The following is a 113,056-nucleotide window of genomic DNA, read 5'->3' on the forward strand; positions in this document are numbered from 1 at the left end:
GGGACAGCTGGAAGTAGTTGTAACGCAAGGTGCTCATGGAAAATCCTCTCGGTCTGATAGTGAAGGCTGCACTTTGCGGCCTTCTTATCCATTAGACGGAGGGGATTTTTATTTTGTGACAGCCTTACGAAAAAAAAATCCTGGCCCGTACCTGCCGCGCAGGCGTGTCAGACCCGCAGGGTCTGACACCTTACGCGCTGCCGCTATGGGATGATGCGCTGCAGCTTGTCGGGGTTGCGCACCGCATAGATGCCAGTGATGCGCTGGCCGTCGCTGAGGAAGGCCAGGGCCGATTCCAGCCTGCCGTCGATGAAACGCAGCAGGCCTGGCTCGCCGTTGAGGGTGACCGGACGGAATTCGACCTTGCCCAGCTTGATTGCGCCGGCAAACAGAGCCGCGATCTTGTCCGGATCGGTAATGACGATGCCGAAAGACTTGACCTTGCCGCCGCCGTCGCCTACCAGCTCCAAATCTTCCGCCAGCAGCGCCCGCACGGCCGCCTTGTCGCCCGTGGCCGAGGCTTCGACGAAGCGCTGCAGCAGCTGGCGGTGGGTCTGTGCCGGGATGTCGAAGCGCGACTGCGGCTTTTGCACCCTTTCCCCGGCCCGGCTCACCATCTGGCGGCAGGCCGCTTCCGTCTTGCCAAGCTGCTGCGCCACTTCTTCATAATCGTAATCGAACACCTGGCGCAGCAGGAAGGCGGCGCGCTCCTCCGGCCCGAGCCGCTCCAGCATCCACATATAGGCCAGCGACAGGTCGCTGGCGCGCTCGGCCTGCAGCTCCGGCGTTTCCTCGTTCACCGCCACCAGCGGTTCGGGCAGCCACAGGCCTTCATATGCTTCGCGTTCGGCGATGGCGGCGCGCAGGCGGTCGATGGAGAGCCGCGTGGCCACGGTCACCAGCCAGGCCTCGGGCGATTGCACGGCGCTGGTATCGGCTCCCTGCCAGCGCAGCCACGCATCCTGCACCACGTCCTCGGCGTCGGCGCGCACGCCGAGCATGCGATAGGCGATGGCAAACAAGCGCTTCTCATGCGCAGCAAAAACATTCGGATCGGTCATGAAGCGGAACTATACCCGACCTTTTGCACTTTCAGCAGCACCTCGCGCAGTTCGCGCACGCGCGGCGGCTTGCTCAATACTTCGTCCACGCTGGCCGGTTTGGCGTCCACGTCGCCCTCCGGGATCAGGCGCTGGCCCCAGCCGGTGACCAGCACCACCGGGGTAGTCGGCGACATTTCCTTGATGCAGGCGGCGACCTTGCGGCCGTCCACGTGCGGCATGCCAAGGTCGCTGAAGACGGCGTCGAAAGGCTGGCTGCTTTCCTGCGACAGGCGGAACTGCTCGATGCCGGCCGCGCCGCCATTGGCCGCCACCACCGTGTGGCCGTCGCGCTGCAGGATGGTGCTCATGGAAGTCAGCACGGCCGGGTCGTCGTCGATCACCAGCAGGCGCATGGGCTCGGCCACCGCCACCGTCGTGGCCGGCGCTTCCAGGGGCGGCATGGCGTGCTGCGCCTGCGGCAGCGGGAAGGCCAGCGAGACCGTGGTGCCGCGCCCCAGCATGGATTCCACCTGCACCACGGCGCTGTGGCGCTCGGCCATGGAATTGACGGTGGCCAGTCCCAGGCCGCTGCCACGCTCGCCCTTGGTGGTGAAGAAGGGGTCGAGGCAGTGGCGGCGCGTCGATTCGTCCATGCCGACCCCGCTGTCGACCACTTCCACGATGGCATGCTCGCCGGTGCTGCGCGTGCGCAGGATCAGCGGCCCGCCTTCGGGCATGGCGTCGACGGCGTTGAACACCAGGTTGGTCAGCGCTTCGCGGATTTCGCTCTCGGCGCCCATCACGGCGGGCAGGCCGGGCGCCAGTTCCAGCTTGAGGGAGATGACCACGCCGCGCTGCTGCGGCATATCGCTCCAGCGCGCGCGCGTCAGGTCGGCCACCTGCTGCGCCAGCACGTTCAGGCTCACGCTGGACAATTCCATCTGCGGTTCGCGGCGGCGATACAGCTCGCGCATGCGCGCCACGGTGGCCGCCACGTCGTCGATGGCGCGCGCGATCACCTGCAGGTTGTTGCGGCCGCTGGCGCTCAAGCCCTCCTCGGTTTCCAGCAGGGTTTCCGTGTACAGGGCCACCGGCGAAATGGCGTTGTTGATATCGTGCGCGATGCCGCTGGCCATCTGCCCCAGGGCGCGCAGGCGCTCTTCGCGGGTGACCGATTGCTGCGTGGCGTGCAGGGTGTGGTAGGCCTGCTGCAGGGCGCCGTACAGCTGCGCCTGCCGCGCCGCCAGCGCCGCGTGCTCGCTCAGCTGGCGCAGGAATTCGCATTCACCGCTGGTGAAACCATTGGGTATCACGCGCGCCACGGCCAGCACGCCGAACACCACGCTCTCGGCCTGCAGCGGCGCCAGCACCAGCGATTCCAGGCCGCCGCGCGACAGGCGGTGCGGGAATGGAAACTCGCTGCCGCCGATGTCGGGCTCGTACACCAGCTGGCCCTTCACGCAACGCGACAGGCCGTTGTTGTCGATCGATACCTGGGCGCCCTCCTTCAGCGCCGCATCGCCCGGCAGCAAGGCGTTGCCCAGGCCGACGCAGCTCGCTTCCAGCACGCCTTCCTGCAGCAGGAAGACGCAGGCAAAATCGACCGGCAGCTGGTCTTCCAGGTTACGCACCAGCACCTGCAGGATGCTGCGCAAGTCCTGCCGCTCACCGATTGCGCGCGTCATCTGGTGCAGCAGGCTGAGGCGGCCCAGCTGCGCCTGCACTTTCAGCTCGGCGCTGTGGCGCACCTCCATCTCGTCGTGCAGGGCGGCGTTGGCATGCACCAGTTCATCGCGCGACACGGTGGTGGCGCGCAGGCGCTCGGTCATGGCGTCAAAGGCGCGCGCCAGGTCGCCGACTTCGTCCACCGTTTTCATATTCATGCGGAAGTCCAGCTTGCCGGACCCGACCATCTCGGCGCCGCGGCGCAGCTTTTCCAGCGGATGGGCCACGCTGCGGATGGTCAGGGCCAGGGCGCCCAGCACGGTCAGCGCCAGCAGCAGGCCCAGCCCCGCCGCCACGGCGGAGGCGTTCTGCTGCGCTTTGAGCACGCCTTCGCGGCTGCGGCGCGCCAGTTCTTCCGCATCGCTGATCATGTCCTGGGTCTTGGCCATCAGCTGCCCGAACAGGCGCGCTTCCAGCTGGTGCAGCACCTCGCCGCGCTCCGGCGTGGCGCGCAGTTCCTGCCGCACCAGCACCAGTTCGGAGAAATGACGCGCCAGCAGCGGCAGGTTATCCTGCAGCTCGCGCAGCAGGCGGTTTTCCTCGCCTTCCTTGAACAAGTCTTCGCGCAGCAGCAGGCTCTGCATCGAATCCTTGCGCAACTGCCACTGGACATAGGAACGCCGTTCTTGCGACTGCGCGTATTCCAGCGACAGGTAGCGCAGCGCCACCACGGCGCTGACGATCTCGCCGGCCCGCTGGTTGCGCTGCAGTTCCTGCTTGACCTGGCGCGTGGCGCCCAGCATCAGCATGACGGCCAGCGAAACGCCGATCACGCACAGCCACTGGGCCCACTTCAGTCGGGTGATGATTTTCATAGTCTAGTGGATGACGGTGACGGCGGTCGGCCTCACCTCACCCATTCCTTCCAGGTACATATTGTCGAGGAAATTGGGCACTTCGCGCGAGTTGGACAGGCGGTTGCGGATGGCCCAGCGGGCCCGGTCCTCCAGCGCCAGCAGCAGCGACTGGTCCAGTTCCAGGCCGAAGTGGTAAGTCGGCCAGGCGGCCAGCACTTCGTCGCGGTTCAGGTTGGCCGTGGCCGGCAGCATGGGCTGCGCCTGGGCCGGCGAGTGTTCGCACCACTGCGAGCCCTTTTCCAGTGCATTCAGCAGGCGCGGGATGACGGCTGCCCGCGTGCCGGTGAAGCGCTGCAAGGACACCAGGTTGTAGATGCTCTCGTAGGCCTGTTCGCCGGAGAAGCTGACCGCGGTTTCGCCCAGCTGCTTGCGCATCGCGCCCAGGAAAGGCTCCCAGCCGGCCACCGCATCGACATCGCCGCGCTGCAGTGCCGGACCCAGTTCTTCCGGCTTGTAGTTGACCATGGTGACTTCGCTGCTGTCCATGCGCTGCCAGTTGAGGAACACGTCCAGCGTGAACTGGCCCGAAGTGGCCTGCGAGACGCCGATGCGCTTGCCCTTCAGGCTGGCCGGCGTGATCACGCCATGGTCGCGGCGGCCGACGATCCCGTGGTCTTTATTGGTACGGAAAAACGTCGCCAGCACCTTGACCGGCAGGCCATCCATCGCCGCAAACACGATGGGAATGTCGGCCACCGTGCCGACATCGGCCTTGCCGTCCACCACCGCCTGCATCGAGGCCTTGCCGCTGGAGAAAGGCAGTACCTTGACCTGCAGGCCCTGGGCCGCAAAATAGCCTTCCTTCTGCGCCGCCAGCACGGCGCAGGTGCCGACATACTCGGTATTGGCGGCAATGACCAGCGACTGCAGGGGCGGCGCCGGCAGGTGCTGCTGGCGCCACAGCCAGGCCACGCCCAGCGCCAGCAGGATGAACAGCACCGCAAGGACTTGCATGGTTCGGCTACGCATGTTGCTCCCGTTGTGTGGTTTCCGGCGCGAGCGGCAATTCGACCCAGAATGTGCTGCCGGCGCCCGGTTCGCTCTCGACGCCGATGGCGCCCTGCATGGCTTCCACCACGCGCCGCGTCAGGGCCAGGCCAAGGCCGCTGCCCTCCTCTTCCTCGTCGCGCCCGAGCCGGTGGAAGGGCTGGAAGATGTGCTGCATCTGGTCCGGGTCCAGCCCGGGCCCGGTATCGCTGACGGAAATACGGATATGGCTGCCGTTCGCTGCGCTGCAATCGACCGCCACCCGGCCCTGCTCGTGGTTGTACTTGATGGCGTTGGAGAGCAGGTTGATCAGCACCTGCACCAGGCGCGTGCGGTCGGCGCGCAGGCTCTTTTGCGGCACCATGCCGAAACCGAGGCTGATGTCGCGCTTGGCGGCCAGCGGCGTGACCATCATGCGGCATTCCTGCAGCACGGTCGGCAAGTCCACCGCCTCCATCGCCAGCGGCACCTTGCCCGCTTCGATGCGCGCCAGGTCGAGGATTTCGTTGACCAGCTTGAGCAGGTGCTGGCCCGACTGCACGATATTGCGCGCGAAGCGCTGCTTTTCCAGCTGGGTGGCCGGCAGCTTGTCGGCCGCCAGGATTTGCGCGAAGCCGAGGATGCCGTTGAGCGGCGTGCGCAGCTCATGGCTCATATTCGACAGGAAGCGCGATTTTTCGGCATTGGCATGTTCGGCGGCGAGGCGCGCCTGCTCCAGCCGATGGTTGGCTTCGGCCAGCTCCATCACGTTCTGGCGCACCTGGCGCTCCAGTTCGGCGTTCGCCATGCGCAGGCTGCGCGTGGCCTGTGCGCGCGCCAGCACCGGCAGCAGCGAGGACGCCTTGAACGGCTTGACGATGTAGTCGAGGGCCCCGCCCTGCATGGCGCGCACGGCGGTGGCGATGCTGCCTTCGCCGGTCATGATGATGCACGCCAGGTCGGGGTCGTGCTGCAAGGCCGCCTTGACCAGGCCGATCCCGTCCATGCCAGGCATGTTCAGGTCGGACAGCATCAGGTCGAACGGCTCGCTGCGCAGCAGGTCCAGCGCCGACTCGGCGCTGCCGCAACCCTCGGCATCAAATTGGTATTGGCGCAATACATCGCATAGGGCGACGGTGTGGGCGCTCTGGTCGTCAACGATGAGAATGCGCTGCTTACGGACTTCCGTCATGCAATCCTCGCGGAACCGGGGTTGCTTTGATTATGCCGCTTGACATGCAGATAAAGTCTCTCCAAATCTAACCGCCATTGCCGATAGCCAAAGGAAAAATTCCTGTACTAGAATAGCAACACACATGCTCACCGCCAAAATCCAAGGGCGCACGCCGCTCATGCTGATGACCATGCTGGCCCTGTGGCTGGCCTATCATCCATGGCGCGGCATCTGGCATGACAGCGTTCTGTACGCAGTTCAAGCGCTGCATCGCCTTTATCCTGGCAACTTCGCCGCCGAACTGTATTTTCTGCATGGTTCGCAGGACCAATTCACCATTTTCAGCCCGATCTATGCAGCGGGCACCGCAGCCCTGGGTTTGCAGTACGCCACCATTGCACTGCTCGCCATCGCCTACCTGCTATGGGCCGGCGCCGCAACGTATTTGCTGCAGCCAGTGCTGCGCGGTTTCTACTTATGGCTGGGCCTGGCCATCCTGGCCAGCTGGCCCGCCGATTACGGCCCCAGTGCCGATGTGTTCCATCTGTCGGAACCCTTCCTGACGCCCCGCCTGTTCGCCGAAGCGCTCGGCATTCTGGCCCTGGGCTGCTACTTGCGCGGCCGTCTGGCCTGGGGCGTGCTCGCTTCCCTCGTGGCGATGGTCCTGCACCCGCTGATGGGCTGCGCGCCGCTGCTGGCAGGTATGCTGTTCCTGGGCTGGGGCAACTGGCGTATCTGGGGCGTGACGCTGGCGGCCGGCACGATGTTGCTGGCCGCCCTGATCCTTGCCGGCATTCCGCCATTCGACCGGTTCCTGATGAATATGGACGCGGATTGGCTTGCGCTGGTCAAGGAACGCGCGCCCATGAATGTTTGGGTTGCATGGCATGCGCAGGAATGGGTAAGCCGTACTGCGGTTGCATTCTGCCTAGTGGTGACCGCGGGGCGCCTGGCCAAGGACGGGTTGGCGCGGCTGTTCTACTGCGCGGCGGTGATGGGCGCGCTGGGCCTGCTGGCCAGTTGGCTGGGCACGGGCTTGAGCGCCAATCTCTTGCTGATACAGGCCCAACCCTGGCGCCTGTTATGGATCACGCATCTGTGCTCCCTGCTGGCCCTGGCCTGGCTGCTGGCCGAGTACTGGCGACGCGAACGCATGGTGCGTGCCATGTTAGCGGCGCTGTGCCTGGCTGTCCTTACACGCGACTCGGTTGGCGGCGCGGTTGCTTTGCTGGCCGGTGCCGTTCTATGCTATCGCGTACCGCGGAATGCCGTACGGTGGCCGGCTTGGGGCAATGTCGTTGCGCTGGCCTGCGTGGCAGGCGTGCTGCTGGCGTGGGCGGTGGAAGTGAACAAGCTGGCCGCGCGCGTAGCGGACGCGGAGCTGATCCTGACGCCGGCCAAGTTGTGGGCGGTCTGGATCGCCGTCGCCCTCAAGCGAGGGGCAGGCGCGGCTTTGTGGTGGCTGCTGCTTGCGCTTGTCTGGCGCAGCGGTGGCAGCGAGCGCAGCGCCCCCCGCTTGCTGGCGTTTGCATTCGCCTTCGGTGCCCTTTGCCTGTCCATAAACTTTGCCACTTCCAATTATTACTCAACGTATGGCCTGTCGCCGGGCGGCGAAAAGGCTGTACTCGAGGCATTTGCCCCACGCATTCCGCCACGCGCCGTGATGTACTGGCAGAACAATGTGAGGGTCAGCTGGTTCCTCCTGCACCGCTCGAACTACGCGTCGAATACACAGATAACAGGTCTGGCTTTCAATCGCGGAACTGCAACGGAAGGGAAACGCAGGCTGGAGCGCTTAGGCCGCCTGGGTGGAGAAGATGCGGTGATTGCACTCGATATCGTGCAGACCAGGGAGGGAGTGCGAAAGTTGCCGGCGCCGAGCAGCGAGGGATTGGCTTTTGTTTGCGCGGACCCACTATTGGATTATGTCGTACTCAGCACGCCGCTGGCCGGCGCAATCGCGCAAGCGCGCGATTCGGAGTACGACAAGAGCTACTACCTGTACGACTGCGCCCGCTTGCGCGGGCGCTAGGCTGCTTACTTCGACAGCAGCATCTCGTTCATGCGCTTGACGAACGAGGCCGGGTCGGACAAGGTGCCGCCTTCGGCCAGCAAAGCCTGGTCGAACAGGATATGCGACCAGTCCTTGAACTTGTCGCTGGCGGCGTCTTCATACTTCAGGCGCATGACCAGCGGGTGCTGCGGATTGATTTCCAGGATGGGCTTGGACTCCGGCGCGGCCTGGCCGGCGGCCTTCAGCATGCGCAGCAGGTTGCCCGACAGTTCGTTCTCGTCCGCCACCAGGCAGGCCGGCGAATCGGTCAGGCGGAAGGTGACGCGCACTTCCTTGGCCTTGTCGGCCAGCGCTTCCTTCATCTTGCCTACCAGGTCCTGGTACTGGGTTTCGGTCTCGGCGTGCTCCTTCTTCTCCGCCTCGTCCTCCATCGCGCCCAGGTCCAGGCCGCCCTTGGCCACGGAATGCAGCTCCTTGCCTTCGAAGTCGTGCATGAAGGACAGCATCCATTCGTCGACGCGGTCGGTCAGCAGCAGCACTTCGACGCCCTTCTTGCGGAAAATTTCCAGGTGCGGCGAGTTCTTCGCGGCGGCGTAGCTGTCGGCGGTGACGTAGAAGATCTTGTCCTGGCCTTCCTTCATGCGGCCGACATAGGCCTCCAGCGACACGTCCTGCACGTCGCTGTCGTTATGCGTCGAAGCGAAGCGCAGCAGCTTGGACAGGCGCTCCTTGTTGGCGAAGTCTTCGCCGATGCCCTCTTTCAGCACCTGGCCGAATTCGGTCCAGAAGGTGGCGTACTTGTCCTTCTTTTCCTGCTCGTCGGCGTTGGCCAGTTCTTCCAGCATGCCCAGCACGCGCTTGGTCGAGCCTTCGCGGATGGCCTTCACGTCGCGCGACTCCTGCAGGATTTCGCGCGAGACGTTCAGCGGCAGGTCGGCCGAATCGATCACGCCCTTGACGAAGCGCAGGTAGGTTGGCATCAGCTGCTCGGCGTCGTCCATGATGAAGACGCGCTTGACGTACAGCTTGATGCCGCCGCGCTTGTTGCGGTCCCACAGGTCGAACGGCGCCTTGGCCGGGATGTACAGCAGCTGGGTGTATTCGCTGCGGCCTTCCACGCGGTTGTGGGTGTAGGTCAGCGGCGCACCGAAGTCGTGCGAGACGTGCTTGTAGAACTCTTCATACTGTTCCGGCGTGATCTCGTTCTTGCTGCGGGCCCACAGGGCGCTGGCCTGGTTGATGGTTTCCAGCTCGTCGGAGCCTTCCTTCATCATCTGGATCGGCAGCGAGATATGGTCGGAGTACTTGCGGATGATGGACTTGAGCTTCCATTCGTTCAGCAGCTCCTCCTCGCCGTCGCGCAGGTGCAGGATGATGTCGGTGCCGCGGCCGGCCTTCTCGATCTGCTCGACCGAGTAGTCGCCCTCGCCCGCCGATTCCCAGCGCACGCCTTCGGAGGCGTCCAGGCCGGCGCGGCGCGATTCGACGGTGATCCTGTCGGCCACGATGAAGCCGGAGTAGAAGCCGACGCCGAACTGGCCGATCAGGGCCGCATCCTTCTGCTGGTCGCCCGACAGCTTGCCGAAGAACTCCTTGGTGCCCGACTTGGCGATGGTGCCGAGGTGGGAAATCGCCTCCTCGCGGCTCATGCCGATGCCGTTGTCGGAAATGGTGATGGTGCGCGCGTCCTTGTCGAAGGCGACGCGGATTTTCACCTCATGGTCGTTGCCGTAGAGGGCATCGTTGTTGATCGCTTCGAAACGCAGCTTGTCGGCCGCGTCGGAAGCGTTCGAGACCAGCTCGCGCAGGAAGATTTCCTTGTTCGAATACAAGGAGTGGATCATCAGTTGCAGAAGCTGTTTCACTTCCGCCTGGAAGCCCATGGTTTGTTTGTTTTCAGCCATTTTTACCTCAATAGTCTTATGAGCCACCTAATTGGGGCCCAGGCAAGCAATTTCAAGACCCCAACACGTTTCATAATTACAACCTTGTTGTGGACAACTACTCTCGGTTCTCTTAGCATGGTAACAACGAAAGCATCGGAGAGAATGTGATCAACGAGGGCCTGCTGCACGCGACTCTGCCGAAGGATACTTCGGACGCGAATATGGTTCGCTGGATGCGCATGGTTCTGGCCGTGGCTTGCCTGTTTACCCTGGTGGTGGAGCCGAGCGGGCACGCCGACTTGCTGTCCCTGGGCGTCTTCCTGGCCTACCTGCTGCAAAGCGTGACCCTGCTGCTGCTGGCCAACCGCTCCATCCTGGTGCGCAGCAAGCTGGTGTACTGGCTCGACGTGGGCTGGTTTACCCTGATGGTCTATGTCACCGGCGGCGATTCCAGCTTCTATTTCCTGCTGTTCTTCTTTGCCATCCTGACCTCGGCCTTCAGCCATGGTTTCGAAGAAGGCGCCCGCATCACCATGGCCGCTTCGCTGGCCTTTGCCCTGACTTCCCTGTACACCCACAACGAAGCGGAAATGGCGCTGGTGATGCTGCGCGCCACCTTCCTGCTGGCGCTGGGCTATATGATCGCCCACTGGGGCGGCATGGCCATGATCCAGCGCCAGCGCATGGGCTTGCTGCATGCGGTGAGCCAGATGTCCAATCCGCGCTTCGGCGTGGACCGCACCATCAGTTCGGTGCTCGAGCAGACCCGCCTGTTCTACCACGCCCACAGCTGCATCCTGTTGATGCACGACAACAACGCCGCCAGCTGGACCCTGCGCGCCGCCAGCTCGGCCAACGCCGGCCGGCCGATCCACGCCAGCAACCTGGCGCCCGACGCCGCCGCGCCCCTGCTGGTGTGCGGCGAAGACGCCATCCTCCTGCTGCGCCAGCCGCGTGGCGCCTGGCTGCGCCGCGCGCTGCAATTGAAAAGCTATGACAGCGGAAACCAGCGCTGGGTCGCCGAAGACGCCGAGGCCGGCGAAACCCTGGCCGAACTGCTGGACGCCTACTCCCTGATCGCCGTACCCCTGCCCTTGCGGCGCGGTTCCGGGCGCCTGATTGTGGTCTCGCAGCGCCATCATTTCAGCAAGTCCGACGCCCTGTTCCTGCTGCAGATCGCGGCCCAGGCCTTCCCCGTGATTGAAAACATCGAGCTGCTGGACCGCATGGCCTCGGAAGCGGTGCTGCGTGAGCGCGAGCGCATCGCCCGCGACTTGCATGACACCACAATCCAGCCCTATATCGGCCTGCGCCACGGGGTCTCGGGCATCCGCCTGAAGGCGGACCCCGGCAACCCGTTGGTGCCGGACCTGGACAACCTGCTCGACGTCACCTCGCAGGTGGTGCGCGACTTGCGCAACTACGCCAAGAGCCTGCGCGGCGGCCTGGAAATGAAGGAGCCGGAACTATTAATCGCGCTGCGGCGCCAGGCGGCCCAGCTGCGCCAGTTCTACGACGTGCACATCAACGTGGAAACCAAGGGCGAGCTGCACATGAGCGACCGCCTGGCCGCCGAGGTGTTCCAGATCGCCAACGAAGGCATGAGCAATATCTGCAAGCACACCACGGCGCGCAACGGCTATATCGAGCTGGCCTGCACCGCCGGGCAGTTGACTGTATTGATTGAAAATGAATGTTCTGGCCAGCCGGTGCTAGACTTTACACCGAGCTCAATCGCAGAACGCGCCGCCGCCCTGGGGGGCGAGGCGCGCGTGCAGCGCGGCCGCCAGAACAACACAGCTGTGCAGATTGTGATTCCGGTGTGAGGTGAGTATGGGGCAGGCTGACAAGAGAATTCGCATCATGCTGGTCGATGACCACAAGACCCTGCTGTGGGGCTTGGGCAAGCTCATCGAAAGCGAAGCGAGCCATATGATTGTGGTGGGCACGGCGCGCGACTGCGACAGCGCGCTGGCCATGGCGTCCGAATTGCTGCCGGACGTGATCCTGCTGGATATCGACCTGGGCGGCACCTGCTCGCTCGACATCATGCCGCGCCTGCTGCAAGGCTGCAATGGCGCGCGCGTGCTGGTGCTGTCGGGCACGCGCGACCGCGAGCTGCTCGACCGCGCCGTGATGCTGGGCGCGCGCGGCGTGGTCAGCAAGGATGAGCCCGCCGAAACCGTGCTCAAAGCCATTGAAAAAGTGCACGGCGGTGAGCTGTGGCTCGATGGCGTCATGCTCAGCCGGGTGTTCGAAGCCATGCGCAACCCGCAAGCGTCGCGCCGGCAAGACCCGGAACTGGACAAGATTGCCCAGCTGACGGCAAAGGAAAGGCGCATCTGCAGCTTAATTGCAACAGGTGGTGGTGCGGTTAACAAGGCTTTGGCGCAACAGTTGTTTATTTCCGAGCACACTTTGCGCAATCATTTGACCGCGATTTATCACAAACTCGGCGTCTCGAACCGCCTCGATCTCTACGTCTTTGCAACCAAGCACAGGCTCGACCAGGCCGACCTGTAGCGTCTCTTCCGCCCCCGGCCCACTACGGGCAGGGGTGTCGAAAATATTTCTCCCCACACATCATCGTTACATCCGGGACAAATGTCCCGATTCCTGCTGGAAAAAGAGGACATCTCTCCTGCTCAGAAAAGGACAGATGTTTGATGGAAGTCAAAACGCTCACGCCTAAAGTGAACTCATCAGCACGGCATAACCTGTCGGCTGAGACTAGAACCAGGCAAGGCCAACACAACCATGTCCGGAGTACAGAATGCGCAAACGCACCCTGCCGCCACGAATCGCCAGCTTCATCGCCGAGGAAGACGGCCGGGCCTTTTACGAATATGTACTTGTAGCCTCACTGACAGTTGTCGTCGGCATCATTGTGCTTCTGGCGCTTGGAAAAGGCAGGTGACGCGGGCTTGTTCCGTGCAGCTGCAAACACTTTGGTGCAATTTCTACTCAGTCCTCGAAAGGAAACATCATGAAAGCCATCCAAAAATTCATCCGTGATGAACAAGGCGTGACCGCCATCGAATACGGCCTGATCGCCGCCCTGATCGCCGTGGTGATCATCGCTGCGGTGAAGATCGTCGGCACCCAGCTGTCGAAGACCTTCACCACCATCGGTACTGCACTGAGCACCGCCAACAGCTAAATGCCAGCCGGCGTCCGGCGAGGCAAGCCGCCTCCCCGGACGCGTTTCTTCTCTACGGAGGTCGATTGTGAAAGACCGATTCTTACGCTTCCTCCGACACGAACATGCCGTCTCCGCCATCGAATATGCATTGCTCGGCGGCCTGATTGCGGTAGTGATCGTGATCGCCGTCACCTTCGCTGGCGCCCAGCTCAAGGTCCTGTTCGATAACCTCGCATCCCAAGTGTCACAGGCATCATCATGAGCGCAGTCCTGACCCCGTCCATTGCAAGCCGCGCCAACATGCCGCGCGCCCTTCTGCGCGAACATGGGCTGCTGCTCACCCTGGTTGCCCTGGAACTGGCCGCGGCAGTGGCCCTGTGCGCCGCCCACCCGGACAAGTTCAAAGACGACCTGCAACTGGAATCGTATGTCAGCACCCTGGCGCTGGGCCTGGTGTTCGCCCTGTGCGCCTACACCATGCACGTGATGATCTTCACCCGTCCCAAGCAACTGGTGCACTACCTGCGCACCGACCTGACCGCCTTCCTGACGCGCGAGCGCCTGCTGTTTGCCGCGCCCGTGCTGGCCACCCTGCCCCTGTTTGCCGCCAGCTTCACCGTACTCAAGGCTGCCGTGCCGATGGTCCAGCCCTACGCCTGGGATGCCCGCATCGCCGCCGCCGACGCCTGGCTGCATGGCGGCGTGCAGCCCTGGGTGCTGATGCAGCCGCTGCTGGGCCACCCGCTGGTGAGCGCCCTGCTCAGCGTAGCTTATCACCTGTGGTTCTTTATCCTGGGCGCCACTGTGTACTGGATGGCATTCAATATGGAGCGCCGCCAGCTGCGCATGCAATTCATGCTCAGCTTTGTATTGAGCTGGATCTTGCTGGGCAATGTGATGGCCATGGCGTTTTCTTCCGTCGGTCCCTGCTTCTACCAGCACGTGGTGCCGGGCGCCGATCCCTTCGCCGGCCTGATGCAATACCTGAACGAGGCCAATGGCAAGGCGCCCCTGCTGGTGCTCGATGTGCAGAATATGCTGTGGCACAGCTACTCCACCCATACCGGCAGCAATGCCCTCAGCATTTCCGCCATGCCCAGCATGCACGTGGCCAGTTCGGTGCTGCTGGCCCTGTTCGGCTGGCGCGTGAGCCGCGCCGCCGGCATCGCCCTCACCGTCTTTGCCGTGCTGATCCAGCTTGGCTCAGTACACCTGGGCTGGCACTACGCGCTCGACGGCTACGCCGGCGCGGCAGGCGCCATCCTGATCTGGATTTTCTGCGGCAAGCTGGTACAAGGGAGCGCAGCATGAGCCTCGATAGCCGCGCCCTGCTGCCCATCGTGCTCCTGGCCGGCCTGCTGGCCTGGGCCGTGGCGAGCGACGTGCACAGCCGCCGCATCCCGAACCGGCTGGTGCTGGCCGGCATCGTGGCCGGCCTGGCGCTGCAGGCGACAGTGACGCCGGGCGCCGGCCTGTTCAGCGAACCGTTCGGTGCGCTGGGCTTGCTGAAAAGCGGGGCCGGCATGACCCTGGGGCTGCTGCTGCTGCTGCCGATGTATGCGCTGGGCGCGATGGGGGCCGGCGACGTCAAGCTGATGGCCATGATCGGTACTTTCCTGGGGCCGCTCGATACCGTGGGCGCCGGCCTGGCCAGCCTGCTGGCCGGCGGCTTGCTGTCACTGACGGTCGCCCTGTGCCAGGGCAGCCTGGGCCGCGTGAGCGGCAACGTCAAGACCATGATGCTGGGCAGCGTGCTGCGCGGCCTGTCCGGCGGCAACGCCCAGGTCGACGCGCCGCCGTCCGCGACCGGCCAACTGCCCTACGCCGTGGCGATCTCGAGCGGCACGGTAGCCTATCTGTTGCTGACCCGTTATTTCGGCTGGAGCCTGCTATGAACGCTACCCCTATCCTGGCATCGCGCGCCGTCAACCTGCTGGCCACCACGGCGCTGGCCAGCGTCTGGCTGCTGTTCTCGCTCGCCCATGCGCACGCCTTTGCCACCACCGGCGACTGGACCTACCTGCTGTTCGTGGCCTCGGAAACCCTGGTGGCGGTGCTGTTCGTGATGCGCTCGGAGCCGGCCGCAGTATCGCACTCGCCGCTGGACTGGGTGCTGGCCATCGCTTCCACCGGCGCGCCCTTCCTGTTCGCGCCCAGTGGCGAAGGCTTGCTGCCGGCGGCGCGCCTGCTGATCGTGCTGGGCGTGCTGCTGCAGATCGGCGGCCTGCTTTCGCTTAACCGCAGCTTCGGCCTGGTGGCCGCCAGGCGCCAGATCAAGACCCGCGGGCTGTACCGCTGGATCCGCCATCCCCTGTATGCCAGCTACCTGCTCAGCTACACCGGCTATGTGCTGTCCAACAGCAGCGCCTCCAACGCCATCACCTGCCTGCTGGCCGGGGCCCTGCTGGTGGCGCGCCTGCTGCGCGAAGAGCGCTTCCTGTCACGCGACAGTCAATACGTGCTGTACATGCGCCATGTGAAGTACCGCGTCCTGCCAATGGTATTTTGAGAGGGGTCCGCCATGCCTGCCGACTTTGAAGAAACCAGCAAACGCGCCTGGGCCGACGACCCGCTGCGCGTGCCCGCTCCGCGCACCGTGGAGGAAACCGGCCTGCCCTTCCTGCTGCTGGTGGAGCTGACCGCCAAGATCCTGTACCAGCGCGGCCAGGTCAAGCTGAATGAGCTGGGCGGCCACCTCAAGCTGCCGCTGTCGGTGCTGGACCCGATCATTTCCTTCATGCGCACCGAGAAGCTGACCGAGATGGTGCGCCGCGGCGTGAGCAACACCGACGCCGACATCGTGTACAACCTGACCGATACCGGCCGCGCCCGCGCCGCCGAATTCGTACGCCGCGACGCCTATGCCGGCGCCGCGCCAGTGACTTTCAGCGACTATGCCGAACGGGTGCGCGCCCATAGCGTGGCGCAGATGCGCGTCAAGCGCGAGCATATCCGTAAAGTCTTCGACGGCATCGTCGCCAGCCCTGCAGTGCTTGACCAGTTGGGCGCGGCCATGAACAGTGGCCGCGCCATCTTTGTCCATGGTCCGGCGGGCAGCGGCAAGACTTACCTGGCCGAGCGCCTGAACGGCCTGCTGCAAGGGCAGATCGCCGTGCCGCATGCGCTGCTGGTGGACGGCGACATCATCCCGATGTTCGACCCCGTGGTGCACACCGCCATCGAGGACACGGCGCCGCCGGGCATGCTGTTCGACCGCCGCACGCCGCGCGACCAGCGCTGGGTGCGCAGCGAACGCCCGGCCGTGATCACCGGCGGCGAACTGACGCTCGACGCCCTGGACTTGCGCTTCGACCCGGCCACGCGCCTGTACCAGGCCCCACCCCACCTGAAGGCCAATGGCGGCATCTTCATCATCGACGACCTGGGGCGCCAGCGCTGTTCGCCGGTGGAGCTGATGAACCGCTGGATCGTGCCGATGGACCGCCAGGTCGACTACCTGTCGCTGCAGAACGGCTACAAGTTCCCGGTGCCGTTCGACGTGGTGGTGATCTTTTCCTCCAACCTGCCGCCCGAATCGCTGGCCGACGGCTCTTTCCTGCGCCGCCTGGGCTACAAGATCCACATCGGCCCGCTGCAGCCGGAACAGTACGAAACCGTGTTCCGCCAGGTCTGCCAGCGCTACTCGGTGCCGTTCGAAGCCGAGACCTTCGCCTGGCTGATGCGCCAGCACCACACGCACGAAAAGCCATTCATGGCCTGCTATCCGCGCGACCTGGTTTCGCAGCTGCGCGACCTGGCCGCCTACGAAGGCCGCCTGCCCACGCTTGATGTCGCATCGCTCGAGTGGGCCTGGAATAACTATTTTTCAGCCGTCTAAGGCAAGGGGATAATCATGAGGAACACACGAGCAATGATCATGATGGTGGTGGCCATCGGGCTGGCCTTCGTGGCCGTGGTGGTGGCGGCGCGCTGGATCAACGCCCAGGCCACCACCAATACCGCCAAGGTGGCTGTGGCGCAGGTGGACATCAGCATGGGCGCACGCATCACGCCGGACATGGTGCGCCTGGTCGACTGGCCGGCTTCCGTGCAGCCGCCTGGGGTGATCAAGGACGACAAGCTGCTTGAGTCGCGCGTCACCAAGAACAGCATTACGCGCGGCGAACCGATCCTCGAATCGAAGCTGGCGCCACCCGGCACCCAGGGCGGCCTGTCGGCGGTGGTGGCCGAAGGCAAGCGCGCCATGACGGTACGCGTGAACGACGTGGTGGGCGTGGCCGGCTTCGCACTGCCGGGCAACTACGTCGACATCCTGGTCAACACCCAGGAGGAAGGCCAGCGCACCCAGACCAAGGATCCGACCATCTCCAAGATCGTGCTCGAACGCATCCTGGTGCTGGCGGTGGCGCAGGAATCCGGGCGCGACGATACCAAGCCGAAGGTGGTCAATGCCGTAACGCTGGAACTGACGCCGGAACAAGTGGAAAAACTGGACCTGGCGCGCAGCGTGGGCAGCCTGTCGCTGGTGCTGCGCAACCAGGTCGACCCGAACCCGGCGCTGACCGCAGGCGCCACCAAGACCACCCTGCTGGGCGCCGCCGCACCGGCACCGAAGGCAGCAGCGCCAGCCCCGGCGCCCAAGCCTGTCGCCGTGCGCAAGGTAGCCGCGGTGCCGCCGCCGCCCGGCGTGAAGGTGGAAATGATCAAGGGACTGGACCGCAGCAGCCAACAATTCTGACACGGAGCTTCAAATGAAAAGAATAAGCACCGCAGTACCGGGCATCCTGGGCGCCCTGCTGGTCTTGCCCGCGCTCGTCACGCCAGCCGCCGCGCAAGTAGCCGCCGAAGCCGTGGTCGTGGCGCAGCAGCCCAAGGTGAAGAGCAAAGGCAGCCTGCCCGGCAAAGCCGCCGCCGCCCCGGCCTCGGCGCCCTCCGGCATCCCGGAAGGGGGACGCACCGAAATGGCGCCGGCCATGCAGCTGGCCGAGGGCAAGTCCAGCATCATCCGCCTGCAGCATCCGGCAGCGCGGGTGGCGGTGGGCGATGCGCGCATCGCCGACGTGATCCTGCTCAATCCGAAAGAAGTGTATATGCTGGGCCGCAGCGTCGGCACCACCAACCTGATCGTCTGGCAAAAGACCGGCGATACGGTGATCGCCGACCTGACCGTCAGCGCCGACACCGCCTCCCTTCAGGCGGGTGTCGACAAGCTGACCGGCGCGCCAGGCATGGTCAAGGTGAGCGCAGCGGCGGACTCCATCGTCCTCGCCGGCACGGTGCCGGACGTGGTGGTGTCCGAACATATCCTGCAGATGGCCAACGCCTACGTCACGCGCCAGCGTCCGCAAGGCGGCGGCGCTGGCAGCGCGAGCGGCGCCGGCGGCGGCCAGCAACAGTTCGCCGCCAGCGAGAACGGGCTGTCGCTCAAGGTGATCAATATGATGACGGTAGCGGCGCCCCAGCAGGTGATGCTGGAGGTGAAGGTGGCCGAGGTGTCCAAGACCCTGGTCGACCAGCTGGGCGCCAGCATCGGCGCCAGCCACGCCATCGGCAACTGGACCTATACCCTGCTCTCCAACCTGTTGAGCGGCAATTCGTCCTTCGTGGATGCCTTCAACCGCCGCAACGGCAATTTCCTCACCATCGATGCGCAGAAGCGCGACGGCCTGGTCAAGATGCTGGCCGAGCCTAACCTGATGGCCATCAGCGGCCAGGAAGCCAGCTTCCTGGCAGGCGGCAAGATCTTCATTCCGGTGGCGTCCAATCCGGAAGGCGGCTTTACCCGCATCACGCTGGAAGAAAAGGAATTCGGCGTGGCGGTGCGCTTCACGCCAACCGTGCTGGCCGACGGCCGCATCAACCTGAAGGTGGCGCCGGAAGTATCGGAGCTGAACAAGGAAGGCGTCGGCATTTCCGCCGGCGGGGTCACCGGCACTGCCATCCTGCCTTCGTTCACCACCCGGCGCGCGGCGACCACGGTCCAGCTGTTCGACGGCCAAAGCTTCGCCATCGGCGGCCTGATCAAGAACAACACGACCACCAATATCAAGGCCGTGCCGGGCCTGGGGGAGATCCCGGTGCTGGGCGCCTTGTTCCGCTCCAACGACTTCCAGACCGACCGCACGGAACTGGTGTTCGTGATCACGCCGCGCCTGGTCAAGCCGCTGCCGCCTGATTTCGCCGACAACCTGCCCACTTCCAACGTGACCGACCCGGCGCGCGCCTCGCGCATCTTCATGGGGCGCATGGAAGGCAAGCCGCCGCGCGAGCAGCAGCAAGAGCAGCAACAGAAGCAGCCCGGCCAGCCGGCCGGCGGTTTTGACTTGAACTAGGAGGCCACCATGAAACACGCATTGCTTCGCATCGCCGCCGTCGCCCTGCTGCCGCTGGCACTGGCCTCCTGCCTGGCGCCGGCCCCTTACGTCGACCGCGACCTGGGCAAGTCGATGACCGATATGCGCCATGCCCAGTACATCAACCCCGGCGCCGACCGCAATATGACGGTACCTGCAGGACTGGACGCCACGGCGGCCAAGTCGGGCTACGAGCAGTACGAAAAATCGTTCAAGGCGCCGGAGAAGAACACCAATACCTTCACGATTGGCATCGGCAAATAGGAGACTGCCATGGTCCAGCGCATTCCCAAGCATCACCAGCAGCGCGGCGCAGTCGCCGTGATGACTGGCCTGCTGCTCATGCTCGTGCTGATTCCGGTCAGCGGCCTGGTGCTGGACCTGGGGCACCTGTATATCGTCAAGACCGAGCTGCAGAACCTGGCCGATGCGGCGGCCCTGGCGGGCGGCAAGGACCTCGATAATACCGACGCTGGCCTGAACAAGGCGGTGGCCTCCGGCAAGGCCATCGCCCTGAAGAACCGCTACGACTTCGGCGCCACCTTGACGCTGGACGACAGCAACTTCCGCTTCGCCGCCAGCCCGGACGGCCCCTGGTACACGCTGGCGCAAAGCCTGGGCAATGCCACCGGCCGCACCTTTGTCGAAGTCGACACCCGCAACAACGGAACCCCGCAACAGATCAACACCTGGCTGATGCGCGTGGCCGGCAGCCCCAGCACGTCCACTTACAGCCGCGCCGTCGCAGGCCGCTTCGTCAATACCGTGACGCCGATCGGCATCTGCGCCATCGACCCGACGCGCCGCACCGCCAACTACGACTACAGCAGCTTTACCGAGATCGTGGAGTACGGCTTCCGCCGCGGCATGTCCTACAACGTGTTCGAACTGGGCTCGCTGGGTGGCGCGGCCTCCGACCCTTACCAGATCAACCCGGTCAATGCGCCACCCAATGCCTGCAATCCGTCCAACGCGGCCACCAATACCGTGGCGCCGTTCATGTGCGTCGGTAACAGCGCCGTGCTGCCGACCGGGGTCGGCCAGGTGTATACCAACACCGGCGTGTCGGCCACGCTGGACAAGGCGCTCAACTCGCGCTTCAACGACTACTCCGGCGGCTCCCAATGCGACCCTGCCACCGCGCCGCCCGACATCAATATCAAGGAATATGATTGCGTCGGCTCCAATCCGTGCGCCGGCGTTTCAGCCGTCACCGCCCCGTCGCTCTGGCAAGATACCGCAGGCACCAGCCTACCGAGCCAGCAGTCGGTCTCCACCTGGGCCAGCTCAAGTGGTCTCTATACCCCGAAATATGCGCTACCATTCGAGGCCACCGGCGGAAACACCTGGCCATCGTCGCCCTACACCCGCAGCGGTGTTGCCGGTCAATTCGCAACCTACGCGGGGCACGGCGTATTGTGGTCTTACACGCCTGCCATCCAGTCCAACGGTACCACCGCCATATTGCCTTCACAGGTAAACGGCACAATGGGCACCAGCAATATGTATGGGTCCCTCGCCTCAGGAAAATATCTCGACGATAGCGGTTCAAACCCGTGGCAGACTGTGGGTGCCGGCTTCACTTCGCAATACGCAGCGCCATACAACCAGACCGATCCTACCTACTTCCAGGCCCCGGCCGGCCGCACCGGCACCGAGAACCGCCGCATCCTGAACATCGTGCTGATCGACTGCCGCACGCCGCCGGTGGGCAGCGGCGCCTGCGGCGTGATGAACGCGGTCGGCATCGGCAAGTTCTTCATGCAGAAGAAAGCCAACTTCGGCGGTTCGCCTTCGCTGCTGAACGTTGAATTTACCGGGCTGGTGGAGCCCGTCCCCACCTCCGAAGTCAAACTGTACAAGTGAACGCCATGCGTACCCGTCCATCAACCAAGCAATCCGGCGCCGCCCTGGTCGAATTCGCCCTGGTGATCTCCATCCTGATCCTTCTGCTGGCGGGCACCTATGAGTTCGGCCGCGCATTCGCCTTCTACGACGCCCTGAGCAAGGGCACGCGCGACGCCGCGCGCTACATGAGCGTGGCGAAAAAGGCCAACATCAATTCCAGCGCCGTGGGCAATGCCAAGGCCATCGTGGTGGCTGCCGCCAACGCCGCCAAGGTGCCCAACTTCACCAGCAGCAACGTGGTGGTCACCTGCCTGGACGCGTCCTACAACGACAGCAACTGTGTCGACGGCACGGCCCCTGGCGGCGTGCGGGTGGAAATCCGCAGCTACAACGTCAATATCGGCCAGACCATCCCGCTGATCGGCCAGTCGATGCGCACCATCAGCCTGACGCCGCACACCACCATGCGCTACATGCTGTGAGGACACCATGCACACCCTGTCCCGCCACCCCATCCTGAAGCGCCAACGCGGCGCCGCGATCGTGGAGTTCGCGCTGATCTGCGCAATCTTCATTTCGCTGCTCATCGCCACCATCGAATTCGGACGCATGATGTTCGTGTACAACAGCATGCAGGAAATCAGCCGCCGCGGCGCGCGCGAAGCCACGGTGCGCTGGATTTCCGACACCGCCGCCATCAAGAGCGCAGCCCTGTTCGGCGCCAGCACCCTGCCAGGCGCCCCCGAGGTGACCAGTTCCAATATCTTCATCCGCTACCTGCGCGCCAACGGCGTCGATGAAGTCACTACCCCACCGATCGATGCCGGCGACAACATTGCCGCCTGCAACGACGTGACGCGCACTTCTGAATGCATCGCCTTCGTCGAAGTCTCGGTGCGCAACGTGACCTATAAGCCGCTGATTTTCAACCCTGACAGCGTCACCACCTCGCGGCCCAGCGTCTCGCTGCCGCAAGCCACTACCGTCGTCTATGCCGAGAGCCTCGGCTTTACCAACTGAGCGATGCCATGAAGATCACAGCCATCTCCAGCAACGAAAAGCAACTGTTCGAAATCGCCCGCATCCTGCGCGAGCGCAGCCTGGCAGACCAGGTCGACGTGCTGCACGGCCTGCTCGACAAGCTGCCGCGGTTTGAGGCCGGGGCGCCGGACCTGCTGCTGCTGGCCCAGCCCCTGCTCAATGGCGAGGACCTGGAACGGCTGGAAACGCTCAGCGTGCAGCAGCCCGACATGGCCATCATCGTCGCCTGCGGCCAGCAGACGCCCGATTTCCTCCTGCAAGCCATGCGCGCCGGCGTGCGCGAAGTGATGCCGATGCCGATCGACCCCGCCGCGCTGCAGTCGGCGGTGCGCCGCATCGACGAAAAACGCAATTTCAGCGCGCGCACGCTGGGCAAGGTGCTGGCCTTCATCTCGTGCAAGGGCGGCAGCGGCGCCACCTTCCTGGCCGCCAACCTCGGCTACGCGCTGGCGGCGGCCGAAGGCAAGAAAGTGGCGCTGTTTGATTTCAACCTGCAGTTCGGCGACGCCTCGCTGTTCGTCTCCGACCAGCGGCCGGCCGCCAGCGTGGCCAGCGTGGCGCAGCAGATGCACCGGCTCGACCAGTCGCTGCTCATTTCCAGCATGGTGCAGGTGACGCAGAACTTCCACGTGCTGGCCGCGCCGGAAGACCCGACCCAGGCCAACGACGTACACCCCGAGCATGTGGACGCCCTGCTGCGCCTGGCGCGCCAGCACTACGACTTCGTCATCCTCGACATTGGCCGCAGCCTGGACGCGGTCTCGGTGCGCGCGCTGGACCAGGCCGACATGATTTTCCCGATCCTGCAGGCCACGCTGCCGTATATCCGCGACGGCAAGCGGCTGCTGCAAGTGTTCCGTTCGCTCGACTATCGGAAGGACAAAATCCACCTGATCGTCAACCGCCATACCAACAACGGCGACATCCGCCTGCGCGATTGCGAACAAGCTTATGGCATGGAGATGTTCCGCACCATTCCGAACCACTATGAAGCAGCTGCCGCCTCGGTCAACCAGGGCGTGCCGATCTTGCAGCTGCAGCGCGCCAGCCCGGTCTCCAAGGCTTTGCAGGACCTGGCGCGTACCCTGGCCGGCGAAAGCAGCAACGATTCGCGCGGCTGGTTGTCCCGAATTCTCCAGCGCGCGTAACAGCGAGCATCCGACTAGCCTATGGAGCCGATCATGCAGATCCCAGCCCAGACCCTCCGCAACCGCCTTGGCGCCGCCGCGCCGTTGAATGGCAACGTATCCGCCCTGCGCGGCTCCGAGGCGATCGACAACCGCGCCTACCAGCAGCTCAAGCACCGGATCCACCAGACCCTGCTCGACCGCGTCGACCTGGAAGGCATGCAGCGCCTGACCCAGGACCAGATCCGCGACGAGCTGAAAGTGCTGGTCGAGCGCCTGCTCGAAGAGAATATGGTGGTCATCAACGACAGCGAGCGGCGCAACCTGACGCGCGACATCCAGTACGAGGTGCTGGGCTTCGGGCCGCTGGAGCCGCTGCTGGCCGATCCTAACGTGTCGGACATCCTGGTCAACGGCGCGCGCCAGGTGTACGTCGAACGCAAGGGCTGCCTGGAACTGACGGCAGTCACCTTCAACGACGACGCCCACCTGATGAAGATCATCGACAAGATCGTCTCGCGCGTGGGACGCCGCATCGATGAATCGAGCCCGATGGTGGACGCCCGCCTGCCGGACGGTTCGCGCGTCAACGCCATCATCCCGCCGCTGGCGATCGACGGGCCGGTGCTCTCGATCCGCCGCTTTTCGGCCGATCCACTGGGCCTGGCGGAGCTGATCAGCTTCAACTCGATGACCGAGGCCATGGCCAGCATCCTGCAGGCGCTGGGCAAGAGCAAGGTCAATATCCTGATCTCCGGCGGTACCGGCTCCGGCAAGACCACCATGCTGAACGCGATTTCCGGCTACATCAGCCACAGCGAGCGTATCGTCACCATCGAAGATGCGGCCGAACTGCAGCTGCAGCAGCCGCACGTCGTGCGCCTGGAAACCCGTCCGCCCAATATCGAGAACAAGGGCGAAGTAACGCAGCGCGCCCTGGTGCGCAACGCATTGCGCATGCGCCCTGACCGCATCATTTTGGGCGAGGTGCGCGGCGCCGAAGCACTGGACATGCTGCAGGCCATGAATACCGGCCATGAAGGCTCGATGGCCACCATCCACGCCAACACGCCGCGCGACGCCCTGACCCGCCTGGAAAACATGATCAGCATGGGCGCCGCCGGCCTGCCGGTGAAAGCCATGCGCCAGCAGATTTCCTCCGCCATTGGGGTGGTGGTGCAGGTGGCGCGCCTGACCGACGGCAAGCGCAAGCTGATGTCGATCCAGGAGATCACCGGCATGGAAGGCGAGATGATCACCATGCAGGAAATCTTCTGCTTCAAGCAGACCGGCATCGGCACCGACGGCTCGGTGCAGGGCTACTTCAGCGCCACCGGGGTGCGGCCGCGTTTCGGCGACCGCCTGCGCACCTTCGGCGTCACCCTGGCCGACAATATCTTCGATCCAACCGTGCAAAAGAGGACGTAAGCCATGGACTACCTCTACTACGCTACCGGCATCCTGGTGTTCCTGGCCGTGGTGCTGCTGATCGAAGGCATGTACCTGACCTGGAATTCGGCCAAGGGGCCGGAGGCGGAACGGGTGGCGCGCCGCCTGCGCATGATGTCGGCCGGCGGCCACGCCGGCGGCGACAGCCACTCGATGATCAAGCAGCGCATGCTGAGCGAAACGCCGCTGTTCCAGCGCCTGCTGCTGCAAATGCCGCGCGTGAGCCAGGTCGACCGGCTGCTGGAGCAGTCGGGCATGAGCTGGACCGTGTCGGACCTGGTGGTGCTGTCCCTCATCAGTCCCGTGCTGGTGGGCGGCCTGCTGCTGTTCCTGCGCCTGCCCCTGTTCGTGATACTGCCCATGATGCTGTTCTCGATTGGCATTCCACTGCTGGTCGTGCTGCGCGCAAAAAACAAGCGGCTGGCCAAAGTGGACACGCAACTGCCCGACGCGCTGGACTTGATCGGCCGCGCGCTGCGCGCCGGCCACGCCTTCCCGACTGCCATGAAAATGGTGGGCGATGAGATGAACGCGCCGATCGCCGACGAATTCAAAGCCACCTTCGACGAGGTCAATTTCGGCATCTCGATGAACGATGCGCTGATGAACCTTGCCACGCGCGTGCCCAGCACGGACTTGCGCTATTTCGTGATCGCAGTGCTGATCCAGCGCGAGACCGGCGGCAACCTGGCAGAACTGCTGGACAACATCAGCAAGATCATTCGCGAGCGCCTCAAGCTGCTGGGGCAGATCCGTGTGCTGTCGGCCGAAGGCAAGATGTCGGCCTGGGTGCTGGGACTGCTGCCCTTCGTCACTGCGCTGCTGATCCAGCTCACCAACCCCGAATTCCTGGCCGTGCTGTACACCGACCCCGCGGGGCGCAAGATGATCGCCATGGCGCTGGTGATGATGTTCCTGGGCGTGCTGGCAATGCGCAAGATTATCCGGATTCGCGTCTAGCTGGAGACTGACATGAGCATCCTTCAAATGGCCTTCCTGGCGCTGGTATTCCTGGCGGTCTTCGGCACCGCCTATGTGATCATGCTGCGCTTTTCCAGCAACCCGGTGCAGGGCCGCCTGCAGCAGGTAACGGAACTTCCGAGCGCTCCGCGCCGCCGCGAGCGCATCAGTCCCAACCTCCTGTCCCGCCTTTCCACCTGGCTCGCGCCGGTAGCCAAGCTGTCTGGCGCCGAAGAAGAAGAGTGGGAAAAGTCCGCGCTGCGCACGCGCTTCATGAATGCCGGCATGCGCCATCCCGCGATGGGCGTGCTGTACTTCGCCGCCAAAACAGCATTGGCCATCGTCCTGCCGCTGGCAACGTATGTCGTGCTGGTGCTGGCCAATTCGCACCTGACCGGCAACGGCCTGATGTTCTGGCTCCTGCTGGCCGCAGCGGTAGGCTACTATCTGCCCAACTACGCGCTGCGCTACGCGGTCAACCATCGCCAGCGCGAAATTTTCGAATCCTTCCCCGATGCGCTGGACTTGATGACGGTATGCGTTGAAGCAGGCCTGGCAATGGACGCCGCCTTGCTGCGCGTGGCCGAGGAAATCGGGATCAAGAGCCCGGTCCTGGCCGATGAACTGCACCTGGTCACGCTGGAACTGCGCGCTGGCCTGGCCAAGGAGCGCGCCCTGCGCAACCTGGCGCTGCGCACCGGCGTGGAAGATGTGGACGCACTGGTGGCCATGCTGATCCAGGCGGAGCGTTTCGGCACCAGCATCGCGGACTCGCTGCGCGTCCAATCCGACCTGCTGCGCACGCGCCGCCGCCAGCGCGCCGAAGAAGCTGCTGCAAAGATTTCCCTGAAACTGCTGTTCCCGTTGATCTTCTTCATCTTCCCATCGCTGCTGGTGGTGCTGATGGGGCCCGCCTTTATCTCGATTTACCGCGTACTGCTGCCAACCATGAGCGGCGACGCCGGCTAGAAAGGAACTGCCATGATCAAGCTTAAGCCAATCGCATTGGCCGCCATGGGTTGCGGCCTTCTCTCGGCATGCAGCGCCCCGCCGCCATCGCGCCCTTTGGCCTTGCAGCCTGTGGTGCGCGGCGACATGCCGGGCAACCAGGCCGCCAGCTGGAACCGGCTGGCTCGCTTCCACCACGAGCGCGGACAGCTGGCGCTGGCGCTTGGCGCCTACGCACAGTCATTGGCGCTGGACTCGAACCAGCTCGAGGCGCGCAATGCCGTGGCCGTGATCGAGGCGCAGCGCGGCGACCTGGAATCGGCGCGCAAGGCTCTGGTGGCGCTGGTCAATGACTATCCCGGCGAAGCGCAGCCGCATACCAACCTTGGCTATGTGCTGTACCTGATGGGCGATAACGCCGGCGCATCGCAAGTGCTGCGCCGCGCCATGGCGCTGGGCGCCGGGCCGAAGGCCTTCCAGAACCTGCAGCTGGCGGAAGCCGCCATGGGCAAGGCGCCAAGCGCCGAAGACGCGCAACTGGCCGCCGCACATGCCGCCCCGCGCGCCGCCGAACCGCCTGTCTCCGCAACCGCGGCAACTGCATCCGGTGCTGACGCCGCCCCGTCGGTCGTGCCACTCGCAGCACCGCTCGCAGCCAGCAGCGGCGCCATGCCATCGGCAACTGCTCGCGCAGCCCAGGCAGCACCTGCCGCACTGCCCGCCGCAGCCACGCCGGTGGCGGCAACTGCAGCCCCCTCCGTGGCCCCCGCCCCAGCACCGGCAACTGTCGCAGCCGTCGCGCCAGCCGTCGTAGCCGTCACCGCCCCCGTCCCCACGCCGGCGCCTGTCATGCCCACCGTTCCTGTGCGAAAAATGGCTGCGCCTCTTGAAGCGGCACCGCTGGCCGCAGCAAAACCTGCGCCGATCCAGATCGTCCCCGACACGCCAAACGCCACGCGCAGCGCACCTGACCAGCTCACTGTGCTGCCCTCCTCGCGTGAAATCGCCAACCACATGGAACTGGTCAAGCTGAATGCCAGCGTCTACGAGCTGAAAGCGCGCGTCGCTCCAGATCCGGTCATCGCGTCGGCACCGGTGGCTGCCGTTGTGCCGAAGCCCGCCGTGCAGGCCGTGCCAAAAGCAGAAAAGGTCCGCATGGTCCGCCTGGAAGTCGCCAACGGCAACGGCGTCACCGGCATGGCGCGCCGCTTCCGCAGCCTGCTTGGCCAGATGGGCATCCCGGTCGACCGCCTGAGCAACGACAAGCCTTACAAGCAGGTCGCCACCACCATCCAGTACAGCCCAGGCTTCGAAAAGCAGGCCGCCAGCCTGCAGAAAGCCCTGCAAGGCAAAGCGCAGCTCACCAGCAAACAGCTGGCTTCCAGCGACGTACGCCTGGTGCTGGGCAAGGACGCCCGCGTCAGCCTGACCGCCGCCACCGAGGCCGCAGGCCTTTCCCTGGTCGCCATGCAAGAGGACAGCAATAACTGAAGTCACTGAACGTACCCAATACAAACGCTAAGAGGGGTCGCACATGTTGATGCAAACGAGGATGAAAAGCTTTATAAACTTCCTGGCCGCCTGCCTGCTGGCGGGCTTTTTAGCAGCCTGCGGCGGTGGTGGCACCAACGATGGTTGCATCAACATTGACCCTTCGCGGTCCAGTTCATTGCCAAGTTGTAGCGGTAGTGGCGGCACAACCACCCCAGGTACGGGTACATCTACTTCAGGCACCTTAACACTTGCCATGCAGGACAGTTCTGGAGCGGCTCTCACGAATTTAACTCCTGACGTACCGGCAACTGTGAATGTCGTCGTGAAGAATGCCAACGGCGTCGCCGTTTCAAACAATGTCGTCACATTCACAACTTCGGATACCACAGGGGTATTCTCACCCGCCATCGGAACGGCCCTTACCGACGGCAATGGCATGGCAAGCTTGAAGTTGGCCGCAGGCACGCAGGCCGGAGCATTCACGCTGACCGCGAGTAGCGTGATAGGCTCATCGACAGTGAAAGCAACCAAGAGCTACACGGTCTCTTTCCCTGTCCTGACGACGAGCGACATTATCGTTTCTCCGTCGACAGTACCAGCAGGCGCCAACGCGAGCGTCACACTGTCCATCAAGAACGGCAGCACCAATTACACGTCTCCGGTTTCCGTCGCCTTCACATCGATCTGTACCAAGTCCGGCAAAGCGCTGATCGGTTCACCTGTGATTACGCAAAATGGTGTGGCAGTGGCGAGCTATACGGATAAAGGCTGCGGCACAACCGATACACTCACCGCGACCGCCGTGGTACCGAACGCGACGCTGACGAAGTCAGTTGATATCGTCGTACTCCCTGCAGCAGCGGGCTCGCTGAAATTCGTCGGGGTGGACACCACTAACATTGCGTTGAAGTTCACCGGTGGCGTGGGGCGCCCAGAATTTTCGACCGTGAAGTTCCAGGTCTTTGATATGAACGGTGCCCCTGTAGTGGGCAAGCTCGTAAGCTTTGTGTTCAGCGATAGCAACCAAGCCACCACTACTGGTGGCCTGAAATTGAACCCTGCAACAGCTACCACCGCTGCTGACGGCACTGTCACAACGACCGTTTCGGATGGCACAATTCCGACCTCTGTAAGGGTTGTCGCATCGGTAGTAGGTAGCTCGCCATTGCTCACAACTATTTCAAGCCTGCTCGTGGTTTCGAGTGGCGTTCCCGACCAGCGCCACTTCACGGTACTACCTGAAGTCGGCAATGCCGAATGCTGGAATATCATTGGAAAATGCGTAATGGTGAGTGCATATCTAGCAGACCACTTCGGCAACCAAGTCACGGACGGGACGGTCGTCAACTTCACCACCGAAGGAGGGATGATTATTGACTCTTGCCAGACAGTCAACGGATTATGTTCGGTGCCTCTCTACTCATCATTCCCTCATCCGCTTGACGGACGCGTAACCATCTTGGCCTACGCGCTCGGAGAAGAAAACTTCCTCGACAAAAACAACAACAACACGTTCAACGACGGCATTGATGGCTTCAACGTCCCCGGCGATGACCTATCGCCCGACATTTTCCGGGACGACAATGAGGATGGACTCTTGTCGGCAGGGGAACCGTGCATCGGACCCAACACCAACGGAACCTGTACCACGCCAGGGGATCTGAAATACAACGGCGTGCTGAGGATTCCGCAACAGCCAAGCCCACAGGCACAATACATCTCAACGTCTTTTGTGATGCAATTCTCATCCAGCCATGCACAGATAACGGTGACTCCGTCGCCCATCTCGTGTACGGGTACTTCGACTGATGTCCAAGTCACGGTAAAAGATGACAGAAACCTTTTGATGCCAGCCGGTACAAAGATCGCGTTCTCTGCCACCTATGGAGCGACCGCGGTACAAGTATCCCCTTCAGAAGCTACTGTGCCGAGCGTGATCTTGCCTGTAGGGGGAGTAATTTTCCATCCTACCTATGTTGTAACTATTCCTTGTTCAGGAACGGCAACAGGCACCTTCAATGTAACAGTAACCACTCCAGGTGGAACCGTAACCCCTTCTAGTACTCGAATCAACTAAGGAGCCAGCGTGCGCTGCGGGCATCGCCAAATCGGCGGTTCCAGCGGCGCAACTGCATGCTAACGCATGATTGCAAAGAGGGCAGCTAGGGCGCCACAAAAGCTTGCGGCAACTCCTAGGTCAGCTCTTTTTGCAGGAAACGCCAGATCTCCGGTGCCTGCAGCGCGGCGATGTTCAGGCGCATGAACTGCGACGGCAGCTGGCTTGGCGAGAACAGGCTGCCGGGCGCCAGCAGCAAGCCCTGCCCCATGGCCTTCTCGGTCAGCACATTGGTATCCCTCCCCGCGTCCACCCACACAAACATGCCTGCCGGTGGCGCGCTGGCGATGCGCATGCCGGTTTTCTCCAGCTGGCGCACGGTGCGCGCACGCAGGCCATCCAGGCGCGTGCGGATACGTTCCGTGTGCTTGCGGTAGCTGCCCTCCGACAGCACCTTGTGCACCACGCGTTCGCCGATGTCGCTGGTGGTGAGGGTTTGCAGCATCTTGCGATCGGCCAGGCGCAGCGCCATTTCTTCCGATGTAGCGATGAAGCCGACGCGCAGGTTGGCAGCCATGGTCTTGGAAAAGCCCCCCAGGTAGATCACGCGTTTCAGCTGGTCGAGCGCCGCCATGCGCGTGGCAGGCTGTACGCTGCTGCCGGGATGCAGGTCGCAGTAGATATCGTCTTCCACAATGGTGATGTTGTGCTCCTCCGCGATGCGCAGGATCTGGAAGGCTTTTGCCGCCGATAGCGAAGTCGAACTCGGGTTGTGCAGCACGGAGTTGATTACGTACAGCTTGGGCTTGTGGATCGCGGCCAGTTCGGCCAGCTGCGCGAGATCGGGACCGTCGGCCAGGCGCGGAATGCCGACCACGCGCGCGCCCAGTGCGGCGAAGGAGCCGAACATCAGGAACCAGGCCGGGTCATCCACGAATACCGTGTCGCCGGGGCGGGTGAATTCTCGCGCCACCATGTCGATCGCCTGCGTGACGCCGGCCGTGGTGACAATCTGCTCCGGCGTGGCGCCGATTTCGAGCTCCGCCAGTTTGTGCTGCAAGTGCTGACGCAGCGGCAAATAGCCTTGCGGCACGCCGTAATTCAGCAGGATGCTGCTGTGCTGGCGGCTGATGGCGCGCAGCGCGTTGCCAATTGCCACGCCGTCCAGCCAGTCCGCCGGCAGCACGCCGGTGCCGGGCATGTGCTGGTGCGGCACGGTCCGGAACATATTCCGCACCAGCCAGACTACGTCCAGCCCCTGCGAACCTTCGGGCTGCGCCAGGCCGGCCTCCGGGGCTGGCTGGGGCGCCTGCAACGGTGCGCGATCCCGGATGAAGAAGCCGGCGCCGCGCCGCGATTCGAGATAGCCGCGCGCCACCAGCTTGTCATAGGCGCCGACCACGGTGAACGGCGATACGCCGTGCGCCGTGGCGAAGTGGCGTATCGATGGCATGCGCGTGCCGGCGCGCAGCACGCGGTCGTCGATGCGGGCGGCGACGCTGCGCACGATCTGGTCGCTGAGCGACTCGCCGCCTTCGCGGGACAGGAGGATTGTATTGGTCATATCACCATCACAGTGCGTGAAATTATCCGTGCAAGTGTATTGGTACTGTACTGGTTACTTATTCTACGATACACCCATCCCCGTCAAACTTCCAGTGATTAAAGGAGCCTTGCCATGACCCTGCTGCCAACCCGTGCTGAACTCGACGCTGCTGCCACCATCGTGTATGGCGCCATGCCGGCCACGCCGCAGTTTTCCTGGCCTCTGTTGAACGAGGCGCTGGGTACGGATGCCTGGGTCAAGCATGAAAACCATACGCCAACCGGCGCTTTCAAAGTGCGTGGCGGCCTGGTTTACCTGGCTGGCTTGCTGAAACGCGAGCCAGGCGTCAGCGGGATCATATCGGCCACGCGCGGCAACCATGGGCAGTCGCTGGCGTTTGCTGCACGCCGCCACGGGGTGAAGGTGACCATCGTGGTCCCGCATGGCAATAGCGTGGAAAAGAACGCCGCCATGCGCGGCCTCGGGGCGGACCTGATCGAATTCGGTGACGATTTCCAGGCCAGCCGCGAATATGCGCTGTCGCTGGCGCGCAAGCAAGGCCTGCACATGGTGCCGTCCTACCATCAGGACCTGGTGGCTGGCGTGGCGAGCTATTGGATGGAGCTGTTCCATGCGCAGCCTGCGCTGGATACGGTATTTGTGCCGATCGGCATGGGATCAGGCTTTGCTGCGGCGATTGCGGCGCGCGAGGCGCTGGGCTTGCGCACGCGCGTGATCGGGGTGGTGTCGAGCCATGCTCCGGCTTACCTGGAGTCCTTCCGTAGCGGTGAACTGCGCGAGGCGCCGGCTACCACGGAGCTGGCGGATGGCATGGCTTGCCGTACACCAGATCGTGAATCGTTGGAGGTTGTGCGCCGCTATGCGGATGATGTAATTGAAGTCAGCGATGAGGAGGTGGCGCGGGCGATACGCTTGTATTACCGGGCGACGCACAACCTGGCCGAGGGCGCGGGGGCGGCGGCGCTGGCGGCGGCTTTGCGGCTGAAACACGATGCGCGTGTGGCGGGGTGCAGGGTCGGCCTGCCGCTGACCGGCGCGAATGTGGATGCGGAGAAGATCATGCGGGTTTTGTCAGAGGTGCTGCCATGACGCCGTATTCACATGATTTGCCGGGGTGGGAGGTGGACTGCCAACCCGGTAAACCCGGGTCTGACCCAAGGGTCAGACCCGGTCTGCGCAGCCTGCCGAGGATGGGTCAGACCCTTGGGTCTGACCCTGGTTTACCGGGTTTGTCAAACGAAGCAAAAGGCATGCTATTGGGCTTCGTCGGCGTCGCCATCTTCAGCTTGACCTTGCCATTTACCCGGCTGGCGGTGGCCGGGCTCGATCCAGTCTTCGTGGCCATGGGCCGCGCCGTGGCAGCTGCTGTACTGGCCCTGTGCTGGCTGCACTGGAAGCGCGCCGCCTTGCCGTCGCGCGCCCAGTTGCCGTCACTCCTGGCCGTCACTATCGGCTGCGTGATCGGCTTCCCCTTGCTGACCTCCATCGCCATGCGCACCCTGCCCGCTTCCCACGGTGCTGTACTGGTCGGCATCCTGCCGCTGGCCACCGCCTTGTTCGCCGCGTTGCGCGGCCACGAACGTCCGTCCGCCGGCTTCTGGATGATGGCGGCCGCCGGCAGCGCCCTGGTCATCGGCTTCGCGCTGCGACAATCCGGCGGCGGACTGCATGGCGCCGACCTGGCCGTCTTCGCCGCCGTGGCGCTGGCTGCCATGGGGTATGCGGAAGGCGGGCGGCAGTCGCAAACCATGGGCGGCGAACAGGTGATCGGCTGGGCGCTGGTCCTGTCGCTGCCGGTCGCGGCTCCGGCCGCCGCCTGGCTGGTCTGGCGTGACTGGCCCACGATGACCGCCGCAACGGCCAGCGCATGGCTAGGCTTCGGCTACGTCTCCGTGTTCTCCATGTTTATCGGCTTCTTTTTCTGGTACCGCGGCATGGCGCTGGGCGGCGTGGCGCGGGTCGGCCAGGTGCAGCTGGCGCAGCCCGGATTATCGTTGGTGGCAGCTGCCCTGGTCCTGAACGAAACTTTGCAAATTGAGCATATTCTGTTCACTTTTGCCGTAATTGCCGTCGTCGGCGCAGGAAAACGCATGAAAGTCGCCCGTTGACCGTGACGAATTCGGCAACGCGCAGAGTACAATAGCGTTTTCACGGAACCTTTTTCTTGGAAATCACATGTCTGTCTACGAAAAACTGAAGTCGCTCGATATCACCCTGACCGCGCCAGCCGCCCCGGTAGCCGCCTATGTCATGCATGTACAAACCGGCAACCAGGTTTTCCTGTCCGGCCACATCGCGAAAAAGGCCGACGGCACCCCTTGGGTAGGCCAGCTGGGTAAGAATATCTCGACCGAAGAAGGCAAGCAGGCAGCGCGCTCCATTGCCATCGCCATGCTGGGCACCCTGCAGGAAGCCTGCGGCGGCGACCTGACCCGCGTCAAGCGCATCGTCAAGGTCATGAGCCTGGTGAATTCCACCCCTGATTACACCGAGCAGCATCTGGTGACCAACGGCTGCTCCGAGCTGCTGGGCGAAGTGTTCGGCGACGCCGGCAAGCACGCCCGCTCCGCTTTCGGCGTGGCCCAGATCCCGCTCGGCGCCTGCGTCGAAATCGAAATGATCGCAGAAATCGCTTAATTATCCTGAGTATTGAAAATGAAAATCGAGACCCCAAACCCATTGCAGTGGCATTTCTCCGAGCGCGCCAAAGGCATGCAGGCCTCCTTCATCCGTGAAATCCTGAAGGTCACGCAGCAGCCTGAGATCACCTCCTTCGCCGGCGGCCTGCCATCGCCAGCCACCTTCCCGGTGGAGATCATGCAGGCAGCGTTCGACAAGGTGCTGTCGACCAACGGCAAAGTCGCCCTGCAATACGGCCCGACCGACGGCTACATGCCGCTGCGCCAGTGGATCGCCGATTCGCTGTCCCAGAACGGCGCCAAGATTTCGCCGGAACAGGTGCTGATGGTGTCGGGCTCGCAGCAGGCGCTGGACCTGATCGGCAAGGTGCTGATCGACGAAGGCAGCAAAGTGCTGGTGGAGACCCCGTCCTACCTGGGCGCGCTGCAGGCGTTCTCGGTGTACCGTCCTGAATTCCATTCCGTTCCATCCGACGAGCATGGCCTGATCCCATCGGCGCTGGACGGCATCGCCGATGGCGCGCGCCTGCTGTACGCACTGCCTAACTTCCAGAACCCGACTGGCCGCTCGCTGTCGGTGGAGCGCCGCCAGCAACTGGTGGAAACCTGCGCCCGCCTGAACCTGCCGCTGATCGAAGACGATCCATACGGCGCCCTGTCCTACTCCGGCCAGCCTAGCCCGAAGATGATCGCCATGAATCCGGAAGGCGTGATCTACATGGGCTCCTTCTCCAAAGTGCTGACCCCTGGCATCCGCCTGGGCTATGTCGTGGCGCCGCTGCCGATGGTGCGCCGCCTGGAACTGGCCAAGCAGGCGGCCGACCTGCACACCGCGCAACTGACCCAGATGGTCGTGCACGAAGTGGTGAAGGACGGCTTCCTGGACAAGCACATCCCGACCATCCGCGAATTGTACGGCAACCAGTGCAAGGCCATGCTGGATGCAATGGACCAGCACTTCCCGAAAGAAGCCACCTGGACCAAACCGGATGGCGGCATGTTCATCTGGGTCGAGCTGCCAAAGCACATCAACGCGATGGAACTGCTGGACGAAGCGATCAAGAACAAGATCGCCTTCGTGCCGGGCGCACCGTTCTACGCCAACGAGCCAGCCACCAACACCCTGCGCCTGTCCTTCGTGACCGTGCCGCCGGAACGCATCCGCGCCGGCATCGAGGTGCTGGGCAAGCTGATCAAAGCCCGCATGTAATCCGGCTCCGCGCAGGTTGAAGACCTTTTCGAGGCTACTCCTCGCGGCATGCCTGGCCGCCGGCAGCGCACACGCTGCCGGCAAGCCCCCTATCGTCCTGGTGCACGGCTTCCTTGGCTTTGACCACGCTACGCTGGGCGGCAATTTCCGCTACTGGGGCGGTTTTAACGATATCGCACAGCACCTTGCTGCCAACAGCGGCCGCGACGTGTTCACCGCCGGTGTCGGACCGGTCAGTTCGAACTATGACCGCGCTATCGAGCTGTATTACCAGATCAAAGGCGGCTGCGTCGATTACGGCGCCGAACACACCGCACGCAATACCATCGCAGTGGAACAGGCCAAGCCCGCCGGTAAATGCTGGGCGGCCGACCCATCCAATAATCCAGACAAGTATCCGCTCGCACTGTATCCGCAGTGGGACGCAGCGCATCCCATCCACCTGGTCGGGCATAGCCAGGGCGGGCAAACCATCCGCACCCTGATCCAGCTGCTGGAAAAGCCCGGCGAGTCCGATCCGCATTGCGTGCCGCAGGACGAGCTGCTGAAGGGCGGCCGCTGCGGCTGGGTCATCAGCGCCACCACCATCGCTACGCCGCATAACGGCACCACGCTGCGCGATATCGTCGTCAACTGGCTGCCGAGCGCATCGACCCTCGCGGGCCTGGCGGTGCAGGCGATGGGGACCGGCGGCTCCGGCGGGAACGGCTTCAAGTTCCGCCTCGAACAATACGGCGTTGGCGCCGCGCCATCCGAATCGGTCACAAGCTTTTTCGAGCGCACGCGCAACCACCCGTTCTGGAGCCTGGACAACCACGACTCCGCGCAATGGGAGCTGTCGCCCGACGGGGCCAGGGAATTGAACAACTGGGTGAAGACTTCGCCCAACGTCTACTATTTCTCGATCAGTGCGCATGCCGCGCGCAAGGACATGACCGTCCTCCTGCAAGGCATGGCGGGTGAGTGGGTCCTGCCCTCCTTCGGCAAACCCGGCATGGGGTCTTTCCAGCAGACCGCGCCAGGCCGCGTGCCAACCGACGCACGCTGGTTCGCCAACGACGGCGTGGTAAACACCATCAGCATGGCCGGGCCGGAGGGCAGCACGATCCAGCCGCTCAACGGGCAACCCGTCAAGGGCGTATGGAACCAGCTCGATGCCATGCCGGGCTTCGATCACTTTGCCGTGATCGGCTGGGGCGCCAATTCGGCGAAGTCGCTGAAGATGTACGACAAGCTGATGGCAATCCTTTCAGGGCTGGATTAAACCGGGCCCTTTGGCTCGCGGTGCATTGCGATTGGCTCCGCAGGCATGCTTGTCCCGCAACCGTGCGCAATCTCCACGTGGTGAAATGAAATCACACAATAACCACGGGAGACACCCGCATGAAAGTGCTATCGAAAATCACCCTTGCCGCCTGCCTGGCGGCGTCGTCATCCAGCTATGCCGCGAATAGCGATCCGGTCGTGCTGGTGCACGGCTTCCTGGGCTTTGGTCCGGAAACCTTCGCCGCCACCGGCTTCAAATACTGGGGCGGCTTCAACGATATTGCAGGACATATCCGCGAGTCGCAGCGGCCCGTGTTTGTTGCCGGCGTCGGCCCGGTCAGCTCCAACTGGGACCGTGCGGTGGAACTGTATTACCAGATCAAGGGCGGTTGCGCCGACTATGGCGCGCGGCATACGGCGGACAATGCGGCAGCAGGCCATATCCAGAAACCGGCCGGCAAATGCTGGGCGGCCGATCCGGCCAACAATCCAAACAATTACCCGCTCGCGCTATACCCGCAATGGGACGCGCAGCACCCGGTGCACCTGGTATCGCACAGCCAGGGAGGCCAAACGATCCGCACCCTGATCCAGCTGCTTGAAAACGGCGCACCCAACGGCGCCGGCAGTGAAGGCAGTGGCGCCTTGTACGCGGGCGGCAAAACAGGCTGGGTCAAGAGCGCGACCTCCATTTCTTCACCGCACAACGGCACCACACTGCGCGATGTGGTGGTGGATTTCGTACCGAAGGTGTCGGAGCTTGCGGGCAGCATCGTGCAGGTGGCGGGGCTGGGAGGCTCCGGCGGCTCGGGCTACAAATTCCGTCTCGAGCAATTCGGAATGGCGCAAGGACCGGCCGAATCAATCGGCGACTTCATCGACCGTACGCATGCGTCCCCGTTCTGGCAACTGGCCAACCATGATGCCGCCCAGTGGGACCTCGCTCCCGATGGCGCGACCGAGTTGAACGGCTGGGTGAAGACGTCGCCCAACGTCTACTACTTCTCCATCGGCTCACGCGCCACCGAGCAAGGCAGCTGGTGCTGCAACAACACCGACCGCGTGATCGCGCCGTTCCAGAACAGCGATTACCAGTACGCGCGCAACGACATGATCTTCTTTCTGAAGAATACAGCCGGCGAATGGGTCGTGCCGTCGATCCTGCAGCGCGGCATGGGTTCTTCGCGCGGTGCGGACTGGTACCCCAACGATGGCGTGGTGAATACCAATTCGATGCACGGACCTTCGGGCCAGCCGTTGCGCTACTTTGACGGCACGCCGCAGAAAGGGACCTGGAACTACATCGGCTACTACGACCAGTACGACCACTTCGACGTGATCGGATGGGACTCGCCATCGTGGGCGGTTTATCCGATCTACGACAACCTGCTCGGCATCATTGGCGGGCTTTGATCGTGCGCGCTACGATCCTCATCGCAGCGGCCGTCGCAGCGGCCGCGCTGTGGCGGGCCGCTGCCAGCGTGCCTGTGCCCACGCCAGCGTCCTCGCCCGCCGCGTCAGCTGCCGTCGGCGCCGGCGCAGCCAGGGACGCGCGTTCAACGGCCGCTGCGGCAAACACCGCGTCCATCGTTTCGCTCGTGGAAGGGGCGCCCGATGCCACGACAGCGCCGCCTGACGCGCGCGGCGCAGCGGCCAGCGCCCTCGCGAGAACCGAGGCCGCCGTACGTGAAGCACGCCGCCGTGGCAAAGGCGAACAGGAAGTCCACCGCCTGCGCAGCGCAAGCATGCCTGCCGCGCAAGTGGACGCGTTGGCACGCATGGAAGCGGCGGAAAACGGCTGGCGCCGGCGCGTGGAAGCCCTGCAGGCAGCGTGTGCCGCCAACATCGGCTGCGACGACGCACGCGCCAGTTTCACACGCGAGGAACTGGCGCGAACAGAGGCCTACGCACCGCCAACGCTCAGGCGATAAATGTCAGGGAACCTGCGCCAGCATCCTGCCCGCATCCTCCGGCCCAACGTAGCGGGCGATCATGCGCAGCAGGGTGCCGTCGGCGCGCATCTCTTTGAGCAAAGCGCCCCAGCGCCGCGACTCCTCGGCGCTGAAGCGCACTTTCGCCATCATCAGGTTGGTCGGAATATTCTGCCTGGCCGCGCCCCAATCCTCGACCCGCACCGTGCCCGCCGCAATTTCGTCCTTCAGGTAGCTGCCGTATACCATCTTCGGCGCCAGCAGCGCCTGGAAGCGCCCGGCCTTGAACATGGCGTACAGGCGATCGGAATCGTCCACGTCCTCCACCCGGCCGATATTGCGCAACTGCGCGACGAAATCCTCAAACGGCGGCCCTGCGGCATAAGCGCGCCCATGGCCCAGCCGCAGGTTTGGATCGGCGATGAAATCCGCCAGCGAATGCACGCCGCCGCTGCCCTCCTTGCGCAGCACCAGCATATTCCTCACCCACATATAAGGCTCGGCCCAGGCGAACACCAAACGCTCCGGCGTGGCCGCAGCGGAAAAAGTCATGTCCACGCTGCCGCTTTGCAAGGCCGGCCATATCGCGCGCCGCTGCATGATTTTGTAGGAGAAAATGCAGCCGCTTCGCTTGCGCAGTTCTTCCGCCAGGTCCTTGTCCAGGCCGACGCCAGCGCGATAGAAGTTGCCGAACTCGTAGAGACCAACCACGATGGGCCGCGCCGGACACTCCGGTGCTGCGATCTTGTCCGCCAGCGCCGGGAGACAAGGCCAGGCCAGCATCAGGGCCAATAACCATCGATTCAGCATCCTGCCCTCCCGGTATCCCTATCGTTGCAACCGATTATGACACGCCGATTACTTGGGTCAAATGGCGTTAATTTTTGATCAACAAAAATGTCTCAATATACACAAAATGTCACATAATTCCTTGGGTCTCCGGAAACTTTGATCAACTTTCATTAATTCAACGTCTTTTTTAGGCAAAACCTTCCTTGAATTTTTACAATTCCACTTGGCAACACGGTATTATCAACGGCATATCCTACTTACCTCCAGTCAGCATGAATCAAGGCGGTACCAGCTTTACACCACGGCGTGACGCTGTGATATTGATTGTTGATGATGCGCCGGACAACCTCTCGGTCCTGCGCAAGCTGATGGTCGAGCAGGGTTATCAAACGTATGTCGCCAACTCCGGCGAACGGGGGCTGGAAATCGCGCGCCGCGTGCACCCGCACCTGATCCTGCTGGATGTGATCATGCCCGGCATGGACGGCTTCGAAACCTGCCGCCAGCTCAAATCCCATCCTGCCACCGAAGATATTCCGGTGCTGTTCATGAGCGCCCGCAACGAGCAGGAAGACGTGGTGACCGGCTTCGAACTGGGCGCCGTCGACTACATTGGCAAGCCGCTGCGCATGGCGGAAGTGTGCGCGCGCGTGCGCACGCAGCTGCAGATCCGCTTCGCCACCGAAACGCAGCAAGAACAATCGGAACGGCTGCGCACCATCGTCAACAATATGGCCGAAGGCCTGTTGATCATCGAAGCCGATGGCCGCATCCAGTTCACCAACCCGGCTTGCGACCAGTACCTCGGCTACATGTCGCACGAGCTGGCGGGAAAGTCGATTTCCGACCTGCTCAACCCTTTGGTCGCCGGCGAATACCTGGACTACTTTGCGCGCTACGCCGCCAATCCCGAAGCGGCGCACAGCCACGGCACGCGCGAAGTGATCATCCGCCACCGCACCGGCAAATCCGTGTGCATGGACTTGACGCTGACGCCGATGTTCCTGCGCCAGCCGCTGTTCATCGGCCTGCTGCACGACATCACCCACCACAAGCTTTCGGAAGATGCGCTGCAGCGCGCGGCCATGATCGACCCGCTGACGAAGATCGCCAACCGCCGCCACTTCGACTCCTTCCTGGAAAAGGAATGGCAGCGCGCCATGCGCACCGGCGCACCGCTGTCGCTGGTGGTGCTCGACGTCGACCACTTCAAGCTGTTCAACGACACGCTAGGCCACGCCCAGGGCGACGTATGCCTGCAGCAGGTCGCGCAAGCGATCAGCGCCCACGCCCTGCGCGTGACCGACCTTGCAGCGCGCTACGGCGGTGAAGAATTCGTACTGCTGTTCGCCGAAACCGACGCCGACTCGGCCTACCAGATGGCCGAATCGATCCGCACCCACGTCGAATCGCTGCACATTCCGCACCCGCGCTCCGCGACCTCGCCGCACATCACGGTCAGCATCGGCGTAGCGACACTCTGCCCCACCCCGACGGACAACATCGAATCGCTGTTCGTCGCCGCCGACCGCGCCATGTACGCCGCCAAGGAAGACGGCCGCAACCAGGTGCGCGCCACGCGCCCGCCCACCACCGCCATCGAAGCCGCCCGCGCCGCCCTCGCCAAACGCTGAATGAGAAGTCGGCGGTAGAAAAAGGGGACGTACCCCTTTTTTCGCTGCGCGAAAAAGGGGTACGTCCCCTTTTTCCGCCGCCGACTTTTTCCGTTAAAGCTTTTCGGGGTAGCCGGTGATGTCGGCGATTTCGGCGTACATCGGTTGCAGGCGCTTGTACATCTTCAGGTAGACGCGGTGGTAGAGCTGGTCGTAGGTCTTGCGGTGCGCTGGATCGGGCAGGAAGACGCGGCCTTTGCGCGTCATGGCGCTGATGGCCGCGTTGAAGTCCTTGTGCAGGCCCAGTCCGGCGGCGATGGCGATCGCGGCGCCCAGGCCACTCGTCTCGTACACGTGCGCGCGCGCGGCGGGCAGGCCGAAGATGTCGGCGGTCAGCTGCATCGCTGCGTCGCTTTGCGAGCCGCCGCCTGCTACGCGCAGTTCCGTGATCTTCGTTCCGCTGCGTTTTTCTATGCGCTCGCGGCCTTCGCGCAGGGCGTAGGCCAGGCCCTCCAGGATGGCGCGGTACATGTGCGCGCGCGTGTGCACGTCGCCAAAACCGATCATGGCGCCTTTGGCTTCCGGGCCGGGGATCCTGATTCCAGGACTCCAGTACGGCTGCAGCATCAGGCCCATTGAGCCCGGCGGCACTTCGTTCACCAGGCGGTCGAACAAGGCTTCCGGGGCCATGCCCTGTTCCACCGCCGCCGATTGTTCGAGGTGGCCGAATTGTTCCTTGAACCAGTTCACCATCCAGTAGCCGCGGAAGATCTGCACCTCGGTGCTGTAGGCGCCGGGGAGCGCCGCTGGGTATGGCGGTATGAAGGGCGTGACTTCGACGTATTTGCTGGTGGTGGTGTTGATGGTGGCGGTGGTGCCGTAACTCAGGCAGCCGATATGCGGCTCCAGTCCACCCGCGCCAATCACTTCGCAGGCCTTGTCGGCGGCGGCAGCCACCAGCGGTACGCCTTGCGGGATCCCGGTCGCTGCGGACGCGGCGGCGCTGATTCCGCCGATCACGGTTCCCGGCTGCACCAGCTCGGGCAATTGGTCGGGACGTACGGCCAGCGCCTGCCATTTCCAGTCGCGCGCGCCGGCCCAGGCATGGCGCTTGTAGTCAAACGGCATGTAGGCGACTTGCGAGCCGATGGAGTCGGTGTAGCGGCCGCTCAAACAGTAGTTCAGGTAGCCGGAGAGCAGCAGGAATTTGTGGGTGCGGTCCCACAGCCCCGGTTCGTGCGCCTTGATCCAGTTCACTTCCGCTTCGCGCCGGAAGTAGTCGATGGTGCCGTCCACGCCGGCCAGTTTGAAGGCGGCCTTCCACAATGTGCTGATCGGCGGTACCTGTTCCGTGCGGCGCTGGTCGAGCCAGGTGATGGCGCCGCGCAGCGGCTTGCCGTCGCTATCGACAGCAACCACGGTGCCGCGCTGCGTCGTTACCGCCACGCCGGCAATCTCCTCGCGCGCGATGTCGGTGACGGTCCACAGGCGCTGGCAGGCGGCGCATACGGCATCCCAGTAGCCTTCCGCCTTATGTTCGGCCCAGCCGGGCTGCTCGGAATAGTAGGCTGGCTGCAGGTGCACCTGGGTCTTGGCGACCAGGTTTCCCTGCAGGTCGAACAGCAGCGCGCGCACGCTTTGCGTGCCATTGTCGATGGAAAGAAGGTATTTGCTCATGCGCGTGCTTTCGGCAGGCTGTAGTTTGATCGGCATAATGCCAGATATGCCGCTTCTTCGGCAGCCCAGCGCTGGTCGTTCCAGCCAAGTTCGGGCTGGCAGATGGCGCGCACGCGGGCCAGCACGGCTGCACCGCCGTGCGCCAGCTGGATGCCCAGGCGGCTGCGGCGCAGCATCAGGTCTTCCAGGTGCTGCACGGATTCGTGGCGGGCGGCCCAGCGCAGCTGCACCCACAGCGTTTCCGTGCCGGGAATTTCTTCGAGCTCGCCTTCCTGCGCGGCGCCCGCCAGCGCGGCGGCCTGGGCGCCGTAGCGGCCCTGCAAGCGCCTTGCCTGGCCGTGAGCCAAGCACAGGCCCCTGGACGCTGCAAGCGCGGGCTCCGGTGCCGGCGCGAAGATGGCGCACTGGCCCAGGTCCGCTTGCCAGTGCGGCAGCTGCGCGGCAGCGTGCCGCAGCACGTCCAGCGCGATGGCGCGGAACGTGGTCAGTTTTCCGCCGGTGACGGTAAGCAGTCCCTCCTGCTGCCACAGCACGTGGTCGCGCGCTTCCTTCGACGGATCGGCCTTGCCGGTGTCGATCACCGGACGCACGCCGGCGTAAGTGGCCAGCACGTCGTCCTCGTTCAGCGACAGCGTTGGGAACTGGTCGCGCAGGGCTTCCATCAGGTAGTCGGTTTCTTCCTGCGTGATGGCGGCTTCCTGCTGCAGGTCGCTGCGGTGGTCGACGTCGGTGGTGCCGACGATGGCAACGCCCTCCCATGGAAAGGCAAACACCGGGCGGCCGTCGCGCGGGTGCATCAGGCTGATTGCCTGCGCCAGCGGCAAGCGCCAGGCCGGCAGCACGAGGTGGCTTCCGCGCAGGGGGCGCAGGCGCGCGGCCGCTTTGCCGTGCAGGCGGTCGGCCCATGCGCCTGTCGCGTTCACCACCAGCTTGGCCCGCACCTGGTGCGTGTTGCCGCTGACCGCGCAGCGCACTACGGCTCCGCGCACACGCCCCGCTTGCGCGTCGGCTGCCGCGGCTTCGCCGCCGTCGCGAACGAGCGATTGCACCGCGCAGTAATTGAGCGCAGCGCCGCCATGGGCTTGCGCTTCATGCAGCACGCGCATGACCAGGCGTGCGTCGTCGGTCTTGGCGTCCTGGTAGCAGATCCCCCCTTGCAGGCCGTCGGTGCGGATGTGCGGCGCCATGGCGAGGAATTCCTGCGCACTGAAGTAGTGGCGCGCACGCTGGCCGGCCATGCGGTCGTAGATGGCCAGGCCAAGCAGGAAGGCGCGCCGTCCCGGCTTGCGTCCTTCGTAATCGCCGAATGCGAAGCTTTGCGGTTCGACCAGCCCGGGTGCGTCGCGCAGCAAGGCGTCGCGTTCGTGCACGGATTCGCGGGTCAAGGCGAACTGGCCCTCCTTCAGGTATCGCAGGCCGCCGTGGACCAGTTTGGAAGAGCGGCTTGACGTGCCCCAGGCGAAATCGCGCTGTTCGACCAGCAGGGCGCGCAAACCGCGCCGCGCGGCCTCCAGCAGGATGCCGGCGCCGGTAATGCCGCCGCCGACCACCAGCAGGTCCCACTCCCGCGCCAGCAGGTCGGCAGCTTGCGTGCGGCCGCCGGGCGCCCAGTGCGGAGCCGGCGTCATGCCGCCTGCCCCGCCGGCAACAGCTTGCCCGGGTTCATGATGCCTTGCGGGTCGAAGTGCGAGAACAGCGCCTGCATGGCCGCCATGCCGGCCGCGCCTTTCTCCGCCGCCAGATAGGGAGCGTGGTCGCTGCCGACGCCGTGCTGGTGGCTGATGGTGCCGCCGTTATCGACAATGGCCATGCTGACCGCGTGCTTGAGCGCCTTCCAGCGCGCCATGTCGGTCTCGTAGTCGCCGCCCAGGCGGTACACGAAAGTGGTGTACACGCTGGCGCCCTGTGCGTACAGGTGCGACAGGTGGGTGTAGGTGTGCACCTTCTCGCCCATGCCGCCCAGAACGCCGGTAGCCGCCGCTTCGACGGCGCGCATCATCAGCGCCACGCGCGGCCAGTCGACTGCTGTCTCCACCGTGTCGATCACATAGCCGTGCTGCCAGGCGGCGTTGCGCAGGTAGACGTTGCGGAAACGCCCTTCCTTCCACTTTTCGCCCATGCGGCGGCCGACATGCACGCCTTTGAAGCCGCGGCAGGTGGCGATCGCACTGCGCAATGCGGCGCGGGCCTGCTTGCGCGGTCCGCTGGCGCCGAGCATCAGCATGCATTTGCCTTCACCGCAGCCGCGCAGTTTGAGCCAGCCTTCGAGCAGGCCAATCAGCCGTTTGTGCCCGGCCAGCGCCAGCATCGTCACCGTTTCCAAAGGATTCGACAGGCGCAGCATCGACAGCCCGCCGCGCGACTGCGCCAGTGCGCGCACCGCCGCTTCGGCGCTTTCCCAATCCGGGAAGAAGACCGCATGGAAGGCTTCGTATTCCGGCAGCGGGCTGACGCGCACGGTGGCCTCGGTCAGGATGCCCATGCGGCCTTCGGAACCAAGCACGATTTCGCGCAGGTCGGTGCCGGCGGCAGATGCCGGGAATGTGGGGATATCCAGCCGCCCTTGAGGGGTCTCCACCACGCCGCCGGCGAACATCTGCTCGATGCGGCCGTAGCGCAGCGATTGCTGCCCGGACGAGCGCGTGACCACCCAGCCGCCCAGCGTGGAGTATTCGAACGATTGCGGAAAATGGCCCAGCATATAGCCGTGGGCGCGCAGCTGCGCCTCCAGGTCCGGTCCCAGCACGCCGGCGCCGAAAGTGGCGAGCTGCGATTGCTTGTCCAGGTAATGCAGGCGCCCCATGCGCGTCATGTTCACCGCCAGCACTGGCTTGTCGCCGCCAGGCGCCGTCAGGTGGCCGGCGACGCTGGTGCCGCCACCCTGCGGGATCAGCGAGACGCCGTTTTTCTGCGCGAAACCAATCAGCTCGCGCACCTGCTGCGCGCTTTCTGGAAAGGCCACGCCATCCGGCGCGGTGCCGATGCGGCCGAAGCGCAGCTTGAGCCAGTCCGGCAGGCTCTGGCCAAGCGCATTGCGCAGGCGCGTGGCCGGCGTGGCATCGATCAGCGGATGCTCTGGCAGGCGCGATGGCGCCAGCGAGGCGCAGGCGGCTTCAAAACTGGCGTCCTGCACCGCCTTGCCCGGGCCGATGCGGCTGGCCAGGAAAGCCAGCGCATCATCGCGCAGCGGAAAGTCGCATGTCTCCTCGCCCCAACCGTTCCAACGTTTCATGTGCAATCCCTTGTTATACTTTACTCAAGAAAGCTTAAACCATCGCCTCCTGACAGTATTGCGTTTTCATGCCAGCCGAATTGCTCGATCATGCCAAGTCCGCCCGAGTTGCGGGCTCCTACCTGCAACCCATGCTGGAAGCGGCGGCAGCGCGCGGGGTCACGGCGCAGGCGCTGGAACAGGCCGCGGCCCTGCCGGCCGGCACGCTGGAACCGCTGCCGGAAGCGCTGCCAGCCGACATCTATGTCAAGCTGCTGGACCTCGCCGCCCGCCTGGCCGATGACCCGCATTTCGGCCTGCACGTGGGCGAGCGGGTCAAACTGGGCACCTATACAGTGTATGGCTTGATCCTGCTTAGCTGCCGCGATTTCGGCCATGCCTTCGAACAGACCATGCGCTACGAACAGCTGGCGCACGACCTGGGGCGCTCGACGCTGGAGGTCCATGGCGGGCTTGCCGGCTATACCTGGCACTCCAACTATCCGGCACGCTGCCGCCACCTGGTCGACAGCGTATTCGCCGGCATCCGCGTGTTCGGCAACTGGCTGGCCGGCACCGCGCTGCCGCCGGCCGAACTCTCACTGATGCACGACGGCGGCGATCCGGCCGGCCACGCCGAATACCTGCGCGTATTCGGCGCCCTGCCCCGTTTCAATGCAACGGCCAACGTGGCGCAATTTGAAGCCGCGCTGCTGGCATGGCCTGTGCCGAATGCGGACGTCAGCCTTTACCCGGTGCTGCAGCAGCACGCCGAACACCTGCTCAAACAGCGCGCCGCGCCAAGTGCAGCGGGCATCGTGGCGCAGGTGCAGGAGGCCATCGTACGGCGCCTGGCGCAAGGCCAGGTGCGCGTGGCCAGTGTGGCCGAAGACCTGGGACTGGCGCCGCGTACGCTGCAGCGCAAGCTGGCCGATGCGGGCTCCAGCTTCCAGCAGGTACTGGACGAGGCGCGTTTTTCGCTGGCGCGCGACTACCTGCGCCAGCCCGGCCTGTCGCTGGTCGATATTGCCTTCCTGCTTGGCTATCAGGAACAAAGCGCCTTCACCCATGCCTTCCGCGAGTGGTCGGGCATGAACCCGGGGGCGTGGCGGGCGGCCGGCCGCTAGCTCAGATTTCCGTGCCGTGCACGCGGACGAAGGGGCCGATGCAGCTGGCCATGTCGCGCTTCTGGCACATCAGGAACATATTGTTCGATGGGTGGAACACAATGAAGGCCTGGATGACGTGGCCTATCGCGGTCACCTCGCCGGTGCAATCCTTCTTGCCGTTGTCTTTGACGATCTTGTCGTTGGAGCGGTAAAAGCCGTCGCCGTCCGGCTGGTCGTCGATATCGAATTCGGTTTCCGCTATCTCGGCGGCGCTGGTGATCAGGGCCGTGCCGTCAGCGCTGATGCGGTACATCTCATGGCATGAGCCATCCGGCAGCTCAAAACGCCAGGTGCCGACAATGGGATGGTCGGTGCGCACGGGAGCAGCCAGTACGCTTTGGGCAGCCAGCAGGGCCGCGGCGAACAACAGGATTGGTTTCATGGCAGCCCCCAAGCGGAGTGATTAGCTCCAGTATAGACCTGTTGGCGCACTTGCACTTTCCTGTTGCCGCGGCGGGCGGGAATCATTTTTCCGCCGCTGCTTTCAGCTGGGCCAGTCCCTTTTCAAAATCCTTGCCGACCATCTTGTCCATGCTGAAGAACACGCCCATCAACTTGGTGATGAACTGGCTGGGCCCCGTCATGGTCCAGGTGACGACGGTGGCGTCGCCTTGCGGCTGGAGCACAAATTCCGTGCGGTTGGAAGAGGCGAAGGGCTTGATGAAGTCAAGCTTGATGTCCAGCTGCGTGGGCGCACTTTCCAGGATTTCCATGCGGCCCTGCCCAACCTTGTCGTTGCCGTTCCAGGCGTAGGTTGCGCCCTTGCCGCTGGCGGCGCCGCCGAACGTGCGCTGCAGGTTCGGGTCCAGTTTTTCCCACGGCGACCAGGCCGGCCATTGGTGGAAATCATTCAGGTAGGCCATAACCTTTGCCGGGGGCGCCTTGATGGTAGCGCTGCGCTGCACCTTGAAACTGTCGGGCTGCGTCAAGGCCAGGCCGAGGATCACGACCAGCACCAGGATCAGGGCCATTGCGGTCTTTTTCAACATACTCGCCTCATGAAATATTGGTATGCAAACAAGCCTATCACAGCTGGCGCGGTCGCAGAAGCAGGGGCAAGGCGCTCGGCGTCATGGTAAAGGTGAACATTTCTTCCACCGCCGCCGCACCGGGTATGGCGTGGATGGTGAAGCTGCGCATCAGCATCGACATCACCATGCGGATCTCGCTCATGGCCAGGTAGCGCCCGGGGCAAAAGCGCGGGCCGCCGCCAAAGGGCACCATCTTGCGGGCGGGGTCTTCCAGCACTTGCTTCATGGCCGGATCCAGCCAGCGCTCGGGGCGGAATTCAGCGCCATCGTCAAGCGGCGTTTCGAGCGCGAAGGAATGGCGCAGCAGCAGGAACACCACTACGCCGGCAGGCACCTGCACCCCGTCCAGCGCCACGTCCCGCACCGCCTCCGCCCCCATCAGCGGCGCCACAGGCTTGAGCCGCATGGCTTCCTGCACGCAGGCCTCGAGATACGGCATTTCTTCCAGGTTGGCTGCACAATCGGCTTCCTGCGCCAGGCGCGCTGCCGCTTGCGGATGTTGCGACAGAAGGTGGAGCAGCCAGGCGATGGTATTGGCCGTGGTGTCCTCGCCGGCAAACACCATGGTGATGGCATTGGCCTGCACCACCTGGTCGCTGATGCCCGAATCGGGCATGTCGCGTGCCGCCAGCATGGCTTCCAGCAGGTTGCTGGGCTTGTCGTACAGGGCTGGATTGGCCGCCATGCGTGCGCGCGCATCGGCGATGAAACCATCAACGGCCAAGCGGATGCGCAGGCCAGCCGCGTCGGTCGCGCGGTCGACCGGCAGCTTGATTGTGCGCCAGTATGTGACCGGCGCCACCACGCGGCGCGCCACCTGGCCGAAGACGAACTCGATATCCTGCTGCAGCGGATTGTCTTCGTTCTCCAGCATGTCCTGGTCCTGGCCCATCGCCATGCCGATGGCGACATCGAGCGCGAAGGCTTTCAGGTCGCGCAGGAGCCGTTGCGGCTGCCCTGCTTCGGCGGCCGCCAGCCAGCGCCGGCGCAAGCGCTCCGTCATCGCTTCCAAGGTGGGATGGAAGCGGTTGATAACTTCCGGCGTGAGCGCACGCATCACCATTTTGCGCTGGCGGCGCCATTCTTCGCCTTCCGCCGAAAACACGCCGCGCGCCGAGGCTTCTTCCAGGATGCCGGCAATGCGGCTGGTGCGCCGCCACTGGTCCGGACGGTCATGCAGGATCTGCGCGATGTCGGCGCGCCGGCTGTTGACGATGAAGCGCCGGTCCATCATGCGGAAGCGGTAAATCGGGCCATGTTCGCGCGCCCATTGTTCCAGCGTCTGGTGGAAGTGTGCCGCATCGAGTCCAATATTGCCTACCAGCGGCAAGCCGCTGGGTCCAGGCAGGTGTTCCATCTGCACCTCCTTTAAAAACCGCACTCCCGCAAATAATCGATGAAAAGCCGCAGACGGGCCGGCGTGAACTGGCGCGACGGCCGCACCGCGAACAGGCCGAAGGGTTCGGGGCTGGCATCGGGCAGCAGCTGCACCAGCCTGCCGTCGGCCAGCGCCGGCGCCAGCACGAACTGCGGCAGCAGCACGATGCCCATGCCCTGGACCGCACATTCGGCCAGCGCTTCGGCATTGTTGGCCGCCAGCGGCACTTTCAAATCCAGCTGCTCGCCCGGGTCGCCGATCAGCCGCCCCCATTCTTCGCGCACGCTGAGCAGACTGTAATTTAACACCGAGTGGCCGCGCAGCGCCGCCAGGGTTTTCGGCTTGCCCGCACGCCGCAGGTAGGACGGCGCGGCCGCGAACACCCTCCCGACCGTGCCGATGCGCGCCGCTACCAGAGAGGAGTCGCGCAGGAAGCCGATGCGCAGCGCCACGTCGATCGACTCCGCATGCAGGTCGGTGGTGCGGTCCTCCAGCAAGAGCTGCACTTTCAGCTCGGGATGGCGCCGCATGAAGGGCGGCAGCACCGGCGCCACCTTCTGAATGCCGAAGCTGAGCGGCGCCGCCACGCGCAGCGTGCCGCTGGCCGTGTCCTGGCCCTGGCGCACGCGCTCTTGTGCCTCATCGAGCAGCTGGAATACGGCTTGCGCGTCAGCGTAAAAGGCGCGCCCGGCATCGGTGATGTCGTTGCGGCGCGTGGTACGCGTAATCAGCTGGCTGCCCAGCGCCGATTCCAGGGTGGCGATGCGGCGGCTCACGGCGGCCGTGCTGACCTCCAGCTGTTCCGCTGCCCGCACAAAGCTGCCGCTTTCCACCACCGTGATAAAGGCGCGCAGGTCGGTCAGATCATATTGTTCCATTTTACGTAAATATCATTTGCGTAATCGCCAGTTTATTACGCTTCGAGGATTTATTAAAGTTCACCCCATCGCAACCCCACAACTACGGAGCACGACATGAACTTCAAATCCCTGATCAAAGCAGCCCTGCCAGTCATCCTGGCCTTCAGCGCCAGCGCCCACGCAGCACCGCCAGCCGAACAGCTGCTCACGCCGACCAACCATACCTTGCTGCTGATCGACCACCAGCCGCAAATGGCCTTTGCCACCCGCTCCATCGATATCGCAGAATTGCGCAACAACGTAACCGGCCTGGCCAAAGCAGCCAAGACCTTCAAGGTGCCAACCATCCTGACCACGGTCGCCGCCAAATCCTTCAGCGGCCCGATTTTCCCTGAACTGCAGGCCGTATTCCCTGAACAGGCCCCGATCGACCGCACCACCATGAATACCTGGGAAGACCAGCGCGTGGTCGATGCGGTGCAGAAGACCGGCCACAAGAAGATCGTGATGGCCGCGCTGTGGACCGAGGTATGCCTGGTGCAGCCGGCGCTGTCGGCCATGGACCAGGGCTACCAGGTCTACATCGTGACCGACGCTTCCGGCGGCGTATCGAAAGAAGCGCATGACATGGCCGTGCAGCGCCTGGTGCAAGCCGGCGCCCGTCCGATCACCTGGCTGCAGTACATGCTGGAACTGCAGCGCGACTGGGCCCGCGGCGAGACCTACGCTCCCGTCATGAAGATCGCTTCTGAACACGGCGGCGGCTACGGCCTGGGCATCGTCTACGCCAAGGAGATGTTCAACGCCAAGGAAGGCAAGAAGTAAGCATGCGCCTGGCAACCGCCCTGCTGGCAGCCTGCGGGCTGCTGGCCGCCGGGGCCAGTCCGGCGCAAACTACGGGCCGCGAAGTGTATGAAGCGGTCTGCATCGCCTGCCACGCTGCCGAGAATGTGATGGTCAGCTCGCCGAAGCTCGGTGAAGGCAAGGAGTGGCAGCAACGCATGGAGCGCGCCGGCGGGCTGGATGGCCTGGTACGCAACGCGATGCAAGGAGTGGGCGCCATGCCCGCCCGCGGCGGCAAGCCCGAACTCGACGCCGCGCAGCTTAAAGCCGCTATCCGCTACATGATGCAGGCGGATTGACCCGGCTCCATTCGCACCAGCCACCGTCGTACACGCTGATGCGCTCCCAGTCCATCAGCCAGGCATAGAAAAATGCCAGCGAAGCCCGCCAGCCGGTGCCGCAATAGAACGCGGTGCGCTGGCCGGGCTCGATCCCTGCCTGGCGCCACAGCGCGCTGATTTCCGCGGAAGGCTTCATCGTTCCATCGGCATGCTGGTATTCGCTCATGCTGTGCACGTCGCCGTCGTTGCCGGCCCGGCCCCAGCGCGCGCCCGGGATATCGCCGCGCGCATCGATATAGCTGTAGCCGGAAGTGGCGCCGACGTGCTCCTGCCAGGTGCGGATGCTGACCAGGGCGCCGTCCGGCTGCTGCAGCAGTTCGCGCGCCTGGGCGGTGTCGATCAGGTAATCAGGACGCGCAGGGAAGGCGGCGCCGAAGCTGGCCGCCGCTTGCGGCGCGGGGCTTGCGCCCTGTTCCAGCGCGTGCCCGGCGCGCAGCCAGCCATCCAGGCCGCCATCAAGCAGGCGCACATCGGCCACCCCGGCGTACAGCATCAGGTGAGCGGCGCGGGCGGCGGCCAGGGAATTGCGGCCGTACAGGATGACGGTGGTGTCGTGGCGGATGCCGTTTTCCAGCAGCAGCGCCAGGAAGGCGTCGTCGGATACCTTGTTCCACAAAGGTTGGACTTCCAGGCGGTTGGTGTCGATGTAGCCGGCGCCCGGAATATGGCCGCCTTCGTAGGCGGCAAGGCTGCCGCAGCCTACCTCGAACAGGCGCCACGCCCCGCCCGGCGCTGCCAGCACGGGCACGCCTGCGAGCAGGCGCGCCAGCCAGGCAGGCGATGGCAGTTGGCGCCAGCGCGCCAGGTCGGGACGAAAACCATGCATTTACAACAACTCAAAATCAGGAACCAGCCGGGAGTTTACCAGCTTCGGCGGCCGCCTCCGGCTTTGCCACCGGGCTGGCCTCGGGCTTGGCATCGGACTTCTCTTCGGCCGGATGCAGCACCACCTGCACATAATTATTGAAATCGAAATAGCGCTTGGCCGCAGCCTGCACGTCGGCCGCCGTCAGGCTGGCGATCATCTCGTTCTGGCGCAGCAGCAGTTTCGGGTCGGTCTTGTTGACTACCGACAGCTGCAGGTTGCCCGCCCACCAGCCGTTTTCGCGCAGCGCCTTGCGGTAATTGGCCGTCCAGTTCTCCTTCACCTTGGCCAGGTCGGCTTCTTCCGGCCCCTTTTCCTGCAGCTTGCGCACTTCGGCAAATGTCGCCTCGATCGCCTTGTCCACGTTTTCCGGCGCAGTCGGCAAGCCGATATTGATCGAGTAATTGCCGTAAGGGTAGCGGCCCATGCCGCCGGTGATGCTGGCGGTGTAGACCAGGCCGCGCTGCTCGCGCAAGGCTTCGGTAGCCTTGATCTGCATGATCTCGATCAGGGCGCGCAGGCGCATCTGCTCCACCTCGTCAACCTTGGCGTCGCCCGTGAAGGCAATGTCCACCTGGCTCTTCGCTTCACGGCCGCGGCGCACTTCTTTCTTCACCACGCCGCGCACAGGGCGCACATTGCGATCCTTGTACGCTGTCGGGATCTTCGTCGCCGGCATGCCGCCGATATAGGTTGCGATCAGGGGCTTGATCTTGGCCAGCTCGAAGCTGCCGACGAAGACGAAGGTCATGCCGTAGGCGCTGGACAAGCGCTCCTTGTGCATTTCCATGACACGGTCAAGACGGATGCCATCCAGTTCTTCCGGACGCGGCGTCAAGGGCACCCGTGGATGGTTGCCGTACAAGGTCGTGCGCATGGTATCGACCAGCACCGCATCCGGGCGCGCCAGCGCATTGCGCGCCTGCTCCTGCTGTTTGTCGATGAAGACGTCGAACAGCGCCTGATCACGGCGCGGCTGCGTCATTTGCAGGTAAGCCAGCTGCAGCATGGTTTCCACGTCGGCGCTGCTGGAACCGCCGCCGAAGCCCTCCGTCACATTGCCGATGGCGTAGGCCGAACGCACGCTGCGGCCGGCCAGGATCTTCTGCAAGTCCAGCGGCGCGTAATCCTTCACGCCCATGCTGGCCAGGATGGCGCTGGCATAGCGTGCATTGACAATATCGCCCTCGTCCGCCATGGACTGGCCGCCAAAGCGGGTCGAATTCATCAGCACCTGGTCGTTCTTGAAATCGGTCGGCTTGAGCAGGACTTTCACCCCGTTCGACAGCAACAGCTCGGTAACGCCCAGCGCCTTGTCCTCGGACTCCTTGACGATGCGCCCAGGCTTGGGCGGATGCGCCAGCAGGCTGGCGGCCAGTGCCTTTTCCTCATGCGCCGCCATGGTGGCTTTTTCCGCCTCATCCACGGTGGCCAGCATCTGCTTCCCATCCGGCACCACGGTGCCCGATTTGTCGTTGCCCATGAAGATGATCAGCTTCTTCTGCCCGACCGGGATGGCGCTGCGCACCTGGGCGTTGACTTCTTCCAGCGTCACGCCCGGCAGCAAATCCTTGTGGTAGTTGTATTCGTTTTCGATGCCCGGCATCGATTCGCCATCAAGGAAGTGGCGCGTATATTCGGCCACATGAACCGCCGATTCGGTCTTGTCACGCTCGTTGTACAAAGTCTCGACATAGCGCGCCATGCTGCGCTTGGTGCGCTCCAGTTCCGCTGCGCTGAAGCCCAGCTGGCGCGCCCGTTCGCCCTCCTCCACCACGGCGCGGATGGCAGGCAGCGCGCCGGCCTTGCCGACCACGGCGCTGGAAACGAAAGAGCGGTAGCCGTGCACCGCCTTGGCCATGCTGCTATAGCCCTGCAGGAAAGGCGGATTGCTTTGCTGCGACAGTTCGGCGATACGCTGGCTCAGCATCGCGGCCGACAACTGCTCCACGATCTCCTTGCGGTACTCGCCGACCGTCTTCGATTCAGTGCGCTGCATGAACGGGTAACGGATCGTCACCAGGTTCGAAGGCGATTCGCGGTCGGTTACCACAATGGCTTCCGACGCCTTGCGTTCCGGGATCTCCGCGTAGTTGCGCGGGCGCGGATTGGCAGGGTTCACCAGGCGCGAGAAATGGCTGATCACCAGGCGCTCGGCCTCCTGCGGATCGACGTCGCCCACCACCATCACGGCCATCAGGTCGGGACGGTACCAATCCTTGTAGAAGCGGCGGATCACTTCCGGCTTGAAGGTCTTGAGGATTTCCTCCTTGCCGATCGGCAGGCGGTGCGCGTACAGGGAACCGTTGAAAATCTTCGGCAACAGCACCTTGTTCATGCGGTCGGTCGCGCCCTTGCCAAGGCGCAGTTCTTCCAGCACGATGCCGCGCTCACTATCGATGTCGGCGTCGTTGAAGGTCACACCCTGGGCCCAGTCTTCCAGCACCAGCAAGCCTTTGTCCAGGTTCTCCTTCCTGTCGACCGGGATCGGCAGCATGTACACCGTTTCGTCGAAGCTGGTGTAGGCATTCAGGTCGGCGCCGAACTTCACGCCCACCGACTGCAGCCAGGACACCAGTTCATGGCGTTTGAAGTGGGTCGACCCATTGAAGGCCATGTGCTCGGTGAAGTGGGCCAGGCCAAGCTGGTCCTCGTCCTCCAATACCGAACCGGCGCGCACCACCAGGCGCAATTCCACGCGCTTTTCCGGGCGCTGGTTCTGGCGGATGTAGTAAGTGAGGCCATTGGGCAGTTTCCCCACTTTGACCAGGGGATCAAGCGGCAGCTGGGAGGCCAGTTCTGGCGCGGCGGAAGCCACGAATGCGCAGCATGCCAGCGCGGCGGACAGGAAGAATTTTAGTAGTTTCATAACATAGTACGATACACCATAGCTTATTCTTAATGCTAGTATGCCAACCATGAACGCCCACCGCTCCGCAATTGCATGGCTAAACAGCTGGTGGCAGCTGCTGCAGTTCGCCGCCCTGCTGCTCACGCGCGCCCTGGCCCCATCCAGCTATCGGCGTGACAACCGGCGCATGCTGTCCGAACAGATCGTGATCGCCACCACCGTCAACCTGGTCTGGTTTTCCGTGCTGTGCGCCCTGATCAGCCTTATCATCATCCGCATCGTCGTGGTCACCTCGGCCAGCTACGGCCTGTCGCGCTATGCGCTGGAAATGGTGGTGCGGGTGCTGGTGCTGGAACTGGTGCCGCTGACGGCCGCGCTGTTCGTGGCGCTGCGCACCACGCTGCCGGCCGGCGTCGAATTCGCGCAGCAAAGGATAGCAGGGAACGCCCCGGACGCGCGCGCCGCTTTGCGCACCCAGTTCTATCCGCGCGCCGCGGCCGGCGTGTTTGCGGTGTGGATGCTGGCTGCGGTCAGCTGCCTGCTCACCCTGGTGCTGGCCTATCTTGTGATGTATGGCTTCACGCCGTGGGCGCTACCCGGCTACACCCGCGTGGTGGGACAGATCTTCAATCCGGCCGTGTGCCTGATCCTGGCGTTGAAAGTGGTGTTTTTCAGCCTGGCGGTGGCGGTGATCCCGCTCGCCTCCTCTTACTACAGCAGCGCCACCAGCCCGCTGCTGCGGCGTATCGGCGCGGCCCACGGGCTGGCCGATATGGTGCGCATGTTTTCCGTGATCCTGGTGGTGGAAGCAGCTTCCCTGATGGGCAATTATTACTGACGATATGAGCGACACGATTACCCCTCCCGAACCGGCGCCGGTTCACAACGCCGAAGCCAAGGCAATCGCCTTGCTGATTCTGCTGGCGGCACTGATTTTGGGCGCCGTCCTGTACCTGATGTACGCGCGCGGAGCCTTCGAAGCCACGCAGCGCCTGGTGCTCACCGCCGACGATTCGGAAGGCGTAGCGGTCGGCATGGACGTGACGTTTGCCGGCTTCCCGATCGGACGGGTGCAGCGCATCGAACTGTCGCAGGAAGGCAAAGCGCGCATCCTGGTCGACGTACCGAGCAAAGATGCACACTGGCTGCGCACCAGCAGCGTCTTCACGCTGGAAAAAGGCCTGGTGGGAGGCGCCAAGTTGCGCGCCTTCACCGGCATCCCGTCCGACCCGCCGCTGGCGCCGGATTCCGAGCGCGCGCTGCTGGTAGGCGATACCGCCGCCGAAATCCCGCGTCTCCTGCAGTCGGCGAAAGACTTGCTGAACAATCTGGCAGCGCTGACGGCCGACGACTCCGCCCTCGGCGCCAGCTTGCGCAATGTACAGGGCGTGACCGAAAAACTGAATGGCCCCGGCGGCGCCCTGGGCGTACTGGCCGGCGAAGACCAGAAGGCGCGCGAGCTGCTGCGCAATGCCAACTCGCTGGTGCTCAAGGCCGACAGCCTGGTAGGCAATGCTGACAAGCGCGTGTTCGGCGAAAAAGGCCTGGCCAACGACAGCCAGGCCGCGGTCCTGCAGCTGAATGCCCTGCTTTCCGACGCGAGAAACACGCTCAAGAAACTCGATTCCGTCCTGGTCGAAGCACAAGCCGTCGGCGCCAACACGCGCGCCGCCACCGAAGACCTGGGCGCGCTGCGGGCGGAGGTGGACGCCAACTTGCGCAAAGTCGAACAGATGATCAATGAATTGAACCGCAAATGGCCGTTCAAAGGCAGCAGCCAGGCGGAGATCAAGCTCCCATGAAGACAATCGCAATCGCACTCGCCGCATCCCTGCTCACCGCCTGCAGCAGTGGCCCGCGCGTACCGGACTGGCAGATCAACGCAGCCAGCGCCACCGAGCGCGCCAGCAGCGCCTACCTGGAAGGCAAGACCGCCATCGCCGAACGCGAATTCGCGTTGGCGCGCAACCAGGTCGGCAGCACCGCCCAGCCCGAATACGCGATCCGCGTCGAATTGCTGCGCTGCGCGGTGCAGGTGGCGGCGCTGGAATTCGAAGACTGCGCCGGCTTCACAGCCCTGGCCCCCGATGCCAGTGCAGCCGACCAGGCCTATGCGCGCTACCTGGCCGGCAAGGCAACGGCCGCCGACGCCGCCCAGTTGCCAGAAGCGCAGCGCGCCGTAGCCGCCGCCGGCAGCGACACCGCCGCAGCGGCCGCCGCAGCCGCCATCAGCGACCCGCTATCGCGCCTGGTCGCCGCCGGCGCCCTGCTGCGCGCCAACCGCGCCACACCGGAAGTGGTGGCGATGGCCATCAACACCGCCTCCTCGCAAGGCTGGCGGCGTGGCGTACTGGCCTGGCTGAATGTCCAACTCAAACGCGCCGAACAAGCCGGCGACGAAGCCGAAGCCGCCCGCCTGCGCCGCCGCATCAAGCTCGCCAGCACCCCATAGCGAAAGCCCCACTGCCCAGCCCGTGTCCCACCCTGGGGTCACACCCGAAATGGGACACGAGCTCGAGCATCATATGGCTGAACTCGTGTCCCGAAACGGGTGTGACCCCAAGGTGGGACACGGGCTGGGCTGTTAATTGGCGGGGGATTTGGCGGCGGCTTCGCGCAGCTTGTCTTTTTTGCTCTTGCGCTTGCCTTTGATGCCGCCGGTGCCGTCGTTGGCGCCGGGTGGGAGCGACTTGGCCTCTGCCGTTGGTTCGAAGCCGGGCAGGCGTTCGCGCGGCACGCGTACGTTCTGGCGCTTTTCGATCAGGCGGAAGTGCTGTTCGGCGTCCGGCGCGATGAAGCTGACTGCCAGGCCGGAGGCGCCGGCGCGGCCGGTGCGGCCAATGCGGTGGGTGTAGTCGGCCGGGGAACGCGGCAGATCGTAATTGACCACCACGGGCAGTTGCGCGATGTCGATGCCGCGCGCGGCGACGTCGGTGGCGACCAGCACTTTCAGTTTGCCTTCGCGGAAGTCGTTCAGTACCGAGGTGCGTGCGCCCTGGCTGAAGTCGCCGTGGAACGCTTCGGCCTCTACGCCACCGCGACGCAGCTTGTCGGCCACGTGCTCGGAGGCGTATTTGGTGGCGACAAACACCAGCACCTGGCGCCATTTCTCTTCCTTGATCAGGATGCGCAGCAGCGATGTGCGCTGCGCCTGGTCCACTTCAATGGCGCGCTGGGTGATGTCCGGCGTGTGTTCTTCCACATCCTGCGTGGCCACGCGCACCGGTTCGTGCAGCAGCTTGCCGGCCAGGGCCTGCACCGCGGGCGGGAAGGTGGCGGAGAAGAACAGGTTCTGGCGCCGCGCCGGCAGCAGCGCCATGATGCGTGCGATTTCGTCGGCGAAGCCCATGTCCAGCAGCTTGTCCGCTTCGTCCAGCACCAGCACGGAGGCGCCATCGAGCTTCAGCGCGTTGTGGTCGACCAGGTCAAGCAGGCGGCCAGGCGTGGCGACCATGATGTCGGCGCCGCCGCGCAGCGCCATCATCTGCGGATTGATCGATACGCCGCCGAAGGCGACCGATACCTTGACCGGCACCGGCAGGTGCGAGGCCAGGCCGCGCAGCGTCTCGCCCACTTGCGCCGCCAGTTCACGCGTCGGCGCCAGCACCAGTGCATACAGCTTGCGTGTTCCGCTCGCGGGCCGGCCGGCGGCCAGCAAGGCGTTCAGCAGCGGCAGCGCGAATGCGGCGGTCTTGCCGGATCCGGTCTGCGCCTGCCCCAGCACGTCGGCGCCGCGCAAGGCGGGCGGAATAGCTGCGGTCTGGATGGCGGTGGGCGTGCTGTAGCCGGTCTCGGTGATGGCGTTGAGCAGTGCGGGCGCGAGGCCCAGGCTGGAAAATGTCATGGTGTGCTTCGATTGGATAAGCCGGCAGTATACCTTGCGCCGGATTTCATGCGACTATACGGTTGCTATCAATCTACCAACAGCACTTGAAGAATGATCAATTGGGACGCCCACTTCTGCCTGCCCCAGCATCCACAGGCAGATTTCTCACCCCTTAGCCAGCTGCATGCCGCTGGCGTGAATTACGTGTCGATCAATGTGGGCATGGACATGAATCCGGTGTCGCAGGTGATGTCCGTGATCGCCGGCTACCGCGCCACCATCGCCGCCAACCCGGAGCGCTTCCGCCTTGTGTCCGGCGTCGATGAAGTGATCCAGGCCGCTGCCGATGGCGTGCTGGCCGTCGGCTTCGACCTGGAAGGCGCGATGCCGCTGATGGACCAGCCGGAAATGGCTGCCGTCTACGCCCGCCTGGGCGTGCGCCAGATGCATTTCGCCTACAACCGCAACAACAGCGTTGCCGATGGCTGCCATGACACTGCGCGCGGCCTGACGCCACTGGGCCATAAAGTACTGCAGGCGGTGAACGACGCCGGCATCATCGTCGATTGTTCCCACACCGGGCGCTTGTGCAGCCTGGAGATCATGGCGGCGTCCAGCAAGCCGGTGGTGTTCAGCCACGCCAACCCTTTCGGGCTGCTGCCGCATGGCCGCAACGTGACCGATGAGCAGATCCAGGCCTGCGCTGCAACCGGCGGCGTGGTGTGCATTTCGGGTTTGTCCTGGTTTGTGGGCAGCGAGCAGCCAACCGCCGCCGATGTGGCGCGCAATGTCGCCTACGTTGCCGACCTGGTGGGGACGGCGCATGTCGGCATTGGCCTGGATATCTGTGTCAGCCAGAAGGACCTGGACGATACGCCTCCCGGCGACTTCGACCCGGCACGCTGGTGGCCCGAGTCGGCCGGCTACCGCGCCGGCCGTCCGCCCGCCTACGTTCCCCCTGCGGCCTGGAAATCGCTGCCGCTGGAATTGCGCAAGCTGGGCATGGCGCCCAATGAAATCGAGCAGGTCCTGGGCCGCAATATGCTGCGCGTGGCGCGCGCCACCTGGCTGTAAGACCAGCCGCTCAGGGCTTGACTGCTTCGCGCTGCAAAGCCGCCACTTGGCGCAGCCCTTCTTCATTCAGGAAGGGCTGCAGAGCCTTGAACGATACGACGGCGGTCACCAGGCATGGCCCTGTAGCACCTGCCTCAAATTCGATCCCACCGGACACAAGACGCGGGTCGCGCCAAGACTTGCCCGGATCCTTGCAGTCGGGATCCCCTCCGTTATTGTCGAACGGGCCAATTGCCTTTTGCAGCGCACGGCTTGTCGTGAAGACCTGCTCCGCACCGTCGTGTCCGGCTTCTTCGTGCCATGCGCCGCTGCGCGCATTGAACCAGCGCCACAAGTCGACCCTGTGGCCTGTCGTCAAATCCCATGTTTCATACCATGTGCTGCTGCCCGAAACGCCATGGCCTGCGGCCCACTCCATGTCGCGCAGCGTCAGCCACCGGTCAGAAAGCCACATCACTTCCTCGAACGATTCCGCCAGGCCGTTCATGCGTGTATCGTGATGGCGCGCCAGGCGCTGGCGCAAGCGCTCCTGCAAAGTCTGGTTCACGGCGGCGCCAATTGCGCCGTAATCCCGGAGAACAATGGCGTTGGGCACAAAGGATTCCTGGTTGCCGCGCTCCTGGATGCGTGTAGAGAGTTCCTGGTAGCCGTGGCGGCCGAATTTCTTGACCGGGCCGGCTATCAGCTTCTCCGCATCTGCCACAGGCTTGAAGAATTGCCCTGCTTCGCACAGGTTGCGATCGGTGCTCCTTGCGGCGCTGGTCCGCTTGAGCCGGATGGGGGCCTGCTTGCTGGCGTCGGGACTAGACCAGATGCCGCGCAGGCTGTCGGCGCCGGCCTGCGCCAACTGCCATTTCCCGGTTGGCTCATCCTGATATCCTGCCGTTTCCCGCCATCCGCCATCCGCCCCTTCGACCGGCTCCAGATGGATATCCTCGCGATACTTCAGGTAGTAGTAGCGCGCATCGTCGTCGAGGCACACCCGGACCGGCTGCTTGCCGATCGTTCCCTCCCAAATGCCGCGCCATGCCTCCTGTGCAGAACACGTTCCAGCCACGGCCAGCAGCACTGCCGGCGCCCACAACCCTACTCTCATAGATCTCCAAGTTGATTTACATGCCGACGTCGCCGTAAGGCCCTGCCAGCACAACGACATACCCTTCCGGATCGCGCAGCCACAGCTCGCGATGCTGGGCATTACTGTTCTCCTTCGGTCCTTCCAGCACGGTGGCGCCGGCCGCAGTCGCGCGGTCCACTGCATCGTCGAAATCATCGGTCCAGAACCACAACAGCGCGCCGTTGCCGTATGGGCGCTGCTCTGGATTGCCAATATGGGGATGGTGGTGGGCGTCCCAGCGGTGCAACTGCAGGACCATGCGTCCGTCGTGCAGCAATTGCTCGTATTCGTTGCCGCCATGGCCGCTCTTCAGGCCCAGGGTTTTCTGGTACCACCGGCTGCTCGCCTCAACGTTGCTGACAGCGATCAAAGGTTGCGCTTGCATATCCCCTCCCCATTCTGCTCAACGGAGGAACAGCATACCACTGCGCGACGCCCCACGCGACTTCCGGAACGATGAACAGCCACAATAACGGCGGGCCGCCATTTGCCAACGCCCAGGCAAAACAGCTGCTGAACATGAAGCGGCCGGCGCCGTCGTAAGTGGCGAACTGCGGCTGCGGGTCGCGCAGGCGCAGCCAGGACCACATCAGTACAATGCAGCCCATCATGCAGGCGAACAGCACGTGCAAGGTGCCGAAGGCGGGCAGCGGCGTCCCGCCCAGCGCCTGGTTGAGCGCGGAGAGGTTGCCGTGCGCGATGGCGAAAGTCCACGGGGTGGCGAAAGGTGCGGTGAGCACCAGGTCGTAGGCAGCGCTGGCGCGTACCAGTTTGGGGATGTTTGAAGTTTTCATGCTGCGCAGCTTAAACCTTGGAGTACACTCCAGGGTCAAGCACTTTTTTGAGGGAAGCAGCATGCAGATCGGTGAACTTGCCGAGGCGACGGGAATCAGCCGCGATACCTTGCGTTATTACGAAAAGCGCGGACTGCTGCGGGCGCGCCGCGGCAGCAACGGCTACCGCGACTATCCAGAAGAAGCCGCGGACTTGCTGCGCTATATCCGCATTGCGCAGACGCTGGGCTTTACTTTGCAGGAGATCGAGGCGGACTTGCCGCTGCTGACAGCGCCCGCCGACGACAGTGCTGCGGCCTTGCGCGCGGCGCTGCAAGCCAAGCTGACGGAAATCGACCGCCGCATCAATGGCTTGCAGGCCTTGCGTGAGGAACTGGCGCGGCGCATCACAGAGCAGATAGCGGAGTGCCCGCTGCGTCCAGCCTAGCCGTTGTAGGCTTTGCGCAGTGCCGCCAAGTCCATCTTCTTCATCCCCATCATGGCCGTCATGGCGCGGCCGGCCTTCTCGCGGTCCGGGTCACGCAGCATTTGCGTGATTTCCTGCGGGAAGATCTGCCAGCTCACGCCGTATTTGTCCTTCAGCCAGCCGCACATCTGGGCCGCCGGATCGCCGCCGTTGCCCAGTTTGTCCCAGTAGTAGTCGATTTCTTCCTGAGTGTCGCACGGCACTTGCAGCGACAGGGCTTCGTTGAACTTGAATTGCGGGCCGCCGTTCAGCGCCGTGAACGGCTGGCCGTTCAACTCGAATGCCACCGTCAGTACGCGCCCTTCCTGCTGGCCGTGCACTTCCTTGCCGGCGTCCGTGTAATAACTGGTTTCGGTGATCCGGCCATCCTTGAAAATGCCGGTGTAAAAGCGGGCAGCTTGTTCGGCCTGGTTGTCGAACCACAGGCACGGCGTAATTTTTTGCATGGTAATCTCCAGTATGGTCAGCGCCACTTTCCGTTTCTACGAAGAACTGAACGACTTCCTGCCGCGCGCGCGGCGCAAGGTGGAGTTCACGGTGCCGTGCGCGCAAGCGGCCACCACCAAGCACATGATCGAAGCGCTCGGCGTGCCGCACACCGAAGTTGAAGTCATCCTGGTCAACGGTGAATCGTCCGGCTTCGAGCGCCTGCTGTGCGATGGGGACCGCGTGGCAGTCTATCCCAAATTCGAGACCTTCGACGTACGCCCGCTGTTGCGCGTGCGCGCCGAACCGTTGCGCACCGTGCGCTTTGTGGCGGACGCCCACCTGGGCGGCCTGGCGCGGCTGCTGCGCATGGCGGGCTTCGACACGCTGTACGACAACCGCATCGACGATCCCACCGTGGCGGCGCTGTCGGTGGACGAAGGGCGCGTCGCGCTCACCCGCGACCGCGAGCTGCTGAAGCGGCGCGGCATCACGCACGGCTGCTATGTGCGGGCGCTGAAACCTGCGCAGCAGTTTGCGGAGGTCTTCCAGCGGCTGGACCTTGCCTCCAGTGCGCGTCCGTTCACGTTATGCCTGGCTTGCAATGCGCCGCTGCGGCCTGTCGCCAAATCCGAAGTGGCGGATCAACTCCCGCCGTCGGTGCGCGCCTCACAGGACGAATTCCTCACCTGCGACTGCTGCCATGGCGTGTTCTGGCGCGGCTCGCACTGGCGCCGCATGAAAGCCTTGCTGGAGAGCCAAGGCGTCACGATTAGTTGACGTACTGCTGCAGCGCTGCGGCCGGCGACACGGTCGACAATCCCGCTGATGCGCGCTGCTACCGCGCGGCGGTGAGCTCGATTGGCGGGCGCGACCTGCAATGCCGGTGATGAAGGCCGCTAACGCACGACGGCCGGCGTGGCGGTTGGCGCCGCATCTGGCGCAACGGCGGGCGACACTGCCGGTGAGCCCGTGGCGCCAGCCGTTTGCGTGCAATCGGGTGCAGCGGCATCGGCGGGCGTCAGCGCAAGGCGCTGGCCGCCGACGTCGATGTCGCGCAGGCGCTGCGGAGCGAGAGCGAATTCGCCTGCACGCAAGCGATCCAGCACGGCGGTGCAGCCGGCCAGTTGCAAGGGCGGCCGCGCGATCACCCTCCAGCCGCCGTCGCCCTCTTCCAGCAGAGCCGAGCCATCGCCGCGCGTCGCGCCCACCAGCAGAACCTCTTGCTGTCCGTCGCCGTCCGCATCGAGCACGATGGCGTCGCATTTGCTGCCGGCGCGGCGCAGGCAGCCCGGCGCCAGGGCCGGCAAGCGCGCGGCCGCCCAGTCCTGCTGCAGGAAGCTCGCCGGCAATTCCGCGCCCCGTGGCCACACACTTAGATTGGCCGCGATATCGGCGGCCGACGCAGCGCTTACAGTTCCCGGATCTTCGTAGCGCTGGCGCAAAGCGCTGGCGGCCCGCGAGCGTACCAAGGCGGCCTGCTGGCCGGCGCCGTTTGCCGCCAGCGCCTGCAAGGCATCCAGGCCGTAGCGCGCCCCATGGAAGCGCAAGAATGCGTAATCGAATTGGTCCGCCGGCGTCATGCCACGCCCAAGGCGCGCCACCTGGTCGGAAACGGCGATGCGCGCCGGGTCGGCGATCGGCGTGAACAGGGCAAACGACACCGCCAAGGTGAGGAAAGCCGCCGCCAGGTTCACCTGCCGCAAGCCATCCAACCAGGGCCCTGCGCGCCGGGAGGCAGCCAGCGCATAGCCGCCTGCATAGACCGTCCCCACCAGCAGGCAGGCCGCAGCCAGCACGCGCTCCATGGTCCAGCCATAATCGCCCACGCGCAGGCCGAGCGCATGCATCCCGAGCAGCACCAGCGGCAGCAGCAGGAAGCACGCCAGGCGCGCCGCAAACCGCACGCTGCGCGCAAGAGCGGCCGCCGCATCGCCGGCCTGGAAGGCGGCATTCACCAGCACCACCAGCACCGCACAACTGGCCAGCAGCACGGCGGTCGCATGGCGCGTCTGCCACAACGGCTGCAGGCCGGTGAACGGCAGCGCCGCCAGGAAACCGCCCACCATCAGTACGGCAATCGGCAATATCCACGCCATCAGCACCAGCAGCAAGCTGCGGATGCCGCGCACGATGGCGGGCCGCACGTCGGTCGTATGCATGGCGCTGGAAAACGCCACGCACACCAGCGGCACTGAAAACCACGATTTCAGCAGCAGCTCCCCGAGGAAATGCAGCTTCAACATGTCGAACAGGGCGGCGCCGAGCCACATCACCAGCCAGACGCCGCCCACGAACATGGCGGAAAACAGCAGCTGGATAGCCAGCTTCCAGGCGCTCTCAAAGCACGTGGCGTAGTGCGCAATGCGGCGGCCATCGTGTGCGCCGGCCAGCACCAGGCTGTGGGCAACGAAGAAGAAACCGGCGCTGAATGGGAACAGCAACAGGGACGGACGCTTGAGCGGGGCGGGATCAAGGGCATTGCGCCAGGCGTCGTGCACGCAGACGGTGGCCAGCGCCAGCGCCGCCGCGCCCAGCCAGAGCAGCAGTTGGCGACGATCCAGGTGGCCAAGGCTGGAAATCAGCAGGGCCGGCAGCACGATTCCGCACATGACCAGCGGGATTTGCAAGGCCGGGTGGCCTGACGGCCAGGCGCCAGCCTGCTGTGCATGGTATAAAAAATACAACAGCCCACCCTGCACCAGGCCTACGGCAAGGCGCAACTGGCCAACGCGCCGGGTAACGGCGGCGTCGCGCACCGGAAGCTCCGGTTCTGGCAGCGAGGCGTCCATCCGTCGATCATAGGCCATTGTCATATTGGCAGCAACGCCACTGTTGCGCGGGTCGCTATATAATCAATAGCTCAACCAGCCGTTTTCGCCATGAATCCACATCTCGACAAGCTGCAGCCCTACCCGTTTGAAAAACTGCGCCAGCTGTTCGCCGGCAGCACCCCGAATCCCGCCTTCAAGCCGATCAGCCTTGGCATGGGCGAACCGAAACACCCTACCCCAGCCTTCATCCGCCAGGCGTTGATCGACAACCTGGACGGCCTGGCCAGCTACCCGGTGACCGCCGGCGGCGAAGCGCTGCGCGATGCCATCGCCTCCTGGCTGGAGCGCCGCTACGACCTGCCGACGCTGGACCGCGCCGCCCAGGTGCTGCCGGTGAACGGCTCGCGCGAGGCGCTGTTTGCGCTGGCGCAGACCGTGATCGCGCCCGATACCGGCGCCCTGGTGATGTGTCCCAACCCGTTCTACCAGATCTATGAAGGCGCGGCCTTCCTGGCCGGCGCCGAGCCGTATTTCGTCAATTCCGACCCGGCCCGCAATTTCGCGCCGGACTACGACAGCGTGCCGGAAGACGTCTGGCAGCGCGTGCGCCTGCTGTACATCTGCTCGCCGGGCAACCCGACTGGCGCCGTGCTGACGCTGACCGACTGGGAGCACCTGTTCGCCCTGTCCGAACGTTATAACTTCATCATCGCCGCCGACGAGTGCTATTCGGAGATTTACCACAGCGAAGAGCCGCCATTGGGCGCCATGCAGGCGGCCAACATCCTCGGCCTGACCAAGGTTGGCGAGCCATACGCCCGCCTGGTGGTGTTTTCCAGCCTGTCCAAGCGCTCCAACGTGCCGGGCATGCGCTCCGGCTTTGTGGCTGGCGACGCCCAAGTACTGAAGAAATTCCTGCTGTACCGCACCTACCACGGCAGCGCCATGGGCCCGCACGTGCAGGCCGCCTCTGTCGCCGCCTGGAACGACGAAACCCATGTCGAGGAAAACCGCGCGCAGTACCGCGCCAAGTTCGCCGCCATCACGCCCCTTATCCAGGAAGTGATGGACGTGCAAATGCCGGACGCCGGCTTCTACCTGTGGGCCGACGTGACCCGCACCGGCCTGTCCGACACCGAATTCGCCCGCCGCCTGCACGCCGAGTACAATGTCACCGTGCTGCCGGGTAGCTACCTGGCGCGCGACGCCCACGGCATCAACCCGGGCCGCAACCGCATCCGCATGGCGCTGGTTGCCGGGACCGAGGAAGGCCTGGAAGCGGCGCGCCGTATCGTCCAATTCTGTCATCAACTGAAAAGCCAGTAAAAATGAGCATCCAGCAAATTATTGAAACCGCGTGGGACAACCGCGCCGAGATCAACCCGTCCAACGCCACCGCCGAAGTGCGCGACGCCGTCAACCACGTGCTGGCTGGCCTGGACAACGGCTCGCTGCGCGTCGCCCAGAAAGAAAACGGCGCCTGGATCGTCAACCAGTGGGTCAAGAAGGCCGTGCTGCTGTCCTTCCGCCTGGAGAACAACGTGGTCATGCCTTCCGACGGCACCATGCAGTTCTACGACAAGGTTCCTACCAAGTTCGCCAACTACTCGGCCGAAGATTTCGCCAAGGGCGGCTTCCGCGTGGTGCCGCCTGCTGTAGCGCGCCGCGGTTCCTTCATCGGCAAGAACGTGGTGCTGATGCCTTCCTACGTGAACATCGGCGCCTATGTCGACGAAGGCGCCATGGTCGACACCTGGGCCACCGTGGGTTCCTGCGCGCAGATCGGCAAGAACGTGCACCTGTCGGGCGGCGTGGGCATCGGCGGCGTGCTGGAGCCGATGCAGGCCAATCCGACCATCATCGAAGACAACTGCTTCATCGGCGCGCGTTCCGAGATCGTGGAAGGCGTGATTGTGGAAGAAAACTCGGTGATTTCGATGGGTGTGTACATCGGCCAGTCGACGAAGATTTACGACCGCACCACTGGCGAGGTATTCTATGGCCGCGTACCGGCTGGCTCGGTGGTGGTTTCGGGCTCGCTGCCGTCGGCTGACGGCAAGTACAGCCTGTACTGCGCTGTAATCGTCAAGCGCGTGGATGCACAGACCCGCGCTAAAACAGGCATTAATGAACTGCTGCGCGGGGTTTAAACCCAGCAAAGCTGGGTCAGACCCCAGGGTCTGACCCGGTCAGCGCAGCTTGCAACTCGAGGGCCCGGCCCTTGGGTGTGACCCCGCCTTACCGGGTTTAAAAAAGGGAGATACCAACAATATGGCCATGGACCGCCTGTTCCAGCTGATGAAGGAAAAAAACGCCTCGGATATGTTTTTCGCCGTAGGCTCGCCGGTGCACCTGAAAATCAACGGCATCCTGATCCCCATCAACCAGCAAAAGCTCGAGCCCGAAAACCTGCGCGCCCTGCTGGCCGAAGTCTGCTCCCCCGAGCAGATGGCGGAACTGGACGACACCAATGAGCTGAACATGGGTATCTCCGTGGCCAACCTGGGCCGCTTCCGTCTGTCGGCCTTCCGCCAGCGCGGCAGCATTTCGGCCGTCTTCCGTTTCGTCCCGGCCAGCATCCCGCCGCTGGGAGAACTGGGCCTGCCGCCGGTCCTGGCCGACCTGATCATGGAAAAACGCGGCCTGGTGCTGCTGGTCGGCGCCACCGGCTCCGGCAAGTCCACCACCATCGCCTCCATGCTGGACCATCGCAACGAACTGCGCTCGGGCCACATCCTGACGCTGGAAGACCCGATCGAATACCTGTTCCGCAACAAGAAGTCGATCGTCAACCAGCGCGAAATCGGCAGCGATGCCAAGGACTTCTACACCGCCCTGCGCAACTCCATGCGCCAGGCGCCGGACTGCATCCTGATCGGCGAGATCCGCGACCGCGAAACCATGGCTTCCGCAATGGCGTACGCACAATCGGGCCACCTGGTGCTGGCAACCCTGCACGCCAATAACTCGTACAACGCGCTGAACCGCATCATTTCCTTCTACCCGATCGAGAACCGCCCTGCACTGCTGCAGGACTTGTCCTCGACCGTAAAGGCCATCGTCTCGCAGCGCCTGATCCGCTCCGCCGGCGGCGGCACCCGCACGCCAGCGGTCGAAATCATGGTCAACACCCGCTACATTTCCGACCTGATCGAAAAAGGCGAAATCGGCGCGATCAAGGAAGCGCTGGAAAAATCGCTGTCGCCCGGCTCGCAGTCCTTCGAGCAGGCGCTGTACAAGCTGGTCATGGACGGCGCCATCACCAAGGACGAAGCCTTGGCCAACGCCGACTCCGCAACCAACCTGCTGTGGCTGCTGAACCACGGCATGGAAGCACCGCCGCCAGTGGAAGAAGAAGAGCTGAAGTCGCCGACCGACGCTTCCTTCACCGAGTTCACCCTGAACTCCTGATCTGAGCGCCGACGCGCGCCGCGTGGCGTAGGTTTCGCTACGCGGCTGAAAGTCCTTTGCAATAGCAAGCGCAGCACGGGTTTCAACTCTCGAGCGGGGCTATGATGTTTCACAAGGCATTCATCACCTTCATCTGCGCAGTTCACTTCAATTCCCATGCAGCGACGAACACCGATGCGTCCGCGCTGAGCGCGCCGAAGCAAGCGCTCTACTCGGACATCGAGAAAACGCTCAATGACTGGTCGGGGGAAAACAGCAAGATCGTCATTGCCCGGGCAAAGATCGACAGTTTTATCCATTCTGATCCCGACTTTTTACCGGTCTACATTGAAAAGGCGCGCCTGACCATCCTCCTTGGATCAACTGGGGGAAATGACTATGGCAAGGCGAATCGTGAAGCGTTGAAAATTCTTGCTGAGATACAGAAGAAGGACCCCGCCTACCCCAAATCCTATGTGCTTGCCGGCCATGCCTATTTGAATCTCGGCGACTTTGAAAATGCCAGGAAATCGCTCGACTATGCAGAACGGCTAGGAACTGCCGACCCTTGGCTTCCTTACAATTGGGCAGACTTCTACCGCCGCCAAAAGCAGTACGATAAGGCGCTGTCATATGGCCGCAAGGCTCTCATCCTTTCCAAGGACAACAGCAAAGCTTTACTGGCCGCAGCCTATTTGATCGATCAGACCTCGAAACTCACAGCACAGCCAACGCAAGGAGTTGATGTAACAGAAATCGTGTTTGCGTCCTTCAAGGACCCTGAACAGCGAATGAGGATCGCTACCAGAATGACGGGCGGAGCGAGCAACAACTCTGTTTTCTTCGACCGTGCTTACGAAATCATTGAAAGGCAGGGCCAAGAAACGCCGGGGCTGGAGGCGGTGCAACTTGCCAAGGCGGAGTGGCTCTTGAAGAAGGGATATCGACGGCACGAGAATGCGATCGCGAAATACGATCCGCGATTCAGTTCCGCAGCAGAGAAAATACTGGATTCGATTCCTCCCTCGAAAACTGCGAATGGCCGAATCTTTTCGAACAAATTCGCCATAGCGCTCAGCAACGGTGACAATGGCAAAGCCGGCAAACTGCTTGTAGATGCCCGAGCCAGCGATATCCCGTCCAGCCGCATACGCGCAAGTGAGGCGATGCTGATGTGGCAGCTTAAGGGCTACCAGGCCGTTATCGATATCCTCGAAAACCTTGAAGAATCAGACAAGTCCCGCACCAACGACGAATTGCTGATGGCCGCGTACGAACGCGCTGGGCATCCTGAAATGCTGGCCGCCTATTACAAAAAGCAGCTTGACCTCGACCCCTCAAGTGCGTGGAATTGGGGGAACTACGCTGGCATCCTGTTGCACATCAACGATGTCGATGGTGCCATCAAATATGGCGAAGAGTCGCTGAAAATCATGAAATACCCCATCGCCGAGAACATCACTGCGCTTGCACACCTGATCAAGGCATCATTGCTCAAAAAATCCGGCAAGACATCGTTGGCTAACGCGCATTTCGACAGGGCCCGCTCCATTGGGCTCAGCAAGGATTTTGCCTTGGAATACTGCGGGAATTATTGCGCGGAAGTTTCAGAAATGTTGGCACGACCATAGAGCCTGTCCGCTGAGCCACCGCATGGAAGCGCCGCCGCCTGTCGAGGAAGAGGAGCTGAAGTCGCCGACCGATGCATCCTTCACCGAGTTCACTCTCAACTCGTAAGTTACCCTGTCGTAAATTTTTACAGTCGTACCGCAGCCTGATGCGCTCCAAACCGTAAGTCACTGAATACTAGAGACTTAGTTGTTTGGGCGCATTTCTTGCATTCCCTCCGCGTTAGCAATCGACGGAAGGGGCGCCCATGAAATCCTTGCTACGACTGTTTCTGATGGTCACCTTGCTGGTGAACGCAACGTTCGCCCGGGCGTCGCTCCTGTCGACCATTAACTACTTTTCCTGTGCTCCCAATTGCGCCCCCCTTACCGTCGTCAATACAATTTCCCAAAATGGCAGCGCACTCTCCTTCAGCAATAGCTACGGGGGCGCCTTTTCCCAGGCTGCCTACGGCACGCTGAAAGCAAGCGTCGACAGCTCGTTCACCGCCTCGCCCAATACCTTCAGCAGCGGTAGCTCCCTGGCGCAATTCAGCGACTGGATCATGCTGGGCGGGCTCACCGGTCCGCAAATGGTGACCTTTGTCCTGCATACGGATGGCGCGCTGGGCGGCACCGGTGAATCGACAAATGGGACGGCGGCCAGCATGTCGATCACACTGGACGTGAACGGACAGCAGGTGGCGATCGTCGCCGACTATTTCGGAGGCCTGCTGGCAAGTGCTCCGCAAGGCGGCCTGAGCGGAACATTCGCACTCGATTATGGAACGCAAATCAGCCTCGGCGCGCTGCTGCAAGTCAGCGGCAGCTTAGGCGGCTTTGCGCACTTCGGGAATACCGTGAGCCTCGAAATCTTCGCCCCCCAGGGCACGTCACTCATATCCGGCTCAGGAACGGAATACCGTTTGGCCACGATTCCCGAGCCAGGCACATGCGCGCTGCTGTTGCTGGGCCTATTCTCCTTGCTGGCAGCACGCAATCGATATCGGCGATGCTGATGGTATGATCGGAATTTCATATCAACAAGAAATTCCGCCAAGATGAGCACTGCCCTGCCGATTGCACAAACCGAAGCACAGACCCTCGACCTGCTGTCCAACCTGGTGAACCGCCACGGCTGCATCACCGGCGCCACCGGCACCGGCAAGACCGTCACATTGCAGCGCATGGCGCAGTCCCTGTCCGACATCGGCGTGCCGGTCTTCATGGCCGACATCAAGGGCGACCTGTCCGGCATGGCCAAGCCTGGCGTGCTGGGCGAGAAAATGGCCAAGCGCCTGGAAGCGCTGAAAATCGAAACGCCGCAATGGGCCGGCTGTCCCGTGACTTTCTGGGACGTCTTCGGTGAGCAAGGCCACCCGGTGCGTGCCACCGTCTCCGACCTCGGCCCCACCCTGCTGGCGCGCATGCTGAATTTGAACGACACCCAGGAAGGCGTGCTGCAACTGGTGTTCAAGATCGCCGACGATAACGGACTGCTGCTGCTCGACACCAAGGACCTGCGCGCCATGCTGCAGCATGTGGGCGACAACGCGGCCGACTACAAGACCAGCTACGGCAACGTCAGTGCGGCCAGCATCGGCGCCATCCAGCGCGGCCTGCTGACGATTGAGGAGCAAGGCGGCGCCCACTTCTTCGGCGAGCCGATGCTGAATATCGACGACCTGCTGCAAACCGATGCAGCAGGCAAAGGCGTGGTCAATATCCTCGCCGCAGACAAGCTGATGAACGCGCCCCGCATCTACGCGGTGTTCCTGCTCTGGATGCTGTCCGAGCTGTTTGAGAACCTGCCGGAAGTTGGCGACCTCGATAAGCCCAAGCTGGTGTTCTTCTTTGACGAAGCCCACCTGCTGTTCGCCGAAGCGCCGAAAGCACTGCTGCAAAAGATCGAACAAGTGGTGCGCCTGATCCGCTCCAAGGGCGTCGGCGTCTACTTCATCACCCAGAATCCGCTCGACATTCCGGAGACTGTACTCGGCCAGCTGGGCAACCGCGTGCAGCACGCCCTGCGCGCCTATACGCCGCGCGACCAGAAGGCCGTGAAATCGGCGGCAGAAACCTTCCGCCCGAACCCAGCCCTCGACGTGGCGCAGGTGATCACCGAGCTTGGCGTGGGGGAAGCGCTGGTCTCCTTCCTCGACGAGAAAGGCACACCGCAAATCGTGCAGCGCGCTTTCGTGCTGCCACCGGCATCCCAACTGGGTCCGATCACTCCAGCCGAGCGCCAGGCCGCGCGCGACAACTCCATCGTGGCAGGCGTGTACGAAAAAGCGGTCGACCGCGAATCGGCCTACGAAAAGCTGACCGGCCGCGTGGCCAATGCAGGCAAGGCGCCCGCCGACGCCCCGGCGCCAAGCGCCCCCGCGCCTGGCCCACTCGGGCGCGCGCCAGCGCCGGCTCCTGCACCGGCGGACAGCGGCGGCTCCATCTTCGGCGACGTGCTGGGGGGAATATTCGGCAGCGGCAGCAGCAAGCGCGACAGCGCCGTGCAGGCGATGGTCAAATCCGCCGCGCGCAGCATCGGCTCACAGGTGGGCCGCGAAATCATTCGCGGTGTGCTCGGTTCCATCCTGAAAAGCCGTTGAGCATGCGCGCAGCCTTGCTGCTTTGCCCGGCCGAGGGGCCACGGCGATGACCTGGGATCGCCCCAACCCGTTCATCTTGCCGGTACGGCCGCAAGCGGCTGATATCGATGGCCTGGACCACACCAATAATGCCGTCTATGTCCGCTGGTGCCAGGATGCCGGCTGGGCGCATTCGCACGCACTCGGCCTGACACTGGCCGACTACAAGCGCCTGGATCGCGGCATGGCGATCCGGCGCAGCGAGTTCGATTACATCTTCGCGACCGATGAGGGCGAAGCGCTGTTGCTCGGCACCTGGCTCACGGCTGGCGATAGCCCGCTATCCATGCAGCGCCACTTCCAGCTGGTGCGGGAGCACGACAGCACCACTGTGCTGCGCGCTCGATGGGAGCTGGTGTGCATTGAACTTTCCACCGGCCGCCCCAAACGCCTGCCGCCAGAATTCAGCGACATCTACGTCCCCGCGTTCAGCACCCTGTAGCCAGCGACTGCGGCACGGGCTCCGCCGCCCAAAAAAGCAAGCGCCGCTTGCCATTGCTGGCAAGCGGCGCTTGTGTTCAAGCCCTACGAATCAGAACTTGTAGTTGGCGCCGATGTTGAAGAAGCGGCCAACTGCGCCCGACTGGTGCAGGGCTGGGTTGTAGAAGGTCGACGCTGCGCTGCCGTAGGTCTGGAAGTCCAGCGGCGCCTGCTTGTTGAACAGGTTCAGGATCGAACCGCTCAGGGTCCAGCGGTCGGTCAGCTTGTACGACGCGCTCAGGTCGAACGTGCTGAATGCTTTCACGCGGCAGAACTCTTGCGGTGCATTGGCAAAGGCGCCGCTGCCGAAGGCAATTGCGTCCTTACAGGTCTGTGCCGAGCCATTCGACGGGTCGGTCACGCTGTAGCCGGACACCCAGTTCAAGGTGCCGGTCACGTTCAGAGGACCATTGTCAAAGCCAAGGATCAGCTGTGCGCGATCGCGTGGGTTGCCGGTGTCGCCCGACACGCCGGAAGGACCGTGGGTGCCAGCCAGTTCGATTGCATCGCCGCCCGCAGTACCCTGCTTGTAGCTGAACATATGCGACTCGATCAGCTCCGCAGTGATCTTGCCAACGCCTGCCACATTGAAGCGGAAGCGCATGTCGATGTCCAGGCCACGGGTGGTGGTGAACAGCGCGTTCTCATACGGATATGGCGCGAACAGCATATTGCCCACTGCCGGCGTGTTGGTGCCCAGCGTGCCGTCCGGCAGTACGTAAGGCTGCGCAACCGGCGTGGCGGCGCGCACCACGAATGGCATCGCATCGTAGCCCGGATCGCTGTAGGCGCTGATGATCTGGTTGTCGACGCGGATATGGTAGTAGTCCGCCGACAGGTTGAACATCTTGTTCGGCTCGAAAATCATGCCCAGGGTGTAGGACTTGGATTTCTCAGGCTTCAGGTTCTTGCCAGGCATCTGCACGCCGCCCAGGGCCACGTTACATTGCTGCGGGTAGTTGCCAGGAACCGTGGTCTTGTCGTCGCCAGGGTTGGCGCACAGGACCGGGTCGTCGGTGCCGTTGGCGGCGAAGAAGCTGCCGGTGTTGCCGGATTCCGCCGGGTTAGGCGCACGGAAGCCCTTGGTGTAGGTACCGCGCAGGGTCAGCTCCTTGATCGGCACGTACTTGAAGCCAGCCTTTGGCGTGGTCGAATTGGCGACGCCTTGAACATGGTCATAACGCAGCGAGGCGTCCAGTTCCAGGTTCTTCAGCACCGGCGCCACCAGTTCGGCGTAGGTAGCCGCGATTTTCTGGTTGCCGATGGCCCAGGCGTTGTTGCCAGCCTGGGTACCCTGTTCCACTGCGTCCGGCGCAACTGCGTCGAGCTTGCGGTAGGTGTATTCCGCGCCCAGGCCCAATGCCAGCGCACCGCCCTGCAGGGTTGCCAGTTCGCGCGAACCGCGCAGGCTGACGAAGGACAGTTCGCTGGTGGACTTGCTGCGCATCGTCGGGGCAATGAACTGGCGCAGGGCCGGATCATTGCCGGAAGCCGCGGCGCCAACCAGGTAAGGGTGTACCGGATCGTTGAAGGCAGCCTGCAGGTTGGCCATGTTGAAGTTGCCGTCAACGTCCTGCTTGACGGTGTTCTTGCTGTAGCCGATCGAAGCGGTCAGATCCCAGTCGCCCAGGGTGCCGGTGACGTCGCCGACGAAGCGCACGGTGTCCGACTTCAGGCCGGTGCGGGTACCGCCCAGTTCAGGGAAGTTGTACTGCAGCAGCTGCGGCGCGCCGGTGGTGTTGCCCGGATAGGTGGCCGGAACGGTCAGCAGCAGCGGGCCGGCCAGCGGCGTCGCCACCGGAATCGGATAGTGCGGGCCAAACTGCAGGCCGGTCAGGCCGCCGGCAACCGCGAGGGAGTTGGCATAACGGCCCAGCTGTTCGGCATCGGAACGGAAGTAGGAACCTTTCAGGTTCAGCTTCCAGTCGCCGCCCAGCTTCTGCACGAAGGAGCCGATGACGTTGATGTTCTTGGTCTCGGGCTGCAGTTCCAGGTCGTTGTCGTGGTAGGCGCACTGCTTGGCGTCCAGCATGGCCTGGTTACAGCCTGGCAGGAAGCCGGAGATTTCGCCCGTGTTCGGGTCGACCAGGTAGCCGGTCAGGGAACCTGGCTGGCCGCCGTTGGAAGGCGTTGGCACGCCGCGCGTACGATCGCGGCCGCCCAGTGCGGTCCAATCGGTGCGGGTGAAGTCCTTGCCCAGGCGATCGGTCACCAGGATCTTGTTCTGCTTGCGGTATTCGACCGCAATGTAGGTGTTGTGGCCGTCCGCATCCAGGTCGCCCCAGCCATAGATGCCGGAGACGTGGGCCGTCTTGCCGTCGTGGTGCGAGGATTCGCCGCCTTCGGCCGTGATGCTGCCGCCGACCATGCTCTTCTTCAGGATCACGTTGACCACGCCGGCCACCGCATCGGAGCCGTACACGGAAGACGCGCCATCTTTCAGGATCTCGATGCGTTCGATCGCTTCGAACGGGATCTGGCTGATGTCGACGAAGCTGCGCTGGCCGTCATCGGACAACGCGTAAGGCGCCATGCGGTGGCCGTCGATCAGCACCAGGGTGGCGCCCACGGACAGGCCGCGCAGCGAGATGCCGCTGGCGCCGCCGGCGAAGGCGCCGCTGAATGCTTGCGACAGCGTACCCTGGCCGTTGGCCGTCACGTTGCGCAGCACTTCGGAAACGGAGGTATAGCCGGAAGCCTTCAAATCCTGTGCGGTCAGCACTTGCACAGGGCTTGGCGTCTCCTTGTCGGTACGGCGGATGTTCGAGCCGGTGATTTCCACACGCTGGATCGGTTGCGAAGCTTCCGGTCCGGAGGTGGTTTGCGCCTGGACTGCCGGCGCGAAGGCCAGGGTGCCAAGGGCCAGGTGGACTGCGAGGGGCAATACTTTGTGCTTCATTCTGATGATCTCCATGAGGATGAGGCGATCATCAGATCACTTTCGATATCTAATCGTCAATTAGAAACTTTATAATGTTGCCCCATTTCCACAAAATTACAACTGGTTACAAGTGACTACTTTTCCGCACTTGACCTATTGCCCTCGCGAGCTGCCGGAACGACGACGCTTCCCCGCGAAGCAGGCAAGCGGGAACAGGGCCAGCGCGGCACACAAACGCACAAACAGCATCATCGCTTCAGAACTCCACCTCAAAATAGACCGGCGCCCGGTGCTGCTCCGCCCAGTGCAGGATGGCGCGCACTTCCTCCAGCGCAGCCAGCGTGGCCTTCTTGGCCGGCAGCTTTTTTGCCGTTGCGTCGATTGCAGCGAGCAGTCCGTCGACCGCTTTCAGCACTTCCACAGCCGGCGCGCCGTCCTGTGCTGCCTGGCCGTCGATACCAACGTACTTTGACAGCGCAGGAAGGCCCGCCTCCTCGCTGATCGCCTCGAGCTTGCTCCAGGCGCGGCCCAGCGCACCCGCATCCATGTCCGGCTGCAGCGGGCACGCCGGCTGCGCAACCAGCCACATTGGCATGCCCGCCGAGCGGAACATTTTGGCAGCCTCGCGCCGGCGCTCCATCAGCTTGGCGTTGAAAGCGGGATCGGCGATCGCCGCGATCCATTCATTGGCGAAGGCCTCCTCCAGCTTGCGCATGCGCCGGACGTCGTCGACAACATCGGCCGGGAAAGCGCTGATGCTGCTGCGTTGCGAGACGATGCCCCAGCCAAAATGCGACATCCCATGCGCTTTCAGCACGCCCATGGCGCCGTCCTGCTTTGCGTAATACTCGTTGACCGTCTTGTCGATCTCCTTGCTGCTCTGGCCCATTGCATTGATGGCCTTTACCTTGGCATCGCTGAAAAACTCCCCCCGCGCATGACGACGGGCGATCATCAGTTCATTGTGGGCTTCACGCTCGGCCTGCAATTGTTCGCGCAACGCCAGCAGGCGCTCGATAGCAGCGCGTTCGGCGTCGGAGGCGGCGCGGGACAGCGCCATCTCCAATGCGCGTCGCTCCAGTTCTTTGGAGCGCGATAAGTTGATCTTTGCTTCTGTCCTGGGTGGTGTCGTCATGCCGCTGATCCGTTGGTGACTTCCGGAAACATTAGCAAAACAGACACGGCTTGTCACGTCCATGCCACGATATAATGTCGTCCTTCGGCCGCACCGCGGCCCAGCACAACAATATTTTTCCGAATGATTACCCTCTACGGCATCCCGAACTGCGACACCGTCAAGAAAGCCCGCGTATGGCTGGCCAGCCGACAGCAGGACTTCACCTTCCACGACTTCAAGAAACAGGGCCTGGACGAAGCCACCGTGCGCACCTGGCTGAAAACCCTGGACTGGGAAGTGCTGGTCAACAAAAAGGGCACGACCTGGCGCGCCCTGCCGGACGAGCGCAAAGCCGCCGTCACCAGCGCCGATGCCGCCGTTGCGCTGATGCTGGAAAACCCTTCCGTGATCAAGCGCCCGGTGCTGGTGGGCGCAGGCGCGAAAGCCCACGTCGGCTTCAACGACGCCATGTACCAGGAAATCTTCGCAGCATGAGCGCCTCCCGCACCCTCGACCTGACCGAAAAGCTGCTGGGACGCGAGTCCGTCACGCCCGACGATAAAGGCTGCCAGGACCATTTGAAATCCTGGCTGGAGCCGCTGGGCTTCCACTGCGAGACCATCGTCTCCGGCGAAGTGACCAACCTGTGGGCGCGCAAGGGCACGGAAAGCCCGGTGCTGGTATTCGCCGGCCATACCGACGTGGTGCCGACCGGCCCGGTCGAGAAATGGTCGTCCGAGCCCTTCTACCCGACCCACCGCGACGGCAAGCTGTATGGCCGCGGCGCTGCCGACATGAAGACTTCGATCGCCGCCATGGTGGTCGCCTGCGAGGAATTCCTGGCCGCGAACCCTGGACATAAGGGCTCGATCGCCTTCCTCATCACCTCCGACGAGGAAGGCCCGGCAACGGACGGCACTATCAAGGTGGTGGAGAAGCTGAAGGCGCGCAACGAGAGCATCGACTACTGCATCGTCGGCGAGCCGACTTCCGACAAGACCCTGGGCGACATGATCAAGAATGGCCGCCGCGGTTCGCTGTCGGGCAGCCTGACCATCAAGGGCGTGCAGGGCCATATCGCCTACCCGCAGCTGGCCAAGAACCCGATCCACCTGGCTGCGCCGGCACTGGCCGACCTGGTGGCCGAAGTCTGGGATCATGGCAACGAGTACTACCTGCCGACGTCCTGGCAGATGTCGAACATCAAGGCCGGCACGGGCGCCAACAACGTGATCCCGGGCGATATGCACATCGACTTCAATTTCCGCTTCTCGACCGCGTCCACGCACGAGAGCCTGCGCCAGCGCGTGCACGCCATCCTCGACAAGCACGGTCTGGAATACCAGCTGGACTGGGTGTTGTCCGGCCTGCCCTTCCTGACACCGCGCGGCACGCTTTCCGAAGCGCTGTGCCACGCCATCAAGGATGAAACGGGCGTCGACACCGAACTGTCCACCACCGGCGGCACCTCCGACGGGCGCTTCATCGCCCAGATCTGTCCCCAGGTGATAGAATTTGGCCCCCCGAACGCCAGCATCCACAAGATCGACGAGCACATCGAATTGCGCTTCATCGACCCGCTGAAGAACATCTACCGCCGCACCCTGGAAAACCTCCTGCGCTAAGAAAAACATTATGGATACCACCCTGTACACCACCCCGCGCGACCTGATTCGCCACGCAGTCACCCGCTTCAACAAGGCCAAGCTGTTCTTCGGCCATGGCAGCGCCGAGGCTTACGATGAAGCGGCCTACCTGACGCTGCACACCCTGGCCTTGCCGCTGGACCGCCTGGAGCCGTTCATGGACGCGCGCCTGCAGCCGGAAGAAGTGGCCGAAGTGCTGGCCGTGATCGAGCGCCGCGCCAACGAGCGCGTACCGGCTGCCTACATCACCAACGAGGCATGGCTGGGCACCTACAACTTCTACGTCGACGAGCGCACCATCGTGCCGCGCTCCTATATCGCAGAACTGATTCCTTCCTACTTCGCGCCGTGGGTCAATGATGCGGACAACGTGTCGAACATCCTGGAACTGTGCACGGGGTCGGGCTGCCTGGCCATCATGATGGCGGACGCCTTCCCGGATGCTGTGGTGGATGCAGTCGATATCTCTGGCGATGCGCTGGAAGTGGCGCGCAGGAACGTCGACACCTACAAGCTGAATGACCGCGTGAACCTGATCCAGTCGGACCTGTACGCCAACGTCCCGGCGGGCAAGAAGTATGACCTGATCATCAGCAACCCGCCGTATGTGAATTCTTCGTCGATGGCCAAGCTGCCGCAGGAATACCTGCACGAGCCGCAGATCGCCCTGGACGGCGGCGCGGACGGCATGGACCTGGTGCGCAAGATCGTTGCCGGTGCGGCTGAACGTTTGACCGATGACGGTTTGCTGATCGTTGAAATCGGCAATGAGAAAGAGTTTGCGGAGGCAGCCTTTGGCGAACTGGGGCTGACCTGGCTGACGACCAGCCAGGGCGATGATATGGTGTTCCTGCTGACTGCTGACCAACTGAAAATCTAAACCCGGCAAAGCGGGGTCAGACCCAAGGGTCAAGCCCTGTCTGTGCCACTGTCCGCGGCTTCGGCATAGCCGGGGTCTGACCCTTGGGTCTGACCCAGGTTTACCGGGTTTTAACGAGAATGACCACGAAATGATCCGCTTCACCAACGTCAGCCTGATGCGCGGCCTGAAACCGCTGCTGGAAAATGCCGACCTGACCCTGAACCCAGGCGACAAGATCGGCCTCATCGGGGCCAACGGCGCCGGCAAATCCAGCCTGTTCGCCATGCTGCGCAACGAGCTGCACCCGGACCTGGGCGACATCGACTTCCCGAAAAGCTGGCGCATGGCCTACGTAGCGCAGGAGACCCCTGCCCTGCCACGCACCGCCATCGACTATGCCATCGACGGCGACGCCCACCTGCGCGAATTGCAAGCCGAACTGGCCCGCCTGGAAGCCATGCCGGACTCCCCGGAGCACGGCATCGAGATCGCCCACGTCCACACCGCCCTGGCCGACGCCGACGCCTATACCGTCCAGTCGCGCGCCGAGCAGCTGCTGCTTGGCCTTGGCTTCACGCTGGAGCAGATGCAGCAGCCGGTAGCGAGCTTCTCGGGCGGCTGGCGTATGCGCCTGAACCTGGCGCAGGCCCTGATGTGTCCTTCCGACCTGCTGCTGCTGGACGAACCGACCAACCACCTGGACCTGGACGCGATCATCTGGCTGGAAGACTGGCTGAAGCGCTACCCCGGCACCCTGATCATCATTTCCCACGACCGCGATTTCCTCGACGAGATCGTGAACGTGATCGTCCACATCGACGAGCGCAAGCTGAAACGCTACTCGGGCAACTACTCCGGCTTTGAACGCCAGCGCGCCGCCCACCTGGTGCTGCAGGCGTCGGCGATCGAAAAGCAGCAGCGCGCCCGCGCCCACCTGCAATCGTTCATCGACCGCTTCAAGGCCAAGGCCACCAAGGCGCGCCAGGCGCAGTCCCGCATGAAGCAGCTGGCCAAGATGGAAGAACTGGCGCCGCTGCGCGCCGCCGCCGAATTCAGCTTCGAATTCCGCGACCCGGTCAGCGCGCCGAATCCGCTGCTGGTGATGGAAGACGTCAACTGCGGCTACCACACCGACCAGGGCGACAAGACCATTGTGCGCGGCGTGACCTTCTCCCTGGTGCAAGGCCAGCGTATCGGCCTGCTGGGCGTGAACGGCGCCGGCAAATCGACCCTGATCAAGACCATCGCCGGCGACATCGACCCGCTGACAGGCACCGCCACCACCGGCAAAGGCCTGGTGATCGGCTACTTCGCCCAGCACCAGGTGGAGATGCTGCGCCACGACGAATCGCCGCTGTGGCACCTGCAGAAAATGGCGCCGACCGTGCGCGAGCAGGAACTGCGCAACTTCCTGGGCAGCTTCAACTTCCCGGGCGAAATGGTGACCAGCAAGATCGCCCCGTTCTCCGGCGGCGAAAAGGCACGCCTGGCGCTGGCCCTGATCGTGTGGCAGCGTCCCAACCTGCTGCTGCTGGACGAACCGACCAACCACCTGGACCTGGAAACGCGTGAAGCGCTGACCGACGCGCTGGCACAGTTCGAAGGCACCCTGCTGGTGGTATCGCACGACCGTCACCTGCTGCGCGCCACCACCGAGCAATTCATCATCGTCGAGAACGGCCGCCTGCGCGAATTCGACGGCGACCTCGATGACTACAAGGACTGGCTGCTGCAAACCAAGATGGCAAAGCCGGCTGCCGCCAGCCCCGCGCCTGCCGCCGGCAGCGCCGCCGCAGCGGTCGAAGTCTCGCCCGTCGACCGCAAGGAACAGAAACGCCTGGAAGCCGAGCAGCGCCAGCGCCTGTCCGCCCAGCGCAAGCCCCTGGAAAACCGCCTGAAAAAGGTGGAAGCCGCCATGGCCCAGCGCAGCGAGCAGAAAGCCACGATCGACGCTGCCCTGGCCGATCCCGCGATCTACGAAGCGGAGAACAAGCCAAAGCTGAAAACCCTGCTGGCAGACCAGGTCGAATGCAGCAAGGAGCTGGAGCAGCTGGAAGGGGAATGGCTCGAGCTTCAGGAGCAGCTGGAAGCGCTGGCCGCCTGACGCTGGCGCCCCGTGCCGCGCACCGCCATCAGGCGGTCGATATCGAGCAGGATCAGCTTGCGTTCGCCCAGCAGGCCCATGCCCAGCAGGTAATCCACTTCCTCGCCCACATGCGGCAAGGGGTGGACGCTCGATGCCGGCAGCGTCACCAGGTCGGTCACGCCATCGGTGACCATGCCCATCACGCAAGTCGACAGCTGCAGGATGATCACGTCCGTGCGCGGATCGTGCGCCGGCGGGCGCGGGCCGAACGCCACGCGCATGTCCACAATGGGCATGATCACGCCGCGCGACAAAGCCACACCCTCCACCAATTCCCCGCCCGAAGCAATGCGTTCGAGCGCGCTCAATGGACGCAACTCCTGCACGCGGCGGTAGTCCAGCGCATACTCAAGGCCGCCCAGGCGGAACGTCAGGTACTGTCGCAGGTCGGCTTCCATAGTGCTCCTCTGATTCCGGTGATACTCCTCGCCATCGTACCGTTACGCAACAGCAAGCAGTTTGACCATCCTCAAAGGAATCCTCCTAGGCTACAATGCTTTCATGACAATTGCTGGGGAAAGCAACAATGTACCAATGGCTGAAGCGACTGCTCGCCAAACCTGAAAGCAGCCCAAAGCCGGCTTTGCAATGCGCGCCGGAGCCGCCTGCGGCGCCGCCCAGCGCCCCGATCCTCTCGCCCGCGGTGGAAGGCGGCCCCGATTTCGAACAGAAAGACCTGGTCAACTCCACCTTCCAGCGCTGGCTGTTCAACCTGCGCGAAGACGAAGCCCTCGACACCAACGCCCCCGAAGGCCGCGTGCTGCACGAATTGATCATGGCCGCGCAATCGGGCCACAACGCCGCCGACATGCTGCGCCGCATGCCAGGCGTGATCCCGCAGCTGCTGCAAAGCCTGCGCAGCGAAAATTTCGCCGGCGCCGACATCGCCCGCAACATCTCCAGCGACCTGGTACTGGTGGGCTCCGTGCTGCGCCTGGCCAATGCCGCCATCCTGAACAGCGGCGAGCCGACCACCATCAAGAGCGTCGAGCACGCCGTCATCGTCGTCGGGCAGGAAGGCCTGCGCCAGCTGATCACCTCCGTCGCTTTCCGGCCGATTATCGACCTGAACTCAGGCTACTACACCAAGCTGCTGGCGCCGCGCATCTGGGACCAGTCGGAAAAAAGCGCCATTGCCTGCCGCATGCTGGCGCCGGAATTCGGCGTCGAACCGTTTGAAGCCTTCCTGGCCGGCCTGGTGGTGAACTCCGGCCTGCTGACGGCCCTGCGCGTGATGGACAGCGTGGGCGCCAAGCCCGGCGAACTGGGTTCCGCCACTTTCCGCGCCCGCCTTGCTCGCGAAGGCCGCGCCATTTCAGCCGGCATCTCGGAAGCCTGGAACTTCTCGCCCGCCGTCACGCAAGCGATCCGCGAGCAGGAAGACACGCGCGGAGGCGGCGCCCTGTCGCCGATGGGACGCGTGCTGGCGGTCGGCGACTACCTGTCGAAAATCCGCATGCTGCAAGCCAACCGCATGATCAACGACACCGAGCACAACCTGTTCCACGACCTGCCCCTCGGCGCCCTGCCCTGCTACGCCGCCATCTAATCAAGCTGCGCTGGCGCTCCAGTCGAAGCTGCCGCTGCCGGCGTGGAACAGGGGCTGCTGCGAGCCCAGCGCGGTGCGCACGCGCAGCTTCACTTCTTTCGGCGGCAAGAGGTAGGCGGGGCCGAGGTCGGGATTGAACACCAGCTTGCGCACCAGCAGCTCGCCCGTTACTTGCCGTACCGTGCAGCGGGCGCTGCCAATCACCATCAGTTTTTGCTTGTAGACGTGCTCGCCCAGCTCCTGCTCTTTCTGCTGCGCGGCCTGGGCTTCTTTCATCGCTACCTGCAGGCGCGCGACCATCTTCAGCGAGGGGCCGACTTTCAGCGCCATCTTCTGGAACAGCACCAGCTGCTCCTGGTTCAGCGTCACTTCCTGCTTGCGCACTTTGCTGGCCAGTTGCAGATAGTTGCGCACTTCCTGGTCGGCGGTGATCGTGTCCATCTGCTCCTTGCAGCGCGCGGCCTGCTGTTCGCCCCTCTCGGCGCGGGCGGCGCATTCGGCCAGCTTTTCGTCGTATTTCGTAGTGTCGGGGACCATCACGTGCAGCTGCATTTCGGCCTGCTTGCGCGGGCCGGCGCTGTCGATCTCGATGCGGCGCGCGGCAATCGCGCAGCCGGCGGCCAGCTTGATCAGCACTTCGTCGGCCATGATTTCGCAGTTGTAAGCCTCGGTGATGATTACGCGGCTACCGGTAATCACGCAGTTCTGCGCCTTGCCCAGCACCACTTCGCCCGTCTTCGCCTGCAACAGCGCGCCCGAGGCCACGCCGGCGACGCGGATATTGCCGTCGGCATTGGTGGCGCTGCCGCCCATCAGGTTCTTTTGCAGGGCAATCGTTCCGCCGCGCGAGATGATGTGGCCGTACACGTCGGCATGCACGGTGATGTTGCCGCCTTCCACCGTGCGCTGCTCCTGCACTTCGCCGAATTCTTCGTAGTCGCCGTCCAGCTGCAGGTTGCCGGTGGTGCGCGCGGACACGCCTTCGCGGCTGACGATCTTGGGACCGATGGAAATGCGCTTGCTCTTGCCGTCGACGTTGATGAAGCCTTCGGTGGACGACACCAGGTAGTCGATGCCATCGTGGTGCTCGACCACCGTGCCTTCGCCGGCCACCGTGGTCAGTTCCACGTCGCGCGGCGCCGGCGGTTCCAGCACGATGCCGGACAGCTCGAAGCCGCGGGTGCCGGCAACCGGCGGTTCGCGCCGCAGCAGCCGCACCCGGGCCTTCACCTGCGGGAAGCGGTTCTGGAAGCTGTGCAAATCGAAGCGGCCATTGGCCAGCAGGCGCGGGGCGTTGGAGCGGTGGATGCTTTCCGAGACTTCGACGATGGCCGCGTCGCGCCCCGGCGCCGGCGGCAGCTTGCGCGCGACAATCAAACGCGCCACCTTGCCGCTGGCGATGGCTTCGCGCACGGCCGGCGCATCAATGCCGAAACGTATGCCCTTGGTCCACATATCGGCCACGAATTCGCCGAAGTCGAGGCGGGCCGGCACCGGCGCCAGCCCTTCGGCCTCGATGAACACGGGTTCGAAATAGTATTCCGCGTCGCCGCCGACAATGCGCACTGCCTTGTACAGGGCGCGGCGGGCGGTGGGAAATGGCGCGATCTCGTCGGCAAAGCGCCACAGCGCCTGGTCTTTCATCCCTTCCGGCAGCTCGGGGCCGGCGCCGTACAGGGCGCGGATGAAGACGCCGTAATCGAGTCCGCGAAAGGCGGCGCCGGAGAGGAACACCTGGTTGGCAGCCGCCTGCAGCAAGGACGCTGGGGCTTCGGCCTTGAAATACACGCCATCGGCGCGCTGGACCAGCGACGATGGCAGATCGCCAGCCGCCGCGGCGGCGGCCGATGCAGCGTCTGCAGGCACCATGTCTCCCGGGATAGTCTGTTGCGCCATTGTACGGCTAATGGCCCATCAGCCTGCGCCCGGCTCGGCTAGCGAAGCGCCATGCCAGTTCACGCTGCCGCTCGATCCGGCGAAGATCGCCACGCTGTCCAGCCGTGGCCCGCGCAGCATGGTCTTGTAATCCTTGGGCTGGGCCATGAAGTTGGCCGCCACGTTTTCCGCCAGCGGCAGGGTGCGCACCAGGACTTCGCCGTCCACCATGCTGACCCGCACCGAGGAACGTGCTGCGGCGCCGCGCTTCAGTTCTTCCAGTTCGTCGCGCCGCTTGCGCGCGCCGCCGATGGCCTCTTCGCCGACCTTGATCGATTGCACCAGCTGGCCGATGGCCTTGATCTGCGGCGCCACGGCGGCGGCCACCTTCTTCAGGTGCGGCACCTGGGCCGGAGTCAGGTGGATCTCGCCCTTGCGCAGCTTTTCTGCCAGGGTCAGGTAGCTGCGCACTTCTGCCAGGGCGTTCAGGCGGTCATGCTCGGCGCGCCAGGCGGCGATTTCTGCCTCGTGGACGGCGACCTGCTTTTGCAGCGCTTCCAGTTCGGCGTCATGGCCGGCCACGTCCTGCACCACGACATAGACGAACATTTCGCTGCTCTTGCGCGGGCCGGCGCTTTCCACCAGCACGCTGCGGCCGGCCACCGCGCAGCCGATCGCCAGCTCGATCTGCACTTCGTCGGCGAAGATTTCGCAATTGGACGCTTCGGCGATCACCACCTTCGGCGCGCTGATCACGCAGCTCTCGGCGCGGCCCTTGATGGTGACGGTGCCGCTGGCGGTCTGGATGGTCGAGCCGGAAGCCACGCCATCGACCTGGATATCGCCTTTGGCATTGACCGCCTTGCCGCCCACCAGGTTGCGGCCCAGGATAATCGTGCCGCCACTGGAGTGGATATTGCCGAACACGTCGCCGTGCACCGTGATATCGCTGCCGTTTACGTCGCGCAGTTCCTGCACGTCGCCGAATTCCTCGAAAGCGCCCATCAGCTCCAGGTTGCCCGTAGTTCGGCCGGAGACGCCTTCACGGCTGATGATCTTGTCGCTCAGCGCCACCTGCCCGCTTTTCGGATCGACGTTGAGGAAGCCTTCGCGCGCCGCCACCAGGAATTCGCCGTCGTGCTCGCGCGCGATCACCGTGCCCTCACCTGCGAAGCGCTGGAAATCGACGTCTTTCGGCGCCAGCGCCGCCAGCGGCAGGCCGGCAATATTGCGGCCCGGTTCCCCCGGCACGCCGGGCAGCTTTTGCAGCAGGCGCACGCCCTGCTTGATCTGCGGGAAGCGGTTCTGGAAGCTGGTCAGGTCCACGGTGCCGTCGGCGCGCTGGCGCGGGGCATCGCTGCGGTGCAGTTCTGGCGCCACCTCCACTACCTGCGCATCCTGGGCCGGGGTCGGCTCCAGGTCGAGTGCGGCGGCCACCCGTTCGCCCTTGGGCGCAGCCAGCGCGGCGCGCACCGCCGCCACCTGGATGCCAAAGCGCACGTTCTTCAGCCACATATCGGCCACGAATTCATCGAAGTCGAGTTGGGCCAGTCGTTCCGGCAGCAAGGTGCCGTCCTCCAGCTCCTCGGCCGGCAGGTAGATCGGTTCAAAGAAGTATTCCGCCTCGCCGTCGCGGATCTTGACGTTGCGGTACAGGGAATGGCGCTCGGGCGGGAAAGGTTCCAGCCGCTCGGCCACGCGCGCCAGCAAGCCGGCATTGGGCGCCAGCTCCGGTCCCACGCCGTACAAGGCGCGCGCCAGCGCCGGATAATCCAGGCCGCGCAGCACGTGACCGCTGCGGAACAGCGCGTCGATGGCATTGGTCAGTTCAGGCGCGGGCAGGCGCACGTCGAGGAACACGCCATCGGCGCGCTGCACGACGCCCGGCGGCAAGCCGGCGCTGCTTTCCTGTTCTGCTGTGTGGGACAAGGCTCTTCCTCCAGTGCCCTGATCTTGGGCGCGCCAAGGCGCGTTGTCTTGCGGGCAATCAATATTACACGCAAAACATCAAAAAACGGAGGTTTTTGGAGCCGAAAGTTTTCTTAGCGTTACGTAAACGTCACAATCACCGTCTCGGAGGCAAGGAATACACTTGCTGGCCCGCTTCATTGATCTGGCGGCGCAGGTCGCGGCGCTCGTCGGCCGTCATGCGGCCGTTGCGGCGCGGCGGCTCCGCGCTGTTCTGGCTCTCGTCGATGCGGCCTTCATACGAACGCTCGCGCGCTTCGCGCAAGTCGTTGTAGCGGCTCTCGCGGAAATCGCGCGGCGCTTCGCGGCGCTCCATTTGCCGTTCCATTTGCCGTTCTTCGCGGCGTTCCTGCTGCCGCATCTGGCGGTTGGACTGCGCTTGCGCGTTCGCCATCAAGGTGCAGCACAGGGCCGCGCACAGCGCTGCAGCCGCTTTGCCCAATCCTGTTTTCACACCAAGTTTCATCGCAGTCCTCGTGGTACTTGCCTATCCATGCCCGCAGTGTATGCGCTCCTCCTTTCCATAGTAAGAGCGACCGGGTAAAGTTTGTAAGAATTTGTAATGAGTTTTCACCGGTATGGCGCCGGCGACGAATATGACGTTACCATAGCGACATGCATCTGACAATTCAACAAGATCAACACTTTTATGAATACCACCACTAATCCTCCAGCCGCACCGGGCGGCCAGCACGGCCACCAGGCCAAGATCATGGTGGTGGACGACGACGTCCGCCTGCGCGACCTGCTGCGCCGCTACCTGACCGAACAAGGCTTTAACGTCGTCACCGCCGAAAACGCCACCGCCATGAACAAGCTGTGGCTGCGCGAGCGCTATGACCTGCTGGTGCTGGACCTGATGCTGCCCGGCGAAGACGGCCTGTCGATCTGCCGCCGCCTGCGCGGCGCCGGCGACCAGACCCCGATCATCATGCTGACCGCCAAGGGCGAAGACGTGGACCGCATCGTCGGCCTGGAAATGGGCGCCGACGACTACCTGCCCAAGCCTTTCAACCCGCGCGAGCTGGTGGCCCGCATCGGCGCCGTGCTGCGCCGCAAGCAGCCGGACGAAATCCCGGGCGCGCCGTCCGAGCACCCGCAAAGCTTCGAATTCGGCCAGTTCGTGCTGGACCTTGGCACCCGTACGCTCAAGAAAAACGGCGAAACCGTGCCGCTGACCACCGGCGAATTTTCGGTGCTGAAGGTGTTTGCGCGCCATGCGCGCCAGCCGCTGTCGCGCGAAAAGCTGATGGAGCTGGCGCGCGGCCGTGAATACGAGGTGTTCGACCGCAGCCTGGACGTGCAGATTTCCCGCCTGCGCAAGCTGATCGAGCCCGATCCATCGAGCCCGCTGTACATCCAGACCGTCTGGGGCCTGGGCTATGTCTTCATCCCAGAGGGCCAGCCACGCTGATTTTGGGCTGCCGATGAAATTTCGCCTGCCGCGCCCGGCGTCGCTGACCAGCGGCCTGTTCTGGCGCACTTTCCTGATGCTGAGCGTGCTGATCACGCTCTCCATGTCGGCCTGGTTCGGCATGGTCAACTACCTCCAGCGCGAACCGCTGGCGCAGCAGACTGCCGCCCAGGTGGTATCGGTGGTGACCATCACCCGCGCCGCCCTCACCCACTCGGCGCCCGATTTGCGGCGCGAGCTGCTGTTCGAGCTGGTGTCGAATGAAGGCATCCGCGTCTTCACCATGGAGGATGACGACGAGGTGGCGCCGGCGCCGTCTTCCGGACTGATGTCCGATATCCACGCCCTGGTGCGCGCCAAGCTGGGCGCCGACACACGCTTTTCCTCGGAAGTGAACGGCGTGCCCGGCTACTGGGTCAGCTTCAAGATTGCGGACGACCGCTACTGGCTGATGATGGAACGCGAACGCTTGCAGAGTCCCGTCGAATGGCTGGGCTGGGCGGGCGTGGTGTCGGTGGTGTCGCTGCTTGGCGCGGCGCTGATTTCCAGCCTGATCAACCTGCCCCTGAAACGCCTGACCGAGGCGGCGCGCCAGATCGCCCAGGGCAACCATCCCGACCCGCTGCCCGAAGTCGGGCCGCAGGAGGTGCGGCAGGCCAACCGCAGCTTCAACCAGATGGTCGATGACCTGGAGCAGGTCGAATCGGACCGCGCGGTGATCCTGGCCGGCATTTCCCACGACTTGCGCACGCCGCTGGCGCGCATGCAGCTGGAGGTGGAGATGGCCAACCTGTCGCAGGAAGCGCGCGAAGGGATGCAGTCCGATATCGCGCAGATGGATGCGATCATCGCGCAGTTCCTCGATTATGCGAAGCCGACGGAGGCGTCCAGCTTCATCAATGTGGATATGGTGGCGCTGCTGTCCGACTGCGCGCATGAGGCGGGGCGGCAGGCCGATGTGAAGATGACGGCTGAGCTGCCGGAGCATGCGCAGGTGCTGGGCAATGCGACCGACCTGAAACGGGTGATTGCCAACCTGGTCGAGAATGCGCGACGCTACGGCAAGACGCCGGGGACGGACGTGGCTGAGGTGGATATCAAGTGCACGGTGCGCGGCATGCATACCGCCAAGCGGGTGGTGGTGGAGGTGCAAGACCACGGCGTGGGTGTGCCGGATGAGCAGATTGCGCAGTTGCTGAAGCCGTTCACGCGGCTGGATACGGCGCGCGGGCAGGCCAATGGCGCTGGCCTTGGGTTGGCGATTGTGGACCGCGTGCTGTCGCGGCATGAGGCTGAGCTGGAGGTGGCCAATCGCGAGGGTGGCGGGCTGAAGTTCACCATCACTTTGCGCGCGCTTTAAACCCGGTAAATCAGGGTCTGACCCAAGGGTCAGACCCTGTCTGCTCAGCCGCCGCGGGTGGGGCCCAGCCCCATTCGTGAAACCGTACAGGGCCTGACCCCGCATTACCGGGTTTTGGTCTAAATTGAAGCCATGCGCACCAAACAAGGCTTCGCCGGCGCCATCGGCCACACGCCCCTGATCCGTCTCGCCTGCCTCTCGGCCGAGACCGGTTGCGACATCCTTGCCAAAGCCGAGTTCATGAACCCCGGCGGCTCCGTCAAGGACCGCGCCGCCCTCGCCATTATCCTCGACGCCGAACGCTCGGGCCGCCTGCGCCCCGGCGGCACCGTGGTCGAAGGCACCGCCGGCAACACCGGCATCGGCTTGGCCCACCTGTGCGCGGCGCGCGGCTACCGCTGCGTGATCGTCATCCCCGACACCCAATCGGAAGAAAAATTCGCCATGCTGCGCACCCTGGGCGCCGAAGTCCGTCCCGTGAAAGCCGTCCCCTACGCCGACGAGAACAACTACCAGAAAGTCGCCGGCCGCCTGGCACAGGAACTGCCCAACGCCATCTGGGCCCAGCAATTCGACAACCTGGCCAACCGCCAGGCCCATTACCAGCACACCGGCCCCGAAATCTGGCACGACTGCGAAGGCCGGATCGACGCCTTCACCTGCGCCACCGGCACCGGCGGCACCCTGGCCGGCGTAGCGCGCTACCTGAAGGAACAGCGTCCCGCCACCCGCATCGTGCTGGCCGATCCTTATGGCAGCGCCCTGTACAGCTGGATCAAGCACGGTGAACTGAAGAGCGAAGGCAGTTCCATCTCGGAAGGCATCGGCAACAGCCGCGTCACCGCCAACTTGCAAGACACGCCCATCGACGACGCCCTGCGTATCGACGACAGGACTTGCGTGCAGATGGTCTACCGCCTGCTGCGCGAGGAGGGCCTGTATGTGGGCGGATCGAGCGGCATCAACGTCGCCGCAGCTGTTGAGCTGGCGCGGCAGATGGGTCCCGGCCACACCATCGCCACCCTGCTGTGCGACCGCGGCGCCACCTACGCGGCGCGGCTGTTCAACCCGGAATGGCTGGCGCAAAAAAATCTTTTGTAATCGTGTCGATCTGGCGCCGCGCCGTTCGTCGTGGGATTATGGAGGCCGCAAACGGTGTCCACTTCCCTCAACAACGAACGGAGATCCACCATGACTGTCAAAGCGATTCCTGAAGGCATGCACACTGTTACCCCGCACCTGGTCTGCGAGGGCGCTGCAGAAGCCATCGAGTTCTACAAGAAAGCCTTCAACGCCGTGGAAAATTCCCGCATGCCGGCGCCGGACGGCCGCGTCATGCACGCCCAGCTGAAAATCGGCGATTCGGTCATCATGCTGGTCGATGACTTCCCTGACCATGGCTGCTTCGGCCCGAAACACTTGAAAGGCAGCCCAGTCACCATCCACCTGTATGTGCCCGACGCGGACGCGACCTACGCCCAGGCAGTCAAGGCCGGCGCCACCGCCAAGATGCCGCCAGAGGACATGTTCTGGGGCGACCGTTACGGCGTGCTGATCGATCCTTTCGGCCACAGCTGGTCGGTCGCCACCCACAAGCGCGACCTGACGCCGGAACAGATGGTTGAAGGCATGAAGGAAATGATGAGCAAAATGCCGGAAAACTGCAAAGCTTAAGGAGAAGCCAGAATGCGATTCATGCTCATCGTAAAAGCCACCCCCGATTCCGAAGCCGGCAAGATGCCCAAGACCGAGCTGCTCGCGGCCATGGGCAAGTACAACGAGGAACTGGTGAATGCCGGCGTGCTGCTGGCCGGCGAAGGTCTGCACCCCAGTTCGCGCGGCGCCCGCGTGCACTTCTCGGGCAGCAAGCGCACCGTGATCGACGGTCCGTTTTCGGAAACCAAGGAACTGATCGCCGGCTTCTGGCTGATTCAGGTAAAGTCGCTCGACGAAGCCATCGAATGGGTCAAGCGCTGCCCCAATCCGATGGAGAGCGATTCCGATATCGAAATCCGCCAGGTGTTCGAGGCCGAGGATTTTGGCGCCGAGTTCACGCCTGAATTGCGTGAGCAGGAAGCGCGCATCGCCAGCAAGATCGCAGCGCCGGTATAAGGAGAAGAGCAATGCAGTACATGGTTATTCGCAAGGCCGACGCCGCGTCGGAACTGGACGGTTTCCCGTCCGCTGAACTGGTGCAGGCCGTACCGGGTGCCAAGTGGCTGCGCTCCAGTGCCGACGGCGGTTTGCGCATGCGCCGCCGTAACGGCCAGTGGCTGTATGAAGAAGGCCCGTTCAACGATGTGAGCGTGGCCGGCTTTGCATTCATCGAGGCTGAGGACCGCCGCGCCGCCAGCGAACTGGCGGCGCGCTGGCCCTCGGCCGACGCCGAAGGCCGCGCCGTGCTCGAAGTGCGCGAAGCCGGCTGTCCCGGCGGCTGCGTAGGCTTCGACACGGGCAGGCCACCCAAGCATACCGCCTGGGCTGTCCTGTTGCGTTCCGACGAAGTGGCGGAGCAGGATTTCGAACCGCCAGCCGCGGTGATCGACATCATGAACCGCGCCAATAATGCCGGCATCGCCGCCGGCGTTGCGCTATCCGGTGAAGGCCTGAAATCCACGGCCCGCGGCGCGCGCGTCAAATTCAGCGGCGGCAAGCCCTTCATCACCGACGGTCCCTTCGCCGAAGTGAAGGAACTGATCGCCGGCTACTGGGCCGTTGATGCCGCCTCGCGCGACGAGGTGATAGCCTGGGTCAAGTCCTATCCCTACCCCAGCCAGGGCGATATGGAAGTCGAACTGCGCAAGGTGGCGATTTAGTTGCGCACAGCCGTGGAGGCGCGCAGCACCAGCTGCGCGTCGATCACGGTGAGCGGCTCAGCTTCCTGGCCATCGATGGTGGCAAGCAGCTTCCGCATGGCCGCTGCGCCCATGCGTTCACTGTGCAAATCCACGCTGGTCAGGCCAGGGCAGGAGAAATGCCCAAACTGGATATTGTCGAAGCCAACTACCGAGATATCGTCCGGCACCTTGAAGCCCAAAACCTGTGCGGCCTTCATGAAACCCAGCGCCAGCAGGTCGTTGAAGCACACCAGCGCGTCGAGTGGCTGGCGCCCCAGCACAATGGAGGAACATAACTTTTCGCCAGCCGATGCCGACGGCGCCTCGGCGTTGAACACTGTCAGCTCCAGGCCTTGTGCAGCCAGCGCTTCGCGTACGCCTGCCATGCGCTCGCGGTCGCGCAACGACCTGGAAAAGCCCATATACCCGACGCGCTGGTGGCCTTGCGACAGCAAGTGGCGCGTCACCATGAAGGCGCCCAGTTCGTCATCACTGGCTACGGAAGGGAGATTGATGCGTTGCGGCCGGCCGAAATAGACTGCAGGCCGACCGAGCGCCATCAGCCAATCCAATTCCGCCTCAGGCGTCCGGGTGTACACGATGAGGCCATCCACGCGGCGGCTCAAGGTCTCCAGCAAATGACGTTCGCGCTCCGGCGTTTCTTCGGTATCCACCAGCAGCAAGGTGTAGCCGTGGTCCTGTGCAACGCGGCTGGCGCCCTTTACCACGCTGGCGTAATGGGGATTCGTGATATCCAGGACAGACAGTCCAATGGCCTTGGTGCGGCCTGTGATCATCGACTGCGCCATGGGGTTGGAGCGGTAGCCCAGTTGTTCGATCACGCTGGTCAGGCGGGCTTCAACGGCCGGCGAAAAGCGCTGGGTGCCATTGACAAACTTGGAGACCGTGGCGTTGGACACGCCAGCGGCGGCGGCCACATCCCGGATTGTCGCTATGGTCTTCTTCATCGCACGGTCATTTTTGGAAAAGTTGCCGAGTTTATCATGCTAAAGTATCACCATGAACGACAACAGCATCCACCGCGCCATCGACGCCGTCTGGCGCATTGAAGAAGCCAAGATCATCGCCGTGCTGACGCGCATGCTGCGCGACGTCGCCCTGGCCGAGGAAATGGCGCAGGACGCCCTGGTCAGCGCGCTGGAAACCTGGCCGGAAAACGGCACGCCCGACCGCCCGGCCGCCTGGCTGATGCAGGCCGCAAAAAACAAGGCCCTCGACTACCTGCGCCACCAGAAGCTGGTGCACGAAAAAGAGCCGGAGCTGACTTACGAAATAGAAGGGCTGCTGCAAGACGCCGCGCCCGACCTGGAGCGCGAGCTCGACGACAATATCGGCGACGATCTGCTGCGCCTGATCTTCATTTCCTGCCACCCCGTGCTGACCATGGAGGCGCGTGTGGCGCTGACCCTGCGCCTGCTGGGCGGCCTGACGACCGAGGAAATCGCCCGCGCCTTCCTGGCTTCGGAAGCGACGGTGGCGCAGCGCATCGTGCGCGCCAAACGCACGCTGGGCGAGGCCAAGGTGCCGTTCGAAGTGCCGCGCGGGGAGGAGCTGGAAGAGCGCCTGTCCGCCGTCCTGCAGGTGATCTACCTGGTCTACAACGAAGGCTATTCCGCCAGCGCCGGCGCCGACTTGATGCGCCCTGCCCTGTGCAACGAGGCGCTGCGCCTGGGCCGCATCCTGGCCGAACTGGTGCCAGGCGAGCCGGAAGTGCATGGACTGGTGGCGCTGATGGAAATCCAGTCTTCACGCTCCCGCGCACGCACGGATGCCGAAGGCAAGCCGGTGCTGCTGCTCGACCAGGACCGCACGCGCTGGGACCAGATGCTGATACGGCGCGGCCTGGCTGCGCTGCAGCGTGCGCAAAGCCTGGACCGCGTGCCGGGCCCCTATGTGCTGCAAGCGGCCATCGCATCCTGCCACGCCCGCGCGCGCCGTGCCGAGGATACGGACTGGCAGCAGATCGCTTCCTTGTACCTGGCGCTGGCAACACGCTCGCCCTCGCCTGTGGTCGAACTGAATCGCGCCGTGGCGCTGGCCATGGCCTACGGCCCGGCCGTGGGCCTCGAATTGGTGGACCAACTGGTCGATGAACCAGCACTCAAGCAGTATCACCTGCTGCCAAGCGTACGCGGCGACTTCCTCTACAAATTGAATCGCCTGCCAGAGGCCCGCTTCGAATTCGAACGTGCTGCATCGCTGACGCAAAACGAGCAGGAACGCCAACTGCTGCTGACGCGCGCGGCAGCGTGCAGCTAAGGTGCGCAAATGACCGATTTCATTGCCACCCGCTTCACGCTGGCAGTTCTCGACCTGGCCAAATCCACGGACTACTACACGTCCGTGCTTGGCCTGGTGATCGACTTCACGGTTCCCGGCTGGTCCTTCCTCTCCCGCGGCAGCTTCCGCGTCATGCTCGGCGAGTGCAAGGATGCCATGTCCCCGGCGCAGCTGGGCGATCACTCATGGTATGGCTATGTGTACGTCTCGGATGCCTCCGCCCTATTCGCCGAATTCCGGGCCAAGGGCGTTGAGTTCGTCCAGGAACTGGCAGACAAACCGTGGGGCATGCGCGAATTCGGCATCCGCACAATTGACGGCCATCGCATCATGTTTGGCCAGGAGTTCTAATGCAATGCCGGCCATAAAGCCAACTAACTATCGCAAAACACAAAAAATCATGCGTTTCACCAGCTTCCTAATCTCGTCCTTGATGTTTGCAGTTCCTCCAACATTTGCTGATCAGGCACCAATCGTCTCCGCCCAGGTAATTCGTCTAAGCGATGCCCCGTCCGCAGTGTTTAATACGTCCGGCTGGTCGAATACAAATTCGTCGAACCCTGTCATCCTGACTCCTGACCTGCTCACTAACGCAATGATTGGCGTCAGTCGCTTGGCGAAGGGACAGCCGCTGCTTCGCAGCCAGGTTACCGTTCCTGAGAGCCTGGATGTTGAGAGTATTCGAAAAGCGGTCAACGAACGCCTGAGGGACAAAGCAAACCTTTCCATCAATGTCGAGAGCATAGGCTCGCGGCAAGTGGTTGTAGCACGGTACGGCGACGGCAAGCAGGAATGGATCGAGTACGCTTTTGAGTTCGAAAATCACCTGGCATATGTACTGTTGAAGGCCAAATCCGGCGACTACTTCGACAAAGGTGCTAAGGTTGCCGCCGGAATCGTTCAATCGTTCGCGGCACCATGAGGCGGCCGATATTTTCAAAGACAAGGTTCATGCGAACACTGGCAACGCTCCTCTTTTTCACTCTACAGAGTCTGGCAATGGCGCCTGCTCTGGCAGATTCTGACCGGCCGACTGTCATCGTCATTACTTCTGCGAAACTGACATTTCACTACTCCTAGATCAATTTCCTGTCGACTTCCCCGGTAATGTGGGGCGAAGGGAAAGCGCCGAAACATCCCAGATATTTGAGATTCATGCTCGTTCAACCCTATGAGAGCCCCCCCGAGTTTGTGATTGAGAGCTGGACCTTCGGCGAAGAAGGCTGCTGCAAGCGCCTTGTGCACACGAGACAATTCGATTTCACTGGAGACTTTCTCAGTGCCTTTGCCACGCCCGATTCAGCTAAATGTGAAACAGGATTCCTATTTGGCCGCTGGCTTGGACCGGCGTCGTTCAGTTTTCAATTGGATTGCAAGTCTTTCATCGCACGCCATGTCGATCGCGAAACCATTGAAATCCTATCGTTGGACGGCAGGCATCCCTAGAATCACTTCCTCAAAAAACATGAAAAACGAGTCCCGTTCATCATCAATCGCCAGAGTCATTACGTCTTGGCCATTTCTGTTTTTCTTGTCGACCCTCTTATTGAACGATTGGTTGTTGAAATACGCTTTTCCAGGGACCGTTACCGGGAAATTGTCCGATTTCGCGGGAATTGCGGTAGTTGGAACCCTGGCGATGTCGATTTGGCCAAAGCGCTTGCTGACGGTGTCATTTGTCATTGCCGCCGGCTTCATTTGGTGGAAAGCGCCTCTGTCGCAAATTGCGATCGATGCGCTGAACCGGTTGATGCCAGGGCGCATCGGGCGGACCGTGGATTACACGGATCTCGTAGCGCTTTGCGTTCTGGCGGTTTGCCCGCATCTCTCAAGCTGCGCAGAACGATATTCCTTGTTCTCTCAAAGCACACAAACTACGCTTCGCCTTCCGCTGTTCTGCGCAGCCATATTTGCAATCACAGGAACATCGTACATTCCTACGCGCGACGCCTACTCGATGAGGAAAACATCATCTTCCGTGGCTTTTCATCGAGACCAGGTCGCTGATGCAATCGCTCAGGTAATGAAGCAGGAAGGCCTGGAATGCATGGACTGCTCAAGGCCCTTGGAGACTGCAAAGTACTCTGGCCGCGGGCTGCTGGCGCGTTATACATTCAGCGAGCAAAATGCCGTTCTTTTCCAGGTTGAGGCATGGCCAGATGGCCTCAATTTTGGTGCCAGTGGAAAGGACAAGGCAGATGCTCTTCGAGAAAAGCTGAAATCCTTGATGGCAAAGCGTTTCAACGGTCTTGAATACGTTGAGCCATTAAATCCCGAACGCTAAGCGCTTTCAAGTGCACCATCGCGGCGCGTACGGCGGTAACGTGGAAGGTCGTCGCAGATCGGTTCCCAGTGCAGGCGGTTGTCGGCGAAGGTGTGGTCCTGCGGTGGCAGCGCCTCCGGGTTATCGAGGCTGCAGGTGGTGATATCCATTTCGTCCGGCGTGGAGTCGTCGCGGAACGTGAGCTGCGTGCCGCAGGCGCTGCAGAATTCTCGAGTTACGCCGGGGCTGGAATGGAAGATGGCGGCTGTGCCGCGAACATAACGGAACTGCGTGCGCGGCACGCTGAACCAGGCCACGCTTGGCGCGCCGCACAGGCGGCGGCACATCGAGCAATGGCACCAGGTGCATGTCAGCACCGGCGCCTCGGCTTCATATTGCACTGCCCCGCAAAAACAGCCGCCCGTGTACATAGGGATCTCCCTATTCCAGCAGTTTGGTCATGAGCAGTTCCGCCGAGCCGTAGCCGTACAGCGAATCGCTCTCCAACCCCTCCGTGTCATAAGGCACGGACACTTCGCGTTCCGGCTTGGCCGGATCGTCGCCGTAAGTCGCCTGCCAGGCGCGCTTGAGCGCATCGGCGCGGCGGATGAACATCGGTACCGGCCAGTCGCGCCGTTCGAAACCGACGGTATTGCCGATCACCGGCCAGCGCCCATTGGCCACCGCGATGTCGCCGGTGCGGATCACCTTGAGCGCATCGTTCGCCGACAGCTGCTGCACGTCGCCAAGGGTCGGCAACGTCCAGTGGGTCGGCCCGAACAGGTAGGCCAGCATGACCTTTCCTTGCGGTGACAGGCGCGCCACCAATCCGGTGGCATACCCGCCATTTCTGAGCGGGATGGCAAACCAACTGCCCTCCCGGTACGGCTGCAACTTCATCGACATCCTTTCTCATTGCAGCGCGATACCAGAAACGTTTTATTCGTAGTGGTACTGCGCGGCGATCGGTCCCGCTTTGAACAGCGCTTCCTTCATTTCTTTATCCAGCTTCGGGTCGCGCCGGCGCACCCATTCCAGCAGCATCGCGATCTGCTTGCGCGTGGAATCGCGATGACTGGCCATGACCAGTTTCAGCTCGGGATCGGTGCACGTTTCGATACGCTGGTTATGCATATCCAGCATTTCGATCTTCTCGCTCAGCGACGTCAGCGCCCGGTGCATATCCAGCACCTGGGCATTCAGATAGTCGCGCGGCTCGACCACGTGTTCCTGTGTCATCTCACTCTCCTTAGGCATGCGGATACACGCATTGTCAGCCTGCGGCGCGGATTTCTCAAGTGTAGCAAGGCGGTCTGATCGGTGTCGCACGGCTGGGCGCGTTTTGCGCGATAATGCCCGGCACTATGCAAAACTTTGAATTCCACAACCCTACCCGTGTCATCTTTGGCGTGGGCCAGATTGCCTCCTTGGCAAAACATATTCCTTCCGATGCACGTGTGCTGATGCTGTACGGCGGCGGCAGCATCAAGACCAACGGCACATATGATGAAGTGCGTGCCGCGCTGGCCGGTCATACCGTGCTGGAATTTGCCGGCATCGAACCAAATCCGAAATACGAAACGCTGATGCAGGCGGTGGAGTTGATCCACCGCGAGAAGATCGACTTCCTGCTGGCGGTTGGCGGAGGTTCTGTTGTCGATGGAACAAAATTTGTTGCCGCAGCTGCCGCATACGACGGCGATGCCTGGGACATCCTGAAAATCGGCGGCAAGGTCATCAAGGCGGCCCTGCCCTTCGGCGCGGTACTGACCTTGCCTGCCACCGGTTCGGAAATGAACAGCGCCAGCGTAATCAGCCGCGCAGAAACGCAGGAAAAGCGCGCCTTCATGAGCCCCCACGTTTATCCGCGTTTCTCGGTACTCGATCCGGCCAAGACCTTGACCCTGCCGCTGCGCCAGGTCGGCAACGGCGTGGTCGATGCTTTCGTCCACACCACCGAGCAGTACCTGACCTATCCGGCCAATGCGCCGGTGCAGGACCGCTTCGCGGAAGGCTTGCTGCAAACCCTGGTGGAACTGGGCCCGCAAGTGCTGGCGCGCCCGGACGACGTCGAGGTTCGCGCCAACATCATGTGGTCCGCCACCATGGCCCTGAATGGCCTGATCGGCGTCGGCGTGCCGCAGGACTGGGCCACGCATATGATCGGCCACGAGCTGACTGCCCTGTTTGGCCTGGACCATGCGCAGACGCTGGCGATTGTCCTGCCGGGCATCCTGCAGATCCGCCGCGAGGCAAAGCGCGGCAAGCTGCTGCAGTACGCCGAGCGCGTTTGGGGACTGAAGAACGGCACCGAAGATGAACGTATCGACGCCGCCATTGGCAACACACGCGCCTTCTTCGAGCAGATGGGCGTACCGACCCGCTTGTCCGGCTACGGCCTCGGCCCGGAAGCGATCGACGCCACCGTCGCCGCGGTGGAAGCGGCCGGCCTCACCGGCTTGGGCGAACACCGCGATATCACGCCTGCGGACGTGCGCAAGGCCCTGCAACTGAGCCTGTAGTACAATACCGCCTCGCTAGGGGTCCTCGCGCATGTGCGCGGGGTGAGAAATACCCTCGGAACCTGATCTGGATAATGCCAGCGAAGGAAAGCGCAGATGGATGAAGCTCCACTTTTTCGGGGCTTCGCGTGCTCTCCCGCTGGCGCACACGCACAGCAAGAGCACAAAATATGAACCGTACTCACCTCACCTTGGCCGCACTGGCCGTCGCTTCCGCCTTCGCCCCTGCCGCTTATGCGCAGGACCAGAAAATGACCGAAGTGGTCATCACCGCCAACCGCGTGGCCGCTGAGCGCTCCTCGGTCGCCGGTTTCAGCGACCAGCCATTGCTGCAGACCCCTGCTTCGGTCAGCGTGCTGACCCGCGAGCAGCTGCAAGACCTGAACATCCGCAACACCACCGACGCCGTCAAGTTCGACGCCAGCATCGGCGACGCCTACAACGCTGTCGGTTACGCAGAGCAGTTCTCGATCCGCGGCTTCAAGCTGGATAACGCCAGCTCCTACCGCAAGGATGGCCATGCCATTTCCGGCGACACCCAGATCCCGCTGGAAAACAAGGAAAGCATCGAAGTGCTGCGCGGCCTGGCCGGCCTGCAGATGGGCATTGCCGCCCCGGGCGGCGTGATCAACTACGTGACCAAGCGTCCGACCGAGAACACGCTGCGCTCGGTGGTCTTCGAGGTAAGCGAGCGCGGCTCCCTGCTGGGTACAGTGGACCTGGGCGGCCGTTTCGAAGACCGCCGCTTTGGCTACCGCATCAACGCGGCGGGCGAGCGTATGCGCTCGATCATCAAGGGCGCTGACGGCCACCGCAGCTTCTTCTCCGGTGCATTCGACTTCCGCATCAGCCCACAGGCGCTGCTGCAGATCGATGGCGATTATCAGAAGAAGTCGCAGAAATCCGCGCCTGGTTTCCAGCTGATCGGCGGCACCAGCTTGCCAAACGTTGATCCGGCTACCTTCCTGAACGACCAGCCTTGGGCCAAGCCAGTGGAAACCACTTCCACCAATTTCGGCATGAACTTCCAGTACGAGCTGTCGCCTGAGTGGAAGGCCACCGTCAGCGCCAACCAGCACCACTTCAAGCGCGATGACTACACCGCTTTCCCTTACGGCTGCTCGAGCGAAGAGCTGTGGCCTGGCTTCTGCGCCAACGGCGATTACGACGTCTACGATTACCGCAGCCTGGGCGAGAAGAAGAAACCGCTGTCGGCCAAGGCGCAACTGAATGGCCGCTTTGCGGCTGGCGGCTTCCGCCACGAACTGACCGCCGGCTTCTCCTTCTTCAGCAACCACGAAAGCTGGGGCGATTATGTGTATGACCTGGCGGGCGTGAGCAATATCTACCACCCTGCCGTGGTGCCGATGTCGCCCAATATGCCGGGCCCTGTTTCGGAGCGCCGTACCGACAATGAGCGCGCCGCTTATGTGCAGGACATCGTGGGCCTGACCGACCAGCTGGCGCTGCACGCCGGCGCGCGTTACGCTTCCGTGCGCCGCTCGCAGGTGGATGCTGCGCCTACCCGCAACAACTTCTGGCTCCCGAATGTATCGCTGGTGTTCAGCCCGACTTCCAAGCTGTCCTACTACGCTTCCTACGCACAAGGCCTGCAGCATGGCGGCGTAGCGCCACTGGAGACCACCAATACCGGCTTCGCGCTGGCTCCGGGCAAGTCGAAGGAAGTGGAGCTGGGCGCCAAGGCTGACGTGAATGGCATTTCGCTGACGGCTGCCCTTTACCAGATCGACCAGGGTCTGGAGTTCACCGATCCTGTGTCCAATACCTTCGTGCGCAGCGGCCAGGAACGCCACCGCGGCCTGGAATTTACCGCGCAGGGCAAGGTGACGCGTGAACTGATGCTGGGCGCTTCGATGGCGGCTATCCATACCGAGCAGGAAGGTACCGGCCTGGCGAGCTACGACGGCAAGCGTGTGACCAATGTGCCGAACTTTAAGTCGACCGTGTGGGCTGACTACATTGTGACCGACGTGCCGGGGCTGAAGCTGAACGCGAACTGGCAATTTGCAGGCAAAAAGGCGTTTGACCAGGAGAACAAGGTCTTCGTTCCGTCTTACAGCGTGGTGAACCTGGGTGGTTCTTACGCGACGCGTATGGGCGGGTCGTCGGTGATCCTGCGTGCGCAGGTGAAGAATGCGTTTGATAAGTTCTACTGGCGCGATGTGACGCCGGATCTGGGTGGGTATCTGTTCCCGGGGTCGCCGCGGACGTTCCAGGTTTCGGCACAGGTTGATTTCTAAACCGGTAGTGCAGTGTCAGACCCACTGGGTCTGACACTTGATACGCGGCCGCCGCGGGACCGGTTTAAAAGATGTACTGCACCCTCATCGCAAACGAATTCGCCGCCCTTCCCGAATTCTTTCCGAACAGGTAAGCCGCTTCGTACTTGAAGTGATCCACCTGTCCAAAGAACGCCGGCCCCGCACGATGCCCCTGCTTCTTGGCCGGCAGCCAGTCATTCCACTTGCCCACTTCACCAAAGCCCTGCAGCCCCGGCGAGAACCAGCTTTTCCAACGCTGTTTGACCTGCCACTGGTAGACCAGCTCCGTGTCGTTCTGCTCCCCGTTATCCATCTCGCGCTGGAAGAACAGGTTGAAGTTGATCTGCGTACGCCAGACCTGCGCCTGCAGCACCGGCCCGATCTCCACGGCATAGCCATCGTCACGATTCCTTGCCCGCTCAACGGTCGTATGCAACGCCACATCCACATCGTACTGGCCTTGCGTCAGCAGGAAGTCGTTCTGCCATTCCAGGCCAGTGTTGCGCGTATGCCGGCCGTCGAACTGTACCCATTGCGTGGAAAGCTCGGTATACCAGCGCGGCGTCACGCCATAGGCAAAGCCGATCTCCGGGCTGGCCACGTTGCGTGAATTCTTGTAATGGGCGTTCCAGTACTTGTAGTCGATTGAAGCCTGCCCCGCCATGTCGTAGACGGAGACCAGGTAATAACCCGTATCGGCAAACGCGACCTGCGGCAGGAAGGCAGCCAGCACGAGCAATCGTTTCATCTTCAATCTCCCAGGAGTTGACCTACCTGTTTCAAGCGCTCGTCGAGGTCCCCGGAGATGCGCGTGTAAGGCACGCCGCGCCGGGCCAGTTCCTCGAGCAGGATGGCGTCAATCATACCGCTGACATCCTGCTCTTCGTGATGCAATCCATCGGGTATCCATGCAAATTCCGGCTTGCAGACCAGGGTAATGTCGTATCGGCGCGACGAAGCGAGGCTTTCGAGCTGCTCGTCGATGCCGCCGAAGTAGTGGATGCTGTATACCGCCGTCATCAGCGGCGTGGTGTCGCAGAACAGGAAGCGGCCGCCTTGCGCGGCCAGCGCCTCCTCGCGCGCGACCTGTGTGCTGGCGATGTGGAACTGGTCGCCCGCTACCGGCACCTCCTGCCGCACGTCGCAGAACTCGCGCAGGTATTCCGGCACCCAGGGTTCGCCGTAGCGCTGCGCCAGCGCCTGCGCCAGCGTGGTCTTGCCGGATGCAGCGGCGCCGATGATGGCGACGCGGTAAGGCTGCTTCATTTCCAGACGACCGCTTCTTTCGGCCCCGCGCTGCTGCCCTGCCAGGCCAGCAGGCCGGCAATCGCCATCGCCACGAACATGCCGTACAGGACGGCAGTCAGCATCAAGCCTTTGTGGACGTATAGCGCAACGTACAGCACGTCGACGATGATCCATACGTGCCAGTTCTCGATCTTCTTGCGCGACAGGAGAGCCTGGCCCACCAGGCTGCCGGCAGTCAGGAAGCCATCCGCATTCGGTACGTCGGTATTGGTGTAGGTGCGCAGGAACCAGGCCAGTATGCCGAAACCGGCCAGCCACGCCAGGCCGGACAGCACGCGCCCGCGCATCGTCAGCGCCGACACGCCCAGCTGCTTGCCCTGGTTACCATGCAGCCATTGGTACCAGCCCCAGAACGACACTGCGATGAACACCCCCTGCAGCGCCATGTCGCCATACAGCCTGGCGTCGAAGAAGACCACGGCATAAGTGGCGGAGGATACGATGGCGAACAGCCAGGCCCAGTGGTTCTGGCGGATATTCAGCCAGACGGTCAGCACCGACAGCACAAAGGACAGCAGCTCCAGCGGAGTCGTGGCGGGCAGGCCAAACAGGGAAATGGTTTCGTTCATAGCATCGCGAAGGGGTAACGCGCGATTATGCCATACGTAAAAAAGCGGGGCCCGATTTACAGGCCCCGCTTTCCTTGATTACTGCTTCGGATACTTGATCGTCATTTCCTTCAGCAGGTTGTCCGCGTGGTCGACCTCCTTCATCACCCACAGCATGTAGCGCACGTCGAGGTGGATGGCGCGCGTGATGTCGCGGTCGAAGTACCAGTCCTTGGTGATGGACTCATAGGTCGAATCGAAGTTCAGGCCCACCAGCTCGCCGCGCTTGTTGACGATGGCCGAACCCGAGTTCCCTCCTGTGGTGTCGGCCGAGGACAGGAAGTCGACCGGCACGGTGCCCAGCACCGGATCCTTGAACTGGCCGTAGCGCTTGGCCTTGACCGCATCGAGCAGCGCTTTCGGCGCGTCGAACGGCTCCTTGCCGGTGTACTTCTCGACGATGCCTTCCACGGTGGTGAACGGGCCCTTGGTCACGCCGTCACGCGGCGAGTAGGCCGACACCGTGCCGTAGGTCACGCGCAGGGTCGAGTTGGCGTCCGGATAGACCGGCTTGCCTTGCGACTTTTTCCAGGCGATGACTGCGCCCATGTACTGCGGGACGATCTTTTCCAGGTTGCCGTCCACTTCCTTGCGCCGCTCTTCCAGCGACATGGCCACGCCATGCATGCGCACGGCCAGCTTGATGAAGGGGTCGTCCGACTTTTCGAAGTCGGCCGGCGCCTTGTCCATCCAGGCCAGGCGGGTGGCGGTATCGGCCAGCCTGGATTGCTGGTACAAGGCAGGCACATCGGCCACCGCAGGCACCAGGTTGTCCAGCCACTGCGGGTGCGACTTGGCCGGCAGCTTGCCGTAGCGCTGCAAGCCGGCGACATAGCGCGCTTCGTCAACCGCCGGCACCAGCGACTGCTCCAGTCGGCTCAGGCGGCCCTTGATATTGGAAATGTCGCGCTCCTGGTAGCCCGATTCGCGGTCGGCGTCCGGCTTCTGCTTTTCCAGCGCCAGGCGGTACAGGGTGCGGGCGCTCTTCAGCAGGTCGCTGTAGGTTGCCACGCCATAGGCGAATTCCTCGTCGCTCAGCGCCATGTCGGCGGCGATGTCGGCATCCAGTTCGGCCAGCATGGCGGCCGAAGCGTTCGGCTGCTTGCCGTACCAGCTGCGGAATTCAGCGTCCTGCACGTCCTTGATGGCGGCGATGTCCTTGCGCGCGAAGCCGTCCAGCAAGCCCTGGGTTTTCTTCATGCGGTTGTTGATGGACTTGACCACGCTGGCGTAGCGCACCACGTCGTTGTCCTTGCCCTTTGTGGCGGCGGCGATGGCGTCCAGGTCGGCCTGGTAATCGGCCACCATGGCCGGGTAGCTCAGGTCGCGCGCGTAGCGGATTTCCACCGGCAGCTTGTAGCGGCTGGTGCGGCCCGGGTAGCCGGCCAGCAGGATAGGATCGCCGGCTTTCAGGCCTTCCGCCGATACCACCAGGAAGTCCTTGGATTTGTAAGGCACGTTGTCCGGCGACGGGTCGGCCGGCTTGCCGTCCTTGCCCACGTAGGCGCGCAGGAAGGAGTAGTCGCCGGTGTGGCGCGGCCACTCGTAGTTGTCGATGTCGCCGCCGTAGTTGCCGATCGATTCAGGCGGCGCGTATACCAGGCGCACGTCCTTGATCATCATCTGGCGGATGCGGTAGTACTCGGCGCCGCGGTGGAAGGCCGGCACGGAGCAGCGGTAGTTCTTGTCGGTTTCGCACTCGGCGATCAGGGCCTTGATGCGTTTCTTGGTCTCGGCGTAGCGTTCCTTGCCGGACAGCTTGTCCAGGCCGTCGTTCACGCGCGCAGTCACGTTTTCCAGCTTGTCGGTCACGTAGACGCGGGTAGTCGGGCCGCCGGGCAGTTCTTCGGCGCGGGTCTTGGCCAGGAAGCCGTTGGCAATGTAGTTCTTTTCAGCGGTCGAATTGCGCTGGATGGCGCCGTAGGCGCAGTGATGGTTGGTGACCACCAGGCCGTCAGGGGATACGAACGATGCCGAGCAGCCGTCCAGCGACACGATGGCGCTCATTGGGTGCTTGGACAGGTCGGCCAGGCGTTCGGCCGGGATGGTGATGCCGATGCGCTTCAATTCCGCCTTCAATTGAGGCAGTTGGTGCGGCTGCCACTGGCCTTCGTCGGCCATGGCGGGAGCGAACGCGGATAGCAGCGCTGCCGTAAGTGCGAGTTTTTTGGTCAAAATAGTCCCCTGAACGTTTAAGCAACGGCAGTATAAGCGTTCCGCGTATCAGAGGCTATTGATTAGTTGGCAATGGCAGGCGCACCCGGATGCAGCACCCTGCGCCCGGATCATATTCGTTCAGGGCGAAGCTGCCGTGCAGGGCGTCGGCCCGCTCCTGCATGCCGATCAGGCCGAAGGAGCCGGGACGCTCGCGGCAGGACGGCGCGATGCCGATGCCGTTGTCTTCCACTTCGAGCAGGATCACGCCCTCCTCCACCCACAGCCGCACCGTGACCATGCTGGCGCGCGAATGGCGCAGAACATTGACCAGCGCTTCCTGCACGATGCGGAACAGCACCAGACTCTGGTCATTGCCGATGACCGCCAGTTGCGCCTCGCCGGGCAATTCCAGTTCGTAGCGCAGGCTGCTGCGCTGGCGGAAATCGTTCACCAGCCATTCCAGCGCCGCCGCCAGGCCCAGGTCCAGCACCGAGGGGCGCAATTCGTTCATGATGCCGCGCACGCTGCGCAGCGTGGCGTCGATATTGTCCAGGGCTGCGGCCACGCGCCGCGCAAAACGGTTCTGGCGGCCGCCCATGCGCTCGTTCAGCTGCACGATGTCGAGCTTCAGCGCCAACAGGTTTTGTCCCAGTTCGTCGTGGATTTCGCGCGCGATGCGCTTGCGTTCCTCTTCCTTGACCGCCGCCATATGGGCCGACAGCTGGCGCAATTGTCCATTGGCGTGCAGCAGTTCGGCGGTGCGCTGCACGACCCGCGTTTCCAGGTTGCGGTGCAGGTCTTGCAGGGCCGATTCGGCCTGCTTGCGCCGGCTGATGTCGGACAGGACGGCCACCACGCCGGCCACGCCGCCGTCCGGCCCGGCCAAAGTGCGCAGCGAGAGCGCGGCCTGGAAGTCGCCGCCGTCCGGGCGGCGGCCGCTCAGTTCTCCCTGCCAGCTGCCGCGTTCCAGCGCATGCAGCGACGCATCGGCGCCGCACAAGGCGCCCAGGTCGCTGCCGATGGCTTTTTCTTCGGTATAGCCGCTGATGGCAGAAAAGGCGGGATTGACGGCGACGATGGCGCCGTTGGCGTCCGCCACCGCCACGCCCTCTCCCAGGTTATCCAGCACGGCAAAGGCGCGCCGCAGCGCGGCGTCGTTCTGTTCGTGCGAACGCACGTCGCTCACCACCATGCGGATCGCTTCGCCGGCGTGATCGAGGTTGGCTTCAATGCGCACGCGGGCGCCGCCGATGCCATCGAACAGCTGCGCCTCCATGGCGGCGCTGGCGCCGTCGGCGTCCAGGCTGGCCAGCATGCGGCGCAGGCCCGGCTGGCAGGCCGGCGCCACGAAACGCTCCACCGGCTGGCCTGGCAGTTCGTGCAGGGGCAAGGCGAACAAGGCCGCTGCGGCGCGGTTGGCGCCGGCGATGCGGCCGTCGCGCGCCAGCGCCAGGTAGCAGACTGGCGCCTGGTCGAACAGGCCCGCGTAGCGCAGCAGGCCCTGTTCGACTTCCCGTTTCTGACGCTCGAGCTCCGCCAGGGCGGCACTCTGGACTTCAAGTTCCAGCTGGCTGACTTGCAGCTCGTGCCATTGGCGCAGGGCGTCGGTACGGGTCATTTGTTGTTGCCTCCTTCAGGCGTTAAACGCGCTTCCAGCAATTTGAGTTCGGTGACGTTGACGAAGGTTAGCACCAAACCATCGATCACGTTGTTCACCGTACGGTAAGGCATGATGCGCACCATGAACCAGCGCCCGTCGCGGGTCGGGATCTGGCGCTCGCAGAACACCAGGGAGCGCAGCACTTCGGCCGCATCGTCTTCCATGTCCGGGTACACCAGGTCGTTGGCGATGTCGCTCAAAGGACGGTTCAGGTCCGTCGCGATCAGCTTGTACAGCTGGGTGGCCTGGTTGGTGTAGCGGCGGATGTTCATCGCGCTATCGAGGAAGATGACGGCTATATCGGTGCTGTTCAGCAGGTTCTTCATGTCGCTGTTGACCAGGGACAGGTCGTCCACCTTGGACTGCAGTTCGGCGTTGACGGTGTACAGCTCTTCGTTCAGCGACTGCATTTCCTCCTTCGAGGTGGTGAGCTCCTCGTTGGTCGACTGCAGTTCTTCGTTGGTCGACTGCAGTTCCTCGTTGGCCGCCTTCAGCTCTTCGCGCGAGGTCTGCATCTCTTCGCGCACTGATTGCAGTTCCAGGCGCGCCATGGTCAGCTGCTGCTCCAGCTCCTGCGGGCGCGGATCGGCGCCGCGGCCGCCGCGCTTGCGGGCCGGCATTGGCGCGGCGTGGAAGGTCACCAGCAGGTTGTGACCGGAGGTGCCGTCTTCGTGCACGACTTCTGCGGTCATGTCGACCAATAGCGAGGAGGCTCCGTCCTTGAACAGCAGCTCGCGCACGGATTCGGTCGATTCGCTGCGGTTGGCGCGCTCGATCAGGTCCGCCAGTTCGTAGCGCAGGCCGTCGCGCGCCATGGCGTGTATATTCCAGTTGGCGCGGCCCGCTGCCGGCTCCAGGAAGGTGCCGGTGCGGCCGTGGATATACAGGATATCGCCATCGCTATTGATCATGACTGCCGCCGGCGTATGTGCTTTAAGCAGCAGGTGTTCAACTTGTGTCTGGATATTGCCGTTCATGGTCATGGTAGTAACTTCGATGGAACTTGGTTGCGCGGCTTTCGCGATCTTGGTCGGGAAATAATTCGCCACGCGCTGCGTGCTCGCGTCCAGGCGGCGGTAAATGCGTCCGCAGCCCGGCACCGGGGTGAATAATTCGTTGTAGCTGCCCGGTGTATCCGCACTCCCCAGGACCAGCAAGCCTTCCGGTTTCAAGGCGTAGTGGAACAACGGTATCAGCTGTTCCTGCAGTTTAGGGTTGAAATAGATTAGCAGATTGCGGCAGCTAAGAATATCGAGTTTGGTGAACGGCGGATCGGAGATGATGTTCTGCTGCGCGAAGATGATCATGTTGCGCAGCTCCTTGCGGATCCGGTAGCCGGAACCGTCGCCCACGAAGTAGCGCAGCAGCCGTTCATGCGAAATGACTTCCTCCACGCCGCGCCCGAACATGCCCTGGCGCGCCTTGTCGATGGCGTCGCCGTGCAGGTCGGTGGCGAAGATCTGCAGCGAGTACTTGCCCGGTTCACCGGGGCTCATGCGCGTCACGGCTTCGTCGAACACCATGGCCAGGGTGTATGCCTCTTCCCCGGTCGAGCACGCCGGCACCCAGGCCTTGAACGCCGCACCGTCCGGATTGGCCGCCAGCAGCTGCGGGATGGTCTCGTGGCACAAGTGCTCCCACACCGACGGATCGCGGAAGAAACTGGTCACCCCGATCAACATTTCGCGGAACAGCAGCTGCACCTCGCCCGCGTTCTCGCGCAGATAGGCCACATAGGCTTCCATCGAATCGAGCTGGTGCAGCTTCATGCGGCGCTCGATGCGGCGCAGCACGGTGCTCATCTTGTATTCGGTGAAGTTGTTGCCGGTATGGCGCTGCAGCAGCGACATCAGCTCGCGCAGCGCCTGGCGCCGCGCGCGCGCCGCGCCGTGGGCGCCGCCATGCGGCACCGAGCGCACCTGGCACAGCCACATCGGCATGGCGCCGGGCGGCGCGACGAAATCGGCCACGCCGGCGGTGATGGCGCTGCGCGGCATCGAGTCGAATTTGGCGGAATTGGGTTCCTGCGCCAGCGTCACGCCGCCCGCTTCCTGGATGGCGCGCAGGCCGGCGGTGCCGTCGGTGCCCATGCCGGAAAACACCACGCCGGCGGCAGCCTGGCTTTTTTCGGCGGCCAGGGTACGGAAAAAGGCGTCGATCGGATAGCGGCCGTGCGTGTCGGCCGTTTCCACCGCCATCAGCTTTTCGTTGGAAAACGCCAGGTCGAAGTTGGGCGGCGCCACGTACACATGGTCCGGCCGCACTTCGATCGACTCGGCGATTTCACACACTTCCATGCTGGTGATACGGCGCAGCAGCTCGGGCAGCAGGCCGCGCCGCGAAGGGTCCTGATGCTGCAGGACGATAAAGGCCATGCCGGTACGCGACGGCATGGAGGCGAGGAATTCCGAAATCGCGTCCAGCCCTCCGGCCGACGCGCCCATGCCGACGATCTGCACCGCCTGGCGGTGCCGTAGAACTTCGCTGGAGTCCGATTCAGATGAAACTAGCGGGTTAGTCATCCCGTCATGATGCCAGTGACGCCAGGAAATGGCAAACGGCCGTTGACTTACTGTTGCCGCCAGCCTCCCCCCAGTGCCTGCACCAGCGCCACCGCGCTCGACTGGCGGTCGGCCTGGGTTTGCAACAGCGCGCGGCGGGCGTTCAGCGCCGTGACCTGGGCCGTCACGACATCGGTGTAGCCGACCTGGCCCGCCCGGTAGCGGTTCAGCATCTGCTGCTCGACCTGGGTGGCCGAATTGGCCGAGGTTTCGCGCAGCGACTGCTGCTGCGCCAGCACATTGCCGGCCGCCAGCTGGTTCTCGACGTCGGCCAGCGCGTCCAGGACAGACTGGCGGTAGTTGGCCACGGCCACGTCGCGCGCGGCGCTGGCCTGGTCGACGCGGGCGCCGGTGGCGCCGGCATTAAATAGCGTCTGCGCCGCCGACAGGCCGAGCGACCAGAGCGTATTGGAGGCACTGAACAAGCCGCCCGCCGCGCTGCCGGCCACGCCGTAGCTGCCGCTCAGGCTCAGGCTCGGGAAGTAGGCGCTGCGGGCGATGCCGATCTGCGCGTTGGCTGCCGCCACCCGGCGTTCGGCGGCGGCGATGTCGGGGCGCCGCTCCAGCAGCGTCGATGGCAGGCCGACCGGGATGGCCGGCACCTGCAGCGTCCACGGCGCCGGCGCCAGGGCAAAGTCGGCCGGCGCCTTGCCCAGCAGGACGGCGATGGCGTGTTCAAACTGGGCGCGCTGGCGCTGCGTGGTCAGGCGGTCGGCGCTGGCGTTGGCAAGCTGGGTTTGCGCCTGCAGCAGGTCCGACGTGGGCGCCACGCCGGCGTTGACGCGGTTCTGGGTGATTTGCAGTACGCGCTGGTAGCCTTCCACCGTTTCCGTGAGCAGCGCCAGTTGGGCGTCGGCCAGGCGCAGGCCGATATAGTTGGCGGCCAGTTCGCCCTGCGCCGACAGGCGCGCCGCCGCCAGGTCGGCGGCGCTGGCCTGGGCGCTGGCCTGGGCGCCGCTGACGCCTGCGCGCAGCCGGCCCCACACGTCGGGCTCCCAGCTGCCGCCGATGTTCACGCGGTACTGGTTGCCGGTGCGCTGCTGCCCGCCTCCGCCGCTGCGGTCTGCACTGGCGTCCAGCGTCACTTGCGGGAACAGCGAGGCGCGCTGCTCGGCCACCAAGGCACGGGCCTGGGCGTAGCGCGCTGCCGCCGCAGCCACGTTCTGGTTGTTCACTTCCACCTGCCGGGCCAGCTCGTTGAGGGTGGCGTCGCCGAACAATTCCCACCATGGGCCCTTTTCAAGCAGGTCGGCCGGCGCCGCGGGCTGCCAGCCCTGCGCTTCCTTGAACTGGGCCGGCAGCGGTGCACTGGGCACCTGGTAGGCCGGGCCGGTGGCGCAGCCGGCCAGTGCCAGGGTCATCGCGCCGAGAATTTTTTTCATGATGTCGCCTTTGCGCCACGCAGGCGCATCTTGTCCAGCAAAAGGTAGACCACTGGGGTGGTCAGTAAAGTCAGCATCTGGCTGGCAATCAGGCCGCCGATGATGGCGATGCCGAGCGGCTGGCGCAGCTCCGAGCCCTCGCCAAATCCGATCGCCAGCGGCAGTGCGCCCAGCGCCGCCGCCATGGTCGTCATCAGGATCGGGCGGAAGCGCAGCAGGCAGGCTTCGCGCACCGCGCTCAGCGAGTCCAGGCCGCGCGTACGCTCGGCTTCCAGCGCGAAGTCGATGATCAGGATGGCGTTCTTTTTCACGATGCCGATCAGCAGGAAGACGCCGATCAGGGCGATCAGCGAGAACTCCATGCGGAACATGAGCAGCGCGAGCACCGCGCCGACGCCGGCCGACGGCAGCGTGGACAGCACGGTGAGCGGATGCACCAGGCTTTCGTACAGCATGCCGAGGACGATGTA

At 63.6% G+C, this 113,056-nt stretch carries 104 protein-coding genes and 1 riboswitch (2 of these 105 cut by a window edge); of the genes, 63 read left to right on the top strand and 41 right to left on the bottom strand.

The annotated features are described in order from the left end of the window. From GM658_RS11670 to GM658_RS11690, 5 genes are all read right to left on the bottom strand, one after another. Nucleotides 1–37 carry the beginning of a carboxymuconolactone decarboxylase family protein gene (locus GM658_RS11670; RefSeq protein ID WP_155454207.1) on the bottom strand. The gene continues 407 nt to the left of window position 1, outside the view, so the window shows 37 of its 444 coding nt (coding positions 1–37); the start codon lies at nt 35–37; its stop codon lies beyond the left edge, outside the window. Between the two features lie 166 nt (nt 38–203). Further along, complete coding sequence (locus GM658_RS11675; RefSeq protein WP_155454208.1) at nt 204–1,061, bottom strand: RNA polymerase sigma-70 factor; 858 nt, start codon at nt 1,059–1,061, stop codon at nt 204–206. Then, nucleotides 1,058–3,583, bottom strand: coding sequence for an ATP-binding protein (locus GM658_RS11680; protein WP_155454209.1), 2,526 nt, complete (start codon nt 3,581–3,583; stop codon nt 1,058–1,060). The genes GM658_RS11675 and GM658_RS11680 overlap by 4 nt, the downstream gene beginning before the upstream one ends. A gap of 3 nt (nt 3,584–3,586) precedes the next feature. After that, entirely contained in the window at nt 3,587–4,594 is a 1,008-nt protein-coding gene (locus tag GM658_RS11685; protein ID WP_155454210.1) for an ABC transporter substrate-binding protein, read from the bottom strand. Further along, nucleotides 4,587–5,783 carry an ATP-binding response regulator gene (locus GM658_RS11690; protein WP_155454211.1) on the bottom strand — a complete coding sequence of 399 codons (1,197 nt, stop codon included), beginning with the start codon at nt 5,781–5,783 and terminating at the stop codon, nt 4,587–4,589. The genes GM658_RS11685 and GM658_RS11690 overlap by 8 nt, the downstream gene beginning before the upstream one ends. A gap of 124 nt (nt 5,784–5,907) precedes the next feature. On the opposite strand from GM658_RS11690, the gene GM658_RS11695 reads away from it, so the two are divergent. Continuing rightward, nucleotides 5,908–7,797 carry a hypothetical protein gene (locus tag GM658_RS11695; RefSeq protein ID WP_155454212.1) on the top strand — a complete coding sequence of 630 codons (1,890 nt, stop codon included), beginning with the start codon at nt 5,908–5,910 and terminating at the stop codon, nt 7,795–7,797. A 5-nt stretch (nt 7,798–7,802) separates the two neighbouring features. Here GM658_RS11695 and htpG read toward each other — a convergent pair whose 3' ends face one another. Next, complete coding sequence (htpG, locus tag GM658_RS11700; RefSeq protein ID WP_155454213.1) at nt 7,803–9,683, bottom strand: molecular chaperone HtpG; 1,881 nt, start codon at nt 9,681–9,683, stop codon at nt 7,803–7,805. 146 nt (nt 9,684–9,829) lie between these two features. On the opposite strand from htpG, the gene GM658_RS29760 reads away from it, so the two are divergent. The 21 genes from GM658_RS29760 (at nt 9,830) to GM658_RS11805 (ending at nt 30,065) form a co-directional block, all read left to right on the top strand. Next, entirely contained in the window at nt 9,830–11,491 is a 1,662-nt protein-coding gene (locus GM658_RS29760) for a sensor histidine kinase (protein ID WP_155454214.1), read from the top strand. Between the two features lie 37 nt (nt 11,492–11,528). Then, a complete protein-coding gene (locus GM658_RS11710) occupies nt 11,529–12,188 on the top strand; it encodes a response regulator (protein WP_155454215.1) in 660 nt (219 codons plus the stop codon). A 250-nt stretch (nt 12,189–12,438) separates the two neighbouring features. Continuing rightward, nucleotides 12,439–12,582, top strand: a complete 144-nt coding sequence (locus GM658_RS11715; protein WP_155454216.1) for a hypothetical protein — start codon at nt 12,439–12,441, stop codon at nt 12,580–12,582. A gap of 69 nt (nt 12,583–12,651) precedes the next feature. After that, nucleotides 12,652–12,825 (top strand): Flp family type IVb pilin, encoded by a 174-nt coding sequence (locus GM658_RS11720; RefSeq protein WP_155454217.1) that lies wholly within the window; start codon nt 12,652–12,654, stop codon nt 12,823–12,825. Nucleotides 12,826–12,892: 67 nt separating this feature from the next. Beyond that, a complete protein-coding gene (locus GM658_RS29080; protein ID WP_170298779.1) occupies nt 12,893–13,069 on the top strand; it encodes a Flp family type IVb pilin in 177 nt (58 codons plus the stop codon). Further along, the gene (locus GM658_RS11730; RefSeq protein WP_155454218.1) at nt 13,066–14,118 is read left to right on the top strand and encodes a phosphatase PAP2 family protein; all 1,053 of its coding nucleotides are present in this window, start codon (nt 13,066–13,068) and stop codon (nt 14,116–14,118) included. Before GM658_RS29080 ends, GM658_RS11730 begins: the two co-directional genes overlap by 4 nt. Further along, on the top strand, nt 14,115–14,702 hold the full coding sequence (locus tag GM658_RS11735) for an A24 family peptidase (protein WP_155454219.1): 588 nt from the start codon (nt 14,115–14,117) through the stop codon (nt 14,700–14,702). The genes GM658_RS11730 and GM658_RS11735 overlap by 4 nt, the downstream gene beginning before the upstream one ends. Then, nucleotides 14,699–15,316: a methyltransferase family protein gene (locus GM658_RS11740; RefSeq protein WP_155454220.1), complete on the top strand. Its 618-nt coding sequence runs from the start codon at nt 14,699–14,701 to the stop codon at nt 15,314–15,316. Before GM658_RS11735 ends, GM658_RS11740 begins: the two co-directional genes overlap by 4 nt. Nucleotides 15,317–15,328: 12 nt before the next feature. Then, nucleotides 15,329–16,645, top strand: coding sequence for a DUF8689 domain-containing protein (locus tag GM658_RS11745; RefSeq protein WP_155454221.1), 1,317 nt, complete (start codon nt 15,329–15,331; stop codon nt 16,643–16,645). Nucleotides 16,646–16,660: 15 nt separating this feature from the next. Continuing rightward, the gene (gene cpaB / locus GM658_RS11750) at nt 16,661–17,506 is read left to right on the top strand and encodes a Flp pilus assembly protein CpaB (RefSeq protein ID WP_155454222.1); all 846 of its coding nucleotides are present in this window, start codon (nt 16,661–16,663) and stop codon (nt 17,504–17,506) included. Nucleotides 17,507–17,519: 13 nt separating this feature from the next. Next, nucleotides 17,520–19,100, top strand: a complete 1,581-nt coding sequence (locus GM658_RS11755) for a type II and III secretion system protein family protein (protein WP_155454223.1) — start codon at nt 17,520–17,522, stop codon at nt 19,098–19,100. A gap of 9 nt (nt 19,101–19,109) precedes the next feature. Continuing rightward, on the top strand, nt 19,110–19,385 hold the full coding sequence (locus GM658_RS11760; RefSeq protein ID WP_155454224.1) for a hypothetical protein: 276 nt from the start codon (nt 19,110–19,112) through the stop codon (nt 19,383–19,385). 9 nt (nt 19,386–19,394) lie between these two features. Beyond that, complete coding sequence (locus GM658_RS11765; protein ID WP_155454225.1) at nt 19,395–20,987, top strand: pilus assembly protein TadG-related protein; 1,593 nt, start codon at nt 19,395–19,397, stop codon at nt 20,985–20,987. A gap of 5 nt (nt 20,988–20,992) precedes the next feature. Beyond that, nucleotides 20,993–21,451 carry a TadE/TadG family type IV pilus assembly protein gene (locus GM658_RS11770; protein WP_155454226.1) on the top strand — a complete coding sequence of 153 codons (459 nt, stop codon included), beginning with the start codon at nt 20,993–20,995 and terminating at the stop codon, nt 21,449–21,451. 7 nt (nt 21,452–21,458) lie between these two features. After that, on the top strand, nt 21,459–21,989 hold the full coding sequence (locus GM658_RS11775) for a TadE/TadG family type IV pilus assembly protein (RefSeq protein WP_155454227.1): 531 nt from the start codon (nt 21,459–21,461) through the stop codon (nt 21,987–21,989). An 8-nt stretch (nt 21,990–21,997) separates the two neighbouring features. Then, complete coding sequence (locus tag GM658_RS11780) at nt 21,998–23,158, top strand: CpaE/TadZ family protein (protein ID WP_155454228.1); 1,161 nt, start codon at nt 21,998–22,000, stop codon at nt 23,156–23,158. 33 nt (nt 23,159–23,191) lie between these two features. After that, a complete protein-coding gene (locus GM658_RS11785) occupies nt 23,192–24,565 on the top strand; it encodes a TadA family conjugal transfer-associated ATPase (protein ID WP_155454229.1) in 1,374 nt (457 codons plus the stop codon). A 3-nt stretch (nt 24,566–24,568) separates the two neighbouring features. Then, the gene (locus GM658_RS11790; RefSeq protein WP_155454230.1) at nt 24,569–25,546 is read left to right on the top strand and encodes a type II secretion system F family protein; all 978 of its coding nucleotides are present in this window, start codon (nt 24,569–24,571) and stop codon (nt 25,544–25,546) included. A 12-nt stretch (nt 25,547–25,558) separates the two neighbouring features. Next, nucleotides 25,559–26,515, top strand: a complete 957-nt coding sequence (locus GM658_RS11795) for a type II secretion system F family protein (protein ID WP_155454231.1) — start codon at nt 25,559–25,561, stop codon at nt 26,513–26,515. A gap of 12 nt (nt 26,516–26,527) precedes the next feature. After that, on the top strand, nt 26,528–27,985 hold the full coding sequence (locus GM658_RS11800) for a LytR C-terminal domain-containing protein (protein WP_155454232.1): 1,458 nt from the start codon (nt 26,528–26,530) through the stop codon (nt 27,983–27,985). Between the two features lie 43 nt (nt 27,986–28,028). Next, the gene (locus tag GM658_RS11805; protein ID WP_155454233.1) at nt 28,029–30,065 is read left to right on the top strand and encodes an Ig-like domain-containing protein; all 2,037 of its coding nucleotides are present in this window, start codon (nt 28,029–28,031) and stop codon (nt 30,063–30,065) included. A 115-nt stretch (nt 30,066–30,180) separates the two neighbouring features. Here GM658_RS11805 and GM658_RS11810 read toward each other — a convergent pair whose 3' ends face one another. After that, nucleotides 30,181–31,608: an aminotransferase-like domain-containing protein gene (locus tag GM658_RS11810; protein ID WP_155454234.1), complete on the bottom strand. Its 1,428-nt coding sequence runs from the start codon at nt 31,606–31,608 to the stop codon at nt 30,181–30,183. Nucleotides 31,609–31,722: 114 nt separating this feature from the next. Here GM658_RS11810 and GM658_RS11815 point away from each other — a divergent pair, with 114 nt between their 5' ends. From GM658_RS11815 to GM658_RS11845, 7 genes are all read left to right on the top strand, one after another. Then, a complete protein-coding gene (locus GM658_RS11815; protein WP_155454235.1) occupies nt 31,723–32,700 on the top strand; it encodes a threonine dehydratase in 978 nt (325 codons plus the stop codon). A 161-nt stretch (nt 32,701–32,861) separates the two neighbouring features. After that, nucleotides 32,862–33,719: a DMT family transporter gene (locus GM658_RS11820; protein WP_155454236.1), complete on the top strand. Its 858-nt coding sequence runs from the start codon at nt 32,862–32,864 to the stop codon at nt 33,717–33,719. Between the two features lie 67 nt (nt 33,720–33,786). Next, nucleotides 33,787–34,248 (top strand): RidA family protein, encoded by a 462-nt coding sequence (locus GM658_RS11825; protein WP_155454237.1) that lies wholly within the window; start codon nt 33,787–33,789, stop codon nt 34,246–34,248. A gap of 18 nt (nt 34,249–34,266) precedes the next feature. Next, nucleotides 34,267–35,460, top strand: coding sequence for an aminotransferase-like domain-containing protein (locus GM658_RS11830; RefSeq protein WP_155454238.1), 1,194 nt, complete (start codon nt 34,267–34,269; stop codon nt 35,458–35,460). Between the two features lie 16 nt (nt 35,461–35,476). Further along, a complete protein-coding gene (locus GM658_RS11835) occupies nt 35,477–36,724 on the top strand; it encodes an esterase/lipase family protein (RefSeq protein ID WP_155454239.1) in 1,248 nt (415 codons plus the stop codon). A 119-nt stretch (nt 36,725–36,843) separates the two neighbouring features. Continuing rightward, a complete protein-coding gene (locus GM658_RS11840) occupies nt 36,844–38,139 on the top strand; it encodes an esterase/lipase family protein (RefSeq protein ID WP_155454240.1) in 1,296 nt (431 codons plus the stop codon). Nucleotides 38,140–38,141: 2 nt separating this feature from the next. After that, complete coding sequence (locus tag GM658_RS11845; RefSeq protein ID WP_155454241.1) at nt 38,142–38,657, top strand: hypothetical protein; 516 nt, start codon at nt 38,142–38,144, stop codon at nt 38,655–38,657. 3 nt (nt 38,658–38,660) lie between these two features. On the opposite strand, the gene GM658_RS11850 is transcribed toward GM658_RS11845, so the two are convergent. Continuing rightward, nucleotides 38,661–39,467: a substrate-binding periplasmic protein gene (locus GM658_RS11850; RefSeq protein WP_155454242.1), complete on the bottom strand. Its 807-nt coding sequence runs from the start codon at nt 39,465–39,467 to the stop codon at nt 38,661–38,663. Between the two features lie 254 nt (nt 39,468–39,721). Here GM658_RS11850 and GM658_RS11855 point away from each other — a divergent pair, with 254 nt between their 5' ends. Next, nucleotides 39,722–41,083: a diguanylate cyclase domain-containing protein gene (locus GM658_RS11855; RefSeq protein WP_155454243.1), complete on the top strand. Its 1,362-nt coding sequence runs from the start codon at nt 39,722–39,724 to the stop codon at nt 41,081–41,083. Nucleotides 41,084–41,176: 93 nt separating this feature from the next. Here GM658_RS11855 and GM658_RS11860 read toward each other — a convergent pair whose 3' ends face one another. Genes GM658_RS11860 through GM658_RS11870 form a run of 3 tightly spaced genes read right to left on the bottom strand, consistent with a single transcriptional unit; the run spans nt 41,177 to nt 45,971 of the window. Continuing rightward, nucleotides 41,177–42,739: an FGGY-family carbohydrate kinase gene (locus GM658_RS11860; RefSeq protein WP_155454244.1), complete on the bottom strand. Its 1,563-nt coding sequence runs from the start codon at nt 42,737–42,739 to the stop codon at nt 41,177–41,179. Then, complete coding sequence (locus GM658_RS11865; RefSeq protein ID WP_155454245.1) at nt 42,736–44,367, bottom strand: glycerol-3-phosphate dehydrogenase/oxidase; 1,632 nt, start codon at nt 44,365–44,367, stop codon at nt 42,736–42,738. Before GM658_RS11865 ends, GM658_RS11860 begins: the two co-directional genes overlap by 4 nt. Then, nucleotides 44,364–45,971: an FAD-binding oxidoreductase gene (locus GM658_RS11870; protein ID WP_155454246.1), complete on the bottom strand. Its 1,608-nt coding sequence runs from the start codon at nt 45,969–45,971 to the stop codon at nt 44,364–44,366. The genes GM658_RS11865 and GM658_RS11870 overlap by 4 nt, the downstream gene beginning before the upstream one ends. Before the next feature lie 68 nt (nt 45,972–46,039). Here GM658_RS11870 and GM658_RS11875 point away from each other — a divergent pair, with 68 nt between their 5' ends. Continuing rightward, entirely contained in the window at nt 46,040–47,077 is a 1,038-nt protein-coding gene (locus GM658_RS11875; protein WP_155454247.1) for an AraC family transcriptional regulator, read from the top strand. A 1-nt stretch (nt 47,078) separates the two neighbouring features. Here GM658_RS11875 and GM658_RS11880 read toward each other — a convergent pair whose 3' ends face one another. From GM658_RS11880 to GM658_RS11895, 4 genes are all read right to left on the bottom strand, one after another. Continuing rightward, nucleotides 47,079–47,501, bottom strand: a complete 423-nt coding sequence (locus GM658_RS11880; protein WP_155454248.1) for a hypothetical protein — start codon at nt 47,499–47,501, stop codon at nt 47,079–47,081. An 82-nt stretch (nt 47,502–47,583) separates the two neighbouring features. After that, on the bottom strand, nt 47,584–48,108 hold the full coding sequence (locus tag GM658_RS11885; RefSeq protein WP_155454249.1) for an SRPBCC family protein: 525 nt from the start codon (nt 48,106–48,108) through the stop codon (nt 47,584–47,586). Between the two features lie 37 nt (nt 48,109–48,145). Then, nucleotides 48,146–49,507 carry a cytochrome P450 gene (locus tag GM658_RS11890; protein ID WP_155454250.1) on the bottom strand — a complete coding sequence of 454 codons (1,362 nt, stop codon included), beginning with the start codon at nt 49,505–49,507 and terminating at the stop codon, nt 48,146–48,148. Between the two features lie 11 nt (nt 49,508–49,518). After that, nucleotides 49,519–50,406 carry a LysR family transcriptional regulator gene (locus GM658_RS11895; protein WP_155454251.1) on the bottom strand — a complete coding sequence of 296 codons (888 nt, stop codon included), beginning with the start codon at nt 50,404–50,406 and terminating at the stop codon, nt 49,519–49,521. A gap of 96 nt (nt 50,407–50,502) precedes the next feature. Here GM658_RS11895 and GM658_RS11900 point away from each other — a divergent pair, with 96 nt between their 5' ends. Both GM658_RS11900 and GM658_RS11905 read left to right on the top strand, forming a co-directional pair. Then, nucleotides 50,503–51,213: a hydrolase gene (locus GM658_RS11900; RefSeq protein ID WP_155454252.1), complete on the top strand. Its 711-nt coding sequence runs from the start codon at nt 50,503–50,505 to the stop codon at nt 51,211–51,213. Between the two features lie 2 nt (nt 51,214–51,215). After that, the gene (locus GM658_RS11905) at nt 51,216–51,530 is read left to right on the top strand and encodes a c-type cytochrome (protein WP_155454253.1); all 315 of its coding nucleotides are present in this window, start codon (nt 51,216–51,218) and stop codon (nt 51,528–51,530) included. Here GM658_RS11905 and GM658_RS11910 read toward each other — a convergent pair. Together GM658_RS11910 and GM658_RS11915 are read right to left on the bottom strand one after the other, a co-directional pair. Then, nucleotides 51,502–52,398, bottom strand: a complete 897-nt coding sequence (locus GM658_RS11910; protein ID WP_155454254.1) for a sulfurtransferase — start codon at nt 52,396–52,398, stop codon at nt 51,502–51,504. The genes GM658_RS11905 and GM658_RS11910 overlap by 29 nt on opposite strands. Nucleotides 52,399–52,414: 16 nt before the next feature. Continuing rightward, nucleotides 52,415–55,306: a M16 family metallopeptidase gene (locus GM658_RS11915; protein ID WP_155454255.1), complete on the bottom strand. Its 2,892-nt coding sequence runs from the start codon at nt 55,304–55,306 to the stop codon at nt 52,415–52,417. Nucleotides 55,307–55,355: 49 nt separating this feature from the next. On the opposite strand from GM658_RS11915, the gene GM658_RS11920 reads away from it, so the two are divergent. Genes GM658_RS11920 through GM658_RS11930 form a run of 3 tightly spaced genes read left to right on the top strand, consistent with a single transcriptional unit; the run spans nt 55,356 to nt 57,740 of the window. Further along, complete coding sequence (locus GM658_RS11920; protein WP_229416868.1) at nt 55,356–56,126, top strand: ABC transporter permease; 771 nt, start codon at nt 55,356–55,358, stop codon at nt 56,124–56,126. Nucleotides 56,127–56,130: 4 nt separating this feature from the next. Beyond that, nucleotides 56,131–57,090: an MlaD family protein gene (locus GM658_RS11925; protein WP_155454257.1), complete on the top strand. Its 960-nt coding sequence runs from the start codon at nt 56,131–56,133 to the stop codon at nt 57,088–57,090. Continuing rightward, nucleotides 57,087–57,740 carry a hypothetical protein gene (locus tag GM658_RS11930; protein ID WP_155454258.1) on the top strand — a complete coding sequence of 218 codons (654 nt, stop codon included), beginning with the start codon at nt 57,087–57,089 and terminating at the stop codon, nt 57,738–57,740. The genes GM658_RS11925 and GM658_RS11930 overlap by 4 nt, the downstream gene beginning before the upstream one ends. Before the next feature lie 132 nt (nt 57,741–57,872). Here the strand turns inward: GM658_RS11930 and GM658_RS11935 are convergent, their stop codons facing one another. After that, nucleotides 57,873–59,132 carry a DEAD/DEAH box helicase gene (locus tag GM658_RS11935; RefSeq protein WP_155454259.1) on the bottom strand — a complete coding sequence of 420 codons (1,260 nt, stop codon included), beginning with the start codon at nt 59,130–59,132 and terminating at the stop codon, nt 57,873–57,875. 93 nt (nt 59,133–59,225) lie between these two features. Between GM658_RS11935 and GM658_RS11940 the strand changes: the two genes are divergently transcribed. After that, the gene (locus GM658_RS11940; RefSeq protein ID WP_155454260.1) at nt 59,226–60,188 is read left to right on the top strand and encodes a dipeptidase; all 963 of its coding nucleotides are present in this window, start codon (nt 59,226–59,228) and stop codon (nt 60,186–60,188) included. Between the two features lie 10 nt (nt 60,189–60,198). On the opposite strand, the gene GM658_RS11945 is transcribed toward GM658_RS11940, so the two are convergent. The 3 genes from GM658_RS11945 to GM658_RS11955 are packed head-to-tail and all read right to left on the bottom strand — an operon-like array spanning nt 60,199 to nt 62,099. Then, a complete protein-coding gene (locus GM658_RS11945) occupies nt 60,199–61,284 on the bottom strand; it encodes a hypothetical protein (protein WP_155454261.1) in 1,086 nt (361 codons plus the stop codon). Between the two features lie 16 nt (nt 61,285–61,300). Next, on the bottom strand, nt 61,301–61,690 hold the full coding sequence (locus GM658_RS11950; RefSeq protein WP_155454262.1) for a VOC family protein: 390 nt from the start codon (nt 61,688–61,690) through the stop codon (nt 61,301–61,303). Beyond that, nucleotides 61,653–62,099 carry a hypothetical protein gene (locus GM658_RS11955; protein WP_155454263.1) on the bottom strand — a complete coding sequence of 149 codons (447 nt, stop codon included), beginning with the start codon at nt 62,097–62,099 and terminating at the stop codon, nt 61,653–61,655. Before GM658_RS11955 ends, GM658_RS11950 begins: the two co-directional genes overlap by 38 nt. Before the next feature lie 61 nt (nt 62,100–62,160). Between GM658_RS11955 and GM658_RS11960 the strand changes: the two genes are divergently transcribed. Beyond that, the gene (locus GM658_RS11960; RefSeq protein WP_155454264.1) at nt 62,161–62,526 is read left to right on the top strand and encodes a MerR family transcriptional regulator; all 366 of its coding nucleotides are present in this window, start codon (nt 62,161–62,163) and stop codon (nt 62,524–62,526) included. Here GM658_RS11960 and GM658_RS11965 read toward each other — a convergent pair. Beyond that, nucleotides 62,523–63,011, bottom strand: coding sequence for a VOC family protein (locus tag GM658_RS11965; RefSeq protein ID WP_155454265.1), 489 nt, complete (start codon nt 63,009–63,011; stop codon nt 62,523–62,525). The genes GM658_RS11960 and GM658_RS11965 overlap by 4 nt on opposite strands. Before the next feature lie 13 nt (nt 63,012–63,024). Between GM658_RS11965 and GM658_RS11970 the strand changes: the two genes are divergently transcribed. Continuing rightward, nucleotides 63,025–63,771 (top strand): Mut7-C RNAse domain-containing protein, encoded by a 747-nt coding sequence (locus GM658_RS11970; RefSeq protein ID WP_155454316.1) that lies wholly within the window; start codon nt 63,025–63,027, stop codon nt 63,769–63,771. A 119-nt stretch (nt 63,772–63,890) separates the two neighbouring features. On the opposite strand, the gene GM658_RS11975 is transcribed toward GM658_RS11970, so the two are convergent. After that, nucleotides 63,891–65,783, bottom strand: coding sequence for a DUF4153 domain-containing protein (locus GM658_RS11975; protein ID WP_155454266.1), 1,893 nt, complete (start codon nt 65,781–65,783; stop codon nt 63,891–63,893). 90 nt (nt 65,784–65,873) lie between these two features. Here GM658_RS11975 and dapC point away from each other — a divergent pair, with 90 nt between their 5' ends. The 7 genes from dapC to GM658_RS12010 all read left to right on the top strand — a co-directional run bounded on the left by dapC (nt 65,874) and on the right by GM658_RS12010 (nt 73,849). Further along, a complete protein-coding gene (dapC, locus tag GM658_RS11980) occupies nt 65,874–67,091 on the top strand; it encodes a succinyldiaminopimelate transaminase (protein WP_155454267.1) in 1,218 nt (405 codons plus the stop codon). 2 nt (nt 67,092–67,093) lie between these two features. Then, nucleotides 67,094–67,915 carry a 2,3,4,5-tetrahydropyridine-2,6-dicarboxylate N-succinyltransferase gene (gene dapD / locus GM658_RS11985; protein WP_155454268.1) on the top strand — a complete coding sequence of 274 codons (822 nt, stop codon included), beginning with the start codon at nt 67,094–67,096 and terminating at the stop codon, nt 67,913–67,915. A 121-nt stretch (nt 67,916–68,036) separates the two neighbouring features. Beyond that, nucleotides 68,037–69,176: a PilT/PilU family type 4a pilus ATPase gene (locus tag GM658_RS11990; protein ID WP_155454269.1), complete on the top strand. Its 1,140-nt coding sequence runs from the start codon at nt 68,037–68,039 to the stop codon at nt 69,174–69,176. 101 nt (nt 69,177–69,277) lie between these two features. Beyond that, nucleotides 69,278–70,786, top strand: coding sequence for a tetratricopeptide repeat protein (locus GM658_RS11995; RefSeq protein WP_155454270.1), 1,509 nt, complete (start codon nt 69,278–69,280; stop codon nt 70,784–70,786). A 245-nt stretch (nt 70,787–71,031) separates the two neighbouring features. Next, entirely contained in the window at nt 71,032–71,781 is a 750-nt protein-coding gene (locus GM658_RS12000) for a PEP-CTERM sorting domain-containing protein (protein ID WP_155454271.1), read from the top strand. Nucleotides 71,782–71,823: 42 nt separating this feature from the next. After that, entirely contained in the window at nt 71,824–73,368 is a 1,545-nt protein-coding gene (locus GM658_RS12005; protein WP_155454272.1) for a helicase HerA-like C-terminal domain-containing protein, read from the top strand. 46 nt (nt 73,369–73,414) lie between these two features. Continuing rightward, complete coding sequence (locus GM658_RS12010; RefSeq protein ID WP_155454273.1) at nt 73,415–73,849, top strand: acyl-CoA thioesterase; 435 nt, start codon at nt 73,415–73,417, stop codon at nt 73,847–73,849. Between the two features lie 90 nt (nt 73,850–73,939). On the opposite strand, the gene GM658_RS12015 is transcribed toward GM658_RS12010, so the two are convergent. Continuing rightward, entirely contained in the window at nt 73,940–76,786 is a 2,847-nt protein-coding gene (locus GM658_RS12015) for a TonB-dependent receptor (RefSeq protein WP_170298780.1), read from the bottom strand. Between the two features lie 238 nt (nt 76,787–77,024). Continuing rightward, nucleotides 77,025–77,903, bottom strand: a complete 879-nt coding sequence (locus GM658_RS12020; RefSeq protein ID WP_155454275.1) for a hypothetical protein — start codon at nt 77,901–77,903, stop codon at nt 77,025–77,027. A 123-nt stretch (nt 77,904–78,026) separates the two neighbouring features. Between GM658_RS12020 and GM658_RS12025 the strand changes: the two genes are divergently transcribed. The 4 genes from GM658_RS12025 (at nt 78,027) to GM658_RS12040 (ending at nt 82,497) form a co-directional block, all read left to right on the top strand. Next, the gene (locus GM658_RS12025; protein ID WP_155454276.1) at nt 78,027–78,380 is read left to right on the top strand and encodes an ArsC family reductase; all 354 of its coding nucleotides are present in this window, start codon (nt 78,027–78,029) and stop codon (nt 78,378–78,380) included. Beyond that, a complete protein-coding gene (dapE, locus tag GM658_RS12030) occupies nt 78,377–79,510 on the top strand; it encodes a succinyl-diaminopimelate desuccinylase (RefSeq protein ID WP_155454277.1) in 1,134 nt (377 codons plus the stop codon). Before GM658_RS12025 ends, dapE begins: the two co-directional genes overlap by 4 nt. A 10-nt stretch (nt 79,511–79,520) precedes the next feature. Then, complete coding sequence (gene prmB, locus GM658_RS12035; RefSeq protein WP_155454278.1) at nt 79,521–80,411, top strand: 50S ribosomal protein L3 N(5)-glutamine methyltransferase; 891 nt, start codon at nt 79,521–79,523, stop codon at nt 80,409–80,411. Between the two features lie 130 nt (nt 80,412–80,541). Continuing rightward, entirely contained in the window at nt 80,542–82,497 is a 1,956-nt protein-coding gene (locus GM658_RS12040; protein ID WP_155454279.1) for an ATP-binding cassette domain-containing protein, read from the top strand. Here the strand turns inward: GM658_RS12040 and GM658_RS12045 are convergent. After that, entirely contained in the window at nt 82,467–82,937 is a 471-nt protein-coding gene (locus GM658_RS12045) for a chemotaxis protein CheW (RefSeq protein ID WP_155454280.1), read from the bottom strand. The two genes, GM658_RS12040 and GM658_RS12045, sit on opposite strands and share 31 nt — an antisense overlap. A 128-nt stretch (nt 82,938–83,065) precedes the next feature. Between GM658_RS12045 and GM658_RS12050 the strand changes: the two genes are divergently transcribed. Continuing rightward, nucleotides 83,066–84,088: an HDOD domain-containing protein gene (locus tag GM658_RS12050; RefSeq protein WP_155454281.1), complete on the top strand. Its 1,023-nt coding sequence runs from the start codon at nt 83,066–83,068 to the stop codon at nt 84,086–84,088. On the opposite strand, the gene GM658_RS12055 is transcribed toward GM658_RS12050, so the two are convergent. From GM658_RS12055 to GM658_RS12065, 3 genes are all read right to left on the bottom strand, one after another. Further along, nucleotides 84,089–85,984: a flagellar assembly protein A gene (locus GM658_RS12055; RefSeq protein ID WP_229416869.1), complete on the bottom strand. Its 1,896-nt coding sequence runs from the start codon at nt 85,982–85,984 to the stop codon at nt 84,089–84,091. Between the two features lie 18 nt (nt 85,985–86,002). Then, nucleotides 86,003–87,892: a flagellar assembly protein A gene (locus GM658_RS12060; protein ID WP_229416870.1), complete on the bottom strand. Its 1,890-nt coding sequence runs from the start codon at nt 87,890–87,892 to the stop codon at nt 86,003–86,005. A gap of 136 nt (nt 87,893–88,028) precedes the next feature. Continuing rightward, nucleotides 88,029–88,385, bottom strand: coding sequence for a hypothetical protein (locus tag GM658_RS12065; RefSeq protein ID WP_155454283.1), 357 nt, complete (start codon nt 88,383–88,385; stop codon nt 88,029–88,031). A gap of 195 nt (nt 88,386–88,580) precedes the next feature. Between GM658_RS12065 and ompR the strand changes: the two genes are divergently transcribed. From ompR to GM658_RS12095, 6 genes are all read left to right on the top strand, one after another. Further along, nucleotides 88,581–89,345, top strand: coding sequence for an osmolarity response regulator transcription factor OmpR (gene ompR / locus GM658_RS12070; protein WP_155454284.1), 765 nt, complete (start codon nt 88,581–88,583; stop codon nt 89,343–89,345). Between the two features lie 13 nt (nt 89,346–89,358). Then, nucleotides 89,359–90,705 carry an ATP-binding protein gene (locus tag GM658_RS12075; protein ID WP_155454285.1) on the top strand — a complete coding sequence of 449 codons (1,347 nt, stop codon included), beginning with the start codon at nt 89,359–89,361 and terminating at the stop codon, nt 90,703–90,705. Between the two features lie 132 nt (nt 90,706–90,837). Beyond that, entirely contained in the window at nt 90,838–91,806 is a 969-nt protein-coding gene (locus GM658_RS12080; protein ID WP_155454286.1) for a cysteine synthase A, read from the top strand. A 90-nt stretch (nt 91,807–91,896) separates the two neighbouring features. Next, a complete protein-coding gene (locus GM658_RS12085) occupies nt 91,897–92,379 on the top strand; it encodes a VOC family protein (RefSeq protein ID WP_155454287.1) in 483 nt (160 codons plus the stop codon). Nucleotides 92,380–92,391: 12 nt separating this feature from the next. After that, nucleotides 92,392–92,817, top strand: a complete 426-nt coding sequence (locus GM658_RS12090; RefSeq protein WP_155454288.1) for a YciI family protein — start codon at nt 92,392–92,394, stop codon at nt 92,815–92,817. 11 nt (nt 92,818–92,828) lie between these two features. Further along, nucleotides 92,829–93,521, top strand: coding sequence for a YciI family protein (locus tag GM658_RS12095; RefSeq protein WP_155454289.1), 693 nt, complete (start codon nt 92,829–92,831; stop codon nt 93,519–93,521). Here GM658_RS12095 and GM658_RS12100 read toward each other — a convergent pair. Continuing rightward, the gene (locus GM658_RS12100) at nt 93,518–94,510 is read right to left on the bottom strand and encodes a LacI family DNA-binding transcriptional regulator (protein ID WP_155454290.1); all 993 of its coding nucleotides are present in this window, start codon (nt 94,508–94,510) and stop codon (nt 93,518–93,520) included. The two genes, GM658_RS12095 and GM658_RS12100, sit on opposite strands and share 4 nt — an antisense overlap. 52 nt (nt 94,511–94,562) lie before the next feature. Here GM658_RS12100 and GM658_RS12105 point away from each other — a divergent pair, with 52 nt between their 5' ends. The 4 genes from GM658_RS12105 to GM658_RS12120 all read left to right on the top strand — a co-directional run bounded on the left by GM658_RS12105 (nt 94,563) and on the right by GM658_RS12120 (nt 98,127). Continuing rightward, nucleotides 94,563–95,822 (top strand): RNA polymerase sigma factor, encoded by a 1,260-nt coding sequence (locus tag GM658_RS12105; RefSeq protein ID WP_155454291.1) that lies wholly within the window; start codon nt 94,563–94,565, stop codon nt 95,820–95,822. A 9-nt stretch (nt 95,823–95,831) separates the two neighbouring features. After that, entirely contained in the window at nt 95,832–96,194 is a 363-nt protein-coding gene (locus GM658_RS12110; RefSeq protein WP_155454292.1) for a VOC family protein, read from the top strand. Nucleotides 96,195–96,198: 4 nt separating this feature from the next. Next, nucleotides 96,199–96,765, top strand: coding sequence for a hypothetical protein (locus GM658_RS12115; RefSeq protein ID WP_155454293.1), 567 nt, complete (start codon nt 96,199–96,201; stop codon nt 96,763–96,765). A 357-nt stretch (nt 96,766–97,122) separates the two neighbouring features. Beyond that, nucleotides 97,123–98,127 (top strand): hypothetical protein, encoded by a 1,005-nt coding sequence (locus tag GM658_RS12120; protein WP_155454294.1) that lies wholly within the window; start codon nt 97,123–97,125, stop codon nt 98,125–98,127. Here the strand turns inward: GM658_RS12120 and GM658_RS12125 are convergent. The 3 genes from GM658_RS12125 to GM658_RS12135 are packed head-to-tail and all read right to left on the bottom strand — an operon-like array spanning nt 98,124 to nt 99,345. Further along, entirely contained in the window at nt 98,124–98,537 is a 414-nt protein-coding gene (locus tag GM658_RS12125; protein ID WP_155454295.1) for a GFA family protein, read from the bottom strand. The genes GM658_RS12120 and GM658_RS12125 overlap by 4 nt on opposite strands. A gap of 10 nt (nt 98,538–98,547) precedes the next feature. After that, nucleotides 98,548–99,012 (bottom strand): immunity 26/phosphotriesterase HocA family protein, encoded by a 465-nt coding sequence (locus tag GM658_RS12130; RefSeq protein ID WP_229416871.1) that lies wholly within the window; start codon nt 99,010–99,012, stop codon nt 98,548–98,550. A 33-nt stretch (nt 99,013–99,045) separates the two neighbouring features. Beyond that, nucleotides 99,046–99,345: a ferritin family protein gene (locus tag GM658_RS12135; RefSeq protein ID WP_155454296.1), complete on the bottom strand. Its 300-nt coding sequence runs from the start codon at nt 99,343–99,345 to the stop codon at nt 99,046–99,048. 125 nt (nt 99,346–99,470) lie between these two features. On the opposite strand from GM658_RS12135, the gene GM658_RS12140 reads away from it, so the two are divergent. Together GM658_RS12140 and GM658_RS12145 are read left to right on the top strand one after the other, a co-directional pair. Then, nucleotides 99,471–100,628, top strand: a complete 1,158-nt coding sequence (locus tag GM658_RS12140) for an iron-containing alcohol dehydrogenase (protein WP_155454297.1) — start codon at nt 99,471–99,473, stop codon at nt 100,626–100,628. A 7-nt stretch (nt 100,629–100,635) separates the two neighbouring features. After that, a riboswitch (TPP riboswitch) is annotated at nt 100,636–100,734 on the top strand. A gap of 64 nt (nt 100,735–100,798) precedes the next feature. Beyond that, nucleotides 100,799–102,889, top strand: a complete 2,091-nt coding sequence (locus GM658_RS12145; protein ID WP_155454298.1) for a TonB-dependent siderophore receptor — start codon at nt 100,799–100,801, stop codon at nt 102,887–102,889. Between the two features lie 64 nt (nt 102,890–102,953). Here GM658_RS12145 and GM658_RS12150 read toward each other — a convergent pair whose 3' ends face one another. From GM658_RS12150 to GM658_RS12185, 8 genes are all read right to left on the bottom strand, one after another. Further along, entirely contained in the window at nt 102,954–103,658 is a 705-nt protein-coding gene (locus GM658_RS12150; RefSeq protein WP_155454299.1) for a hypothetical protein, read from the bottom strand. A gap of 2 nt (nt 103,659–103,660) precedes the next feature. Continuing rightward, nucleotides 103,661–104,176 carry an AAA family ATPase gene (locus GM658_RS12155; RefSeq protein ID WP_155454300.1) on the bottom strand — a complete coding sequence of 172 codons (516 nt, stop codon included), beginning with the start codon at nt 104,174–104,176 and terminating at the stop codon, nt 103,661–103,663. Next, nucleotides 104,173–104,787 carry a nicotinamide riboside transporter PnuC gene (pnuC, locus tag GM658_RS12160; RefSeq protein ID WP_155454301.1) on the bottom strand — a complete coding sequence of 205 codons (615 nt, stop codon included), beginning with the start codon at nt 104,785–104,787 and terminating at the stop codon, nt 104,173–104,175. The genes GM658_RS12155 and pnuC overlap by 4 nt, the downstream gene beginning before the upstream one ends. Nucleotides 104,788–104,865: 78 nt before the next feature. Further along, nucleotides 104,866–107,001: a S46 family peptidase gene (locus GM658_RS12165; RefSeq protein WP_371865092.1), complete on the bottom strand. Its 2,136-nt coding sequence runs from the start codon at nt 106,999–107,001 to the stop codon at nt 104,866–104,868. A gap of 55 nt (nt 107,002–107,056) precedes the next feature. Next, the gene (locus GM658_RS12170) at nt 107,057–108,601 is read right to left on the bottom strand and encodes a PAS domain-containing sensor histidine kinase (RefSeq protein WP_155454302.1); all 1,545 of its coding nucleotides are present in this window, start codon (nt 108,599–108,601) and stop codon (nt 107,057–107,059) included. After that, nucleotides 108,598–111,165, bottom strand: coding sequence for a chemotaxis protein CheB (locus GM658_RS12175; protein WP_155454303.1), 2,568 nt, complete (start codon nt 111,163–111,165; stop codon nt 108,598–108,600). The genes GM658_RS12170 and GM658_RS12175 overlap by 4 nt, the downstream gene beginning before the upstream one ends. Before the next feature lie 47 nt (nt 111,166–111,212). Next, complete coding sequence (locus GM658_RS12180; RefSeq protein WP_229416872.1) at nt 111,213–112,586, bottom strand: efflux transporter outer membrane subunit; 1,374 nt, start codon at nt 112,584–112,586, stop codon at nt 111,213–111,215. Next, nucleotides 112,583–113,056, bottom strand: the final stretch of a protein-coding gene (locus GM658_RS12185; protein ID WP_155454304.1) for an efflux RND transporter permease subunit. It continues 2,778 nt past the right edge of the window; the window shows 474 of its 3,252 coding nt (coding positions 2,779–3,252); the start codon falls outside the window, past its right edge — the gene reads right to left on this strand; it ends in the stop codon at nt 112,583–112,585. Before GM658_RS12185 ends, GM658_RS12180 begins: the two co-directional genes overlap by 4 nt.

It is taken from the genome of Massilia eburnea (genome assembly GCF_009720745.1).
Lineage (GTDB): Bacteria > Pseudomonadota > Gammaproteobacteria > Burkholderiales > Burkholderiaceae_D > Rugamonas > Rugamonas eburnea.

What these genes read in the sequence shown, in the direction of transcription:
- GM658_RS12105 (WP_155454291.1), top strand. Translation starts at nt 94,563, where the DNA reads ATGAACGACAACAGCATCCACCGCGCCATCGACGCCGTCTGGCGCATT.
- GM658_RS12085 (WP_155454287.1), top strand. Translation starts at nt 91,897, where the DNA reads ATGACTGTCAAAGCGATTCCTGAAGGCATGCACACTGTTACCCCGCAC.
- GM658_RS11930 (WP_155454258.1), top strand. Translation starts at nt 57,087, where the DNA reads ATGAAGACAATCGCAATCGCACTCGCCGCATCCCTGCTCACCGCCTGC.
- GM658_RS12170 (WP_155454302.1), bottom strand. Translation starts at nt 108,601, where the DNA reads ATGACCCGTACCGACGCCCTGCGCCAATGGCACGAGCTGCAAGTCAGC.
- GM658_RS12040 (WP_155454279.1), top strand. Translation starts at nt 80,542, where the DNA reads ATGATCCGCTTCACCAACGTCAGCCTGATGCGCGGCCTGAAACCGCTG.
- GM658_RS12140 (WP_155454297.1), top strand. Translation starts at nt 99,471, where the DNA reads ATGCAAAACTTTGAATTCCACAACCCTACCCGTGTCATCTTTGGCGTG.
- GM658_RS11840 (WP_155454240.1), top strand. Translation starts at nt 36,844, where the DNA reads ATGAAAGTGCTATCGAAAATCACCCTTGCCGCCTGCCTGGCGGCGTCG.
- GM658_RS11965 (WP_155454265.1), bottom strand. Translation starts at nt 63,011, where the DNA reads ATGCAAAAAATTACGCCGTGCCTGTGGTTCGACAACCAGGCCGAACAA.
- dapD (WP_155454268.1), top strand. Translation starts at nt 67,094, where the DNA reads ATGAGCATCCAGCAAATTATTGAAACCGCGTGGGACAACCGCGCCGAG.
- GM658_RS11745 (WP_155454221.1), top strand. Translation starts at nt 15,329, where the DNA reads ATGCCTGCCGACTTTGAAGAAACCAGCAAACGCGCCTGGGCCGACGAC.
- GM658_RS11790 (WP_155454230.1), top strand. Translation starts at nt 24,569, where the DNA reads ATGGACTACCTCTACTACGCTACCGGCATCCTGGTGTTCCTGGCCGTG.
- GM658_RS11710 (WP_155454215.1), top strand. Translation starts at nt 11,529, where the DNA reads ATGCTGGTCGATGACCACAAGACCCTGCTGTGGGGCTTGGGCAAGCTC.
- GM658_RS12095 (WP_155454289.1), top strand. Translation starts at nt 92,829, where the DNA reads ATGCAGTACATGGTTATTCGCAAGGCCGACGCCGCGTCGGAACTGGAC.
- GM658_RS11770 (WP_155454226.1), top strand. Translation starts at nt 20,993, where the DNA reads ATGCGTACCCGTCCATCAACCAAGCAATCCGGCGCCGCCCTGGTCGAA.
- GM658_RS12125 (WP_155454295.1), bottom strand. Translation starts at nt 98,537, where the DNA reads ATGTACACGGGCGGCTGTTTTTGCGGGGCAGTGCAATATGAAGCCGAG.
- GM658_RS11690 (WP_155454211.1), bottom strand. Translation starts at nt 5,783, where the DNA reads ATGACGGAAGTCCGTAAGCAGCGCATTCTCATCGTTGACGACCAGAGC.
- GM658_RS11775 (WP_155454227.1), top strand. Translation starts at nt 21,459, where the DNA reads ATGCACACCCTGTCCCGCCACCCCATCCTGAAGCGCCAACGCGGCGCC.
- GM658_RS11910 (WP_155454254.1), bottom strand. Translation starts at nt 52,398, where the DNA reads ATGCATGGTTTTCGTCCCGACCTGGCGCGCTGGCGCCAACTGCCATCG.
- cpaB (WP_155454222.1), top strand. Translation starts at nt 16,661, where the DNA reads ATGAGGAACACACGAGCAATGATCATGATGGTGGTGGCCATCGGGCTG.
- GM658_RS11995 (WP_155454270.1), top strand. Translation starts at nt 69,278, where the DNA reads ATGATGTTTCACAAGGCATTCATCACCTTCATCTGCGCAGTTCACTTC.
- GM658_RS12010 (WP_155454273.1), top strand. Translation starts at nt 73,415, where the DNA reads ATGACCTGGGATCGCCCCAACCCGTTCATCTTGCCGGTACGGCCGCAA.
- GM658_RS11765 (WP_155454225.1), top strand. Translation starts at nt 19,395, where the DNA reads ATGGTCCAGCGCATTCCCAAGCATCACCAGCAGCGCGGCGCAGTCGCC.
- GM658_RS12135 (WP_155454296.1), bottom strand. Translation starts at nt 99,345, where the DNA reads ATGACACAGGAACACGTGGTCGAGCCGCGCGACTATCTGAATGCCCAG.
- GM658_RS11675 (WP_155454208.1), bottom strand. Translation starts at nt 1,061, where the DNA reads ATGACCGATCCGAATGTTTTTGCTGCGCATGAGAAGCGCTTGTTTGCC.
- GM658_RS11935 (WP_155454259.1), bottom strand. Translation starts at nt 59,132, where the DNA reads ATGACATTTTCCAGCCTGGGCCTCGCGCCCGCACTGCTCAACGCCATC.
- GM658_RS11960 (WP_155454264.1), top strand. Translation starts at nt 62,161, where the DNA reads ATGCAGATCGGTGAACTTGCCGAGGCGACGGGAATCAGCCGCGATACC.
- GM658_RS11715 (WP_155454216.1), top strand. Translation starts at nt 12,439, where the DNA reads ATGCGCAAACGCACCCTGCCGCCACGAATCGCCAGCTTCATCGCCGAG.
- GM658_RS12090 (WP_155454288.1), top strand. Translation starts at nt 92,392, where the DNA reads ATGCGATTCATGCTCATCGTAAAAGCCACCCCCGATTCCGAAGCCGGC.
- GM658_RS11740 (WP_155454220.1), top strand. Translation starts at nt 14,699, where the DNA reads ATGAACGCTACCCCTATCCTGGCATCGCGCGCCGTCAACCTGCTGGCC.
- prmB (WP_155454278.1), top strand. Translation starts at nt 79,521, where the DNA reads ATGGATACCACCCTGTACACCACCCCGCGCGACCTGATTCGCCACGCA.
- GM658_RS12005 (WP_155454272.1), top strand. Translation starts at nt 71,824, where the DNA reads ATGAGCACTGCCCTGCCGATTGCACAAACCGAAGCACAGACCCTCGAC.
- GM658_RS11785 (WP_155454229.1), top strand. Translation starts at nt 23,192, where the DNA reads ATGCAGATCCCAGCCCAGACCCTCCGCAACCGCCTTGGCGCCGCCGCG.
- dapE (WP_155454277.1), top strand. Translation starts at nt 78,377, where the DNA reads ATGAGCGCCTCCCGCACCCTCGACCTGACCGAAAAGCTGCTGGGACGC.
- dapC (WP_155454267.1), top strand. Translation starts at nt 65,874, where the DNA reads ATGAATCCACATCTCGACAAGCTGCAGCCCTACCCGTTTGAAAAACTG.
- GM658_RS12110 (WP_155454292.1), top strand. Translation starts at nt 95,832, where the DNA reads ATGACCGATTTCATTGCCACCCGCTTCACGCTGGCAGTTCTCGACCTG.
- GM658_RS11940 (WP_155454260.1), top strand. Translation starts at nt 59,226, where the DNA reads ATGATCAATTGGGACGCCCACTTCTGCCTGCCCCAGCATCCACAGGCA.
- GM658_RS12075 (WP_155454285.1), top strand. Translation starts at nt 89,359, where the DNA reads ATGAAATTTCGCCTGCCGCGCCCGGCGTCGCTGACCAGCGGCCTGTTC.
- GM658_RS11730 (WP_155454218.1), top strand. Translation starts at nt 13,066, where the DNA reads ATGAGCGCAGTCCTGACCCCGTCCATTGCAAGCCGCGCCAACATGCCG.
- GM658_RS12150 (WP_155454299.1), bottom strand. Translation starts at nt 103,658, where the DNA reads ATGAAACGATTGCTCGTGCTGGCTGCCTTCCTGCCGCAGGTCGCGTTT.
- GM658_RS12015 (WP_170298780.1), bottom strand. Translation starts at nt 76,786, where the DNA reads ATGAAGCACAAAGTATTGCCCCTCGCAGTCCACCTGGCCCTTGGCACC.
- GM658_RS11805 (WP_155454233.1), top strand. Translation starts at nt 28,029, where the DNA reads ATGTTGATGCAAACGAGGATGAAAAGCTTTATAAACTTCCTGGCCGCC.
- GM658_RS11720 (WP_155454217.1), top strand. Translation starts at nt 12,652, where the DNA reads ATGAAAGCCATCCAAAAATTCATCCGTGATGAACAAGGCGTGACCGCC.
- GM658_RS11755 (WP_155454223.1), top strand. Translation starts at nt 17,520, where the DNA reads ATGAAAAGAATAAGCACCGCAGTACCGGGCATCCTGGGCGCCCTGCTG.
- ompR (WP_155454284.1), top strand. Translation starts at nt 88,581, where the DNA reads ATGAATACCACCACTAATCCTCCAGCCGCACCGGGCGGCCAGCACGGC.
- GM658_RS11890 (WP_155454250.1), bottom strand. Translation starts at nt 49,507, where the DNA reads ATGGAACACCTGCCTGGACCCAGCGGCTTGCCGCTGGTAGGCAATATT.
- GM658_RS12000 (WP_155454271.1), top strand. Translation starts at nt 71,032, where the DNA reads ATGAAATCCTTGCTACGACTGTTTCTGATGGTCACCTTGCTGGTGAAC.
- GM658_RS11990 (WP_155454269.1), top strand. Translation starts at nt 68,037, where the DNA reads ATGGCCATGGACCGCCTGTTCCAGCTGATGAAGGAAAAAAACGCCTCG.
- GM658_RS12055 (WP_229416869.1), bottom strand. Translation starts at nt 85,984, where the DNA reads ATGGCGCAACAGACTATCCCGGGAGACATGGTGCCTGCAGACGCTGCA.
- GM658_RS11680 (WP_155454209.1), bottom strand. Translation starts at nt 3,583, where the DNA reads ATGAAAATCATCACCCGACTGAAGTGGGCCCAGTGGCTGTGCGTGATC.
- GM658_RS12180 (WP_229416872.1), bottom strand. Translation starts at nt 112,586, where the DNA reads ATGAAAAAAATTCTCGGCGCGATGACCCTGGCACTGGCCGGCTGCGCC.
- GM658_RS11925 (WP_155454257.1), top strand. Translation starts at nt 56,131, where the DNA reads ATGAGCGACACGATTACCCCTCCCGAACCGGCGCCGGTTCACAACGCC.
- GM658_RS11905 (WP_155454253.1), top strand. Translation starts at nt 51,216, where the DNA reads ATGCGCCTGGCAACCGCCCTGCTGGCAGCCTGCGGGCTGCTGGCCGCC.
- GM658_RS11880 (WP_155454248.1), bottom strand. Translation starts at nt 47,501, where the DNA reads ATGAAACCAATCCTGTTGTTCGCCGCGGCCCTGCTGGCTGCCCAAAGC.
- htpG (WP_155454213.1), bottom strand. Translation starts at nt 9,683, where the DNA reads ATGGCTGAAAACAAACAAACCATGGGCTTCCAGGCGGAAGTGAAACAG.
- GM658_RS11865 (WP_155454245.1), bottom strand. Translation starts at nt 44,367, where the DNA reads ATGACGCCGGCTCCGCACTGGGCGCCCGGCGGCCGCACGCAAGCTGCC.
- pnuC (WP_155454301.1), bottom strand. Translation starts at nt 104,787, where the DNA reads ATGAACGAAACCATTTCCCTGTTTGGCCTGCCCGCCACGACTCCGCTG.
- GM658_RS12050 (WP_155454281.1), top strand. Translation starts at nt 83,066, where the DNA reads ATGTACCAATGGCTGAAGCGACTGCTCGCCAAACCTGAAAGCAGCCCA.
- GM658_RS12175 (WP_155454303.1), bottom strand. Translation starts at nt 111,165, where the DNA reads ATGACTAACCCGCTAGTTTCATCTGAATCGGACTCCAGCGAAGTTCTA.
- GM658_RS11810 (WP_155454234.1), bottom strand. Translation starts at nt 31,608, where the DNA reads ATGACCAATACAATCCTCCTGTCCCGCGAAGGCGGCGAGTCGCTCAGC.
- GM658_RS11825 (WP_155454237.1), top strand. Translation starts at nt 33,787, where the DNA reads ATGTCTGTCTACGAAAAACTGAAGTCGCTCGATATCACCCTGACCGCG.
- GM658_RS11950 (WP_155454262.1), bottom strand. Translation starts at nt 61,690, where the DNA reads ATGCAAGCGCAACCTTTGATCGCTGTCAGCAACGTTGAGGCGAGCAGC.
- GM658_RS11970 (WP_155454316.1), top strand. Translation starts at nt 63,025, where the DNA reads ATGGTCAGCGCCACTTTCCGTTTCTACGAAGAACTGAACGACTTCCTG.
- GM658_RS12115 (WP_155454293.1), top strand. Translation starts at nt 96,199, where the DNA reads ATGCCGGCCATAAAGCCAACTAACTATCGCAAAACACAAAAAATCATG.
- GM658_RS12045 (WP_155454280.1), bottom strand. Translation starts at nt 82,937, where the DNA reads ATGGAAGCCGACCTGCGACAGTACCTGACGTTCCGCCTGGGCGGCCTT.
- GM658_RS12025 (WP_155454276.1), top strand. Translation starts at nt 78,027, where the DNA reads ATGATTACCCTCTACGGCATCCCGAACTGCGACACCGTCAAGAAAGCC.
- GM658_RS11945 (WP_155454261.1), bottom strand. Translation starts at nt 61,284, where the DNA reads ATGAGAGTAGGGTTGTGGGCGCCGGCAGTGCTGCTGGCCGTGGCTGGA.
- GM658_RS12020 (WP_155454275.1), bottom strand. Translation starts at nt 77,903, where the DNA reads ATGACGACACCACCCAGGACAGAAGCAAAGATCAACTTATCGCGCTCC.
- GM658_RS11860 (WP_155454244.1), bottom strand. Translation starts at nt 42,739, where the DNA reads ATGAGCAAATACCTTCTTTCCATCGACAATGGCACGCAAAGCGTGCGC.
- GM658_RS11920 (WP_229416868.1), top strand. Translation starts at nt 55,356, where the DNA reads ATGAACGCCCACCGCTCCGCAATTGCATGGCTAAACAGCTGGTGGCAG.
- GM658_RS11685 (WP_155454210.1), bottom strand. Translation starts at nt 4,594, where the DNA reads ATGCGTAGCCGAACCATGCAAGTCCTTGCGGTGCTGTTCATCCTGCTG.
- GM658_RS11695 (WP_155454212.1), top strand. Translation starts at nt 5,908, where the DNA reads ATGCTCACCGCCAAAATCCAAGGGCGCACGCCGCTCATGCTGATGACC.
- GM658_RS11975 (WP_155454266.1), bottom strand. Translation starts at nt 65,783, where the DNA reads ATGGACGCCTCGCTGCCAGAACCGGAGCTTCCGGTGCGCGACGCCGCC.
- GM658_RS11760 (WP_155454224.1), top strand. Translation starts at nt 19,110, where the DNA reads ATGAAACACGCATTGCTTCGCATCGCCGCCGTCGCCCTGCTGCCGCTG.
- GM658_RS12155 (WP_155454300.1), bottom strand. Translation starts at nt 104,176, where the DNA reads ATGAAGCAGCCTTACCGCGTCGCCATCATCGGCGCCGCTGCATCCGGC.
- GM658_RS11895 (WP_155454251.1), bottom strand. Translation starts at nt 50,406, where the DNA reads ATGGAACAATATGATCTGACCGACCTGCGCGCCTTTATCACGGTGGTG.
- GM658_RS12080 (WP_155454286.1), top strand. Translation starts at nt 90,838, where the DNA reads ATGCGCACCAAACAAGGCTTCGCCGGCGCCATCGGCCACACGCCCCTG.
- GM658_RS11800 (WP_155454232.1), top strand. Translation starts at nt 26,528, where the DNA reads ATGATCAAGCTTAAGCCAATCGCATTGGCCGCCATGGGTTGCGGCCTT.
- GM658_RS11850 (WP_155454242.1), bottom strand. Translation starts at nt 39,467, where the DNA reads ATGCTGAATCGATGGTTATTGGCCCTGATGCTGGCCTGGCCTTGTCTC.
- GM658_RS11795 (WP_155454231.1), top strand. Translation starts at nt 25,559, where the DNA reads ATGAGCATCCTTCAAATGGCCTTCCTGGCGCTGGTATTCCTGGCGGTC.
- GM658_RS11870 (WP_155454246.1), bottom strand. Translation starts at nt 45,971, where the DNA reads ATGAAACGTTGGAACGGTTGGGGCGAGGAGACATGCGACTTTCCGCTG.
- GM658_RS11955 (WP_155454263.1), bottom strand. Translation starts at nt 62,099, where the DNA reads ATGAAAACTTCAAACATCCCCAAACTGGTACGCGCCAGCGCTGCCTAC.
- GM658_RS11830 (WP_155454238.1), top strand. Translation starts at nt 34,267, where the DNA reads ATGAAAATCGAGACCCCAAACCCATTGCAGTGGCATTTCTCCGAGCGC.
- GM658_RS11735 (WP_155454219.1), top strand. Translation starts at nt 14,115, where the DNA reads ATGAGCCTCGATAGCCGCGCCCTGCTGCCCATCGTGCTCCTGGCCGGC.
- GM658_RS12130 (WP_229416871.1), bottom strand. Translation starts at nt 99,012, where the DNA reads ATGTCGATGAAGTTGCAGCCGTACCGGGAGGGCAGTTGGTTTGCCATC.
- GM658_RS11915 (WP_155454255.1), bottom strand. Translation starts at nt 55,306, where the DNA reads ATGAAACTACTAAAATTCTTCCTGTCCGCCGCGCTGGCATGCTGCGCA.
- GM658_RS11820 (WP_155454236.1), top strand. Translation starts at nt 32,862, where the DNA reads ATGCTATTGGGCTTCGTCGGCGTCGCCATCTTCAGCTTGACCTTGCCA.
- GM658_RS11875 (WP_155454247.1), top strand. Translation starts at nt 46,040, where the DNA reads ATGCCAGCCGAATTGCTCGATCATGCCAAGTCCGCCCGAGTTGCGGGC.
- GM658_RS12145 (WP_155454298.1), top strand. Translation starts at nt 100,799, where the DNA reads ATGAACCGTACTCACCTCACCTTGGCCGCACTGGCCGTCGCTTCCGCC.
- GM658_RS11900 (WP_155454252.1), top strand. Translation starts at nt 50,503, where the DNA reads ATGAACTTCAAATCCCTGATCAAAGCAGCCCTGCCAGTCATCCTGGCC.
- GM658_RS11780 (WP_155454228.1), top strand. Translation starts at nt 21,998, where the DNA reads ATGAAGATCACAGCCATCTCCAGCAACGAAAAGCAACTGTTCGAAATC.
- GM658_RS11815 (WP_155454235.1), top strand. Translation starts at nt 31,723, where the DNA reads ATGACCCTGCTGCCAACCCGTGCTGAACTCGACGCTGCTGCCACCATC.
- GM658_RS12100 (WP_155454290.1), bottom strand. Translation starts at nt 94,510, where the DNA reads ATGAAGAAGACCATAGCGACAATCCGGGATGTGGCCGCCGCCGCTGGC.
- GM658_RS11855 (WP_155454243.1), top strand. Translation starts at nt 39,722, where the DNA reads ATGAATCAAGGCGGTACCAGCTTTACACCACGGCGTGACGCTGTGATA.
- GM658_RS11885 (WP_155454249.1), bottom strand. Translation starts at nt 48,108, where the DNA reads ATGTTGAAAAAGACCGCAATGGCCCTGATCCTGGTGCTGGTCGTGATC.